Below are 115,343 nucleotides of genomic sequence, written 5' to 3' on the forward strand. Positions count from 1 at the left end.
ACGCGATTGCGGTCGATCGGCGTGATCGTGGTGGTGACTTCAGCGGCGTAGTAGCCGCGCGTCAGATACTGACGCTTCAGTTCCTGCTCGGCCTTGTCGACCAGCGCCTTGTCGTAGTAACGGCCTTGCGACAAACCCACGGCGCGCAGCGCCTTGGTCAGGTTTTCCTTGTCGAACTCATGAATGCCGGCGAAGTCGATCGTGCCGATGGCCGGACGTTCCAGCACCTGCACGATGACGACGTTGCCTTCGGTCGCGATCTTGACGTCGTTGAAGAAGCCCGTGGCATACAGAGCGCGAATGGCTTCCGATGCCTTGTCGTCGCTGAAGGTGTCGCCTTGCTTGATGGGCAGATAGGCGAACACGGTACCAGGTTCGACGCGTTGCAATCCCTCGATCCGGATGTCTTGCACCACGAAGGGCGTCGTTGCGTGAGCAACCAGCCCATGCGCGGCGAATGCCGCGGCTATAACCGTCTTTGGAACAAAGCGATGAGGTTTAAACAACGTGCTTCCCCAGTGTGTATAGCTGCATCAGGTCGGGCGGTCGCCATCGTGAACGCCGCCGAACACTTTAAAAATGGATTAAACGAGCCAGATCGTTGAACAGCGCGATCGCCGACAATGCGACGATGCAGGCGAGACCCGCCCTCTGAAAAACGAGTTGCCAGCGATCGGAGACAACTTTACCGGTCACAGCTTCAACCAAATAATATAACAGATGACCCCCGTCCAATACCGGAATTGGTAACAGGTTCAGTACACCAAGGCTAATACTGACAAGGGCCAGGAACGACAGGAATGCAGAAGGACCTAGACGTGCGCTCTTTCCTGCGTAATCGGCGATCGTCACCGGACCGGAAAGATTTTTCAGCGACGCCTCGCCGACCACCATCCTGCCGAACATGCGCACCGAATACACCGCGAGATCCCACGTGCGGTGCGCACCCAACTGCAAGCTTTCAATCGGACCGTAATGCACATCGATCGACGGCACTTGCGTGGCCAGTTCCGCGCCGATGCGGCCGATCTGCTGACCTGTCGTTTCATCACGCTGTGCCTGCGGCACGATGCTCACGTCTTCGAGCTTGCCCGCCGCCTTGCCGCCACGCTCGACCTGCAGCGTCACCGCTTTGCCGGCGTGCGATTTTACATAAGCGATGAAGGCCGTGGCGTTGTCGGTCGGAATGCCGTCGACGGCACTCAGACGATCACCCGCAGCCAGCCCGGCCTTTTGCGCCGCGCTACCCGGCTGCACACCCGCGACCGTCAGCTTGCCACCGCCCGGCTCGAAACCGAGATGCGACATGAAGTCGTCGTCGACGTCTTTCTCGCCGAGGCCGCGCAGATCGAGCTGGAAATCCGACGTGCCGTGCGCGTCTTTCGCGCTCAGCACGACGCGCTTGTGATCGAATGCCGCACCCAGCAGCTTCCAGCGCAGGTCCGACCAGGAGCGCACGGGCTCGGACTCGCCGGCGTTCTCGGCACGCACGGCCACGATCGTTTCGCCGCCCTCGAAACCGGCAATGGCCGCGGGCGTATTCGGCGCGGGCGCGGCGACCACCGCCGCCGGCTCCGTCACGCCGGTGGCGAAGACGAGCGCGAACAGCACGATGGCCAGCAGGAAGTTCGCGACCGGACCGGCCGCGACAATCGCAAAACGGCGCCACACGGACTGCCGGTTGAACGCATGCGGCAATGCTTCAGCGGGGATCGGCTCGGTGCCGGTCTCGCGCTCGTCGAGCATCTTCACATAGCCGCCGAGCGGCAGCGCGGCAATGGTCCATTCGGTGCCCGTCTTCGGGCTCACCCATTGGAACAGCGGCTTGCCGAAGCCGATCGAAAAACGCAGCACCTTGACGCCGCACAGACGCGCCACGCTGTAATGCCCGTATTCGTGGACGACCACGAGTACGCCAATCGCGACCGCGAAGGCGAGCAGTTCGATCAGCAGGTTCATGTGCGCCTCACTGGACGGCGCGTTCCGTTCGACGAGCGCCGTCGGGCAGACGCGCGATGAATTCGGCAGCGGCGCGACGCGCGGCGGCATCCGCTTCGATCACGTCTTCGAGCGCGTGCGCGCTGCGGTTCGGCAACGCGTTGAGCACCGCGTCGACCACCTGGGCAATCGTCATGAAACCGATCTGGCGCGCGAGGAACGCTTCAACCGCGATTTCGTTCGCGGCGTTCAGGGCCGCGCTCGCGAGGCCTCCCTCAGCCAGTGCCTTCACTGCAAGGGCGAGACACGGAAAGCGCGTGTAATCCGGCTTCTCGAACGAGAGCGACGCGACCTGCAGCAGATCGAGTTGCGCCACGCCCGAATCGACGCGATCCGGAAACGCCAGCGCGTGCGCGATCGGCGTGCGCATGTCGGGATTGCCGAGTTGCGCGAGCACCGAGCCGTCCGCGTACGACACCATTGAGTGGATCACGCTCTGCGGGTGAATCAGCACCTCGATGCGCTCGCCCGGCAAACCGAACAGCCAGTGCGCCTCGATCACTTCGAGGCCCTTGTTCATCATGGTGGCCGAGTCGACCGAAATCTTGCGGCCCATGACCCAGTTCGGATGCTTACAGGCTTCTTCCGGCGTGACGTCGACGAGCGTGGCCGGTTCGCGCGTGCGGAACGGGCCGCCCGACGCGGTCAGAATGATCTTGGAGACGCCGCCGTGCAGCGCGGCTTCGCGCGGCAGGCATTGGAAAATCGCGTTGTGTTCGCTGTCGACCGGCAGCAGCACGGCGCCGTTGTCGCGCACCGCGTCCATGAAGATCGCGCCGGACATGACCAGCGCTTCCTTGTTGGCGAGCAGGATGCGTTTGCCGGCGCGCGCGGCGGCGAGACTCGGCGCAAGACCGGCCGCGCCGACGATTGCCGCGACCACCGTATCGCAGCCGTCGCTCTTCGACACGTCGACGAGCGCCTGCGGTCCGTACGTGACCTCGGTCTTGCAACCCGCTGCGCGCAGTTTCGCCGCGACGCTCGCGGCCGTGTCGGCGTCGCCGACCACCGCGACTTCGGGCTGAAAGCGCAGGCATTGCTCGACGAGCTTGTCGCCGTTGCGATGCGCGGAGAGCGCATAAACCGAAAAACGCTCGGGATGACGCGCGACGACGTCGAGCGTGCTGTCTCCAATCGAGCCCGTGGAACCGAGCAATGTCAGACGTTTTTGCATATCTCTTTCTCTAGCCGAGCAGCAGCATGGCAAGCGGCAGCACCGGCAACAAGGCATCGATGCGGTCGAGCACGCCGCCGTGCCCCGGCAACAGGCCGCTTGAATCCTTCACACCGGCCTGGCGTTTCATCATCGATTCGAACAGGTCGCCCACCACGCTGAATGCCACCAGCAGGGTCAGCGCGAGCAGCGTGCGCACGGCGCCCCAATGCGCCAGCAGCGCAGAATACAGGGTCGGCTCGAACGCATGCAAAAAGACCGCCGCCGCCGCGACGATCATCACCACCAGCCAGCCGCCGATCGCGCCCTCCCAGGTCTTGCCCGGACTGATGGCAGGCGCCAGCTTGTGTTTTCCGAACGCTTTTCCAGAGAAGTATGCGCCGATATCGGCCAGCCATACCAATAGCAGCAGCGACAGCACGAACGGCACGCCCTGCATGCGCGCGGCGACGAGAGCATGCCAGCACGCGACGAATACCACAATGCCGGCAAGAAACAGAAAGGGACGCCAGGCGCCCTGCGCGAGCGTGGGCTTGCGCAGCAGCACGAACGGACCGGCGATCACCCAGAAAATAGCAGCGGCCTGAAATAGCGGCCGCGCCTCTTCGATCCCGGCGCCGAGCCGCGTGCTGGCGACCAGCGCCACCGCGGCCACCAGCGCGTAAATGACCGGGCCCGCGCCGCCCAGCTTGAGCAGGCGCGCCCACTCCCATGCGGCGAACACGACGACAAAGGCGATCAACGCGCCGAATGCGCCCACCGGCGCGAACAACGTGACCGGCAGGAACACCGCCAGCAGGATGATCGCCGTGATGACACGGGTTTTTAGCATGGAAGCGAATCGACGTTTTGCGATTGCGGCTCGAGTTGAGCACTGGTGCGGCCGAAGCGGCGTTCGCGCTCCGCGTACGAAGCGATGGCATGGCCGAGCGCGTCGGCGTCGAAATCCGGCCAGAACGTGTCGGTGAAGTAGAACTCGGTGTAGGCGAGCTGCCACAGCAGGAAGTTGCTGACACGGCGCTCGCCGCCGGTGCGGATGAAGAGATCCGGCTCCGGCGCATAAGCCATGGACAGGTGCTCGGCGAACGATTCCTCGGTCACCTCGACCGCCTTGCCCGCCAGCGCCGACTGTTCGGCGAGCTTGCGGGTGGCCTGCATGATGTCCCAGCGGCCGCCGTAATTCGCGGCGATCGTGAGCGTGAGACGGGTATTGCGCGCGGTCTTGGTTTCCGCGCGCCTGATCAGGTCGCGGATGCGCGTATCGAAGCGGGACAGATCGCCCACCACGCGCAACCGGATGCCGTTCGCGTGCAGCTTGCCGATCTCGCGCTCCAGCGCGGTCACGAACAGGCGCATCAGGAACGACACTTCGTCGTTCGGACGACGCCAATTTTCCGAGCTGAAAGCGAACAGCGTCAGATATTCGACACCCTGACGGGCGCACGCCTCGACGGCCGCGCGCACTGCGTCGACGCCGCGCGTATGGCCCGCCACGCGCGGCAAGCGCCGCTGGGTGGCCCAACGGCCGTTGCCGTCCATGATGATCGCGATATGTCGCGGCACCGCGGCGACATCAGGCACGCGCACGGTTGAGCTGGTATAGGTCATGGCCGTCGGGACAGTGACTGCAAATAAAAGAAGTGGAAACCCTGAAAGTGCTGAGCCGGCCGGCCTCAGACCGTCATGATCTCGGCTTCCTTCGTCACGACGAGTTTGTCGATTTCGGCGACGAACTTGTCCGTCAGCTTCTGAACGTCGTCACCTGCACGACGCTCGTCGTCTTCCGAAATTTCCTTGTCTTTCACGAGCTTTTTCAGTTGCTCGTTGGCGTCACGGCGCAGGTTGCGCACTGCAACCTTGGCCGTTTCCGCTTCGCTCTTGACCACTTTGGTCAGTTCGCGGCGGCGTTCCTCGGTCAGCGCGGGCATCGGTACGCGGATCACGTCGCCTTGCGTGGCCGGGTTCAGACCCAGGTCCGACTCGCGGATCGCCTTTTCGACGACCTGCACCATCTTCTTTTCCCACGGCTGCACGCCGATCGTGCGTGCGTCGATCAGCGTCAGGTTCGCGACTTGCGAAATCGGCACCGGCGAACCGTAGTAGTCGCACTGGATGTGATCGAGCAGGCCCGTGTGCGCACGGCCCGTGCGGATCTTCGACAGGTCGTTCTTGAACGCGTCGATGGAGCGCTGCATCTTTTGTTCAGCGCCCTTCCTGATATCAGCCACAGACATTTTTAAACCTCCGAACCTTCAAAACGGTGCGAGCCGGCCAGCGCGCGCAAGATGCGGCGGCCCGGGCTCGCGCGAAAGCCCACGTTATGTGAACGAGAGTTTACACGTGGACGAGGGTACCCTCGTCCTCGCCTTGTACGATGCGCTTGAGCGCGCCCGGTTTGACGATCGAAAACACCCGGATCGGCAGTTTCTGGTCGCGGCACAGCGCGAACGCCGTGGCGTCCATTACCTGCAGATTGCGGCCGATCGCCTCGTCGAAGCTGATCGTGGTGTAACGCGTCGCGCTCGGGTCCTTCTTCGGGTCGGCGGAATACACGCCGTCCACCTTGGTGGCTTTCAGCACGACTTCCGCGCCGATTTCCGAGCCGCGCAACGCGGCGGCCGTGTCGGTCGTGAAGAACGGGTTGCCGGTGCCGGCCGCGAAAATCACGACTTTGCCTTCTTCGAGCTGGCGAATCGCGCGGGGCCGGATGTACGGCTCGACCACCTGGTCCATGCGCAGCGCCGATTGCACGCGCGCCTCGATGCCGGCGTGGCGCATGGCGTCCTGCAGGGCCAACGCGTTCATCATGGTGGCCAGCATGCCCATGTAGTCGGCCGTGGCGCGGTCCATACCCGCCGCGCCGCCCGCCACGCCGCGGAAAATATTGCCGCCGCCGATCACCACGGCCAACTGCGTTCCGAGACGGACCACTTCGGCCACGTCCGCCACCATTCGTTCGATGGTCGCGCGATTGATGCCAAAGGCATCGTCGCCCATCAGAGCTTCACCGGAGAGTTTGAGCAGGACGCGTTTATAGGCAGTGGGCATAGGGGTATCCAGATCGCGCAGAACAGGGCAACAACAAGGGACTAATGTAGGGGTGAAATGCTGATTCGGGCAAGCGTCGCCAAATTGACGAACCCTGGGGTTCGCCAGCGGCGGCTGCGCGGCGAGGGTCAACCCGCGCGCAGCCTTGCGGCGCTGCCGACCGCGGCAAAGTCTTGCTCCGCCGCGGGTCCAACGATATTGCAGTGAAGCTTGGGTGAGACTTATTGTTGCTTTGCAGCAGCGACTTGAGCGGCGACTTCAGCGGCGAAGTCGTCCTGCTTCTTCTCGATGCCTTCGCCGACCACGAACAGCGCGAACTTCTGCACGCTCGAGTTGCCCGCCTTCAGCATCTGCTCGATCGTCTGCTTGTCGTTCTTAACGAACGTCTGGTTCAGCAGCGATACTTCCTTCAGGTACTTCTGCACGCTGCCGTCGACCATCTTGGCGACGATTTCAGCCGGCTTGCCCGATTCGGCGGCCTTCTGTTCAGCAATGCTGCGTTCCTTGGCGATCAGATCCGCCGGCACGTCTTCCGACGACAGCGACACCGGCTTCATCGCGGCGATGTGCATCGCGACGTCCTTGCCGACCTGCTCGTCCGCGCCGGTGTACTCGACCAGCACGCCGATACGCGTGCCGTGCAGATACGCTGCCAGCTTGTTCGAGGTTTCGAAACGCACGAAACGGCGGATCGACAGGTTTTCACCGATCTTGCCGACCAGTGCCAAGCGCACTGCGTCGACGGTCGAGCCGTCCAGCGGCAGTGCCGCCAGCGCTGCGACGTCAGCCGGGTTTTGCGTGGCGACCAGCTCGGCGACCTGCTTCGAGAAAGCCAGGAAGTCGTCGTTCTTCGAGACGAAGTCGGTTTCGCAGTTCAGTTCGACCAGCGAACCCGCGTTGCCACCGATGAACGATGCGACCACGCCTTCAGCCGTCACGCGCGACGCTGCCTTGCTTGCCTTGTTGCCCAGCTTCACGCGCAGCAGCTCTTCAGCGCGCGCCATGTCGCCGTCGGCTTCCGTCAGCGCCTTCTTGCATTCCATCATCGGCGCGTCGGTCTTTGCGCGCAGTTCTGCAACCATGCTTGCGGTAATTGCCGCCATCATTTGCTCCTTGAGTTCCGTCTGTCACACGCCGCCCGGACTTCGATGCCGGCGGCAAGAATTCGTTTCAGCGTTGACCGTACTTTTTTACGGAGAACGCCTCGGGCACTGCTTCGGACACTGCCGGCAGCGCCCCGCCACAATATCGCGGCTTAAAAAAAGGGGGCCTGTAGAAAGCCCCCTTTTTTGCCGGACACGGGGCAGCTTTACGCTTCCGAGTTGACCTCGACGAACTCGTCGCCGTCGCCACCACGTGCAGCTTGCACCACTTCGTTGACCGCGTTCGCACGGCCTTCGACGATCGCGTCAGCCACGCCAGCCGTGTACAGAGCGACAGCCTTCGAAGCGTCGTCGTTACCCGGGATCACGTAGTCGATGCCTTCCGGCGAGTGGTTCGTGTCGACCACGGCGATGACCGGAATGCCGAGCTTGTTCGCTTCGGTCACGGCAATCTTGTGGTAGCCGACGTCGACCACGAAGATCGCGTCCGGAATGCCGCCCATGTCCTTCACGCCGCCGATCGACTTTTGCAGCTTGGCCATTTCGCGTTCGAACAGCAGCGCTTCCTTCTTGCTCATGCGTTCGGTTTCGCCTGCTTCCAGCGCTGCTTCCATGTCCTTCAGGCGCTTGATCGAGACCTTCAGCGTCTTGAAGTTGGTCAGCATGCCGCCGAGCCAGCGCGCGTTGACGAACGGCATTCCAGCGCGTTGTGCTTCTTCAGCGATCGTGTCGCGCGATTGACGCTTCGTGCCGACGAACAGGATCGTGCCGCGATTGGCTGCCAGTTGACGCGCGTACTTCAGCGCGTCGTTGTACATCGGCAGCGTCTTTTCGAGGTTGATGATGTGAATCTTGTTGCGATGACCGAAAATGAAGGGGGCCATCTTCGGGTTCCAGAAGCGCGTTTGGTGACCGAAGTGGACACCGGCTTCCAGCATTTGACGCATGGTAACTGCCATGAAAATCTCCGCGAGGGTTGGGTCTTAAGCCGGCTGCCGTATCGGCCGCGTCGCCATTAATCTCTCTGGCTGAACGCGGCGGACACCCTGGGTGCGCCGGCTTGCGAGTCTGCTGCCTTGTTGCTTCTGCTTTCGCTTCTGCATTCACCTCATAGCGCAGGCAACCGGCGTTATGAGAAGCCATTCTTGCCGCTTTTTTGTCCACATGGACGAATAAAGTAAGACAGAGATCGACTTAGCCAAAGATTATAGCACGCGACTATTGCGCGACTCAACCTGCCCGGTAGTCCTGCTCACGGCCGCCGGGTTGCACCCGCGCGAGCGCCGCCCGCCTCGAACGAGCCCGCCGGGGAGCCAGTGAAACGCGCCGGCCCCGTCGCAAAAGGCTGCGGCAGCCGGAATATGGTGCGATAATCCCGCAATAAATCGCATTTCAGGCCCGACTCATGGCTATTACGCTCAAAAACGAACACGATATCGCGCAGATGCGCGTCGCCTGCAAACTGGCAAGCGAAGTGCTCGACTACATCACCCCGTTCGTCACGGCCGGCGTCACGACCGGTGAACTCGACCGTCTGTGCCACGAATACATGCTGAAGGAACAGGGCACAGTCCCGGCGCCGCTGAATTATCAGCCGCCCGGCTACCCGCCCTATCCGAAAGCCACCTGCATTTCAGTCAACGACGTGATCTGCCACGGCATTCCCGGCGACAAAACGCTGAAGAACGGCGACGCGCTGAACATCGACGTCACCGTGATCAAGGAAGGCTATTTCGGCGACACCAGCCGTATGTTCATCGTCGGTGAAGGCTCGATCCTGGCCAGGCGCCTCGTCCAGACCACTTTCGAATGCATGTGGCTCGGCATCGACCAGGTGCGCCCGGGCGCGCATCTCGGCGACATCGGCTACGCGATCCAGAAACATGCGGAAGGCCAGGGCTACAGCGTGGTACGCGAATACTGCGGCCACGGCATCGGCACGGTATTCCACGAAGATCCGCAGATCCTGCACTACGGCCGCCCCGGCACCGGGCTCGAATTGCAGACCGGCATGATCTTCACGATCGAGCCGATGATCAACGCCGGCCGCCGCGACATTCGCACCATGCCGGACCAGTGGACCGTCAAGACCAAGGACCGCAGCCTGTCGGCGCAGTGGGAACATACCATCCTCGTCACCGAAACCGGCTACGACGTGCTGACCGTATCCGCCGGCACGCCCGCGCGTCCGCCGGTCGTCGCGGCCACGGCCTGACCGACTTCCGACCTCACCGCCTCCCTGCCAATGAGTAGTGTTCCAGCCGTCGCCCAATCCCCTGCCACGTCGCTCAAGGCGGAGTACAAAGTGGCCAAAGCCCAACTGCTGGAACGCTTCAAGACGGCCACCAACGTCGACGCGTTGATGGCGTCGTTGGCGCGCGCCACGGACGACTCCCTGCGCGCCGCCTGGAACACCTGCGAGTTGCCGCCCGAACTGGCGCTGGTAGCGGTAGGCGGCTACGGGCGCGGCGAACTGGCGCCGCATTCCGACATCGACATTCTGGTCCTGCTGCCCGACGCGCCTATCGAGCATCTCGAAGCGCGCATCGAACGCTTTATCAGCCTCGCCTGGGATTTGGGGCTGGAGCTCGGCAGCAGCGTGCGCAGCGTGTCGCAATGTCTCGAAGAAGCCGCCAACGACGTCACCGTGCGCACCTCGCTGCTCGAGGCACGGCGCATTACCGGCAGCGCCACGCTGTTCGACGACTTCGCGAAGCGTTACCGCGAAGCACTCGACCCGAAGGCCTTCTTCCAGGCCAAAGTGCTGGAAATGCGTCAGCGTCACGCCAAATTCCAGGACACGCCCTACTCGCTCGAACCCAATATCAAGGAAAGCCCGGGCGGCCTGCGCGACCTGCAACTGATCCTGTGGATCACCCAGGCGGCCGATTTCGGCAGCAGCTGGCGCGAACTCGAGGCGCGCGGCCTGATCACCGAGCGCGAGGCGCGCGAACTGCGCCGTAACGAGAGTTTCCTGAAAACGCTGCGCGCCCGGCTGCACGTGATCGCCGGCCGCCGTCAGGACATCATGGTGTTCGATCTGCAAACGGCGGTGGCCGAGAGCTTCGGCTATAAGCCGACCGCCACCAAGCGTGCGAGCGAACAGCTCATGCGCCGCTATTACTGGTCGGCCAAGGCTGTCACGCAGCTCGCCACCATCCTGATCCAGAACATCGAAGCGCAGCTCTTCCCCAGCACGAGCGGCATCACGCGCGTGCTGTCGGACCGCTTCGTCGAAAAGCAGGGCATGCTGGAAATCGCCAGCGACGACGTGTTCCAGCGCGAGCCGAACGCGATCCTCGAGGCCTTCCTGCTGTACGAGCAGACGCCCGGCGTGAAGGGCCTGTCGGCGCGCACGCTGCGCGCGATCTACAACGCCCGCGACGTGATGGACCAGCACTGGCGGCGCGACCCGGAAAACGGCCGCCTCTTCATGGACATCCTGAAGGAGCCGGCCGGCATCACCCACGCGCTGCGTTTGATGAACCAGACCAGCGTGCTGGGGCGCTATCTGCTGAACTTCCGGCGCATCGTCGGACAGATGCAGCACGATCTGTATCACGTCTACACCGTCGACCAGCACATCCTGATGGTGCTGCGCAATCTGCGCCGCTTCGCGGTGGCCGAACACGCGCACGAATATCCGTTTTGCAGCCAGTTGATCGCCAACTTCGACCGGCCGTGGGTGCTGTACGTGGCGGCGCTGTTTCACGATATCGCCAAAGGCCGCGGCGGCGACCATTCCACGCTCGGCATGGCCGACGCGCGGCGCTTCTGCCGCAATCACGGAATCACGGGCGAGGACGGCGAACTGGTGGTGTGGCTGGTCCAGCAACATCTGACCATGAGCCAGGTCGCGCAAAAGCAGGACACGAGCGACCCGGAAGTCATCAAGCGCTTTGCCGAACTGGTCGGCACCGAGCGCCGCCTCACGGCGCTCTATCTGCTGACCGTGGCCGACATTCGCGGCACCAGCCCGAAAGTCTGGAACACGTGGAAAGGCAAGCTGCTGGAAGACCTGTACCGCGCCACGCTCGCCGTGCTCGGCGGCGCGCGGCCGGATGCGCATTCGGAGCTGAAGTCGCGTCAGGAAGAAGCGCTTGCGCTGCTGCGCCTCGAAACCGTGCCGGAAGGCGCGCAAAAGGCGCTATGGGACAAGCTCGACATCGGCTATTTCCTGCGTCACGACGCGGCGGATATCGCGTGGCAAACGCGTGTCTTGTACCGCCACGTGGAAACGCCGACGCCGATCGTGCGGGCCCGTCCGTCGCCGATCGGCGAGGCGCTTCAGGTGCTGGTGTACGTGAAGGATCAGCCGGATCTGTTCGCCGGCATTTGCGCGTATTTCGACCGCAATGGCCTGTCGGTGCTCGATGCGCGGGTCAGCACGACCCGTCACGGGTACGCGCTCGATAATTTCATCGTCGCGCATACCGAAGAAGACGTGCATTATCGCGATATTGCCAATCTGGTCGAACAGGAACTGACCGCCCGCCTCACTGGTGACGGCACCCTGCTTCCGGGACCGTCGAAAGGCCGTTTGTCGCGGCTGTCGCGGACCTTCCCTGTTACCCCGCGCGTCGATCTTCGGGCCGACGAGCGCGGCCAATATTACATCCTGTCCGTGTCGGCGAACGACCGGCCAGGCCTTCTTTATTCGATCGCGCGCGTGCTGGCCGAGCATCGGGTCGGCGTCGCTTCGGCGCGGATCAATACGCTCGGCGAACGCGTCGAAGACGTGTTCCTGCTGGATGGACACGGTCTGTCGGACAACCGCCTGCAAATTCAGGTCGAGACCGAACTGCTGCGCGCGATCGCAGTGTGAGATTTCATGCGAGTCAAATTAACAGCCAAGCACCCGCGGCCGGCTTCGTCCGAACGCGCCCCTGTCCGTACCGGCAGCACGTCGGCGCGTAAGCCGACGCGCCCGGCGGGCCCCAGGCCGGCGACGCCGGGATCGAGCGGGGCGCGGGGTGAAGGCGCTGGCGCGGCGGGCGGCGGCAAGCGGCCGGCGGGCGCCGGCAAACCGGCTGGTTCTGGCGCACGTACTGCGCGTCCTGCAAGGGCTGAAGGATCGTTTTCGCGCGAGCGGGACGCTGGCGGCGCGCATCGCACGGCGTCGGATCGGCCGCCGCGTCGCGAGGGCGCGGGTGGTGCGCCGCGCCGCTTTGAGGGTGGCGGCGATCGTGCGCCGCGTCGGGATGACGGTGAGCGCGCGCCGCGTCGATTTGAAGGTGGTGGTGATCGTAGCGAACGCGCGCCGCGTAAGGCTGAGGGTGAACGGGGTCCGCGCAGGTTTGAAGGTAGTGGCGACCGCGCCCCGCGTCGGGACGCTGGAGAACGCGCACCGCGTCGATTTGAAGGTGGCGCGGATCGTAGCGAACGCGCGCCGCGCAGGGCCGACGGCGAGCGTAGCCAAGGCGCGCCGCGTCGTTTTGAGGGTGGTGCGGACCGTACGGGTAGCGCGCCACGCCGTTTTGAGGGCGCAGGCGATCGCGGTGAACGGGCTCCGCGCCGCTTCGAAGGTGGCGGTGAGCGCGGCGAACGGGCTCCTCGTCGGTTCGAGGGCGGTGGTGACCGCGCCGATCGCGCGCCACGCCGGTTTGAAGGTGCGGCCGATCGAGGTGAACGTGCGCCGCGTCGCTTTGAAGGCGGTGCCGACCGCGGTGACCGCGCGCCGCATCGTGAAGCCGGTAACCGAGCCGAAGGCGCGCCCCGCCGTTTCGAACGCAGCACGGATCGCAGCGAACGCGCTCCGCACGGCTTTGGTGATCGCGCCCCACGCCGCGACGACGGCGAACGCCGTCCGTTCAACGCTGCTCGTCCAGGCGCAGGCCGTCCGTCGGAAGGCGGTCCGCGTGGCGAGCGACCGGAGCGCCGTGAACGCGACGCATCCGACCGACCGCGCTTCGGCAGCGACCGTGGCGCTCCGCAAGAGCGCCGCGCCGGCGAGCGTGGGCCGCGCAGCGACAGCGCGCCGCGCCGTTTCGAAGGCGAGCGCGGTGCGTCCGAACGTGGCGAACGCAGCTTCGCGAAGCCCATCAAAACCGGCTACGGCGACCGCGACCGGGCAGACCGTCCGGCTCGCGCTCCGCGCGACGACCGCGGCGAACGCGCCCCGGCCAAACGCGAATTCGGCGACCGTCCGGCGCGCGGCGCTGAACGCACCGAGCGCACCGACCGTGGCGAACGCCCGGCCCGCAGCTTCGACAAGACGCTGCCGGCCGCCGGCCGTCGCTTCGGCGACGAGCGCCCCGCGCGCGCCGACAAACCGCGCGGCCCGGCCCGAGCCGAACGCGGCAGCGAAACCGATGCCGCTCCGCGCACGCCGCGTCGCGACTATGAAGACGCGCCAGGCACGCTTCGCCTGTCCAAGCTGATGTCCGAACTCGGCCTGTGCTCGCGCCGCGAAGCCGACGAGTGGATCGAAAAAGGCTGGGTGCTGGTGGACGGCGAGCGCATCGACACGCTCGGCACGAAGGTTCGTCCGGACCAGCGCATCGAAATCGACCCCGCCGCCGAAGCCGCGCAAGCGAGCCAGGTGACGGTGCTGATCCACAAGACGGTGGGTTTCGTCTCGGGTCAGGCGGAAGACGGCTATCAGCCGGCCATCACGCTGGTCACGCCGGAGAATCGCTGGGAAGGCGATCGCTCGGACATCCGCTTCTCCGTCTCGCATTTGCGCCAGCTTGCGCCGGCCGGCCGTCTGGATATCGATTCGACGGGCTTGCTGGTGCTGACGCAGGACGGCCGCATCGCCAAGCAACTGATCGGCGGTCATTCCGAGATCGACAAGGAGTATCTGGTGCGCGTGGCGTTCGGCGAGCACACCACGGACGTCGAAAGCCACTTCCCGCCGGAAAGCCTGGCGCTGCTGCGCCACGGCCTGTCGCTCGACGACGTGCCGCTGAAGCCCGCCCAAGTGAGCTGGCAGAACGGCGAGCAGTTGCGTTTCGTGCTGCGCGAAGGCAAGAAACGGCAGATTCGCCGCATGTGCGAACTGGTCGGCCTCGAAGTGATCGGCCTGAAGCGCGTACGCATGGGCAGTGTGATGCTGGGCGCGCTGCCGCCGGGCCAATGGCGCTATCTGGCGCCGGACGAGTCGTTCTGAAGCCGGGCGTCTGAAGACGCTCCGGCGCTTGCAACAAAAAACCCACGCTTTCGCGTGGGTTTTTTATCCCTACATCAAGCCAAAGCAGCGCAAGCCGCCTCAATCGTCGCTATTCGGATCCATATCCGGAAACAGCACTTCGGTGAAGCCGAACTTCGCGAAATCGTTGATCCGCATCGGATACAGCTTGCCGATCAGGTGATCGCACTCATGCTGCACGACGCGCGCGTGAAAGCCCTCTGCGACGCGGTCGATCGGCTTGCCGTATTGATCGAAGCCGTGATACTTGATCATCGAAAACCGGCTCACCGCGCCGCGCAGACCCGGCACCGAGAGGCACCCCTCCCAGCCCTCTTCCATGTCCAGCGAAACCGGCGTGATGGTCGGGTTGATCAGCACCGTTTCCGGCACCGGCGGCGCGTCCGGATAGCGCTCGTTGTGCCCGAAGCCGAAGATCACCACCTGCAGATTGACGCCGATCTGCGGCGCGGCGAGGCCCGCGCCATTGGCGTCGTGCATGGTCTCGAACATGTCTTTGACGAGTTCATGCAACTCGGGCGTGTCGAAGTGATCGACCGGATCGGCAATGCGCAAAAGGCGCGGATCGCCCATCTTGAGAATTTCGCGGATCATAACTGCCCCTCCAGGAGCTTACGCATACCATCTTCGTCGAGTACGGGGACGCCAAGTTCCTCAGCCTTCGCCAACTTGCTGCCCGCGTCGGCTCCCGCCACCACATAGTCGGTTTTCTTCGATACGGAGCCGGCAACTTTCGCGCCGGCCGCTTCCAGCATTTCCTTCGCCTCTTCGCGGGCGAGGCTCGGCAAGGTGCCGGTCAGCACGACCGTCTTGCCGGCCAGCGCGCCTTGCGGCGCCTTGGGCGCGGGCGGCCCTTCCGGCCACGTGACCTTGCCCGGCGCGCGCAACTGCTCGATCACCGTGCGGTTGTGTTCCTCGGCGAAGAACTGATGAATCGACTCGGCGACCACCGGCCCCACGTCGTTGACCTCCAGCAAGGCTTCGACCGAGGCGTCCATGATCGGATCCAGCGAGCCGAAGTGCTTCGCCAGATCCTTCGCCGTCGATTCGCCCACATGCCGGATGCCGAGCGCGTAGATGAAGCGCGCCAACGTGGTGTGCTTGCCCTTCTCGAGCGAGTCGAGCAGATTCTGCGCGGACTTTTCGGCAAAGCGATCGAGTTCGGCGAGCGTCGCAAAACCGAGGTTGAACAGATCGGCAGGCGTGCGCACCAGATTCTGCTCGACCAGTTGGTCGATGATCTTTTCGCCGAGACCATCGATGTCCAGCGCGCGCCGCTGTGCGAAATGCCATAGTGCCTGTTTGCGCTGCGCGGGACAGAACAGCCCACCGGTACAACGCGCGATCGCCTCGTCCGGCAGCCGTTCGATATTCGAGCCGCACACGGGACATTGCGTCGGCATCACGAATTCGCGGGCGTCGGAAGGACGACGGTCGAGCAGCGCGCTCACCACTTCGGGAATCACGTCGCCGGCGCGCCGCACGATCACCGTGTCGCCGATGCGGATATCCTTGCGGCGCACTTCGTCTTCGTTGTGCAGCGTGGCGTTCGTGACCGTCGCGCCGCCGACGAACACCGGCTCCAGCCGCGCCACCGGCGTAATCGCGCCGGTCCGGCCGACCTGCACGTCGATCGCGACGAGCTTGGTCAACGCTTCCTGCGCGGGGAATTTATGCGCCAGCGCAAAGCGCGGCGCGCGCGACACGAAGCCGAGCGCGTCCTGCTCATCGCGCCGGTTGACCTTGTAGACCACGCCGTCGATGTCGTACGGCAGGTTCTCGCGCTTTTCGCCAACGCTGTGAAAAAAGCCCAGCAAACCCTGCGCGCCCTGCACCACCGCCCGTTCGCCGTTCACCGGCAAGCCGAGTTCCTTGTACCAGTCGAGCAGTTCGCTGTGCGTGGCCGGCATCTCCATGCCTTCGAGCACGCCGATTCCGTAAGCGAAAAACGACAGCGGCCGGTGCGCGGTGATCTTCGAATCGAGCTGCCGCAAACTGCCCGCCGCGGCGTTGCGCGGATTGGCGAATTCGCGCTGTTCCGCGGCCCGCTGGCGTTCGTTCAGACGCTCGAAATCGCGCTTGAACATCAGCACTTCGCCGCGCACGTCGAGCACGTGCGGCACGCGTTTGCCCTTGAGCTTGAGTGGAATGGAGCGGATCGTGCGGACGTTTTCGGTGACGTTCTCGCCGGTCGTGCCATCGCCGCGCGTGGAGGCTTGCACGAACGCGCCGTCGACGTAACGCAGCGAGATGGCGAGGCCATCGAATTTCAGCTCGGCCGCGTAGTCGACCGGCACCGGCGGCTCGCTTGCGTTCTTGCCGAGCGCGTCGCCGACGCGCTTGTCGAACGCGACGATGTCTTCATCGGCGAAACCGTTGTTCAGCGACAGCATGGGCTGGTCGTGCACGACCGGCTCGAAGCCGCTCGCCGCCTCGCCGCCCACGCGCTGGGTGGGCGAATCCGGCACGATCAGGTCCGGATGCTCCGTCTCGATACTCTCCAACTCTTTGAACAGCTTGTCGTATTCCGCGTCAGGCAGGTCCGGCTGGTCGAGCACGTAGTACGCGTAGTTAGCGCGTTCGAGTTCCGCGCGCAGCCACGCGGCACGCTCTGCCGGGGCGTTGGTTGCGGGATGTGAGGCGGAGGTTCGGGCCATGCTGTCGGAAGGTTCGTCAGTGAAGTTCAGACATTGGATTATCGCAGGAAGCGTGCCCCTTTACATCGGCCGAATGGCCAGTTTCGACGCGTCGCGCGTCCGGTCGAAAGATGTACGTGAAGGCGCGGCCTGAAACGACAACGGCCGCACATCGTGCGGCCGTCGGAGACACCGGTAAAACGTAAAAAATTTACTGGCTGAACAAACGCCGCGTGGCCGGCGAGCCGGCCGGAATGCCCGCCTGTTCGAGCTTCGCGTAGAGCGTCATCAACTGCTTTTCGATGGCGAGCAAGGCGGTTTCCGGCAGCGGACGGCGGCCGTCGTCGACCACCCGGCCGCCGATGCGCTCGGCCAACGATTTCGCGTAGTCGCACATCAGGCGGAACGGCAGGATGTCTTCATCGGCCACCGGCACGTCGAGCACCAGCGTGATCATCTGACCGCCCTTGTAGGTCAGGTCGTCGCGCAGGAAGTTGGTGTCGCCGAACTGCAGCATGAACACCGGGCTCTGCTTCGCGTCGAGCTTGACGAAACGCGTGCCGTCACGCGACAGCAGCAGGCCGTCTTGCGATGCGACCGCCTGCACGTAGTTGGCGGACCACGGCGCGCCGTCGGAGAGCACGTTGATCGACAACTGCGCGTCGCACTGTGCGGCGAAACCGTCGAGCTCGCGCGCCATGGCCACCGTTTCGAGCATGTCGGGGAATTCCGGCGATGCATCCAGCGCGTCGGCAAACTGCTGCACGCCGGTGACGAACTCGGAAAACTCCAGCTCGTTAAGGGCGCCGCTGCGATTGGCCAGTTGCGCGGCCGCGCGCAGCTCTTCATAGCGCGCGCCGTTTTGCAGCAGCTCCCACGCGCCGCCTTCGAGCTTGCCCTCGATATGCACCGGCTTGCTGCCCGCGCGGCGCAGGCGCTGCGCGAGCGGGATCACCTTGTCGCCCGCGACCGGCCCGTTCAAACGGATCGGCACGATACAGTCGATACGGCGATCGACGATAGCCGGCGGCGCCGACGAGATAGTCGTGGCAGCGGGCAGAATCGGTTCGACCGGCTCGCCGGCCTGGCGGGCGGCTTGCGCCGCCTTACCGGCCCCGGCGGTCTCGCCACTTTCGGCTTCAGCCACGCCCTCGGCTTCCGGATAGCCGTTCGGCGTGGTCGTCTCGGCCTGGATATCGGCCGGCGTGTCGAGCGGCGCCGTTCCAGCCGCCTGGCCGCCGAACGTCGGTTCGACGCGCGCCGCCGCGGTTTGCTCCGCCGCTTCGGCGCCCACCACCGGTTCGCGGCGCGTGGTCGGCCGGGCCGGTTCGATGAACGGGCTCTGCTCCTCCTGATCGTCCCGCGCGAGGTTTTCGGCGGTATCGGCCGGCATCGGCCGCGGCATCTTGCGGCGCACCTTCGCGCTCTGCCACGCGTTGTACACGACCACGCCCCCGACCACCACGGCACCCGCGCCGATCAAACCGAGTGTCAACTCGTCCATGCATGCTCCATCAGCAATTCTTTTATCTGCGCGGCTCTGCGCCCGCTCCACGTGTCGCGCGGCCACCGGCCGCTGCGCTGAACGCGGACACCCGCGAAGGCTTGGTTTAAACGATATTCTGGGCGAAACCGGCAGCCGTTTCCATGTCGACAGCAACAATCCGCGACACGCCCTGCTCCTGCATGGTCACGCCGATCAACTGCTGCGCCATTTCCATCGCGATCTTGTTGTGCGAGATGAACAGGAACTGGGTTTTGTCCGACATCGCCCGCACGAGATTCGCGAAACGTTCCGTGTTGGCGTCGTCGAGCGGCGCGTCCACTTCGTCCAGCAGGCAGAACGGCGCGGGATTCAACTGGAACATCGCGAACACCAGCGCGGTCGCGGTCAGCGCTTTTTCGCCGCCCGACAGCAGGTGAATCGTCGAATTCTTCTTGCCCGGCGGCTGCGCCATCACCTGCACGCCGGCGTCGAGAATTTCGTCGCCGGTCATGATCAGCTTCGCTTGCCCGCCGCCGAACAGGCGCGGGAACAGTTCGCCGAAATGCTGGTTCACCTGGTCGAAGGTGCCTTGCAGGAGCGTGCGCGTTTCGGCGTCGATCTTGCGGATCGCGTCTTCGAGCGTTTCGATTGCGCTGTTCAGGTCGGTCGATTGCGCATCGAGGAACGACTTGCGCTCGGTCGCCGCCTTCAGCTCGTCGAGCGCGGCCATGTTGACCGGACCGAGCGCCGTGATGGCGTTGTTGATGCGCGTGACTTCGCCCTGCAGGTACGACGGCTTCATGTCCGGCGTGAGCTTGGCCTGCAACTCGGCCTCGTCGACACCGGCCGCGGCCAGTTGCTCGATGAACTGCTCGCCGTTCAAACGCGCCGCCTGTTCCTTCAACTGCAATTCGTTGATGCGGTCGCGCAAAGGTTGCAGCGCGCGTTCGGCCATGAGGCGCGTCTCGTCGGCGGCACGCAGCTTGGCGGTCAAATCGTCCAGTTCGAGGCGCGCGGCGTGCAGCGCTTGTTCCTTGACGGCGCGAATATCCAGCGCGTCTTGCAGGCCGGTGTGCGCGGTCTGCTCGTTAATGGTTTCCAGCTCGGCGCGCGCATCTTCCAGCGACGCCGCGACACGCTCGCTCTGTTCGTGCGCGACCTGAATGCTGCGCTTCAGTTCGTCGATGCGGTTCGCCATGTTGCGCGCGGCAAAGCGCGCGTCGGTCGCGGCGCGGTCGAGATCGCGCGCCTGGCCGCGAGCAGCGGTGAGTTGTTCGTCGAGTGCTTCGAACGCCAGTTGATGATCTTCGAAACGCGCCTGCAATTCGGCGAGCTCACCATCATGACGCTCGAAGTTCGCTTCCGACTCCGCCCGCATGGCACGCTGCTCTTCGATCTGCGCGGTGATCTCTTCGAGTTCCTCGCGAATCTGCGTGCTGCGCTGGGTGTAACGCTCATGCGCCTGGGTGAGCTTGAGCACGTCCATTTGCAAGGCATGCACGCGCTGCGTGGCGCGCTCCGCCTGCTGACGCACATCGGTCAGCGCATGGGCGGCTTGCGTGTGAGCGGCTTCGGCGCGGATCGCGGCGGCCTTCGCTTCGTCGGCGAGCAAGGCTTGCGCACGAACCTGACGCGCCAGATTTTCGATTTCCTGCTGACGGGCCAGCATGCCGGCCTGCTCGGAGTCGGCGGCATACAGTTGCACGCCGACGCGCGTCACCACATGCCCTGCCTTGACGACGAACGAGCCACCTTCCGGCAATTGCGAGCGCATGGCGAGCGCCTGCTGCAAATCGTCGGCGACGAACGAGAGGCCGAGCCAGTCGTTCAGAACCGCGCGGATGCCCGCGTCGTCGATTCGCACCAGCGACAGCAGCGGCCGCAATGCAGGCGGCGTCATAGCCGGCTGGCCGGCTACCGGCGGCGCATAAAAGGCGAGCTTGGCGGGCGGCGCATCGGTCGCGAACGCCTTGACCCAGTCGAGGTTCGACACTTCCAGCGCGGCGAGCCGTTCGCGCAGCACGGCCTCGAGCGCGGCTTCCCAACCGGCTTCGACATGCAGCTTCTTCCACAGACGCGGCAGGCCGCCCAATTCGTGCTTCTCGAGCCACGGCTGGATCTTGCCTTCGGTCTGGACGTTTTCCTGCAACTGCTTGAGCGCGGCAAGGCGCGCGTCGAGCTGGTGAATCTGGGCGCTTTCCGTTTGCACGCGCTCCTGCGCGGCGCGGCGTTCGCCGTCGAGCCGCGGCAGCGTTTCCTGCGCGTCGGCCAAACGCGTTTGCGCGTCGTGCAGGATTTCCTCGTGCTCGGCGAGTTGCATGCGCAGGTCTTCGAGCTGCGCTTCGTCGGGGGCGTCGAGACCGCCCGCTTCCGACTTCAAGCGCTCGTGACGCGCCTGCAGTTGCTGTAATTGCTGATCGGCATTGCGCTGATGCGCGGCTTCGAGCTTGAGCGCCTGTTCGGTCTGCGCGATCCCGCCGCGCTCGGCGTTCAACTCCGTTTGCGCATCGCGCCAGCGCGCTTCGAGCGCGGGCATCGCGTCGTGCCTGGCGGCGGCTTCGTCTTCGGCGAGCGCGGCTTTTTCCTCGGCGACGGCCAGTTGTTCCCCGGCGTCCGCGAGATCGTCTTGCGCTTTTTGCGCCTGCGACTGCCATTGCTCACGCTGCGCGTTCAGCGCGGCGATCTGCGCCTGCGCGCGATTGCGCGATTCGACGATGAACTTGATCTCGGCTTCGAGCCGGCTGACTTCCGAATTCGCCTCGTAGAGCGCGCCTTGCGCGCCCTGCATCGCGTCGCTGGCGGAGTAATGCGCGACGCGCAGCGTTTCAAGTTGCGCTTCGACTTCGCGCAGCTTCGCGGTGTGCGCTTCGAGGTCGATCTGGGCCTGCTCGATCGCGCGTTGCTGGCGTTCCTGCTCGCCGCCGGCTTCGTTCTTGCGCAACAGCCACAGAAGACGCTGCTTCTCTTCGCCGTCGGCCTGCAGTTCTTTGTAGCGCGTGGCGACCACGGCCTGCGCTTCCAGCTTCTCGAGGTTCGCGCCCAGTTCGCGGACGATATCCTCGACCCGCGTCAGATTTTCGCGCGTGTCGTGCAGACGGTTCTCGGTTTCGCGGCGGCGTTCCTTGTACTTCGACACGCCCGCGGCTTCTTCGAGGAACACGCGCAACTCTTCCGGCTTCGCCTCGATTAGGCGCGCGATCATGCCCTGCCCGATGATCGCGTAAGCACGCGGCCCGAGGCCGGTGCCGAGGAAGATGTCCTGAATGTCGCGGCGGCGCGCCGGCAGATTGTTGATGTAGTAGCTCGAGGTGCCGTCGCGCGTGAGCACGCGCTTCACGGCGATTTCGGCATACTGCCCCCACTGCCCGGCGGCACGGCCGTCGGCGTTGTCGAACACCAGTTCGACGCTGGCGCGGCTACCGGGCTTCCGCGCGGTCGAGCCATTGAAGATCACGTCCTGCATCGACTCGCCGCGCAGCTCTGAGGCGCGCGATTCGCCGAGCACCCAGCGCACGGCGTCGATGATGTTGGACTTGCCGCACCCATTCGGTCCGACCACGCCGACTAGCTGGCCCGGGACCTGGAAATGCGTAGGATCGACGAATGACTTGAAGCCAGCGAGTTTGATCGAGGTCAGACGCACGGCGATTTCGCTGTTTGAAAAGGGAAAAAAATAAGTGGCTCGTGAAGGCCGCGCCAGCCGTTCGCCAACAGAGCGATACGGCCCGCGAACCCTCGGGCCTCGGATGCCGGCTTCACGCGGTGAGGCATGCGCCGGCTAATGAGGGGCAATCATACCATCGCGCGTGAGCGGTTTTTGCCGTCCTTACGGTCGTCGAGCCCCGCATCGCGTCCGTCAGCGAGACTCTCCTCCTGAATGGCCGGATCGGGCGGCATGGCCTTGGTCCGATGCACCCAACTCGACAGCGCCGAAGCCAGCACGATGCACACGCCGCCCGCCCATTCGCGCGGGCCGGGCGTCTCGCCGGCGAAGAGCCACGCGGACAGCGCCGTGACCACGATCTCGAACAGCATGATGATCGACGCCCGGTTGGCCGGCACGCGCGCGAGGCCGTACTGCACCAGCATATTGTTCGACGCCAGCAGAAAGCCGAGACCGAGCACCAGCCAGGCGGCCGTACCGAGATGCGCGCCGGTGGGCGGCGTGGGCATCGCCTCGAACAGCGAGGCACAGGCACTGAACAGCGCCGCGCCGCCAAAGATCGTCGCGGTGCGCATTTCCGGCTTCATGTCCGGCAACACGCGGCTCGTCTTGAGAATCAGCACGTTGCTCATGGCGAAGCCCATGCCGCCCGCGAGGCCTGCCCATTCAGCGAGATTGCCGGGCACGGGAATGCCCAGCTGCGGCGACCACAGCATGGTCATCGCGCCGGCCAGCGACAACGCTGCCAGGCCCGCGCCCGCCCACGTCAACCGTTCGTGCAGGATGAAGTGCGCGAACAGCGCGGTCCACGCGGGAGTGAGATAGAACAGCAGCAGCACGCGCATCACCTGCCCGTGAATCGAGCCCCACACGAAGCCGAGGTTGGTGATGCCCGCCGCCAGCGCGAGAGCCGGCAGCAGCCAGTGCCAGCGCACGGTCTTGAGCGCGCGATAGCGCACCAGCAGCACGAACAGGCAGCCGGCGCCGCTCGTCAGCGCGCTGGCTGCGGTGCCCGTCACACCGAGCGCCGCCAGCATGCGCAATGGATACCAGATCACGCCCCACACCGACGCGCCCAGCATGATCGCGAGCGTCGGCCAACCGTTGCGAAGCCAGTTGGTCATGGTGCAGGGCTCCTTGCGGAGGTTTTTGGGGCGTTTCTGTCGTGGACCGCGGTGCTCTTTGCGCAGGCGCTGGTGGCGTTCAGGCCGACGAGCGCGACTTTCCTTGCATAGGCGCCAGTGGTGTGCCGGCCGCGCACTGCCGCTCTACTCGCAAAGGCGCTGCGGGCGTTCCGACCGAGGACCGCGGCGCTCCTGCGCCTGTTGTGTCCGGTTGTCTCCAAGACTGCTGCGTACATTGCTGCTCCTGCTTCTTTTTTTGCGCGAACCGTCGGCGGTTCGCGTCGTTCCCGCTGCAGCGCATTGCCTGCGCCGCCTGGCGGGTTGCGCCGTTGCTCAACGACGCGATGTCTTTTACCTGTTCGACTGCTTAACTGTTCCACTTACCTTTACGGCGCGGCCGTGAATCGCCTGTGCGCGCCGCCGGCGCCAGTTCTGCCCGTGAGCGGCTGCGTCACGCTACGTCCGCCACGCCATGCGCACCACGCTATAATCATCCGCTTGCCGCTCTGCCGTGTGTTTCGCGCACCTTGTGCGCTTGACCGCCGGCGCGCGTGCCCCGCTTCTTCCGCATCCGTCTGTGCCCCTCTTCGATCAGGCTCGATCCGCCCAGTGAATCCGCTACTCGACTCCCTTCAGCCCTACCCGTTCGAAAAGCTGCGCGCGCTTTTCGCGGAGCTCACGCCGACCGCCGGCCTCGCGCATATCAGCTTCGGCATCGGCGAGCCGAAACACCCCACGCCCGCGCTGATCCGCGACGCGGTGGTGGCCTCGCTCGGCGGTTTGTCTTCATATCCGGCCACGATCGGGTCGCCGGCGCTGCGCGAGTCGATCGCAAAGTGGGTCACGCGGCGCTACAACCTGCCGCCGGTCGATCCGGCCACCCAGGTGCTGCCGGTGTCGGGTTCGCGCGAGGCGCTGTTCGCGCTCGCCCAGACCGTGCTCGACCCGAAAAAGAACGCTGACGGCGAGCCTGCGATCGTACTCTGTCCGAACCCGTTCTACCAAATCTACGAAGGCGCGGCGATTCTGGCCGGCGCGCAGCCGTACTTCGTGAATAGCGATCCGGCACGCAACTTCGCCTGCGACTACTCGGCGGTGCCGGCCGACATCTGGGCGCGCACGCAGCTGCTGTATGTGTGCTCGCCCGGCAATCCGACCGGCGCGGTGCTCACGCTCGACGACTGGCGCGAACTGTTCGCGCTGTCGGACCGCTACGGCTTCGTGATCGCCTCGGACGAGTGCTACTCCGAAATCTATTTCGACGAAGCCAACCCGCCGCTCGGCGGCCTGGAAGCGGCCCACCGGCTCGGCCGCGGTTTCGAGCGGCTCGTCATGCTGTCGAGCCTGTCCAAACGCTCGAACGTGCCAGGCATGCGCTCGGGCTTCGTCGCGGGTGATGCGGCGATCCTCAAGGACTTCCTGCTATACCGGACATACCACGGCGCGGCCTTGTCGACGGTGTTCCAGAGTGCCAGCATCGTGGCCTGGAATGACGAGACGCACGTGCGCGAGAACCGCGCAAAGTACGTGCAGAAGTTTTCCACCGTGACGCCGATGCTCGCCGAGGTGCTCGACGTGCGCCTGCCGGACGCCGCGTTCTACCTATGGGCGGACGTCTCGCGCACGGGTCTCACGGACACCGAGTTCGCCCAGCGCCTCTACGCCGACTATAATGTGACGGTTCTGCCGGGCTCGTTCCTCGCGCGCACTGCGCATGGCGTGAACCCCGGCCGCAATTTCGTGCGCATGGCGCTCGTCGCCGACGTCGACGAATGCACGCAGGGCGCGCAGCGGATCGTCGATTTTTGCCGCGCGCTGGCGGGTTGAGTTTTCACTTTGCGACCCCGCGCACCGCATCCCCTTCTTCAGACTTCAACTCTTCGATAAAGCACGCATATGTCGCAACAACTTCAGCAGATCATTGACACCGCCTGGGAAAACCGCGCCGAACTGTCGCCGAAGGCCGCTCCGGCCGACGTGCGCGAAGCCGTCGCCCACGCTATCGAGCAACTGGACAAGGGCCTGCTGCGCGTCGCGGAGAAGAAGGACGGCGACTGGGTCGTCAATCAGTGGCTGAAGAAAGCCGTGCTGCTGTCGTTCCGCCTGGAAGACAACGCGCCGATGCCGGCCGGTGGCTACTCGCAGTTCTACGACAAGGTGCCGTCGAAGTTCGCCAACTACACCGCTGAAGACTTCGCCGCCGGCGGCTTCCGCGTGGTGCCGCCCGCCATCGCGCGCCGCGGCTCGTTCATCGCGAAGAACGTCGTGCTGATGCCGTCGTACACGAACATCGGCGCCTACGTGGACGAAGGCACGATGGTCGACACGTGGGCCACCGTCGGTTCGTGCGCGCAGATCGGCAAGAACGTGCACCTGTCGGGTGGCGTGGGCATCGGCGGCGTGCTCGAGCCGCTGCAGGCGAACCCGGTGATCATCGAAGACAACTGCTTTATCGGAGCGCGTTCGGAAGTGGTGGAAGGCGTGATCGTCGAAGAAAACTCGGTGATCTCGATGGGCGTGTACCTCGGCCAGAGCACCAAGATTTACGACCGCGAAACCGGCGAAGTCACGTATGGCCGCATTCCGGCGGGCTCGGTGGTGGTGGCGGGCAACCTGCCGTCGAAAGACGGCTCGCACAGCCTCTACTGCGCCGTGATCGTCAAGAAGGTCGACGCCAAGACGCGCGCGAAGGTCGGCTTGAACGAGCTGCTGCGAGGCGACTGATGGCGCGCGGCACGAAAACCGTCGTCTACGGCATCCCGAACTGCGATACCGTGAAGAAAGCCCGCGTGTGGCTGGAGGAGCACGGTGTCGAGTTCGAGTTCCACGACTTCAAGAAACACGGCGTGACCGAACCGCTCGTGCAGGACTGGCTGAAAGACGTGAAGCTCGACGCGTTGCTGAACCGGCGCGGCACCACGTGGCGCGCCCTGTCCGACGACATGAAGGCGGCCGCGGACACGCAGTCGGGCGCGATCGCGTTGATGATCCACAAGCCGTCGGTGATCAAGCGGCCTGTGCTGGTGGTCAACGGGCGCGTCAAGTCGCTCGGCTTTTCGGCGGACGACTACACCGCGCTGTTCGCGTGAGCCTGCGCGCCTGGCCTGAAGCGTGATTTCGCGCAACTGAGCGCAACACGTAGTCGCGGTACGTAGTAAAACGCGGCCTCGGCCGCGTGGCTCAAAAGCTGTTGCCGGCTGCGGTGTTCAACCGCCAGCCGGCATTTTTTCATTCCAAAGTGGCTGTATCGAATCCATGTCCGGCACCCTCGCCCTTACCGAACAACTGATCGCGCGTGCGTCCGTCACGCCCGACGACCAGCATTGCCAGCGCCTCCTGATCGAGCGCCTGTCCGCGCTCGGCTTCGAGCACGAGACCATCGAATCGAACGGCGTGACCAACCTGTGGGCCGTTAAACGCGGCGTCGACGGCACCGCGGGCAAGCTGCTCGCGTTCGCCGGCCATACCGACGTGGTGCCGACCGGCCCGCTCGAACAATGGCACTCGGCGCCGTTCGAGCCGACCCATCGCGACGGCAAGCTGTATGGCCGCGGCGCGGCGGACATGAAAGCGTCGATCGCGGGCTTCGTGGTGGCGAGCGAGGAGTTCGTCGCCGCACACCCGGCACACCGCGGCTCGATCGCCTTCCTGATCACGAGCGACGAAGAAGGCCCCGCCACCGACGGCACCGTCAAGGTCGTCGAGGCCTTGCAGGCGCGCGGCGAGCGCATGGACTACTGCGTCGTCGGCGAACCGACTTCGAGCGCGCAATTCGGCGACATGGTGAAGAACGGCCGGCGCGGTTCGATGTCGGGCAAGCTGATCGTCAAGGGCGTGCAAGGCCATATCGCCTATCCGCATCTGGCGAAGAATCCGGTGCATCTGCTCGCGCCCGCACTGGCCGAACTGGTCGCCGAACGCTGGGACGACGGCAACGAATACTTCCCGCCCACCACGTGGCAGGTGTCGAACGTTCACAGCGGCACCGGCGCGACCAACGTGATTCCGGGCCATGCTGACGTCATGTTCAACTTCCGCTTCTCGACGGCGAGCACCGTGGAAGGGCTGCAGGCCCGCGTGCACGCGATACTCGACAAGCACGATCTGGACTACGATCTGCAATGGACCGTGAGCGGCTTGCCGTTCCTCACGCCGCGCGGCGATCTGTCGAACGCGCTCGCCAAGGCGATCAAGGACGAAACCGGTGTCACCACCGAACTGTCGACCACCGGCGGCACCTCGGACGGCCGCTTCATCGCGCGCATCTGCAAGCAGGTGATCGAATTCGGCCCGCTGAACGCCAGCATCCACAAGATCGACGAACATATCGAAGTCGCACACATCGAGCCGCTGAAGAACGTGTATCGCCGCGTGCTCGAACAACTGATTGCGTGACCCAAGGACTATTTGCGATGACGCTCCCGTTTTCCACCGTTCGCGACCTGCTGCGTTTCGCGGTCTCGCGCTTCAACCAGGCCGATCTGTCGTTCGGCCACGGCTCGGCCAATGCCTACGACGAAGCCGTCTATCTGGTCCTGCACACGCTGCATCTGCCGCTCGATCTGCTGGACCCGTTTCTCGACGCGCGTTTGACCGCGGCTGAAATCGACGCCGTGCTGAACGTGATCGAGCGCCGCGCCACCGAGCGCGTGCCGGCCGCCTACATCACGCAGGAAGCCTGGATGCACGGCTTCCGCTTCCACGTGGACGAGCGCGTGATCGTGCCGCGTTCGTTCATCGGCGAATTGCTGCAGGACGGTTTGCAGCCCTACGTGGAAGATCCCGAGCAGGTGAGCGCCGTGCTGGAGTTGTGCACCGGCTCCGGCTGCCTCGCGATTCTCGCCGCGCATGCGTTCCAGAACGCGGATATCGACGCGGTGGATCTGTCGGCGCCCGCGCTGGAAGTCGCCGCGCGCAACGTCACGGACTACAAGCTCGACGACCGCGTCGCGCTGTTCGAAGGCGATCTGTACGCGCCGCTCGCCGAGCGCCGCTACGACGTGATCATCAGCAACCCGCCGTACGTGAACGCGGCGTCGATGCAGGATCTGCCGGCCGAATACAAGCACGAGCCGGACATGGCGCTGGCGGGTGGCGTCGACGGCATGGACATCGTGCGGCGGATCATCGCCGAAGCGCGCAACTGGCTGACCGACGAAGGCGTGCTGGTCGTCGAGATCGGCAATGAGCGCGCGAACGTGGAAGCGGCGTTCGGCGGGCTCGATCTGGTCTGGCTGTCCACCAGTGCCGGCGACGATAACGTGTTCCTGATCCAGGCGGCCGATTTGCCGGTTTGAGTTTTATCGCTTCTTCGGGATGCGGTGCGCATGGCGGGCTTGACCTGCTGTGCGCAGTGCGCCTCAGCAAAGCCGCTTTACCGGGCGCTCGCTTTGCGCCCAATCTCTGCGCGTCGCGCGTCCAAATGAAGCCGCTTTCACGAGCGCTCGCTTCGAGCCCAAGTCTTTTCCAACATCCGACGCCCGACTCGCGCGCTTACGACCAGGCAAAAGCAAAAATGTTCTGCCCATGTCGACCACACCGCATTCGCGCACGCGCCCCCGAAGCTTGACTGCGGCTTGACCATTCCCCACCCCCAACGCACGCACGTTCGGTAAGATGGGCGCGGTCAGCTGCCCGGCGCTTATCGAGCCGGCCGAGGCAGCGCTTCGCCAACCCAACCCTGCCTATGCAATTCGACCTGCTTCACATCGGCACGCTGGTCGCTCTCTGCCACATTCTCGGCGTGGCCGCGGCATGCCACGCGATTCTCAACACGCGCACTTCGCAAGGTGCGATCGCGTGGGCCGTGTCGCTGGTCGCGATGCCTTATCTGACGCTGGTGCCGTATCTGTTCCTCGGCCGTAGCAAGTTTGCCGGCTACGCGGACGCACGCCGCGTCGAAAACGAACTGCTGCGCACGCGCGCGCATCCGCCGGAATGGGACACGCGAGCGTCGTCGGCGGGCCTGCCCACGCTGGAGCTCGGCGGCAGGCTCGTGCATTCGCTCACGCGCCTCGGCGGCATGCCGTTTCTGCCCGGCAACTCGGTACGCACGCTGGTGAACGGCGCGGCGACCTTCGAGGCCATCTTCGAAGCGATCGAGAACGCGCGCCGCTACGTGATCGTGCAGTTCTTCATCGTGCGCGACGACGCGCTCGGCGAGATGCTCAAAGACGCGCTGATCGCGAAAGCGCAACAAGGCGTGCGCGTCTATTTCCTGTACGACAGCATCGGCAGTTTCGATCTGCCGCATCGCTATGTGGCGGCGCTGCGCGCGGGCGGCGTGGAGACGCATCCGTTCGCCACCAATCGCCGCTTCGTCAACCGTCTGCAACTGAACTTCCGCAATCACCGCAAGATCGTTTCGGTGGATGGCGAACGCGCGTTTGTCGGCGGACACAACGTGGGCGTGGAATATCTCGGCGGCAAGCCGCCGCTCTCGCCGTGGCGCGATACGCATATCGAGGTGCGCGGCCCGGCGGTCGCCAGTATCCAGTTCGTATTCACGGAAGACTGGCACTGGGCCACGCAGCAGTTGCCCGAGTTCGACATGCCGCCCGCTCCGGTCGCCGACCCCGCGGCGGGCCAAGGCATGCACTGCCTCGTCGTGCCGAGCGGTCCGGCGGACAAGCAGGAGACCTGCTCGCTCTTTTTCGTCGAAGCGATCAACGCGGCGCGCGAGCGAGTCTGGATCACCTCGCCCTACCTGATCCCCGACGAGGCGGTATTCTCGGCCTTGCGGCTCGCGGCGCTGCGCGGTGTGGACGTGCGCATTCTGATTCCGAGCCGGCGCGATCACCTCGTAGTGTTCGCCGCCTCGAAACTGTACGCGTACGACTCGCTACGCGCGGGAATCCGGATCTTCCGCTACCAGCCGGGCTTTCTGCATCAGAAGGTCGTGCTGATCGACAGCGCGGCCGCGGCGATCGGCAGCGCCAATCTCGACAACCGCTCGTTCCGGCTGAACTTCGAGATCATGGTGCTGACCGTGGATCGCGGCTTCGCCAAAGAGGTCGAAACGATGCTGCTGGCCGACTTCGCCGAGTCGCGTGAAATCGACCGCAATGAGTACCGCAAAGCCACCGCTTTGAAACGCGTGCTGATGCACGTGGCGCGTCTCTTTTCGCCGATCCTGTAGCGGCCGCCGGCTTACAGCAGCTTTTCGATATCTTCGGTAATCGCCTCGGGCTTCGTCAGCGGCGCATAGCGCTTCACCACGTTGCCGTCGCGGCCGATCAGGAACTTGGTGAAATTCCACTTGATCGCTTCCAGCCCCAGCAGGCCCGGCGCCTCGCCCGTCAGATAGCGGAACAGCGGATGCGCGTTCGCACCGTTCACGTCGACCTTGTCGAACATCGGAAAGGTCACGCCGTAGTTCTTTTCACAGAAACTGCCGATCTGCTCGGCGTCGCCCGGCTCCTGCTTGCCAAACTGGTTGCAGGGAAATCCGAGCACCGCGAGCCCGCGTGCCGCATAGGTGTCGTACAGCTTTTGCAAGCCCGCGTACTGCGGCGTGAACCCGCATTCGCTCGCCGTGTTGACGATCAGCAGAACCTTGCCGTCGTACTGCCCGAGGCTCACTTCCTCGCCGCCCAACGTACGTGCTGCAAACGAATAAATCGATGTCATGTGTTCCCCCCGTGAAAGCCGTCAGTCTATGCCAAAAGCTTCGCCGGTACAGTCGGCCGAATGGCCGATCCCGGTTGAGCGCCCGGTGTCGGGCCCGGCAGTCTAAAATAGCGGTTTTCTTCAGCCGGCCTTTTCGTGATCCGCTTTAACCAGTTCAGCCTCGCGCGCGGCACCAAGCCGCTCTTCGACAACACCACGTTCACCCTCAACCCCGGCGAAAAGGCCGGCCTGGTGGGGGCGAACGGCGCGGGCAAGTCGACGCTGTTCGCCGTGCTGCTCGGCGAGCTGCATGCTGACGGCGGCGATTTTTCGATCCCGCCGAACTGGCAGATCGCCCACGTCGCGCAGGAAACGCCCGCCGCGGACAAGACTGCCCTCGCCTACACGCTGGACGGCGACGCCGCTTTGCGCGCGATCGAAGCGGCGATTGCCGCCGCCTCCGCCGCGCACGACGGCGCGGCCGAAGGCGAAGCGCATGCCGCGTTCGCCGACGCCGACGGCTACACCGCGCCCGCGCGCGCCGAAGCCCTGCTGCTTGGCCTCGGCTTCACGCTGGAACAGACGCGCGAGCCGGTCAGCAGCTTTTCCGGCGGCTGGCGCATGCGCCTGAACCTCGCGCAGGCGCTGATGTGCCGCTCCGACCTGCTGCTGCTCGACGAACCGACGAACCACCTGGATCTCGACGCGATCGTCTGGCTGGAAGACTGGCTGGCCCGTTATCCGGGCACACTGATCGTGATCTCGCACGACCGCGAATTCCTCGATTCGGTCTGCAACGTCACGCTGCATCTGGAACAGCAGCAGATCAAGCGCTACGGCGGCAACTACTCGCAATTCGAAGTGCTGCGCGCACAACAGATCGCGTTGCAGCAAAGCGCGTACGAAAAGCAGCAGCGCACGGTCGAGCATTTGCAGAGCTACATCAACCGCTTCAAGGCGCAGGCCACCAAGGCGCGCCAGGCGCAGAGCCGCGTCAAGGCGTTGGAAAAGATGGAGCTGATCGCGCCGGCGCACGCGTCCTCGCCGTTCACGTTCGAATTCCGCACGCCCGATTCGGCGCCGAACCCGATGATGGTGATGGAAGGCGTGCGTTGCGGCTATCGGAGCGAGAGCGACTCCGCCGTCGAGATTCCGATCGTCGATCACGTCATGCTGTCGATCCAGAACGGTCAGCGCATCGGGCTGCTCGGCGCCAACGGCCAGGGCAAATCCACGCTGATCAAGACGCTCGCCGGCACGCTCGAGGCGCTCGGCGGCCACGTGCGCGAAGGCAAAGGGCTGCGCATCGGCTACTTCGCGCAGCATCAGCTCGAAACGCTGCGCCCCGACGACACCCCGTTGCAGCACCTCGCGCGTCTCGCACCGGACACGCGCGAGCAGGAATTGCGCGACTTCCTCGGCAGCTTCAATTTTTCCGGCGAGATGGCGACCTCGAAGATCGCGCCCTTCTCGGGCGGTGAAAAAGCCCGCCTCGCGCTCGCGCTGATCATCTGGCAAAAGCCGAATCTGCTGCTGCTCGACGAACCGACCAATCACCTGGATCTCGAAACGCGTCACGCCCTGACCATGGCGCTCGCGCAGTTCGAAGGCACGCTGATTCTGGTGTCGCACGACCGGCACTTGCTGCGCGCCACCACGGATCAATTCATGCTGGTCGCGAAACATCGCCTGCAGGAATTCGACGGTGACCTCGACGACTATCGGGACTGGCTGCTTCAACATGCGGCCGAGCAACGCGCGGCGCTCAAAGCGAACGCGGCATCGAGCGGCGGCAATGGCGGCGACAGCGGCGTGGACAATGGCGTGAACCGCAAGGAACAGCGGCGCCTCGAGGCGGAAACGCGTCAAAAGCTTGCGCACCTGAAAAAACCGCTGCAAAGCCGGATCACGAAGATCGAAAAGGAAATGGACGCGCTCAACACGGAGAAGGCGACGCTCGATGCTTTTGTCGTCGACCCGGCGAGTTACGAGCCCGAGCAGAAAAGCAAACTGACGGAGGCGATCCGCCGTCAGGCAGATGTGAACGCGCGCCTCGAAACGCTCGAAGCCGAATGGCTCGAGACTCATGAGGAACTCGAACAAATCGGCTAGCGGCACGCAGTTTCAGGTCCACGCCGGCATCGACGGGAGGTTGGCTTTGTCATCCGCGACATCATCCGTCTCAACGCCTGATTCATCGGCCACGGTTTCGGCCGCCGCGTCGGCTGTCTCCGCGCCGCCCGCGCTGCAAGGGCTGCGTGTGCTCGACCTGACGCGCCTGCTGCCGGGACCGGTCGCCGCCCTGCGCCTTGCCGAACTCGGCGCCGACGTGCTGAAGATCGAAGCGCCCGGCGCCGGCGATCCCACCCGCACGATGATGCAGTCCTCGAGCGATCGCGTGGCCGGGCGGCCCGGCGCGTTTTACCGGCTGGTGAATCGCGGCAAGCGCGAAACGCGCCTCGACCTCAAATCCGAAGCGGGACGCAACGTGCTGTGCGCGCTCGCGGCGGAAGCGGACGTGCTGATCGAGAGTTTCCGGCCAGGCGTGATGGAGCGGCTGGGCCTCGGCTACGAAACGCTGCGCACGCTCAATCCGCGGCTGGTGTTCTGCGCGATCAGTGGATACGGCGCGAGCGGCCCGTTCGTCGACCATGCCGGACACGATCTGAACTACATCGGCTACGCGGGCGTGCTCGATCAACTGGCGGGCCGTGACGGCGCGCCGATCCTGCCGAATTTCCAGATTGCCGACCTGCTCGGCGGCGCCTTGAGTGCGGTCACGCAGATTCTCGCGGCACTATGGCATGTGTCGCGCGGCGGCCAAGGCCGCTTCGTCGATGTCTCCATGACGCATGCCACCTACGCGCACAACGTCGTGGCGCAGGTCGCGCTCGCTAACGAAGGCGCGGCGCCTGCCGTCGGCGCCGGTCTGCTGAACGGCGGTGTGCCTTGCTACAACCTGTACCGCACGCTCGATAACCGCTGGCTCGCGATCGGCGCGCTCGAACTGAAATTCTGGGAAACGCTCTGCATGGCGCTCGACCGGCCCGAATGGGCCACGCGCCACTGGAGTCTCGGCCAGGCGATCGGCGGTCCGGACGCCACCGCGCTCACCCAGGAACTAGCCGACGTGATCGGCAAGCGTCCGTTGGAAGAATGGGTTTTGCTGCTGGAGTCGCTCGACTGCTGTGTCTCGCCGGTGCTCACGGCTGCCGAAGCCGCGCGGCATCCGCTGTTCAATCCGCAGGCTTACGATGCGGCGAGCGCAAGCGGTGAACACGATGAAGGGAGCCTGATCAGGTAGGGCGTAGGAGAAGCAGCGCCTTGGCGGGGCCCAGCCGGCCGGCGGTGAAATGACACCTGGTGCGCCGCCTTTTAGCTCTGTGCGGCGAGAAAAGGCTCAGAAGCCACGAGGGCTAAAGGCGTAAGAAGCAAAGGCTAGCGGCGAGCCGCCAGCGCAGGAAAATAACCACGCGACACACTCCGGGCCAGCCCGCCCCGCCCGCACAAACCTCAGCGCCGCGCAGCAGTTTGCCGCGGCAACGTCTGACGCGGCGTCTTTTCGTCGTCGTACAGCACGTGCTTGCGGCCTTCCACATGACGATTGATCGTCGCGCGAACTTCGGCGGCCGTGGCGTCTTCGGCCACCACCCGCCGCGAAATCTGCCCTGCCGTGTCGATCCATTCGACGATCCGGCAAGCGCCGCCCCAAGGCTGGCGAATAGGCGCGGAGACGCGGCAGCCGCGCACCTGGATCGGCTGCTCGGCTACGGTTTCATATGACTGTTTCAAGGCGCGATCCTTTTTCGGGCATCAGAAGGGATGCATACCCTTGCAGCTTAGGAAAAAGGAATGTCGGGTAGGTTACAGCCAATATGGAGATATTTACCGGGCATTACGGAACGTCGGGCGCCCCAGGACGCCCGAACCCCCGTCTATTCGAGCGTGCGGACCCGGTCGATCGCCTGTTCGATCCGCTCGACCGCAACGACCTGTAAGCCTTCTATCGGCTGCTTCGGCGCATTGGCCTTGGGAATGACCGCGACCGAAAAGCCCAGTTTGGCGGCTTCCTTCAGACGCTCCTGACCGCGCGGCGACGGCCGGATCTCGCCGGCGAGACCCACTTCCCCGAACACCACCAGCCCCTTGGGCAACGGCTTGTTACGCATGGACGAATGAATCGCGAGCAGCACGGCCAGGTCGGCCGCGGGCTCGGTAATCTTCACGCCGCCCACGGCGTTCAGAAACACGTCCTGATCGAAACACGCGATACCGGCATGCCGGTGCAGCACCGCCAGCAGCATCGCGAGCCGGTTCTGTTCCAGGCCGACCGCAAGGCGCCGCGGATTCGGCGCGTTGGCGGCATCCACGAGGGCCTGCACTTCGACCAGCAGCGGGCGTGTGCCCTCCTGCGTCACCAGCACGCAGGAACCCGGCACCGACTGCTCGTGTTGCGACAGAAACAGCGCCGACGGATTGGCCACGCCGCGCAAGCCGCGCTCGGTCATGGCGAACACGCCGAGCTCGTTGACCGCGCCGAAGCGGTTCTTGATCGCGCGCACCAGCCGATACGAGGAATGCGTGTCGCCCTCGAAGTACAACACCGTGTCGACGATGTGCTCGAGCACGCGCGGCCCGGCGAGCGCGCCTTCCTTGGTCACGTGGCCGACCATGATGATGGTGGTGCCCGACTGCTTGGCGATCCGCGTGAGTTGCGCCGCGCACTCGCGCACCTGGGCGACCGAGCCCGGCGCGGAAGTCAGCGCATCGGAATAGACCGTCTGGATCGAGTCGATCACCGCGACATCGGGCCGCTGATCGGCGATCGTCGCCTGAATTTTTTCGAGCTGGATTTCGGCGAGCAGTTGCAGCTCGCTCGCCTTCGAGCCCGGCTCCAGCAACGAAAGCCGTTGCGCGCGCAACGCAATCTGCGCGGCCGATTCCTCGCCGCTGATATAGAGCGCGCGTTTGTCGGCGGCGATCTCCGCGAGCGATTGCAGCAGCAGCGTCGATTTGCCGATGCCCGGATCGCCGCCGATCAGCACCACGCCGCCCGGCACCAGACCGCCACCGAGCACGCGGTCGAACTCGCTCACGCCGGTGGAAAAGCGCGGCACATCGGACGCGTCGATATCGGCGAGCCGGCGCACCGGCGCGCTCTTCGCGAGCGACTGGAAGCGGTGCGTGGACGGCGCTTCCGCCACCGACTCGACCAGCGTGTTCCACGCATTGCATGACGGGCACTGGCCGGCCCATTTCGGCGATTGCCCGCCGCATTCACTGCAGATGTACAACGTCTTCGGTTTAGCCACGCGTTATTCCGCCCGTACCGGCACACGCGGCGCCACGGCGCACATCAGCTCATAGCCGATGGTGCCGCACGCCTGCGCGACGTCGTCGATCGGCAGCGAGGTACCCCATAGCTCGACGCGCGAGCCGACGTTGGCGGTCGGCACCGGCGTCAGGTCGACGGTGAGCATGTCCATCGAGACGCGCCCGACGACCCGCGTGCGCACGCCGTCGACGATCACCGGCGTGCCCTCCGGCGCGACGCGCGGATAGCCGTCCGCGTAGCCGCACGCCACCACGCCGATGCGCATCGAACCGCGCGCCTTGAACGACGAGCCGTAGCCGACCGTATGGCCTTCGTTGAGCATTTGCACGGCGATCAGTTCCGAAGCGAGCGTCATGGCCGGTTGCAGGCCCGTGCCTTCGATCGCGGCTGTCACGCCGGACGGCGACGCGCCGTACATGATGATGCCCGGACGCACCCAATCGAAGTGCGTAGCGGGATGCCACAGCGTGGCGGCCGAATTGGCGAGGCTGCGCGCGCCGGCAATGCCTTGCGCGCCGCGCTCGAACGCTTGCATCTGATAGTCGACGCCGCGATCGCCGTCGGCGTCCGAGAAATGGGTCATCAATGTGATCTGGCCGACGCCCTGGCAGGCGCGCGCCCGCTCCCACGCGGCGCGGAATTTCTCCGGCGTGTAACCGAGGCGATTCATGCCGGTGTTCATCTTCAACTGGATGTTGACCGGCTTGGACAGGCGCGCCATTTCGAGCATGCGCAACTGTTCGTCCGAATGCAGCGCGGTGGTCAGGCTGTAGCGGTCGATCACGTCGATATCGGTCGGACGAAAGAAGCCTTCGAGCAAAAGAATCGGGCCGGCCCAGCCCAATTCACGCAACTTCACGGCTTCTTCGAGGTCCAGCAACCCAAAGCCGTCGGTTGCGCGCAGGCCGGGAAAAACGCGCGCAAGGCCGTGCCCGTAGGCGTTTGCCTTGACGACGGCCCAGATTTTGGATTTCGGCGCGTAGCGCCGGGCAACGGCGAGATTATTGGCGAGAGCGGAGGTATGAATCGTGGCTGAGAGGGGGCGCGGCATGGGATATTTTCGTAAAGACGCTTGCGAATCAGCGGCTTACAGGGCGTTTTCAACGCTCGGCAGCCCACTGGGCGGTGCGATCAAGGATTCTGCTAGTCCGAATCCATCTATTTTCATGATATAAAGCCGTGCGCACAACCCATTTCGAACGGCATAAGCCCGGACGCTCAACCAGCGGCCGGGGCGGACAGACCGCAGCGAGGACAGCATCGCATCAGATGAAAAAAGGTTTTTACACCATCATGGCCGCGCAGTTTTTTTCGTCGCTGGCCGACAATGCGCTTCTGATCGCTGCTATCGCACTGCTGAAAGATCTTCACGCCCCGAACTGGATGACGCCGCTGCTCAAGTTGTTCTTTGTGCTGTCGTACGTCGTTCTCGCCGCCTTCGTGGGCGCCTTCGCCGACTCCCGTCCGAAAGGACGCGTGATGTTCATCACCAATACCATCAAGGTCGTCGGTTGCATCACGATGCTGGTCGGCGCGCATCCGCTGCTCGCGTATGGGATCGTCGGCTTTGGCGCGGCGGCCTACTCGCCGGCCAAGTACGGCATTCTCACCGAACTGCTGCCGCCTGACCGGCTGGTCGCCGCGAACGGCTGGATCGAAGGCACGACCGTCGGCTCGATCATTCTCGGCACCGTGCTCGGCGGTGCGCTCATCAGCCCGCACATTGCGGCGCCGATCCTGCGGCACCACATTCCCTCGGTCAACACGCCCGCCGAGGCGGCGATGCTGGTCATCATGGCGATCTATATCATCGCCGCGCTGTTCAATCTGCGCATTCCCGACACCGGCGCGCGCTATCCGAAACAGGAACGCGGCCCGATCAAACTCGTTACCGATTTCGCCGACTGTTTCCTCGTGCTATGGCGCGACAAGCTCGGCCAGATTTCGCTCGCCGTCACCACGCTGTTCTGGGGCGCCGGCGCGACGCTGCAATTCATCGTGCTGAAATGGGCCGAGGTGTCGCTCAACATGTCGCTCTCCGAAGCAGCCATCCTGCAGGCGGTGGTGGCCGTGGGCGTGGCGGCCGGCGCGATCTTCGCGGCGTCCCGCGTACCGTTGAAAAAGTCGCTGTCGGTGTTGCCGGTCGGCATCATGATGGGCATCGCCGTGATGCTGATGGCGTTCTACACGCGCGACCTGTTCCCTGCCCATTGGGGTCTCTATTTCGGCCGCGTGCATGTGCCGGGCTATCTGATCGTCGCGTATGTGTTTCTGATGATCGTCGGCGGCCTGTCGGGCTTTTTCGTCGTGCCGATGAACGCGCTGCTCCAGCATCGCGGGCACGTGCTGCTGTCGGCGGGTCACTCCATCGCCGTGCAGAACTTCAACGAAAACCTCTCCGTGCTCGTGATGCTGTGCCTCTACGCCGTGCTGGTGTGGCTCGACGTGCCGGTCACGGCGGTGATCGTGCTGTTCGGCACCTTCGTCTGCGTGATGATGTGGTTCGTGATGCGGCGCCACCAGGCCAACCAGCGCGCGTTCGATTCGGTCGCGCTGATCGGCGAAGTCAAGCACTGATCCGCGCTGGCTGCCCGCTCACGTCGCGGCCCGCGCCTTCCTCCTTCCTCGCTTTGCCATGACTCAACCGATTCCCAATGTGCTGACGATCGCCGGTTCCGATTCCGGCGGCGGCGCCGGCATTCAGGCCGATCTGAAGGCTTTCTCGGCGCTCGGCGCGTACGGCGCGAGCGTGATCACCGCGCTGACCGCGCAGAACACGCGTGGCGTCACCGCGATTCACGCGCCGGACCCCGGCTTCATCACCGCGCAACTCGACGCGGTGTTCGACGACATCCGCATCGACGCCGTGAAGATCGGCATGCTGGCGAACGCGCCGATCGCGCGCGCGGTCGCCGACGCGCTGCGCCGGCATAAACCGAAGCACATCGTGCTCGACACGGTGATGATTTCGAAAAGCAACCACGCGTTGCTGCTGCCGGACGCGGTCGCGGCGGTGCGCGACGAATTGCTGCCGCTTGCCGATCTGCTCACGCCCAATCTGCCGGAAGCGGCCGCATTGCTCGGCGTGCAAGCCGCGACCGATGAAGCCGGCATGGTCGAGCAAGGCGAAGCGCTGCGTGCGCTCGGTGCACGCGCGGTGCTGATGAAGGGTGGCCATCTGAGCGCCACCGATAGTCCGGACTGGCTGGTGCAGGAGAGCGGCACGCTGCGTCTCGGCGGCCCGCGTGTGCCGGTGAAGAATACGCATGGGACGGGCTGTACGCTGTCGTCGGCGATTGCGGCGCTGATTCCGCAGCGTGGCGATCTGGCGAGCGCCGTCGCCGACGCGAAGGAGTATCTGACCGGCGCGCTGCAGGCGAGCGATCGACTCGACGTCGGCAGCGGCGTCGGGCCGGTGCATCATTTTTATCGGTGGTGGTGAGAAGCGGCTGGGTGCCGTGGTGCTCTGGCTGCGTTCGCCCGGTCTAGGGGCTTGGCTGATGGTTGCGCGGCGCTTGTGCGTTGTAGCGGACCTGCGACGTTGTCCAGTTCTACGGCACTCTTAACGATGGCAGTGAGGCGCTCGCGCGTGGTTGTGAACCTGCGGCGTTGCCCGGCTCTACGGCACTTTTAACGACAGCGGTGAGGTGCTCGCGCGTTGTAGCGGACCCACCGCGTTGCACGGCCCTACTGCGTACTTTGATCGACGTTGGAGACGGGGCTTGTGCGTCGTAGCCGACTGGCTGCGCTGCTCGGGTCTGCGCCTCAGTCTTTCTGGCGCCTCCTGGTTTTTCCGCTGCTTTCCCGCTCACCCGCCGCTACTGCCGCGCGTAGCTTTGCGCCAGCTCGGGCCATTCGTCCGGCACGATAAAGCCACGCGAGCGTTCTACAAGGTTGCCTGCGCTGTCCTCAGCGAACGCGGCGACCATCGCCGGTCCATGCTGATGCAACGTTTGTCCGCCGAGCGTTTGCGCATCGACGAAAGCGAGGCCCGCGGTCCGCACCTCAAGAGGCGTATAACGCCGCGGCGCAAGCCATTCCAACCGCGGCAATGTTCGCCACTTTTGCGCCTGCGCCGCCGCGAACGCCTGCCAATCACCGCGCGTCACCCACCACCCGCGGCCATGCGCCGGATCGACCTCAACAGGATCAAGCGGCGTCTCGCCATGCCGGTAAAACAGCCAGCCTTTGATGAACATCTGCGGCGTCCACGGACCCGCGTAGCCGACCGAGGCGAACTCCTCACGCGCGCTCAACGGCAACTGGTGATTCAGCACATGCGCGAGCTTGAGGTCGAAGCGGTCTTTCAGATTCGGGCCGACGTAATCGGATAACCGAGCGGACGACTGAGCATGCCCTGCGCCAGCATGCAGATAGCACTTCACGGCCAGCTCCCAATGCAGCCGCGCACCCTGCCGCGTCTGCACCAGAAAATCGCACTCGCCGAGCGTGACACCAGCGCGCCGCAAGGGCACGCCGGCAGCCACCAGCCGCGCCGCTGGTCCATGTTGCAGGAACCAGCCGAGCAGCCGTTCGGCGTACCGGCCAAGGCGCGTGATGCGCGTCGCCGCAAGCTCGCGATGCAAGGGTTCGGGCGCGGCGTCGAGCGCGCGCAGCCAGTCGATGGTCGCCTGCGCTTCCTGCGGCGTGTCGAAGGGATTCGCCAGCGTGCCCACCGGTGGTTGCGGGCGCAACAGATCGGCGCTCAGCAACAACCACGTGAGATCGCGCACGGCGGAGTCGTGCAAGGTGTCGAGCAGCGTATCGCGGCTTGCGGCTTCGATTCCGGGCACGGTAGCGGAACCGGCCGCCGGCCCCTCGGCGGCCGTCACTTCGACGCGTTCGACGGCGCGCCGCCCGCCGCCCGCCACGTGTCGCGCGCAAGGCACAGGTCGGCCCAGGCTTTGGCCTTGTCGGGCAGGCTGCGCAGCAGATACGCCGGGTGATACGTGACGATCACGGGCACGCCCTCGTATTCGTGCACGCGGCCGCGCAGCGACGAAATGCTCGCCTCGGTTTTCAGCAGACTTTGCGCCGCGAAGCGGCCGAGCGCGACGATCAGCTTCGGCTTGACCAGCGCCACCTGACGTTGCAGATACGGCTCGCAACGTGCGACTTCGTCCGCCTCGGGATTTCGGTTGCCGGGCGGCCGGCACTTGATCACGTTCGCGATATAGACGTTCGTGTCGCGCGCGAGCGTCAGCGAACGCAGCATGTTGTCGAGCAGCTTGCCGGCCTGGCCGACGAACGGCTCGCCAAGACGGTCCTCGTTCTCACCTGGCGCTTCGCCGATCAGCATCCAGTCGGCGCCGCGATCGCCGACGCCGAACACCGTGTTCGTGCGTTTCTCGCACAGACGGCAAAGCCGGCAGGCGGCGACGCGCTCGCTCAACGCGTCCCAGTCTAGCGTGTGGATTGCCGGCGCTGCAGGGGCTTCGTCGCGTGCGTCGGCGGGAGCTTGGGTCGGCAGGTCGTCGAACCACGCGAAATCGTCGTCGGGTGGCGCGTCGAATGTGAGCGGCTCGGGGCTGCGCGGTTGCTGCGCTTGCGTTGACTGCGATGGTTGCGGCTGGCGTGTCTCGACCGGCGCCTGCGTCCGTCCTTGCGTCGGGTCTTGTGCAGGCCCTCCATGACGTTCAGCTTGCTCGCCGTTCTGCATGGAACGCGGCGACTCGCCTGCGCGCGTCTCAGCCGTCGGCTGGCGATCATCGAACCGATCGCGTGCCCCCGCCGCAGGCGATGCCTGCTCCGGACGGCCAGGCGTGCGGCGTTCGCCTTGCGCTGGCGCGGCGTTGACTTGTTGTACGTCGGCCGCGCGCGTCGCGGGCTGCGAGGTTTGCTGAGCGCGAGCAACGGGTGGCAATCCCGGCGCCGCACCGCGCGTCTCTGCTCGACGCGCATCCGGCCCGCCCAGCGCACCGGCGCTCTGCCCAACCACGCCTGCGGCCTCGGCTGCGGCTTGCGCTTGCGGCTCAACCACCTCCTGCGCCACCGCCATCCCGCGACGCACCCACAGCGGCGCGAGTCCGAACTCTTCCAGTACCGATTCATGCAGCGCCATCTGCGCCCTCCGTGGCAAACGAGAAACGCATCACGATGGCGTCCTCCCGGCTGCGATGCCGCGCCGGATAATAGTTTTTGCGCCGGCCGATCGAAGCAAAGCCGAAGCGTTCATACAAGTGGATCGCCCGATAATTCGACGGCCGCACTTCCAGCAGCAGGCCGTCCAGTTTTTCAGCGCGGGTAATGCGCACCGCTTCGCGCAGCAGCGCGAGCCCGGCGCCGGCGCCTTGCGCCGCGGGCGTCACGCACAGATTGAGCAGATGCATTTCGTCGACGACCGGCATCAGCACGCAATAGCCGATCAGCGTGCCCGTGACATGGCGCAGACAAACGCCGAAGTAGCCGTTGCGCAGCGAGTCGCCGAAATTGCCCCGGCTCCATGGAAACTCATAAGCGATTTTTTCGATGGCGGCGACTTCGTCCAGGTCGCCTTCGGTCATCGGCGACATGTAGCGGTCCGCGAGCAACACGCCACTCATTGCCGGCCCTCGCCTTGCGCTGCGTCGTGCGCGAGTCTGGCGGCCTGCTCGGCCTTGGCGGCTTTTTCAGCTTTGTCTGCAACCCGCTCAGCGGTGGTCTGGGCGACCTTGTCGCGTACGTATTCCGGCGCAGCCTGGTCGGCGGGCACCGTACGGCCGGCGCGCAATGCGCGCAGCGCAGCGTGGGCGAGCGGCACGGCGTGCGGCAGCGCTTCGCGGTCGACGGTCTTCGCCGCGGCTAGCGCCGGCAGCCGCGCGCCAAACACCGCGGCGGCGTTGCCTGCCAGCGTGAAAGGGGCATCGGGTAAAACGAGCCGGTCCGGTGCATCGAGCGACGCCGCCTGCAGCGTGCGCCATTCACCTTGCGCGTCGTCCCAGGCGTAGTCGGCCCAATAGATTTCGTCCATGCGGGCGTCGAGCGCGGCGAGCACGCGTGTCACCGACGGATCGCGCAGCCGGGCGCTCTCAGCACAGGCGAGCAACGTGCTGACCGGCACGACTGGCAGATTCAGGCCGAACGCGAGGCCTTGAGCGACGCCGGTCGCGGTACGCAGGCCGGTGAACGACCCGGGACCGGAACCGAAGGCGATGGCGTCGCAGTCCGCCAGTTTCAGGCCGGCTTCGTCGAAAAGTTCGCGGATGGCGGGCAGAAGGCGCGTGCTGGACACCGCACCGGTTTGCTCGTGGCGCACCCAGAGACGCGGTTCGGCGCGAGCCTCTTCAGGCGTGGCGCCGACCGCGCTGCCGGCAGCGGACAGAAGCGCTACCGAGCAGAATTCGGTCGAGGTATCGAGGGCGAGGAGCACAGTTTGAGTCATGGACCGTATTGTAATCGGCACGGCGCACGCAAATGTGGTTTGGCATGCGCGCGGCATGCTTCGGCGTTGCGGCCGTCTGCCGGCCGGTGTTTGGAATAAGCCCTCGGCCCCGCGGCGGTACGCAATTGTTATGATCATCAGCCGATCTCAATCCCGATCCCGCCCGGCGGGCAACATGACAATGACCGACATCGACACCCAGTTCACCCAAGCCCACGAAGACGTCCAGCAGTTGCCGGAGCGTCCGGGCAATCTCACCCTGCTGCGCCTCTACGCGCTCTACAAGCAGGCTACCCGCGGCGACGTTCACGGCGACAAGCCGGGCTTCACCGACATCGTCGGCAAATACAAGTACGACGCGTGGGCGGCGCTCAAGGGCACGGCGCAGGACGCCGCGAAGCAGCAATACGTCGAACTGGTCGAAGCGCTCAAGAGCGGCGAGGCGGCCTGAAGCAGCTGTGAAGCGACCATTGGCGGCCCGCCCGACCACCGGACCGCCCGCCAGACCAGCACCCGGCACAAACTTTTCCACCAGGAAAACTCCTAACAGTGGCGCAGTGCAGCAAAACCCTATACAATGCTGCCTGCGCTTCACTGCTTTGCCCGGCTTTCCTCTAGCGGCCTTTGCGGCGCAGCGCCTCGTAGCGTTTAGCTCCAATCCAGTTTAGAACCTGTCCCCTCCTGCCTAGCCCCCTACGGGCGATCATGTCCCAGGCTGGCGGCACGCCGTGTTGGCATGTCGCATCCGATACAGCTTCTAACGAAAAGCTCGCCTTCATTGTCGCGAGCTGCCCCCGTTTTTCGATTTGCTCGCTGCTTCTTTGCTCGCTGAATCCGACGACTTGGGTATGCCGATTGGCGCCGACGTTTTAATTCCGTGTGTACCAAGGATTTACCAAGGATTCTCATGACTTCGAGCAATACCCCCAGCAGCCCGTTGAACGCCATCGCCGACCAAGCCCTCGGTCTCGCCGACGCACCCGCACAAGCCGCAGCCGTTGCTGCCGCTCCGGAAGCCGTCGCCGCAGAAGCCGCAGCGCCGGCCGGCCCGTCGTTCGCGTCGCTCGGTCTGTCCGCGGATGTCGTCTCCGCGCTGACCGCCGCTGGCTATCAGAACCCCACGCCGGTTCAGCAACGCGCCATCCCCGCCGGTATCGCCGGTCGCGACCTGATGGTCTCGAGCCCGACTGGTTCGGGCAAGACCGCCGCGTTCATGCTGCCCGCCATCGAGCGTTTCTCGCAACTGCAGAAGGCGCAAGCCAGCCAGCCGCGTGAACCGCGTCCGGCCGACGGCGCCCGCACGCGCCGTCCGCAACCGGTTGCCCGTCCGACCATGCTGGTTCTGACGCCGACCCGCGAACTCGCGATGCAGGTCACCACCGCCGCTGCCACGTACGGCAAGCACCTGAAGCGCCTGCGCACCGTCAGCATTCTGGGCGGCGTCGCTTACGGCCAGCAATTGATGCTGCTCGCGAAGAACCCGGAAATTCTGGTTGCCACGCCGGGCCGTCTGATCGACCACCTGGAACGCGGCCGTATCGATCTGTCGCAACTGCAGATCCTCGTGCTCGACGAAGCTGACCGCATGCTCGACATGGGCTTCATCGAAGACATCGAAACGATCGTTGCCGCTACGCCGGCTTCGCGTCAAACCATGCTGTTCTCGGCCACGCTCGACGGCAAGATCAGCTCGCTGACCGGCCGCCTGTTGAAGGATCCGGAACGCATCGAGATCGTTCAGCGTCTGGAACAGCGCACCAACATCGCGCAAACCGTCCATTACGTCGACGACCGCGATCACAAGGATCGTCTGCTCGACCATCTGCTGCGCGACGAAGGCCTCGACCAGGCTATCGTCTTCACGGCAACCAAGATGGACGCCGACCAGCTGGCCGGCCGTCTGGCCGACGCCGGTTTCGAATCGGCCGCCCTGCACGGCGACCTGCCGCAAGGCGCGCGTAACCGCACGATCCGCGCACTGCGCGAGCGCCGTGTGCGCGTGCTGGTGGCAACGGACGTCGCCGCTCGCGGTATCGACATCCCGGGCATTACGCACGTGTTCAACTACGATCTGCCGAAGTTCGCTGAAGACTACGTGCACCGTATCGGCCGTACCGGCCGCGCTGGCCGCTCGGGTATCGCGGTGAGCCTCGTGCATCACGCGGAACAAGGCGCGCTGAAGCGCATCGAGCGCTTCGTGCGCACCCCGCTGCCGGTCAATGTCGTCGAAGGCTTCGAGCCGCGCAAGTCGGCTCCGTCGGGTAACGGCCGTCCTGGCTTTGGCGGCCGCGGCCGTCCGGGCGGTGGCAACGGCGGTGGCCGTCGCTTTGGCAGCGGCTCGGGCAAGCCGGCCGGTAACGGCGGCGGTTCGCGCAGCGGCAGCGGCAATGGCGGCGGCTGGGCCGGCAAGTCGGCTGGCGGCGGCTCGCGTGAAGGCGGCTTCGGCGGCGGTTCGCGTGAAGGCTACGGCGGTTCGCGCGACGGCGGCTACGGCGCACGCCGCAGCGACGGCCCGCGTACGGCGCGTCGCGGCAGCTAAGTACTGAACCGGGCGCACTCTGCTTCAGGGTTTCGGCCCGTCGCAGCGCCCAGGCGGTACTGCGCAGTCAGCTTGAAAAAAGACCCGGATGGCCTCGCGCCGTTCGTCAGTCGAAAGAAACCGGTGCTCAGGCGCCGGTTTTTTTTCGTCCGTACTGCGGCGCGCCCCAAATTTCACGATGTGGAAAATTTTTTTGCGTCGTAAAAAATCGTGCTGCAAGGCACAAGACGGCCTATTGCAAGATGGAAAAAGTCGTTTCTTAATGCGAAACGTTCGACTTAATTATTTGATTTTAAAGACAAACAAATATTCGGAAAAGGCTCCGCGGCGACTATTGCGCGACCATTGATTTGCCTAGACTCTTATATAAGACTTCACGAAACGAAACGCCCCAACCGGCCAACCGTTTCGATGAAGAAAAGAGTCACCCATCCATACAGGCAACCAAGGAGCACACCATGTCCCGTCAAGAACAAGCCAAGCAACTCCAACAGCAATGGGAAACCGATCCGCGCTGGAAAGGCGTGAAGCGCAGCTACACGGCGGAAGACGTGATCCGCCTGCGCGGCTCGGTGCAAGTCGAGCACACGCTCGCCAAGCGCGGTGCGGAAAAACTGTGGGAAAGCGTGAACAACGAGCCGTTCGTCAACTCGCTCGGCGCGCTGACCGGCAATCAGGCGATGCAACAGGTCAAGGCCGGCCTGAAGGCGATCTATCTGTCGGGCTGGCAGGTGGCGGGAGACGCGAACGTCGCCGGCGAAATGTACCCGGACCAGTCGCTGTATCCGGCGAACTCGGTGCCGCTCGTCGTGAAGCGCATCAACAACACGCTGACGCGCGCTGACCAGATCCAGTGGTCGGAAGGCAAGAATCCGGGCGACGAAGGCTACGTGGACTACTTCCAGCCAATCGTGGCGGACGCGGAAGCCGGCTTCGGCGGCGTGCTGAACGCATTCGAACTGATGAAGGCGATGATCGAAGCGGGCGCCGCCGGCGTGCACTTCGAAGATCAGCTCGCGTCGGTGAAAAAGTGCGGCCACATGGGCGGCAAGGTGCTGGTGCCGACCCGTGAAAACATCGCCAAATTGACGGCCGCGCGTCTGGCCGCCGACGTCTCCGGCACGCCGACCGTGCTGCTGGCGCGTACCGATGCGGAAGCCGCGGATCTGATCACGTCGGATATCGACGAAAACGACAAGCCGTTCCTGACTGGCGAGCGCACGGTGGAAGGTTTCTACCGTACGAAGCCGGGTCTCGAGCAGGCGATCTCGCGTGGCCTCGCCTACGCGCCGTATGCCGACATGATCTGGTGCGAAACCGGCAAGCCGGACCTCGAGTTCGCGAAGAAATTCGCCGACGCGATCCACAAGGAGTACCCGGATCAACTGCTGTCGTACAACTGCTCGCCGTCGTTCAACTGGAAGAAGAACCTCGACGACGCGACGATCGCCAAGTTCCAGCGCGAACTCGGCGCGATGGGCTACAAGTTCCAGTTCATCACACTGGCCGGCTTCCACGCGCTGAACTACTCGATGTTCAACCTCGCGCACGGCTATGCCCGCAACCAGATGACCGCCTTCGTCGAAATGCAGCAGGCTGAATTTGCCGCGGCCGAAAAGGGCTTCACCGCGGTCAAGCACCAGCGCGAAGTCGGCACCGGCTACTTCGACGCTGTGACGCAAACGGTCGAACGCGATGCATCGACGACCGCGCTGCATGGCTCGACGGAAGACGAACAGTTCTTCGACAAGAAGGTCGCGTAATGCACCCCGTGGTCTGATCGCAGGGACAAGGCAGACAGACGAAAAGCGGCTCCGCCAGAGAGCCGCCGTCACAGGGAGGAGCTCGGTCGTCGGCGCGTGAGTCGAACAGCGCCGGCGGCCGGAATCTCGCAGTGGAAGTTGGGAGAGATCGCAGCAGCAGTGGAGAAAAAGCCAGCACAACGCATTGTGCGGCGAACACAGCGCGCGCCGGCCTCACCGCCGGCGCGTTTTTTTGTGGCCCGTGATTCGACGATTCAGCGATACACGATCACCGGAATCTTCGTATGCGTGAGCACCCGCTGCGTTTCGCTGCCGATCAGCAGGCTCCCCAGACCGCGGCGGCCATGCGAGGCCATGAAGATCACGTCGCAGCCGCCCTGCTCCGCCGCTTCGATGATGCCGAGATACGGCGCCGGGTGCACGCTGGTCCGGCTGTCGACCGTGACGCCGACGCGACGCCCCGCCATCTCCACCTCGCGCAGATGCACGCGCGCTTCGCGCTCGCTGCGCTGCAGGAATTCGGAGGGCGGTTCGACCACCACGTCGGAGAACGGCGAGTATGGATATTGCGGCAGGCACGCGTAGGCGGTCACGTGCGCATTGACGGCTTGCGCGAGATCGATGGCGCCGTCGATTGCCTTGCGAGACAGATCTGAACCGTCGGTCGGAACCAGGATGTGCCTGAACATGATGTCCTCCGTCGCCGGCTGCGCGCAGCGCGGCCTAAGCGTCCAACGAGGCCCGGCTGACAAGCCGCTTCAATCGATTGTAGGTCGCGGAATTGAGCGTATGAATCTGTTGAGGGTCTGTCCGCATATGGGAAACCCCTTGTTCGCGGCGGCGGCGCAACCGCCGGGCAACGCCGCGCGGTGCCCGCCGTCAGCCCCCGCCGTTTTAGCCCCAGTAGTCAGGGTGCCCATACGTATGCTTGAGAAAGTCCAGAAACAGCCGCACCCGCAACGGCAAATGGCGGCGCTGCGGAAACACCGCATGAATGCCGATGGGCGGCGCGGCGAATTCGTCGAGCACGCTGACGAGCCGCCCGGCCGCGATGTCCGTGCCGACTTCCCACCACGAGCGCCACGCGAGACCGTAGCCCTCGAGACACCATTCGTGCAGCACGGCGCCGTCCGAGCATTCCATCGTGCCGGACACCTTGATCGACACGACCTTGTCGCCCTGCTGGAACATCCAGCCGCGTTGCTGATTGGCGCTCGCGCCGAGCGCGAGACAGTTGTGATGTGCCAGATCGGCGAGGCTGTGCGGCGCGCCGCGCCGGCTCAGATACGACGGCGAGGCCACACACACACGGCGGTTCTCGCCGAGCTTGAGCGACACCAGCGACGAATCCGGCAACTCGCCGAGCCGCACCGCGCAATCGAAACCCTCGTTGACGAGGTCGACGAGTCGGTCGGACAGGTCGAGTGTGATCGACACGTCCGGATGTGCGACCGTGAACGCCGGCACCAGCGGCGCGACGTGACGCCGTCCGAAGCCCGCCGGCGCGGACAGCCGCAAATGGCCGCTCGCCTTGACGCCGCCCGCCGAGACGCTCGCTTCGGCGTTCTGCATCTCGTGAATGATGCGCTGGCAGTCTTCGAGAAAGGCCGAGCCTTCGAAGGTCAGCGTGATCTTACGCGTGGTGCGCACCAGCAATTTGACGCCGAGGCGCTCTTCGAGCGCGTCGATGCGGCGGCCGATGATGGCCGGCGCGACGCCTTCGGCCGAAGCCGCGGCAGACAGGCTGCCTTTGGCCGCGACGGTCACGAAAGTCTCGATCTGCTTGAAACGGTCCATGAGCGATGGGAACCGCACTTGGGCGGGAAAGTGGTCGGTGCGCGCCAGATTAGGTGGATGAAAGTAAAAGATCAAGTGATGTTTAGCCTCTTTTTTAGCGTATAGCATCACTAATACAATTCGACCTGACCTCTATAGGAGCGCACGGCAATGTCGGCCACAACGACACTCTCCCCTAAAGCAGTGATTTTCGACGCCTACGGCACGCTTTTCGACGTGCATTCGGTGATCGCTGCCGCGGAGCAGATGTTCCCCGGCCACGGCGATGCGCTCTCGCAGTTGTGGCGGCAAAAACAGATCGAATACACGCAGTTGCGCACGCTCGCCGATCCGGCAGACGCACCCGGTGCGCACTACCGGCCGTTCTGGGACATCACACTCGACGCCTTGCGTTTCGCCGCGAAAAAACTTCAGCTCACGCTGGGTCGCACGGCCGAAAAGCGTCTGATGGACGAATACGCGTGCCTGTCCGCGTTCCCCGATGCCGTGCCCGCGCTGCGCCATCTGCGCGACGTAACGCCGAATTCAGCAGCGCCTGCGGGCGGCGAATCCGCCGCGCGTCCGCTGCTCGCGATTCTCTCGAACGGCAATCCGCAAATGCTCGACATCGCCGTGAAGAGCGCCGGCATGACGCGCCTGTTCGACCACGTTCTCTCCGTCGACGCCGTGCGCGCCTACAAGCCCTCGCCCGCCGCTTACGCGCTCGGCACGCAAGCCTTCGACGCGCTGCCGCGCGAGATCGTCTTCGTGTCGTCGAACGGTTGGGACGTGGCGGGCGCGACGTGGTTCGGCTTCACCACTTTCTGGCTCAACCGGCAAAACGCCCCAGCCGAAGAACTGGGCGTCTCGCCGCATGGCGCGGGCGGAGGCATGTCCGATCTGCTCGCTTTTCTGAAGACCCTCGCGTCGCCCGGCCGCAGCAGCGGCACCGGAGGCAGCCGCGCGCGCCACAGCCCTGGCGCATGACGGCTGCCACTGGATAACGCGACGCACATCGACCGCAATTCAACGGCATCTCAACATTTGCACCTTTGCAATCTGACCGACCAAGGAGAAAACATGGCGAACCCGCAGTCATCGCATTCATCATTGCAAGTGCCGCAGGGCATGGAAATCACGGCTGAAATCAAGCCGGGCTATGACGCGATTCTCACGCGCGAAGCGCTCGAACTCGTCGCCGCGCTGCATCGCACGTTCGAGCCGCGCCGTCAGCAGTTGTTGCAGGCACGTGCGGAACGCACGAAGCGTCTCGATGCAGGTGAACGTCCCGACTTCCTCGCCGAAACGAAAAGCGTGCGTGAAGGCGACTGGAAAATCGCGCCGTTGCCGCAGGACCTGCAATGCCGCCGCGTGGAAATCACCGGTCCGGTCGAACGCAAGATGATCATCAACGCGCTGAATTCGGGCGCGGATTCGTACATGACCGACTTCGAAGATTCGAATGCGCCGAGCTGGGACAACCAGATCACCGGCCATATCAATCTGAAGGACGCGGTGCGCCGCACGATTTCGCTGGAACAGAATGGCAAGTCGTACACGCTGAACGACAAGGTCGCCACGTTGATCGTGCGTCCGCGCGGCTGGCATCTGGACGAGAAGCACGTGAAGGTGGACGGCAAGCGCGTGTCGGGCGGCATCTTCGACTTCGCGCTCTTCATGGTGCACAACGCGAAGGAACTGGTCGCGCGCGGCTCGGGCCCGTACTTCTATCTGCCGAAGATGGAGAGCCATCTCGAAGCGCGTCTGTGGAACGACATCTTCGTCGCCGCGCAGGAAGCGGTCGGCGTGCCGCGCGGCACGATTCGCGCGACGGTGCTGATCGAAACGATCGTCGCCGCCTTCGAAATGGACGAGATCCTGTACGAGCTGCGTGAACACAGCTCGGGCCTGAACGCCGGGCGCTGGGACTACATCTTCTCGGCGATCAAGAAGTTCAAGGCCGACCGCGACTTCTGCCTCGCCGACCGCTCACAGATCACGATGACGTCGCCGTTCATGCGCGCCTACGCGCTGCTGCTGCTGAAGACCTGCCATCGCCGCAATGCGCCGGCGATCGGCGGCATGAGCGCGCTGATTCCGATCAAGAACGATCCGGCCGCAAACGAAAAGGCGATGGGCGGCGTGCGCTCGGACAAGGCGCGCGATGCCGGCGACGGCTACGACGGCGGCTGGGTCGCGCATCCGGGCCTCGTGCCGATCGCAATGGAAGAGTTCGTCAAGGTGCTCGGCGACAAGCCGAACCAGATCGGCAAGCAGCGCGACGACGTGCTCGTCACGGCCACCGACCTGACGGACTTCCGTCCGGAAGCGCCGATCACCGAAGGCGGTCTGCGCAACAACATCAACGTCGGCATTCACTACCTGGGCGCGTGGCTCGCGGGCAATGGCTGCGTGCCGATTCACAACCTGATGGAAGACGCCGCCACCGCGGAAATCTCGCGCTCGCAGGTGTGGCAATGGATTCGCTCGCCGAAGGGCAAGCTCGAAGACGGCCGCAAGGTGACGGCCGAACTGGTGCGCGAGCTGTCGGCGCAGGAACTCGACAAGGTGAAGCAAGCTGTGGGCGGCGATACCAAGCCGTATGAGCGCGCGGCGCAGATCTTCGAAGAGATGTCGACGTCGGAGCAGTTCACCGACTTCCTCACGCTGCCGCTGTACGAGGAAATCTGAGGCCAACGTCAGGCCTCATGGATGCGTCGGGGGCATTCATTCAGACGCGCTCCGATGCGTTGATAACGGACGACGCAGTAGCAAGCCTGCTTTCGCGTGTCACCTCTAGCGCGAAAGCGGCTTGGGTCGTAAGGCTGACCGACCGGACGGCCCGACAGGCGTATGCTTGCCGGGCCTTTTTTTTGCGCGCGTGAGGTAGCGCGTTTGTCAGCGCGTGCGGCGGTACTCGGTCCAGTCGCCCGATTTGATTTCAGGCAAGCCCTTCACCGCATTCGGCGCAACCGGATAAAAGCGGCAGTTCACGACGTCGCCGTCGACTTTCACCATCACTTCGCGCGCGAGGAAACGATCCTCGACGCCCGGATAGACCGCCTCGATTTCGTCGAGCACGGCAACGAGTTCGTCGTCGATCTCGTAGACGTCGCCGACTACGTCGACGCCGCCTTCGTCGATCACGAGGCCCGGATACGAACCGAAATCGAACAGATGGCCACGCACCGTGGCCGTGCCGAGCCGATTCGGCGCGGCGATCTCGTTGCGCGCCGCGGCTTCGCTGATGTCGTTCACTTCACCGGCACGCAGCGTGCCGTATACAAAGACGGTCTGCATCGTCGTTTGCTCTCCTTGAATGGGGGTTTGGGTGGCTTCTGTTTCTGGCTCTGTTCGAACGTAAGTGCCGGCCGCGTTCAGTCGAGCACCGCGCTCGCCACGAGCACGCCGTCGATATCCGCGTAGATCCATTCGCCGGGACGCACCAGCGCGCCGGGCAATTGCACCGCTACGCCGCGCTCGCCGGCGCCGAGCTTCTGGCCGCGCCTTGGACAGGTTGCCAAAGCCGCGACGCCGACGTTGACCTCATTGAGCTCCAGCGTATCGCGCACGCAGCCGTTCAGGACGATGCCCGCCCAGCCGTTCTGTTCCGCGATCTGCGCAAGGTTGCCCCCCACCAGCGCGCAACGCAGGCTGCCGCCGCCGTCGATCACCAGCACACGGCCCGCGCCCTTCTCCTCGAGCGTGACCCGCACGAGCGCGTTGTCCTCGAAGACCTTCACTGTCACCGCTTCACCGCTGAAACACTCAGCGCGGCTGAACAGGTGAAAGACCGGCTCGAGCACGCGCAACGTGCCGAGCGCCAGTTGATCCTCGTGCGCGTCGCACAAGTCAGCGGTAGCAAAACTCATGGCGTTCTCCTCGGGTCCGGGCAATCAGGACATTATGCAACGCCCGGTTCCTTGCAACACCTACAATGAGGATCCCGCAGCGGTTTGCCGTAGCGGGTTTTGCCTTGCGGTGCTTTCGGATGACTTTCGAGGTCCGCGCTTGCCGCGGTCCGTTATCGGGATCGATCTTCACCATGACTTCATCCGCCGACTCAAACCCGTCGAGCCTCGTGCGCTTCGCCGATATTCCGCCCGAGTTCCAGCCGAACGAAACGCATCCGATCCGCGTACGCTCGCGGCAGATGCCCTCGGGCTGGCGCATCGCGCGTCACACGCATGCGTGGGCGCAGGTGGCCTATGCGTCGCGCGGCGTGCTGCGGGTCGCGACGACCGGCACGACGTGGATGGTGCCGCCGTCGCGGGCAATCTGGGTGCCGCCGCATGTGACGCACGAAGTGGTCGCCGTCGAAGACGCCTTCCTGCGTACGCTCTACATCACCGAAAGCACGGTGCCGGCCGGACTCGATACGCCGCGCGTGGTCGAAGTCTCGGATCTGCTGCGCGAAGTGATTGCCGCGCTCGACACACCGGGTATCTCGGCTACGCGTGAGCAGTTGCTCGGCGCGCTCGCACTCGACGAACTGACTCGCTCGGAACCGCTGCCGCTCTCCGTGCCGATGCCGAATGAAAAGCGTCTGCGCGCGCTGTGCGAAGCGGTGATCGCGGACCCGACGCATGGCGAGTCGCTCGAACAATGGGCGTCCAGCGTCGGCGCGAGCACGCGCACCATTGCGCGGCTGTTTCGTCAGGAGCTGGGGGTGAGTTTTTCGCAATGGCGCCAGCAGGCGATTCTGGCGCGCGCGATTCCGCTATTGAGCCAGGGACGGCCGCTGTCGCATGTCGCGTTGGAACTGGGCTATCAGAGTCAAAGCGCGTTTTCCGCGATGTTCCGGCGTGCATTTGGTGAGAGTCCGCGCGCGTTTATCGAGCGTGGCTCTGAACATCGGGTGGGAAACGGGGAGCATGGCGACACAGAGGTGGACGACGAGACCGCGCGAGATCGCGCGGATGCAGAGAGCGATGCCGGACGCTGACTGAGTGCTTGAAATCCCGGTGCCAAACGTGCGCTTAAATGCAGCGCGCCTAGCTGGGCGCCTCGTTGCGCGCCGCTAACCCTGCGTGTCGATCACCTGCGCGTCAAACCTGACGCCACGAAGCCAGCGTGCCAAACGTCCGCGCTCAGACCCCGCGTGTCAAGAACACCGCCGCCTCAAACCCGTCGCGCCAGATGACGGATCGCGCCAAGTTGCGCAAGGCGCGGCCCGGCCAGCTTATAACCTTTGCGCTGATAGAGCCGCGCGGCGGGATTGTCGACGAACACGCGCAGTTGCAACTCGCGCAGGCCACGCTCGCGTGCCCATTGATGCGAAACATCGAGCAGATATGTGCCGGCGCCGAGCCGGCGATGGCCTTCCGCAATCTGCACGTCGCGGATATGCAGCGAGTCGCCTTCTTGCGTGATGCGCAACACGCCGATCGGTGTGCCGTCCATTTCGAGAATGAAATTCTCCGACTCGCGCCAGCTACCTAGAAACAGATCGCCGCGCCAGACGAGGTGGTGGCGACGGTAGTAACCGCCCATGTTGTTGCGAGTCAGCGCCTCGGCGAACTCGAAATCGTCCATGCTGGCTTTGCGCAGATGAAACGGTAACGGAGCTTCGGTGGGATCGAACATGGCGGGGCGACATGGAAGAGTCGGGTCAACGGTAAAACAGGCCGCGCGCGCTGGCAATGGCTGTTTTTCCCGAGCATACCCAGGCGCGCTGGACAGCGGAATAAAAAAAGCCCACTTCTTACGAAGTGGGCTTTCTCAAATCTGGCGGAGCGGACGGGACTCGAACCCGCGACCCCCGGCGTGACAGGCCGGTATTCTAACCAACTGAACTACCGCTCCAGATTTTCTGCACCGCGGCTCACGAGACTGGCTCATTTACCGCTGCACCGTTCAACTTCCAACCGAACGACGCCGATGTGCTGGCGTCCCCTAGGGGATTCGAACCCCTGTACTCACCGTGAAAGGGTGATGTCCTAGGCCTCTAGACGAAGGGGACAACGTACTGCTTACACCTTTAATGAAAAAGCCCGTTCAAGTTTGGATGAACGGGCTTTGTCTGGCGGAGTGGACGGGACTCGAACCCGCGACCCCCGGCGTGACAGGCCGGTATTCTAACCGACTGAACTACCACTCCAGTCTTTACACCCTGGCTTGCGAGCGTCGGTTATTTCTCTGCAAGCTGCGCTGCTCTACTGCTACTCGAAGCATGACTTCGAACACTAAAGCGACGCTGATGTTTGGCGTCCCCTAGGGGATTCGAACCCCTGTACTCACCGTGAAAGGGTGATGTCCTAGGCCTCTAGACGAAGGGGACATAATCTTTTCAGATCTGTCTTTATCTTGCTGCTAACTCACGCTAACTTTCGCTTCGTCAGCAGCAAAGACCGATATTCTAACTACGTTACAACTGTTTGTGAAGTCTTTTTTGCTACAAGTTCCAGACTTCGGAACAACTTCACTCTGCTCTGATGGTGGAGGTAAGCGGGATCGAACCGCTGACCTCTTGCATGCCATGCAAGCGCTCTCCCAGCTGAGCTATACCCCCCTTGCAGAACAGAAACGAGATTTTAGAGGCCAATTTGCGCTTTGTAAATACCCTTTGAGCAATTGCATGCGACTTTTTTCACAAGTCGCATGCAAACCCTCTCAAGGCTCGCGCGAACGCGCTCAAGCCAGCGCTTTTTCGATCCGGCCGACGACAACATCACGCCCGAACAGCATCAACACGCTGTCGATCGACGGCGTATGCGTGGTGCCCGCCACCAGCAGACGCACCGGCATCGCCAGTTGCGGCATCTTCAGCTTGTGTGCGCCGAGCGTCGCCTTCAACGCGGCCGCGATCGCTTCCTTGGTCCACTCCACGGTCTTCAGCGCGGCGGCCAGATCGGCGAGCGCCGGGCGCACCACGTCGGTCACGTGCTGCGCGAGGGACTCGGCATCCGGCGCCGGCGTGCGATAGAACATCGCAGCGTTCTCGGCGATCTCCTTCACCGTCGATGCACGGTCCTTCAGCAAGCCCACCACGGCCGCCAGATCGGCGCCCTGGGCAAGCGCGGCCTCGTCGATACCCAGTTCGGCGAAGAACGGCTTGGCCAGCCCGGCGAGGCGCTCGTTATCCGCTTCCTTGATGTAGTGCGCGTTCAGCCAGTTCAGCTTGTCGTGGTCGTATTGCGCCGGCGACTTGCCCAGATGCTCCAGATCGAACCACTCGACGAACTGTTCGCGCGAGAAGATTTCCGCGTCGCCATGCGACCAGCCGAGGCGCGCCAGATAGTTGACCACGGCTTCCGGCAGGAAACCGGCGTCGCGATAACCCATCACGCTCATCGCGCCGTGGCGCTTGCTCATCTTCTCGCCCTGCTCGTTCAGCACGGTCGGCAAGTGCGCGTAGACCGGCGGCTCGCCGCCGAGCGCGCGCAGAATGTTGATCTGCCGCGGCGTGTTGTTGACGTGATCGTCGCCGCGAATCACGTGCGTGATGCGCATGTCCAGATCGTCGACCACCACGCAGAAGTTGTAGGTCGGCGTGCCGTCCGGACGCGCGATCACGAGGTCGTCGAGTTCTTCGTTCGAGATCTCGATACGGCCTTTCACGGCGTCATCCCATGCCACCACGCCGGTGAGCGGGTTACGGAAGCGCAGCACCGGCTGCACGCCGGCCGGCGGTTCCGGCAGAACCTTGCCCGGCTCCGGACGCCACGTGCCGTCGTAGCGCGGCTTTTCGCCAGCTTCGCGCTGACGCTCGCGCAGCGCGTCGAGTTCTTCGGTCGACATGTAGCACGGGTACACCAGCCCCGCGTCCTGCATCTGCTTGAGCACTTCGCGGTAACGGTCCATGCGCTGCATCTGGTAGAACGGGCCTTCGTCGAAATCGAGCCCGAGCCACGCCATGCCTTCGATAATGGCGTCGACCGATTCGCTGGTGGAACGCTCGACGTCGGTGTCCTCGATCCGCAGCACGAAGGTCCCTTTCATCTTGCGCGCGAACGCCCACGGATAAAGCGCGGAGCGAATGTTGCCGAGGTGGATGAAGCCGGTGGGACTCGGTGCGAAACGGGTACGAACTGAGGTGGTCATTAGCGGTTACTCGGAAGACAGGCGCCGGCGCCTGCGGGCAGACAATCGCCCATGAAGCGCGGCAGCGGAGCGCGCCCATTCGGCAAAACAGCGCCGTGCATGGGCACGAAGGAATTAAATGCGAGAGGCGAATTATACCTTCGAGAAGCGTCTTACCTGCCCTCGTCCGAACGGCCAGGCGCGGCGTGCATACCGCGCCGCATCGCGTCCGAGGGCTTCCTCTGCAACGTTTCATTACCGCGCCGCCGCGCGCGCGAAGCTTTGCTTTATGATGTGCGCGCGCTGCGGCCGGAGATAGATCCACGGCGCATGGTATCGCCGCCGGCGATGCCGTCCGTCTGACTATCCGCCTGATCGCGGCCACCGGCGACGCCGACTGCGTTGCCCGCGCCGTTGCTGGAGAACTCGTTGAAGCCCTCATCGCCTAGCCTTGCCCGCCGCAACTTTTCACTGGCCGCCGCCTCCGCGGTGCTCGCCGCCTGCACCACGACCGGAGGCAAGGCCGATAGCACGCCCGTCGCCACCACGCCCGTTACGACCACGCCGCCGCTCGACAAGCCGCAACGGCCGCTGCGCGTCGCGCTCGCGCTAGGCGGGGGCGCTGCGCGCGGCTTCGCGCACATCGGCGTGATCAAGGGGCTCGAGGCGCGCAATATCCAGATCGATCTGGTGGCCGGCACCAGCGCCGGCTCAGTGGTGGGCGCGCTGTACGCGTCGGGCATGAACGGCTTCGCGCTGAACAAGCTCGCCCTGACCATGGACGAAGCGTCGATCAGCGACTGGGCCATGCCGTTTCGCACGCGCGGCTTTCTGCAAGGCGTCGCGCTGCAGAACTACCTGAACACGACGCTCAACAACCGCCCGATCGAGAAAATGGCCAAGCCGCTCGGGGTGGTCGCCACCGACCTCAGAACCGGCCAGCCGATCCTGTTCCAGCGCGGCAACACCGGCATTGCGGTGCGCGCGTCGTGCAGCGTGCCGTCGATTTTCGAGCCCGTGAAGATCGGTGGCCATGAGTATGTGGACGGCGGGCTGGTGAGTCCGGTGCCGGCGTCGTTCGCGCGCAAGATGGGCGCGGATTTCGTGATCGCGGTGGATATCTCGCAGCGGCCGGAAAGCGGCCTGACGGCCAGTTCGTTCGACGTGCTGATGCAGACCTTCACGATCATGGGCCAGACGATCAAGGCTTATGAACTCGACAAGTACGCGGACATCGTGATCCGGCCGAATCTGGCCGCCATGAGCGGCAGCGATTTCTCGCAGCGCAACGCGGCGATTCTGGCGGGCGAAGAAGCGGTGGCGAAGATGATGCCGGAGTTACAACGCAAGCTGGCGGCGAGCCGCGCTGCGGCGTAAGCGGACCCTAAGCTGACCTGAAGCGGTCCTTGGAACGGCCGCATCGGCCGGTCAAACGCAAAAAGGCCTGCTTCGTTCGAAGCAGGCTTTTTTATGCCGCGAACCGCCGGCGCAATCTCTTACTGATTGCCGCCGATGGTCGCATTCACGCGCTTGCGCAGATCCTGGCCGTCCTGATAAGACGCCTCGATCCGCCGCGCACCGGTAAAGCGCTTTTCCCAGTAGCCGTCATCCATGTCGTCGACACGGATCGTGCTGCCCGTGGAGGGCGAATGCACGAACTTGTTGTCGCCGATATAGATGCCGACGTGCGAGAACGTGCGGCGCATGGTGTTGAAGAACACCAGATCGCCCGGCTTGAGGTCGCTGACGCGAACCTTTTCACCGACGCGGCTCATTTCCTCGGCGCGGCGCGGCAACGCCATACCGAGCGTGTCCTGGAAGACGTAGCGGACAAAGCCGCTGCAATCGAGCCCCGAATCCGGCGTGTTACCACCCCAACGGTAGCGCACGCCGATCATGTTCAGGGCGCCGACGACCACGTCGCCCGCCTTGCCGGCCATGCCGGAGAGGAACGATTTGGCGCTGCTGTCGCTAGGAGGAGCGACGGCTTGCGAATTGGGAGCGGACAAAGAATTCGACCCGCTGAGGGTCGAATATGAGGCATTCTGATTGAAACTGCTTACTTCGTCGGCGAACGCGCCGGGAGCTGCTGCCATCAAGACGCCAATGAACATCCCGGCGACGACGCGCGTGCAAGCCTGGGTTAGGTTTCTGTGCTGCATTGGTCGGTATTTTTTGCCTAAAAATCAGGGGTCTACGGAAAAAAGTTTGGTCGATACTAGCCAGTAAGTATTCACATGTCAAAACAAATAGAAAAATACAATCGAGACCCGCACCCAATTGGTGAAAAAGCGGTAAATCAATGGTCCAGCGCGGCTTTCAGCAGCTTTCGAGTGTAGGGGTGGGCGGGTGTCGCAAAAATCTCCTCAACCTCGCCACTTTCGACGATCGAACCGTTTTGCATGACCGCGACACGATGCGCCATTGCCCCGATTACCGCTAAGTCGTGGCTAATAAAAACGAAGCCAAGGTTGTACTTCTGTTGCAACCCGGCGAGCAGTTTCAGCACCTGCTGTTGAATGGAAACATCGAGCGCGCTGGTCGGTTCGTCGAGGATCAGGATGCGCGGTTCCAGCACCAGCGCGCGCGCAATCGCGATCCGCTGACGCTGCCCGCCGGAGAATTCGTGCGGATAGCGTTGCAGCACCGTGCGATCGAGCCCGACTTCGCGCAGCACTGAGATCACCTTCTCCCGGCGCGCTTGCGGCGTCATGGTCGGCCGGTGCAACGCGAGCCCTTCGCCGACAATCCGTTCGATGGTCTGGCGCGGCGAAAGCGAACTGAACGGATCCTGGAAGACAACCTGCATGTTCGAGCGTAAGGCGGTCTGTTCGGCGCCGCGATAGCTGCCGAGCGCCCTGCCCTGAAACTCGATCTCGCCGTGCACGGTGCGTTGCAGGCCGAGCAAGGCCATCGCCAGCGTCGATTTGCCCGAACCCGATTCGCCGACGATCCCGAGCGTCTCGCCTTGGCGCACCGACACGTTCGCGTCCGCAACGGCGCGAAACCGTCCCGAGCGAAACCACCCGCTGAAACCCGGCAGCTTCGTTTTGAAATCGACCGAAATCCCGCGCGCCTCGAGCAGCACGGGCGAAATCGGCAAAACCGGCACGACCGTGCGTTCCGGGCGGCTCGCCAGCAGACGTTGCGTGTACGGATGCTGCGGCGACGCGAACACCTGCTCGACCGGCCCGCTCTCCACCAGAACGCCCTTCTCCATCACCGCGATGCGTTGCGCGAAGTGGCGAACCAGATTCAGGTCGTGCGTGATCAGCAACACGGCCATGCCGCGTTTTTCCGCCTCGTCGCGTTGCAACTCCAGCAGCAGTTCGACGATCTGCGCGCGGATCGTCACGTCGAGCGCCGTGGTCGGCTCGTCGGCCAGCAGAAGACGCGGACGGCACGCCAGCGCCATCGCGATCATCGCGCGCTGGCGCTGGCCGCCCGACAGCTGATGCGGATAGCTGTTCACGCGCTTGCCCGGCTCGGCGATGCCGGTGCGCCCCAGGAGCGCCACGGCGCGCTTGCGCGCCTCGTTCGCCGTCACGCCGTCATGCACGACGATGGTTTCCGCAATCTGATCGCCGACCGTGTAGAGCGGATTGAGCGCGGTCATCGGCTCCTGAAAAATCATCGCGATGTCCGAGCCGCGCAAGCCGCGCATCTCGCGCTCGGTTTTGCCGAGCAGGTCTTCGCCGTCGAAACGGATCGACCCGCTCACCTGCGCGTCGCTCAACAGTCGCAGGATCGACAGCGCGATCACGCTTTTGCCCGAACCTGATTCGCCGACCAGCGCCACCCGTTCGCCGCGCTGGATCGCGAGCGTGACGTCGCTCACCGCGACCGTATCGCCGAAACGCACGTGCAGATGGTCCAGTTCGAGCAGCGGCTGCGTCGTGGCCGGTGGCGCATTGTTTTGCAAGTTCGCGCTCATTGATTGCCTCCGGCGCGCATGGCATCGGAGATACGGGTGTCGAGTGCATTGCGCAGCGCGTCGCCCATGAAGGTCAGCAGCAACAGCATTGCCACCAGGACGCCGAAGGTGGACAACGAAATCCACCACGCGTCGAGGTTCGCCTTGCCTTGCGCGAGCAGTTCGCCGAGGCTTGGCGTCGGCGACGGCACGCCCAGGCCGAGAAAGTCGAGGCTCGTCAGCGCGAGAATCGCGCCGCTCATGCGAAACGGCAGGAACGTGATCACCGGCGTGAGACTATTGGGCAGCACATGCCGCCACATGATCTGCCAGTTCGACAGCCCCATTGCGCGCGCCGCGCGCACGTAATCCTGCTGGCGATTGCGCAGGAACTCCGCGCGCACGTAATCGGACAAGCCGATCCAGCCGAACAGCGAGAGCAGCACGATCAGCAGAATGAAGCCCGGCTCGAAGATCGACGAAAAGATGATCAGCAGGTAAAGCTCCGGCATGGCGCTCCAGATTTCGATCAGACGCTGCCCGATGATATCGGTACGTCCTCCGAAATAACCTTGCACGGCGCCCGCTGCGATTCCGAGTATCGTACCGATCAGCGTCAGCACCAGCCCGAATTCCACGGATACGCGGAAGCCGTAGAGCAGACGCGCGAACAGATCGCGGCCGCGGTCGTCGGTGCCGAGCCAGTTCTCGCGCGACGGCGGCGCCGGGTTCGGCGCCTTCGAAAAGTAATTCAGCGTGTCGTAGTAGTAGTGATTCGGCGGATACACGGCGAAATTGCCCGGCGCGTCGAAACGATGCTTGATATACGGATCGAGATAATCGGCCGGCGTCGGGAAATCGCCGCCGAAGGTGGTCTCGGCGTAGGTCTTGAACATCGGGAAATACAGGCTGCCGTCGTAGCGCACCACGAGCGGTTTGTCGTTCGACCACAACGGGCCGGCCAGACTCGCCGCGAATGCCACGACGAACACGATCAGGCTCCAGTAGCCCAGACGCTGCTGGCGAAAACGCTGCCACACACGGCGCGCGGGCGAAGGCGAGACGAATACGCGCGCCGGTTCGGTGCGCGCCGACGCATCGGCGGAAAGACGGGCTCGATTCATCAGCGCTCCAGTTGTTCGAATTGGATGCGGGGATCGACCCACACGTAGCAAAGATCGGAGATCAGCTTGGTCGCGAGCCCGATCAGCGTGAACAGATACAGCGTGCCGAGCACGACCGGATAATCGCGCCGCACCACCGATTCGTAGGAGAGCAGCCCGAGGCCATCGAGCGAAAACAGCGTCTCGATCAGCAGACTGCCGGTAAAGAACGCGCCGATAAACGCGGCCGGAAAACCGACGATCAGCGGCAACAGCGCATTGCGGAACACGTGCTTCCACAGCACGCGCTTTTCGGACAACCCTTTGGCGCGCGCGGTGAGCACGTATTGCTTGCGGATCTCATCGAGAAAGGCATTTTTCGTCAACATGGTGACGACCGCAAAACTGCCCACGACCGAGGCCGTGATCGGCAATGCAATATGCCACAGATAGTCGAGAATCTTGCCTACGACACTTAGTTGCGCCCAGTTGTCCGAAGTGAGATTGCGCAGCGGGAACAGTTGCAGGAACGTACCGCCGCCGAACAGCACGAGCAGCAAAACACCCAGCACGAAGCCCGGAATCGCGTAGCCGACCAGCACCACGAGGCTCGTCGCGACATCGAAGCGCGAACCGTTGCGTATTGCCTTCGCAATGCCGAGCGGCACCGATATCAGATACGTCAGAAAGAATGTCCATAAGCCGATGCTGATCGACACCGGCAGCTTGGAGACGATCAGCGACCACACGCTTTGATGGCGGAAGTAGCTCTGACCGAGATCGAACGTCGAGAAGCGCTTGAGCATCAGCACGTAGCGTTCGAGCGGCGGTTTGTCGAAGCCGTATAGCGCCTTGAGTTGCGCGATCTGCTGCGCGTCGACACCGGTATGCGCGCGCAGACCGAACGGCGCGCCGTTCTCGGCGCCTTTGCGCAACTCGTGCTGCATCTGCTCGACCGGGCCACCGGGAACGAACTGGATCACGGCGAAGGTCAGCGTCAGCACGCCGAGCAAAGTCGGGATCATCAGCAGCAGGCGTTTGAGGATGTAACTCCACATGGCGGCGTTTCCGAATGAATGACGCGTTAGCGCGGTTAAGGTTGCGCTTGCGGCTGCGATTGCGACTGTGGCTGCGCGAACCACCACATCGACGTGATCCAGCCTTCCGCCGAATAGTACAGGGGCAGCGTTTTCGGCCATGCAAGGCCGCGCTTGAACGCCACCCGATGCGTCGCGCTGTACCAGTGCGGCACGACATAGTAGCCATGCATCAACACACGGTCGAGCGCGTGCGTGGCGTCGACCAGTTGCTCGCGCGTCTGCGCATGCACGAGCGCGTTCAGGATCGCATCCACTACCGGCGACTTCAGCCCGATCATGTTATCGGAACCCTGCGTATCGGCGGCCTTGCTGCCGAATCGCTCGATCTGCTCGGAGCCGGGCACCTGCACGTCCGGCATGCGGATGGTGGTGGTGTCGAAATCGAATGCGTCTAGCCGCTTCTGATAGACCGCGAAATCCGACACGCGAAACGTGGCCTGGATGCCCAACTTCTGCAGATTACGGATGAAGGTCGCGACGATCGGCTCCATCTGCGCGGACGAGCCGGAGTCGTCGAGAATCTCGAAGCGGAACGGTTCGCCCTTGGCGTTGCGCAACGCGCCATCGCGGTAAGTCCAGCCGGCCTCCTGCAAGAGCGCGCGCGCCTCCAGCAGGTTGGCGCGCAGCGAGCCGGGAGGATCGGTATCCGGCTGTTTCGGCGGCGGACCGAACACGGCCGGGTCGAGCTTCGCGCGCCACGGCTCGAGCAAGGCCAACTCACCCGGCGAAGGCAGACCCTTCGCCTGCAAATCGGTGTTGGCGAAGAAACTGTCGATACGCGTGTACTGATTGAAGAACAACTGCCGATTGAGCCACTGAAAGTCGAGCGCAAGATCCAGCGCCTTGCGCACGCGCACGTCCTGAAACAACGGCCGCCGCGTGTTCAGCATGAAGCCCTGCATGCCGGTGCCGTTATGTTGCGCAAACACCTGCTTGATCAGCTCACCGCTATCGAATTTCTTGCCGACATCACGCCGCACCCAGTTGCGCGCGACGTATTCGACCAGGGCGTCGTACTCGCCGGCCTTGAACGCCTCCAGTCGCGCCGTGCTATCCGAATACAGCTTGTAGACGACGCGATCGAAGTTATACATGCCGACGCGCACCGGCAGCGCCGCGCCCCAGTAATTCGGGTCGCGCCGGTACGTAATCGTGCGGCCGTTGTCGTATTGCTCGATCAGATAAGGTCCGCTGCCGATCGGCTTTTCGAACGCGAGCTGGTCGAACGGAATGCGGCTGCCGTCCGGTTTCATTCCCCACTTGCGCGAGAACACCGGTATGCCGCCCGCGAGCAACGGCAGCTCGCGATTGCGCTGGTGAAACTCGAAGCGGATCGTGTGCGGATCGACCACCACCGCGCGCGTGATCTCGCCGAAGATCGAGGCGAATTGCGGCGCGGCCTGCGGGCTTTTCAGCGTGTCGAGCGAGAACTTGACGTCGTCGGCGGTGACCGGATCGCCGTTCGAAAACCGCGCGCGCGGATTGATGTGGAAGGTCACCGACAGGCCATCCGGTGCGATGTTGATGTCGTCGGCGAGCAGCCCGTAAGCGGATGCCACTTCGTCGCTGCTGCCGGTGGTAAGGCTTTCGAACATCAGGTCCACACCCGGCGCCGTATTGCCGCGCAGTGTGAAGGGATTGAATTTGTCGAAGCTGGTGAGGCGGCTCGGATTGGCCAGCACCAGCGTGCCGCCCTTCGGCGCGTCCGGATTGACGTAGTCGAAGTGCTTGAAATCCGCCGGATATTTCGGCTCACCGTATTGCGCGATCGCATAGACCGCGTGCGCCCGCGGCGCCACGAGAAGACCAGCCACGGCCAGCGCGCCGCACATCAGCGCTGTGCAAGCGGAGCGCCATGAACGCGGCGCAATCGCGAGGCCGGCACGCAAGGGTCTGTGAATCGCGCTGCACGGGAGTGCACGAGGCGTTGGAACCCGTCGCGAGCCAGTTGTCATGGGGGCCTTGTTGGTCAGTGGGCAATTGCAGTGTGAGAGAATTCTACCCAATAAACCCGCGCGATCCGCACGTCCATTGCTCACATTGTCGACGTGCGCGGCGCGCCGATCCGATCAGGAGATTTCATGGGCTTCCTCGCTGGTAAACGTATCCTGCTGACTGGCCTGCTGTCGAACCGTTCGATTGCCTACGGCATCGCGCAAGCCTGCAAGCGCGAAGGCGCCGAGCTGGCGTTCACCTATGTCGGCGAGCGCTTCAAGGATCGCATCACCGAGTTCGCCAACGAGTTCCGCAGCGATCTGGTGTTCCCCTGCGACGTCGCCGACGACGCGCAGATCGACGCCCTCTTCGTCTCACTCAAGCAACGCTGGGACGGCCTCGACGGTCTCGTTCACTCGATCGGCTTTGCGCCGCGCGAAGCGATTGCTGGCGATTTTCTCGACGGCATGACGCGCGAAAATTTCCGCATCGCGCACGACATCTCCGCGTACAGCTTCCCGGCGCTCGCCAAAGCCGCGCAATCCATGTTCACGCCGGACGCGTCGCTACTCACGCTGAGCTACCTGGGCGCCGAGCGCGCGATTCCGAACTACAACACCATGGGTCTCGCCAAAGCTTCACTCGAAGCCAGCGTGCGTTATCTGGCGGTCTCGCTCGGCGCGAAAGGCGTGCGCGTCAACGGTATTTCGGCGGGCCCGATCAGGACGCTGGCCGCGAGCGGCATCAAGGGCTTCGGCAAAATTCTCGAATTCGTGGAACAGAACGCGCCGCTCAAGCGCAACGTCACGATCGAACAGGTCGGCAATACGGCGGCGTTCCTGCTGTCGAATCTGGCGGCCGGCGTAACGGCGGAAATCGTGCACGTCGATAGCGGCTTTAGCGCGGTAGTGGGTGGCATGGCTGCCGTGGCGGATTGAACAACGCGCCTTGCGCGTGAGCGCGTACCGCTTTGTGTGCGCCACTGCATTTTGCTGGCTTGTTGCAGAAGCCCAACAAAAAAACCGCCTTTTTCAGGCGGTTTTTCTTTGACGCCGCGATTCGATCAACCGCGGGTCTGGATGCTTAGTGCCAGCCGCGATGATTGTCGTAGTGGTCGTGACCATAGTTGTAATGGCCCGGGGGATGATGACGATACCAGTCATCGCGCGCCCAGTAGCGGCGTCCGTCCCAGTAGCGGTCGCCATGCCAGCCGACGACGATCGCCGGGCCGCCGTAGTACACGGGCGCTGGTTGATAGACGACTGGCGGCGGGGGCGGAGGCGGCGGTGCATAAACCGGTGCCGGCGCGACGTAGACCGGCGCGGGAATGCCGATGTTGACACCAACACTGAGACCGCCGGCCATTGCGACACCCGACGCACCCAGCGCGAAAACCCCGATCAAAAGTGGAACAAGACGAGCGGACTTCATCGATCACCCTTTGGAAGAATGTGTTGTTGGCGGAAATATAGCGCAAGGCGCCGCTGCGCGTATTTCAAGTTTGTAATAACTGATGCATAACATCGCATGCGTGGCCGGCCGGTTACGTCTCGTTACATTGGACATGGTTTTGGTGAAGAAGCGGTGGCGTTGTAATCAGAGCGCGGCGCAATGCAAGGCGGCTCTGCTCGCCGCACGTTCATGCACCGGGGCATTCGGTCGACGGCGATATGCGCAGCTAGGCACGCATGGCATTTGTCATTTCCAGCGCGGACAATATCCGTAGGATGTCGAAGCATTATTTCTTCATGCGTCTGCCCTGCGTCGGCGCAGAAACGCTCTCGCTCGGTTTAGGTTGTATCGAATGGGAGCTGCTTCGAAGCGCCAGTCGATCCGGCTCATACGGCGATGCTCGTTTAAGGCGTAGCACGCCGCCGCCACAGCGGACTCACGCAGCCATCCGCCATTTGTGTCGCGCATGCGAAACGAACATTTGTTGTTCGAAAGAACATATCTGCGAAAATTCAACCGTGGCCGGTCGTCCGATCTCTAATCGGCTCCCTAATGTTGAATCTCCCGGCATCATTTGAAATGCTGCGAAAATCCGAATAAATCGAATGGTTTTACCTAATGTCTCACAAGCATACCAGTTATACGATGACTTATACCAAATGACGATAGCTCGCTGTTCGCTAGGGAACCGTGTTCAACACGTGCGGCGTGATTTCGACATATCGCATCACGCCCGCTGTGACAGTCGGCGCCGGGTACAGCAACACGTGCGCGAGCAAGGCGAACGGCATGAGCGATCCGGCGCGCTATCACTAGATCTCGCTGGAGCAGACCTACAACCGCTCTACGCCCACTACGTTGTACGCGCTGAAGGCGTAACAGCTCGCACGCGGCAAGACGCTGATCGCGGCGGGCGGCGCCACGATCATTACCGATGCGGTGGCGGTGGTGGGCGACTCGCAGAATAGGACGTCGCTGTCGTCGGGGCCATTGCAGTTCGTTGGGATGGTGGGGCCGCAGCACGCGTTTCGAGTGCGGCTTGCAGCGGCGATTGACGAACGGCGCAGACCCGCGCACGAAATCGGCCGCGAGAGCACGCCGTGGGACTTCGCGGGTTCCGGCTAACCCACGCTCAGTGATCCGGCGAACCAGCCACTCAGACAACGTTCGCTGCTTCTCAAGACGCCGACAGCAAGGCGACGACAACCTGCCATCTGCCTCCTCACAGGACGCCGAACCGACTCGTGCTAACCTCGCCGGACAAGCACTGCGCTTCAGTGCTGGCTCTCGCGTACGGAGACCTGGACGATGGACTGCGCCGCCCTGCCGATCCTTGATTGTCACCAACACTTCTACGACGCCCGGCGCTTCCATTACCCCGTGTTCGCGACGCGCAGCGAAGGCTTCGAAGCCCTCGTCGGCGACTACAGTGCGCTCCCCCGCATCTACTTACCCGACGACTACGCGCGCGACACGAGCGCGTTGAATGTCGTCGGCACAGTCTGGGCGGAATTCATTTCGACCGATCCGGTGGGCGAAACACGCTGGGCGCAGGACCTTGCGAACACCACAGGACGCCCGGACGGCATCATTGCTTTGGTCGATTTTTCGAGTCCCGATCTGCCGGACACGCTGGACGCGTATGCATCAGCGAATCGGATCCGTTGCGTTCGCCAGCATCTGGGTTGGCACCCGGCGAACCCGCTGCTTCGCTATGCACCGGCGCCGGACCTCATGTCGGACGCGGCATGGCGACGCGGACTCGCTGCGCTGCGCGGGCGCAATCTGATCTGCGAAATCGAGATATTCGCCCCGCAACTTCCCGAACTCGCATCGCTCGCGACTGCGTTTCCAGACATTCAGTTCGTGCTGCCTGTGCTGGGCTGGCCGCTCGTTCTGACTAGCGAAGGCCAGGCGGCGTGGCGACGTGGAATGACGTTGGTCGGCGCGTGTCCCAATGTGGCTGTCAAAATTTTTGGGCTGGAATGCATCTTCGGCATTCATTGGACGGTCGCTCAGGTTCGCCCTTGGATACTGCAAGCCATCGAGGTTTTTGGGCCCGAACGCTGCATGTTTGCGAGTCATATGCCGATCAGCAAGCTGGCTTGCAGTTTCGAACAGCTTTATCGCGCGTACTTCGAGATGATTGCAGAGTTCAGTGCTTCTGAGCAACGAAGACTGCTCCATGACACGGCAGTTCGGATTTACAAGCTGAGCTAAACGTTAACTTGGAGGACCGAATTGCGTGCGTGATTGCACATACGGTCACGAATGAGATGGAGCGACAGCAGGCCGTCACTGTACCAATCCACTCGCACTGCAACGCCCAAAAAACAAAACCCCGCAGAGCCTAGACTCTGCGGGGTTTGCCACCATCACTGGCGGAGACGGAGGGATTCGAACCCTCGATCCAGGTTTTGGCCCAGATGCTCCCTTAGCAGGGGAGTGCCTTCGACCTCTCGGCCACGTCTCCCAAACTTTCGGTCGCGCAGGGAGTCAGCGCGACGAAGCCAAGATAATAGCGGGCCGAACCGCGAAGGTCAATGTCTCCCGAACATTTTTTGTGCCAGTTTCGTCACCGGCGACGCAATTTATTCACCTCGGCCGCGCAAAACAAACGGAGCGCTCTTGTCCACCCCGTTGTTCGAAGCAAATTACGCTTGATCCAGTTCGAACGCTTTATGCAGCGCGCGCACGGCGAGCTCCATGTACTTCTCGTCGATCAGCACCGAGATCTTGATTTCGGAGGTCGAGATCATCTGAATGTTGATGCCCTCTTCCGACAGCGTGCGGAACATCGTGCTCGCGATACCGACGTGCGAACGCATGCCGACGCCGACCACCGAGACCTTCGACACCTTCGGATCGCCCAGCACCTGCTCGGCCTGCACGTGGCCCTTCACCTGGGTCGTGAGGATGTCCATGGCGCGCTGATAATCGCCGCGGCCGACCGTAAACGTGAACGCCGTTTTGCCTTCCACGCTCTGGTTCTGGATGATCATGTCGACGTCGATATTCGCGTCCGCCACCGGGCCGAGAATCTGATACGCGATGCCCGGCTTGTCGGGCACACCCATCACGGCAATGCGAGCTTCGTCGCGCTGAAACGCGATGCCCGAGATGACTGCTTTTTCCATGGTCTCGTCTTCTTCAAAAGTAATCAGGGTGCCCGACTTCATTTCAGCGTCGAGCGGTATCAGCGGATCGGTCAAGCTCGACAACACACGTGTCTTCACCTGATATTTGCCGGCGAATTCCACCGAGCGGATCTGCAGCACCTTCGAACCCAGGCTTGCCATTTCCAGCATTTCTTCGAACGTCACGCGATCGAGCCGGCGCGCTTCTTCGACCACGCGCGGGTCGGTCGTGTAGACCCCGTCGACGTCCGTGTAAATCAGGCACTCATCGGCTTTCAACGCGGCCGCGACCGCGACCGCCGACGTATCCGAACCGCCACGGCCGAGCGTAGTGATATTGCCGTCAGGATCGATGCCCTGGAAGCCGGTGATCACCACCACCTTGCCTGCGTCGAGATCGCGCAGCACGCGCTCGCCGTCGATTTCGCTGATGCGCGCTTTCGTGAACGCGCTATCCGTTTTGACCGGCACTTGCCAGCCGGCGTAGCTGACCGCTTCGACGCCGGCTTCCTGCAGCGCGATAGCCAGCAAACCCGAGCTGACCTGCTCGCCCGTGGCGGCGATCATGTCGAGTTCGCGCGGGTTCGGCTGACCCGTGATTTCTTTCGCGAGACCGAGCAAGCGGTTGGTTTCGCCGGACATCGCCGACGGCACGACGACCATCTTGTGGCCAGCCTTGTGCCATTTCGCGACGCGCTTGGCGACGTTCTTGATGCGCTCGACCGAGCCCATCGAGGTGCCGCCGTATTTATGTACGATGAGTGCCATTGTCGTTCTGAACTGGAGGAGAAACCGCGCTGGCGCGCTGGAGACGACCGCACAAAAGCACAGGCGCGCAACGTCTTGTGAACGACGGCAGAGTGTGTGGCGGCGTAAATGCAGCACGCGTGCAGCACGCGCGGATTTGCCCGGGAATGATCGCTGATGGCTTACCGGAAACGACGGATCACGATCGAAAACCGACTAATTCAACAAAAGCGACGGCGAAATCGGGTCGGGCAAACAAGTAAACGTACCCGATCGAGGGCAAAAAGACAAGCCGGAAAGGCTATTGGAATGCGCCAAATAAGGGCTGCAAAGGCCTGTTTCATGCGGATTTGCGCCCTATTTCCGGATTCACCGCGCGGCTAATCCACGTGTCCGACCGGCCGGTCAGGCGATCAGCAGATCCTCGCGCCAGATGATCTTGACGCGTGTTTCGGCCTCGTCGACCTGTTCCGGCAACGTTGCGCGATTGACGCCGAGCAGAGGCACGAACAGCAGATCGTCGCCGACGTAAAGCAGCGGCACGTCGCGCTTCCACGCGGGAACCCCGCGCTCCTGGAACAGATTTTTCAGCGTGCGGCTCGGTGCATTGCGCGCTTCGCTCGTGCGCATCCGCTCGCCGCCGCTGCGCGATCGCGCGCTCAACACGGCGCGCCGTAGAACGCTCGCGGGAATCGTGTCGGAGTCGCCGGCGGCAACGTCTGCGTCGGCGAATACGAAAGTGCCGCGCCATTGCGGCAAACGCCAGATCGACTCACCTTGCCACGCGAGTTCGCTGATCGCGCGAGCGGCGAGCGCGGTTTCGTCGGCGGGCTCGTTGCTGTCGCCCGCTTCCCAATAGACGAGGCCGCGATAGCTACGCAATGCATGACCCGCGTGATCGATACGCAGACCGTGGCCCTCGCCTGCCGCGCCAATCTCACGCAGCTGACGCAGCGCATCGCCGAGACGCGCGCTCGATGCGGCGACGAAACCCAACGTGCGCATCCAGTAACGCATCAGGTTGAGCGCGCGATCATCGTCGAACGCGACCAATGCATCGTGCGATAGAGCACGCCCTTCGTCGCGTGAAGCGGATTCCATATCGATGCGCGCCAGCGCGTCGAGCAAACGCTGCGCGGATGCCGCATGCGCCGCCGTGCGCGCGAGCGCGTCGCGAAACCCTGGAAAGTGGACGGCCAACGCCGGCGTCACCTCGTGGCGCAATGCATTGCGTGCGTAGCGTGTATCGGCGTTCGACTCGTCGTCGATCCATTGCAACGCACGCTCGCTCGCGTATTGCTCGAGTTGCGCGCGCAGCACATGAAGCAAAGGCCGCACGCGCGTCGCTGACGCATCCGCCGGCAAATACTCGGGCGCCATCGCGGCAAGACCCGCGAGACCCGCGCCACGCAGCAATTGCAACAGCACGGTTTCCGCCTGATCGTCCGCATGCTGCGCGAGCCACAACGTGGCGACATCGCGCGACGCGCACATGTCGTCCAGCGCGCGATAACGCGCATCGCGCGCGGCGGCTTCGACACTCACGCCCGCGTCACGCGACACCTCGACGCGCTCTACCGCGAACTCGACGCCACGCTCCCGCGCAAACGCCTCGCAGTGCGCGAGCCACGCATCGGCATGCGCGCTCAGCCCATGATGCACATGCAGCGCGAGACAACGCGACGCGCCCGCGACACGCACCGCCGCATCGAGCAGCACACTCGAATCCACGCCGCCACTGAACGCAATCGCAATACGCGCGTTAGCGGGCAGCGTAGACAACGAAAAGCCGACGGCCTCGAGAACGAGGCGGTCGGCGGGCGTTTCGGCGGTGGGGATCACGTCACTCGCGCGCTGGGCGCTGCAGGACGAAAGAGAACGCGCGCGGGCTCACGCACCCGGCGTCGTTTCCTTGAACTTGCCGTACGACATCAGCCGTTCGAAACGGCGTTGACGCAGGTCGTTGATGCTCATGCCCTGGAACTGGCGCAGCGAATCGGCGAGCGCACGGCGCAACATGGCGGCCATGCCTTTCGGATCGCGATGCGCGCCACCCAGCGGCTCGTTGACGATCTTGTCGATCAGACCGAGCGCCTTCAGACGATGCGCGGTCAGGCCGAGCGCTTCCGCGGCTTCCGGCGCTTTCGCGGCGCTCTTCCACAGAATGGAGGCGCAGCCTTCCGGCGAGATCACCGAATAGGTCGAGAATTGCAGCATCAGCACGCTGTCGCCGACGGCGATCGCCAGCGCGCCGCCCGAACCACCCTCGCCGATGATCGTCGCGATCAGCGGCGTCTTCAGCTCGGCCATGACGTACAGATTGCGGCCGATCGCTTCCGACTGGCCGCGCTCTTCCGCGCCAATGCCCGGGTACGCGCCCGGCGTATCGATGAACGTGAAAATCGGCAAGCCGAATTTTTCGGCGAGACGCATCAGACGTTCGGCCTTGCGATAGCCTTCCGGACGCGGCATGCCGAAGTTGCGCAGCGCGCGCTCCTTGGTGTCGCGGCCCTTCTGATGGCCGATCACCATGCACGCCTGGCCGTTGAAGCGCGCGAGGCCGCCGACGATCGACAGGTCGTCCGCATAGTTGCGGTCGCCGTGCAGTTCATGGAAATCGGTGAACAGCTCGTTGACGTAGTCGAACGTGTACGGACGTTGCGGATGACGGGCGATTTGCGAAACCTGCCACGGCGTGAGGTTCGCGTACAGATCTTTGGTGAGCTGTTGACTCTTCTTGGACAGCCGCTCGATCTCTTCCGAAATATCGACGGCCGAATCGTCCTGCACGAAGCGCAATTCTTCGATCTTCGCTTCGAGTTCAGCGATCGGCTGTTCGAAATCCAGAAACGTGGTCTTCATTGTTTGTAATCCTTGGACTTACCGGCAGCGCGTATTCTAACCGCGCTCGCCGATGTCAAAACCATTTCGCAACTATCAATCTTTAACAATCGATAGCTTTTGAAATGGTCCCGTTTCTTCTTTTTCAGTAGTCGACCGGCAACGGATCAAGACTACGCCACATATACCAGGTGGCGACGGTGCGCCACGGCTCCCAGTTGGCGGCGACCTCGCGCGCTTCGCTGCGTGTGACCGGTTCGCCGCTGAAGTAGTTGACACTGATCGCACGAATCAGGCCCAGGTCGTCGAGCGGCAGCACGTCGGGGCGCGACAGGTTGAAGATCAGGAACATCTCCGCCGTCCAGCGGCCGATGCCGCGAATCTGCGTGAGTTCGGCGATCACCGCCTCGTCTTCCATCGACGTCCATTTACCGACGTGCAGCGCACCCGAAACGAAATGCTGCGCGAGATCGAGCACGTATTCGGCTTTGCGCTTGGACAACCCGCACGTGGTCAGCTTCTCCAGACCGAGCTTGATGAACTGTTGCGGCACCAGCTTCGGACAGGCGGCCTCGACTTTCGCCCAGGCGGCTTGCGCGGACGCGACCGAAATCTGCTGGCCGACCACCGAGCGCGCGAGCGTGACGAACGGATCGCCGCGGCTCAGCAGATGCACCGGGCCGAACTTCGGAATCAGTTTCTTCAGAATGCGATCGCGCTTGACGAGGTCGGCACAAGCCTTGTCCCAATAGGCCGGACGCGTGACTTCAGGCGTGAGGCCGCCGATCTGCACCGGCACCGCGACCTCGCTCGCGCTCGCCGCTTCGCCGCCCGCGGTTGCGGACGCGCGCGTCTTGCGCACGACTTCGCCTTCGTGCCCCTCGACCGTTACGCGGGCGAGCTCCTGCACGTCGCCGGCCAATTCAGCCGGCAAGGCGCCATTGCTCTTCAAACGCGGCGCCTTCGCGCGCTTCGCGAGAGGCGCATGCGCCGACGCGCCATTGAGCCCGCGCTTCACGGCGGTCTTTGTCGCTGCACCCGCTGCCGTCTTGGCCGCCACCCCGGCGGCTTTCGACGATGCTTTCCTTACCGCGCCGCCGCCCGTGCGAGCCGACGTGCGTGTCGACTTTGCCGCGGTTGCCGCGTTTGTTTGAGACGCGGCTCGTTTAGCCGGCGTCTTCGTGGCCGTTGCCATCCTGCCTCCTGCCTGGCGAGTCGATCAAAGGGTAAGTCGAGGTGCGCTCACACGCGCCGCCACTCGGTCAACCCGCCGGGTTTGTCTTCAAGTGCAACGCCGGCCTCGAGCAATTCGGCCCGGATCCGGTCTGCTGCCGCATAGTCCTTCGCCTGCTTGGCGGCCACGCGCGCCGCGATCTTCGCTTCGATCGCGGCGGGCTCGAGCGCGCCTTCGGCTGCTGCCCCCGCTGCCTGCTGCAGGTACGCACGCGGCTCGCGGCCGAGCAGTCCGATCACCGCGCCCAGCGAGCGCAACTGACGGGCCAGCGCGGGGTCGCGCGTGCGGTTCACTTCTGTTGCCAACTCGAACAACACCGACACTGCAACCGGTGTGTTGAAGTCGTCGTTCATTGCTGCCTGGAAACGCTGCGCATGCGCTTCGTTCCAGTCGAGCTCGGCGTCGTCCGGCGTGACGTCCTTCAGCGCGGTGTACAAACGCGCGAGGGCGTTGCGGGCGTCGTCGATATGCACGTCGCTGTAATTCAACGGCGAGCGGTAATGCGCGCGTGCGATGAAGAAACGCACGACCTCGGCATCGTACTGCGCCAATACTTCGCGGATCGTAAAGAAGTTGTTCAACGACTTCGACATCTTCTCATTGTCGATCTGTACGTAGCCGTTGTGCATCCAGAAATTGACGAACGTTTGACCGGTAGCGGCTTCACTTTGCGCTATTTCGTTTTCATGGTGCGGAAACTGCAGGTCCTGTCCGCCGCCGTGAATGTCGAAATGTTCGCCGAGCAACGTGCAGCCCATCGCCGAGCATTCGATATGCCAGCCGGGACGGCCGCGCCCATATTTCGAATCCCAGCCGGTGTCGGCGGGCTCTTCCGGCTTGGCCTGCTTCCACAGCACGAAGTCGAGCGGGTCCTGCTTCGCGTCGTTCGCCGCGACGCGTTCGCCCGCGCGCAGATCTTCGAGCGACTTGCCCGAGAGCTTGCCGTAGTTCGCGAACTTGCGCACCGCATAGTTCACGTCGCCGTCACTCGCCTGATAGGCGTAGCCGTTCGCTTCGAGCTGCTCGATCATGCCAAGCATCTGCGGAATGAAATCCGTGGCGCGCGGTTCGATGTCGGGCCGCTGAATGCCGAGCGCGTCCGCGTCTTCATGCAGCGCCTTGATGAAGCGATCGGTCAGCGCTTTGATCGTTTCGCCGTTCTCCACTGCGCGCCGGATGATCTTGTCATCAATATCCGTGATATTGCGCACATAGGTCACGTCGTAGCCGAGCGTGCGCAACCAGCGCTGCACGATGTCGAACACGACCATCACCCGCGCATGACCGACGTGACAATAGTCGTACACGGTCATCCCGCAGACGTACATCCGCACGACGCCTTCTTGCAGCGGCACGAAAGTTTGCTTGTCACGCGCGAGCGTGTTGTAGATGCGCAGTGATTCCATAGAGAACGGTGCGTGGGCCGAAAGAAATCCGCAATGTGTTTCATGCGCGCCGCGCCCCGCGAACAAATGGCGGGTGCGTTGCATACAGCAAAACCGGTGCACCTGGTGCGGCGGTCAGGCTGCGATCAAGGCGGAGACGACCACGAGTGGCGAAAAGACAGTTTGCGGTTCGACGGAACGCGCAGACCTTTTGTTAGAATGGGTCGGAGTATAACATCCAGACCTGAGCCTATGAAACCTTCAAGCGGCCGCGCGCGCAGCGCTGCGACCCTCGCCGCGGCGGCCTTCGGTGGCGTCGCGCGCGGCATGAGCGGCGGCGTCGCTCTCGGCGCCACGCGTGCCCTCACGTTGCGCGTCACCCTGGCTGTCGCCCTTGCCGCCGTGCCCGCCTCGGCCGCCTTCGCGCAGAAAGCCGCCACGCGGCCGCAGGGCCCCGCCGTGCGCGACAACACGCCGGAAATCGACGCGTCGATCGCGCAGAAAAACTGGGCGGCCTCGCTGACCCAGCTCGACGCACGCATCGCCTCGAATCCACGCGACGCGCAAGCAAAGTTCAAGCGCGGCACGGTGCTCGCCCATCTGAATCGCGACGACGAAGCCATCGCCGCGTTCACCGAACTCACGCAGACGTACCCCGAGTTGCCCGAGCCCTATAACAACCTCGCCGCGCTTTATGCGAAGCAAGGCCATTATGCCGAAGCGCGCGCCGCGCTGGAAACGGCAACCAAGGTCAACCCGGGCTACAGCCTCGCGTACGAGAATCTCGGCGACCTGTATCTGCGCATGGCCAACGAGGCCTATCGCCGCGCACAGAGCCTCGGCAAGGTGAGCCCCACCACCACGCAGCGCCTCGCGGACATTCAGAAAGTCATCTCGCCGGTCAAGACCCCGACCCAGGCGAAGCAGTCCGCCGTCCCGGAAGACGACTACACCGCTCGCGCCACCTCGAACATGACGCAGACGCCGAGCTTCCAGTACGGCGGCGCGAACGGCTCGCTCGCCATGCCGCCTTACATGGCGCCGTCGAAGTAAAGCCCATTACGCTCTCGCGCAATACGTTTTTTCCAACCCTGAGGATCTTCATGAAATGGTTGATGTTGGCGCTCGGCAGCGCCGCCCTGATCGCAAACGCTCCCGCATTTGCCCAGTCCGGTTCGCAAGCCGCGCATCCGTCCGTCCTCTTCAAGACATCGGAAGGCGACATCCGCGTCGAGTTGTATCCTGAGAAAGCGCCGAAGACGGTCGCCAACTTCCTCGACTACGTGAAGTCCGGCCAGTACAGCGGCACGATTTTCCATCGCGTGATTCGCGGCTTCATGATTCAGGGCGGCGGCTATACGCAGAGCTTCGCGGAGAAGCCGACGCGCGCGCCGATTCCGCTCGAAAGCCGTAACGGTCTGAAGAACATGACGGGCACGCTCGCCATGGCGCGCACCAGCGATCCGAATTCGGCCACCGCGCAGTTCTTCATCAATACGGTGGACAATGCCGGCCTCGACTATCCGAATCCGGACGGCAACGGCTATGCGGTGTTCGGCAAGGTCACGAGCGGCATGGACGTCGTGAAGAAGATCGAAGGCACGCCCACTACCTCGCGCGGCCCGATGAGCGACGTGCCGCAAAAGCCGGTCGTGATCGAGTCGGCCACGGTCGTCGGCAAGTAATTGAAGCAAAGGCGAGCACTGAAAGCGCGCGCAAGACACCGCGCCCACGAGAAAAGCATCAGCGCTCAATCCACGCCCCGGCGCGGCCCGGCGTCAGTTCATGACGACTCGCCGCGCCATTTACCCACCCTGTTCATCAAAGGATTCCATCATGGTTGAACTGCATACGAACCACGGCGTCATCAAACTCGAACTGGACGCTGAAAAGGCGCCGAAGTCGGTTGAGAACTTCCTCAATTACGTGAAGGCCGGCCACTACGACAACACGGTGTTCCACCGCGTGATCGACGGCTTCATGATCCAGGGCGGCGGCTTCGAACCCGGCATGAAGCAGAAGCCGACGGCCGAGCCGATCACCAACGAAGCGAACAACGGTCTGAAGAACGTGAACGGCTCGGTCGCCATGGCTCGCACGAACGACCCGCATTCGGCAACGGCACAATTCTTCATCAACGTGAACGACAACGACTTCCTGAACCATTCGTCGCCGACGCCGCAGGGCTGGGGCTACGCCGTGTTCGGCAAGGTCGTCGAAGGCATGGACATCGTCGAGAAGATCAAGAAGGTCAAGACGGGTTCGAAGGGCTTCCATCAGGACGTGCCGGCGGACGACGTGGTGATCGAAAAGGCTGTGATCGTCGACTGAACGTGAACGAAGCGTCGACTCGTTCGAACTGACATCAGGCACCTTCAATGCTGCAAGAAACGCCGCTGCGAAGCGTCGCCGCGGGCGTGCCTGGCGAGGGCAAACGCCCGCACGCCGCACGCCCGTTTTTTCTCCTCTCCGATATTCATCTGAGCGAGGCGATTCCGCGTACGGTCGCCGCGTTCGAGCATTTCATCCGCTTCACGGCCGAGCAGGCCGATTCGGTTTTCATCCTCGGCGATCTGTTCGAGTACTGGATCGGCGACGACATGCTCGTCGAGCCGTTCGTCGCGCGCATGGCGGCGCTGTTGCATACGTTGTCCGAGCGCGGCATCGCGCTCTACATCATGCACGGCAACCGCGATTTTCTGCTGGGCAAGCGTTTCATGAAAGCGGCCGGCGCGATCTGGCTGCCCGATCCGTTCGTGATCACCGCATTCGGCACGCGCATCGCGCTCGCGCATGGTGATGGCTTGTGCACCGCGGATCGCGGCTATCAATTGTTCCGGCATTTTGCGCGCAACCGTTTCGCGCAGATGCTGTTTCTCGCGTGGCCGTTACGCTGGCGTCAGAAACTCGCCGAGAACATGCGCGCGAAAAGCGACCAAGGCCGCTCGCGGCCGGTTTCGCCGAAGTACGACGTGACGGCGGCGGCCGTGGCCGCGTTATTCAAGTCGTCGAAAACGGCGACCGTCATTCATGGGCACACGCACCGGCCGGCGCGGCATCGCGAGCCGGGCGGCACGCGCTGGGTTTTGCCGGATTGGGATCTCGACCACGGCGAGCGCCGTGGCGGGTATTTGCGTATCGATGCTGAAGGGATTCGGGCGTTGCCGTTAGGTTGAAGGTGGTGGTGCGGGTGAATGCAGCGCCGCGGGCTCTCCGCATGTCAGCGCTTTCGTTGGTTGAATGCGATCGTAATGATTGATCGCAGAGCGACTGTCGCAGCGCATGCCAGCGTCGATACGGCCGTGTCTCCGCGTCGCATGCCGCATTGGCGTTAGCGCCGGCCGCCAGCGTGAACGGCGGCATCGTCGTCTGCAAGCAGACGTCAACGCTCCGCCGCCGCCCCTTCCACCTTGCCTGCAATCGCGGCCGACAACCGCCGCAGATCGAGCAACGCCGCATCCGCGCCTTGCAGTCCTTCGAGACTCGTACCCAGCCGCTCCAATGCGTCGACGATTTCGTCGATGCGTTTCGCCTGGGTGGCGGCGTGATCGATCAGGCCATGAATCGCCAGCGACACCGGATCGTCCGCGTTCGGCGTAATGCCGTATGCGCAGAAGCCGCTGCTTCCGGCGGAGCGTTTGACGTCGCGCGCGGCGCCGTTGGAACCCGCATTCGCCGCCTCTGAAACCACTGCGGCCGCCGCCGGCACGATGATCCGCGCCGGATTACCCACCGCCGTGCCACGCGCGGGCACGGGCTTCGTCACCACCGCGTTCGATCCGATCTTCGCCTCCGCGCCGATCGTAAAACCGCCGAGCACCTTCGCACCCGCGCCCACGATCACGCCGCGCTCGAGCGTCGGATGCCGTTTTGCGCCACGCGTGAGCGACGTGCCGCCGAGCGTGACGCCCTGATAGATCGTGCAGTCGTCGCCGATCTGCGCGGTCTCGCCGATCACCACGCCCATGCCGTGATCGATGAACACGCGCCGCCCGAGCGTCGCGCCCGGATGGATTTCGATGCCGGTCATGAAGCGCGCCATCTGCGAGATGAAACGCGCGAACCAGCGGCGTTTAGCCCGCCAGCATGCATGCGCGAGCCGGTGCAGTACGAGCGCGTGCAGGCCCGGATAACACGTGAGGACTTCCCAGGCGCTGCGGGCGGCGGGGTCGCGCTCGCGGATCGTGGCGATGTCTTCGCGAAGTCTCGTGAACATGGCAGGGACTGTGTTGTGGGAGAAAGGGCCGCTCGCGCGACCTGGCGCGCGCCACGGCACGGCTTGCCGGATAGCACGGCGGCAGCTTTGCTTAGAACGTTTTGAGGATTGTAGGGGGATTGCGGAAAACCTGCCGGAAGTCCACGCTGCCGGCGGGGTCGTCGCCGGCTATCGGAAAAGCATTCAGGAACGGCATGCGGCGCTCAGGACGCGTCGCCGTCCTTGGACTTGGTCTTCAACAGAATGTGCTTGGCGATGCCGCGCACGATATTCACTTCCTCGCGCTCGAGACCCGAGCGTGCAAAGAGACGCCGCAGACGCGACATCAGCTTCTTCGGATTGGCGGGATCGAGAAATTCGAGCGCGACAAGCGCGCTTTCCAGATGCGTGAACATGCTTTCGATTTCGTCGCTCGCGGCGCGTGCGCCTGCCGGCTCGCCCTGCCCCGCAGCCGCCCGAGCCGCAGCCACTTGAACCGCCGTGGGCGCGCTATCGGCCGACAGATACATCGTGCGCAACTCATACGCCAACACCTGCACGGCCTGCGCGAGATTGAGCGAGCTATAAGCCGGATTGGCAGGAATATGCGCCAGCGCGCTGCATCGCTCGACGTCCTCGTTCGACAAACCCGTGCGCTCGTTGCCGAACACCAGCGCGATCTCGCCATGCACCGCCTGCTCGCGCGCGACGCCCGCCGCGGCGCGCGGCGTCCATTGCGGCGGCCCGTATTCGCGCAGCCGCGCGGTCAGCGCGATCGACCAGTGCACGCCGTTCAGGGCGTCGGCGAGCGTCGGCACGACGTGCGCGGAGGCCAGCACGTCGTCGGCGCCGCTTGCCATGGCGATGGCTTCCGGATCGCTCTGCACGTGGGGCACGCGTGGCGACACCAGCACGAGCCGCGAGAACCCCATGGTTTTCAGCGCGCGCGCCGCGGCGCCGACATTGCCCGGATGGCTCGGCTCGACGAGCACGAAGCGCGTCGAGGTGAAGCCCCCACGCAGTTCGGCTACGTCAGGATCGGAAGAATGGTGGGTGTGGTCCACGATGGAATTCTGCATGCTAAAGACGCGTATGGTAGCGCCAACGCCGCAGCCAGTCCGATTTGCATGCGAACGCGCTTGCCAATGCCGCGTAAAACCCGGGCAGATGACCCGCCCGTCCCGAGAACGCTGCCGCGGCGCCCGGACTCAGGTAAAATACCTGGATTCGCGTCCAGCTTCGCCGTCCGGCTTGGCATGGGCGCCTCGTTCTTATCCAATTCGTCTCCGTCGGCGGAATGCGCACTGGTCCTGTACCGGGCGAGCGTTCCGTGCTGTTTCCGCGCCTTTCTCGAGGGCGCCCAATTAGCGCAGGTTAGCGCTCATTTACCGGCCAGCAGCCGTGCTGCCCCGGCACAAGGATCCAGTCTCATGCATCCCATGCTCAATATCGCCGTGAAGGCCGCGCGCCGCGCTTCACAGATCATCACCCGCGCGTCGCTCGACCTCGATCTCGTCCAGGTCAGCAAGAAACAGCACAACGATTTCGTCACGGAGGTCGACAAAGCGTCTGAAGCGGCGATCATCGACACGCTCAAGACCGCCTACCCCGATCACGCGATCCTCGCCGAAGAATCCGGCAAGTCGGATGACGTTTCCGAATATCAGTGGATCATCGATCCGCTCGACGGCACCACCAATTTCATCCACGGTTTTCCGTACTACTGCGTGTCGATCGCGCTGGCTCATAAGGGCATCGTGACGCAAGCCGTGGTCTACGATCCGACCCGCAACGACCTGTTCACCGCCTCGCGCGGCCGTGGCGCATTCCTCAACGACCGCCGCATCCGCGTGGCCAAGCGCGACCGTCTGGCCGACGGCCTGATCGGCACCGGCTTCCCGTTCCGCGAAAAGGACGGCCTCGAAGCGTACGGCCGCCAGTTCGCTGAAATGACCGAAGCCTGCGCCGGCCTGCGCCGTCCGGGCGCCGCCGCGCTCGATCTGGCGAACGTCGCCGCCGGCCGCATGGACGGCTTCTTCGAGCAAGGCCTGAATGCGTGGGACGTCGCCGCGGGCAGCCTGCTCATCACCGAAGCCGGTGGCCTCGTCGGCAACTACACGGGCGATTCGGATTTCCTGCACGTCGGCGAAATCGTCGCGGGCAACCCGAAGGTCTACGCGCAGATGATCCCGATCCTGTCGCGCTACAGCCGCACGCGTCAGCAACCGGCGTAAGCCTTGCCCGCGTGACGCCGGGTCAGCACCGGCAAACGGAATATGAACAAGCGGCTTCGGCCGCTTTTTCGTTGGCGCGCCTGCATGCAGCGGGCGTTCGTGCTACAAAGCGGAAGGCCGCGCCGGCGCACTCCATTGCTGGCTGCGTTTTGCGCGTTTTTGCTGCGCCCTGCTTTGCGCCTGACTTGCGCGCAGCTTCCGACCCGCTTCATGAAAAAAGGCTTCTACACAATCATCGCGGCGCAGTTTATTTCGTCGCTTGCGGACAATGCACTGTTGATCGCGGCCATCGCGCTGCTCTCCGTGATTCGCTCGGCCGCCTGGGTCACACCGCTACTGCAGATTTTCTTTACCGTTTCGTATGTGCTGCTCGCGCCGTTCGTCGGCGCATTTGCCGACTCGATGCAAAAGCGCCACGTCATGTTCATCTCCAACGCGTTGAAGGCGAGCGGCTGCCTGATGATGATCGCGGGCGTTCATCCGATGATTGCCTACGGCGTGGTCGGCTTCGGCGCGGCCGCGTATTCGCCGGCCAAGTACGGCATCCTCACTGAACTGCTGCCGGCGGAAAAACTCGTCAAGGCGAACGCGTGGCTCGAATCGGCCACCGTGCTGTCGACCATCGTCGGCACGATGGTGGGCGGCGCGCTGATCAGCACCTTCGCGGATAAATTCGTCGCGCATGCGCATCTGCCGCTGATCCGCTCCTCCGCTGATCTCGCCATGTTCGCGACGATGGTGACGTATGCGATCGCCGCCGCGATCAACGTCTTCATTCCCGACACCGGCGCGCGTTATGAGAACCGCCTGAGCGAACCGAAGAAACTGATCGGCGATTTCTATCATTGCTTCAACGTGCTGTGGGCCGACAAACTCGCGCAGATCGCGCTATGGGTGACCACGCTGATGTGGGGCGGCGCCGTCACGCTGCAATTGCTGGTGCTCAAATGGGCCAACGTGAACCTCGGGCTGTCGCTCTCGAAGGCGGCGGTCATGCAAGGCGTCACGGGGCTCGGCATCGCGGTGGGCGCCGCGGCCGCGGCCGCGCTGATTCCGTTGCGCAAATCGCTGCGCGTGCTGCCGGTCGGCATTCTGACCGGCGCGGTGGCGATCGCCATGGCGTTCTACAACAAGGATCTGTTCCCGCCGGGCGCGGGTATTCGCATCGGCACGTACGTGCTGCCGTTCTACATTCTGCTCGCCTATCCGCTGATGATCCTGCTCGGCGCGCTCTCGGGGTTTTTCATCGTGCCGATGAACGCGATTCTTCAGCATCGCGGCGCGACGCTGCTGTCCGCGGGACATTCGATCGCGGTGCAGAATTTCAACCAGAATCTCGCCGTGCTGCTGATGCTCGGCGCCTACGCGCTGCTGCTGACGGCGAAGATGCCGGCGCAGTGGATCATCGTCGTGTTCGGCACCTTCATCACTTTCATGATGTGGCTGGCCAAGCGGCGTAGTGCGGTGAATGAACGCACGGTGGATATGCGGGCGATGGTGGAAGAATGACGCCTTCATGCAGGTGAAGCGGGCGCGGCTCGTGCAAGATGTGTCGCCGCGGCGTAGGGCCGCAATGCGGATTGGCGGTTCAGATTGGCCGTCCGGCCAGGGTCCGCTCGCCGCGCCGGCAGGTTAAACTCACGCCCTGAACAGCTAACGCAAGAAGATACCGAGGATGGGCATTCAAACCGCAGCGGCCAACGACGTCGCACAACACACGCCGATGATGCAGCAGTACCTGCGCATTAAAGCGGATCATCCGGGCACGCTGGTGTTCTACCGGATGGGCGACTTCTACGAACTCTTTTTCGAAGACGCGGAAAAAGCCGCACGTCTGCTCGATCTGACACTCACGCAGCGTGGCGCGTCGGCGGGCAACCCGATCAAGATGGCCGGCGTGCCGCATCACGCGGTCGAACAATATCTGGCGAAGCTGGTGAAGCTCGGCGAATCCGTCGCGATTTGCGAACAGATCGGCGACCCGGCTACGTCGAAGGGCCCGGTCGAGCGCAAAGTGGTGCGCGTGGTCACGCCGGGCACGCTCACGGACGCCGCGCTGCTGTCCGACAAGAGCGATGTCTACCTGATGGCCATGTGCGTGGCGCATAACCGCCGCGGCGTCGCGACCAGCGTCGGTCTTGCATGGCTGAATCTGGCGAGCGGCGCGCTGCGCCTCGCCGAAGTCGCGCCCGACCAGGTGGCGGCCGCGCTCGAGCGCATTCGTCCCGCGGAAATTCTGGTGGCCGACACGCCCAGCGACTCGGCGAGCTGGACGCCGCCGGTCAATGCGGGCGCCCTCACCCGCGTGCCGGTCTGGCACTTCGACGTCACCTCGGGCACGCAGCGCTTGTGCGATCAACTGGAAGTGGCGGGCCTCGACGGCTTCGGCGCGCATTCGCTGACTTGCGCATGTGGCGCGGCCGGCGCGCTGCTGCTGTATGCCGCCGCCACGCAAGGCCAGCAATTGCGTCACGTGCGCAGCCTGAAGGTCGAATACGAATCCGAATATATCGGCCTCGACCCCGCCACGCGCCGCAACCTCGAACTCACGGAAACACTGCGCGGCACCGAATCGCCCACCCTGTGTTCGCTGCTCGATACCTGCTGCACGACCATGGGCAGCCGTCTGCTGCGTCACTGGCTGCATCATCCGCCGCGCGAATCGGCGGTGGCGCAGGCGCGTCAGCAAGCGATCGGCGCATTGCTCGACGCGCCGCCGGGCACGAGCGTCGACTCGTTGCGCGGCGCGTTGCGGCAGATCTCGGACATCGAGCGGATTACCGGGCGTCTCGCGCTGCTGTCGGCACGGCCTCGCGATCTGTCGAGCCTGCGCGATACCTTCATTGCGTTGCCCGAGTTGCGCACGCAGCTCGCGGCCGTTGCGTCGAATGCGGATTCGCTGGCGCGCATCGACGCTTCGCTCGAACCGCCGCAAGCCTGTGTCGAACTGCTCAAGCGCGCGGTCGCGGAGGAACCGTCGGCGATGGTGCGCGACGGCGGCGTGATCGCGCGCGGCTACGACGCGGAACTGGACGAGTTGCGGGATATTTCGGAGAACTGCGGGCAGTTCCTGATCGACCTCGAAACGCGCGAGCGCGCACGCACGGGCATCGGCAATCTGCGCGTCGAGTACAACAAGGTGCACGGCTTCTATATCGAAGTCACGCGGGGTCAGACCGACAAAGTGCCCGACGACTATCGCCGCCGTCAGACGCTGAAGAACGCCGAACGCTACATCACGCCGGAACTGAAAACGTTCGAGGACAAAGCGCTGTCCGCGCAGGAACGCGCGCTCGCCCGCGAACGCTCGCTGTACGACGCGCTGCTGCAGGCGCTGCTGCCGTTCATCCCGGATTGCCAGCGAGTTGCTTCTGCGCTCGCCGAACTCGATCTGCTGGCGGCCTTCGGCGAGCGCGCCCGTGCGCTCGATTGGGTCGCGCCCACGTTCTCGGCGAACGCCGGCATCGAAATCGAACAGGGACGGCATCCGGTTGTCGAAGCGCAGGTCGAGCAGTTCATCGCCAACGACTGCGCGCTCACGCTCGAGCGCAAACTGCTGCTGATCACCGGCCCGAACATGGGCGGTAAATCGACCTTCATGCGGCAGACCGCACTGATCGCGTTGCTCGCGTATGTGGGCAGCTACGTGCCCGCGCGGCGCGCCGCATTCGGGCCAATCGATCGCATCTTCACGCGCATCGGCGCAGCGGACGATCTCGCCGGCGGCCGCTCGACCTTCATGGTCGAGATGACCGAAGCCGCCGCGATCCTGAACGACGCCACGCCGCAAAGTCTGGTGTTGATGGACGAGATTGGCCGCGGCACGTCCACGTTCGACGGACTCGCGCTGGCGTGGGCCATCGCGCGGCATCTGCTCGCGCACAACGGCTGCCATACGCTGTTTGCGACGCACTACTTCGAGCTGACGCAGCTGCCGGCGGAGTTTCCGCAGGCGGCCAACGTGCATTTGTCGGCGGTGGAACACGGGCACGGCATCGTGTTCCTGCACGCGGTCAACGAAGGTCCGGCGAATCAGAGCTACGGCCTGCAGGTCGCGCAACTCGCAGGCGTGCCGAACGCGGTGATTCGCGCGGCGCGCAAGCATCTCGCGCATCTCGAACAGCAGTCGGCCGCGCAACCCGCGCCGCAACTCGATCTGTTCGCCGCACCCATGCCGATGCTGCTCGAAGACGCCGACGACGAACGCGGCGATGCCAAGGCGGAGCCGGCGGTGTCGCCCGCCACGCAGGCGCTCGTCGAGCGTCTGCGCGGCATCGATCCGAACGATTTGCGGCCGCGCGAAGCACTCGATCTGCTGTACGAACTGCACGAGCTGGCCGCCGCGCCAGATGCGGATCATTGACGCACACAGGCCCTCGCAGCGTCCGCGCAAACTTCGCGCGGCGCTGACCCTCGCCCTCACGCTCTCGGGCGGCGGCGTGCCGTTCGCGGGACTGTTCGCGGGGTTGTCAGGTTTCGCGCCGGCGGCCTACGCCGATACGCCGCGCTACACCTTCGCGGTCATCGCCAACACGATGCAAAGCGCCGCCGACGAAGCGCCCACGCAACGGCTGATCGAAGCGATCAGCCGCGAGCGCGACATATCGTTCATCGTCTACGACGGCAATCTGAAGGGCGCGAAAGAAGCCTGCCGCGACGCGCTTTACGAGCGTCGCCACGCGCTCCTCGAAACGTCGCGGCCCGCCCTCTTCTTCATTCCCGGCCAGCATGACTGGGCCGATTGCGGCACGGTCGAAGCCGGCGGCTTCGATCCGATCGAGCGGCTCGATCAGTTGCGTCAGACGCTCTTCGCCGACGCCACTTCGATGGGTCAGAACCCGATCGCGTTGACGCGTGAAAGCGAAGTCTCGCGCTTTCGTCCATATCGCGAGAACGTGCGCTGGCAACTGGGCGATACCGTGTTCGTCGGCCTGAACGCACCGAGTCCGAACAATCATTACCTGACCGCAGGCGGACGCAACGGCGAATTCGAAGACCGCGTGATCGCCAATGCGTTCTGGCTGGAACACGCGGGAGAATATGCGAAACGCCGCGACGCGCGCGCGATTGTCGTGTTCATTCAAGGCGACCCGGACCCTGAGCGCTACGAACGGCCCGACCGTTTTGCATGGCTACGTTTTGCGCGTAACACGCGCCGCGATGGTTTTCTGGAATTCAAACGCAGCCTTGTGAAGCTCGCGCAGATTTTCCGCGGACCCGTGCTGGTGATTCATTGCGACGACGAGCGTGCAAGCGCCGGCTTCGTGATCGATCAGCCGCTACGCAATGACAAAGGGATGCTGGTGACGAATCTCACGCGTGTCGCGCTCGCGCCGCATGATCGTCTTAATCAGTGGATTCAGGTGGATGCGGATCTCGGCAGAAAACCTCCGTTCCGCGTAAGCGTGCGCGATGTGCCGAAGCAAATGCCGATGCCCACCGCGCAGCCCGCGCTGCCGCGCGATGAACCGCCCGCCTCGATGCCGGCTGTACCGGCGCTCGGACCCGCGTCGGAATTGCCGCCACTGTTGCAGACGCCCGGGGAGTCGCAACTGGATCAGCAGCCGCGCATACCGGCGGATCAGGGCGGCGGCGGCTACGGGCCCGCTACCTCCACGCCGCCCGCGCCAGCCTCACAGCCGCACACGCCGGGCGCTTCTTCAAGCCTGCCCGGCATGCCTGCAAGCTCAGTGCAGCGTGGGCCCTGACTTGTCTTCTTCGTCGTCCTCGTCTTCGTCGAGAACTTCGAGGCCGTCGGCGCCATGCGCGTGTTCGTGCTGGATTTCGTCTTCGGTGGCCGGGCGCACGTCTTTCACCGTCAGCGCGAAACGCAGTGCCATGCCGGCGAGCGGATGGTTGCCGTCGAGCACGACTTTGTCTTCCGCGACATCGGTCACCACGTAGACGAGCGAATCGAGATCCTCGTCGCCTTCTTCCGGCGTGCCTTCGAATTGCATGCCGACTTCGAGCGGTTCCGGGAAGCGATTGCGCGGCTCGATCTTCACGAGATCAGGGTCGTACTCACCGAACGCGTCTTGCGGCTCGAGCTGGATCTGAGTCTCGAAGCCGGCCTCGTGGCCGTCGAGCTCTTCCTCGATCTTGGGGAACGTGCCATCATAGCCGCCGTGCAGATAGACCATCGGCTCGTCGCTTTCTTCAATCAGATTGCCCTGCGCATCCGACAGCTTGTAAGCGACCGACACGACGGTGTTCTTTGCGATTTTCATTCGATTCTCCAGAATACAACTCACATTATACGATGCCCAAGCGGCCCACTGACCACCCGGCCGACGCAGCTTCGGCACGGAATTTGTCGCCGGCTTCAAAGCCGGCTGTTCCGGTTCTCCCGCCTTCGCCAGACACGCCGACACCACTGCTCGGCAATCTGACGCCGTCGCAATTCATGCGCCGCTACTGGCAAAAAAAACCGCTGCTGATTCGCCAGGCGATCCCGAACGTCGAGGCGCCATTGTCGCGCGACGAATTTTTCGAACTGGCCGATCAGGACGAAGTCGAAGCACGCCTGATCACGCATTTCCGCAATAAATGGCAGATGGAGCACGGGCCATTCGCACCTGACGAACTGCCGTCGGTGAAGCAACGCGCATGGACGCTCCTCGTGCAAGGCGTGGATCTCTACGACGATCGCGCGCGGGCTTTGCTGGACCGTTTCCGCTTCGTGCCGGACGCGCGTCTCGACGATCTCATGATCTCGTATGCAAGCGACGGCGGCGGCGTAGGGCCGCACTTCGATTCCTACGATGTGTTTCTTTTGCAAGTAAAAGGCAAGCGCCGTTGGCGTATCAGTGCGCAGAAAGATCTGACACTGCAAGCCGATTTGCCTTTGAAAGTTTTACAGAATTTCCAGCCCGAAGAGGAATGGCTGCTCGAACCGGGCGACATGCTGTACCTGCCGCCGCACATCGCGCACGACGGTATCGCCGAAGGCGAATGCATGACTTGCTCGATCGGTTTTCGCGCCCCTTCCGCGGGCGAATTGACCGCGCAGTTCCTCTATCATCTGGCGGAGCGCGGCGAGTCGGCGGGCCAGCCAGGCGCGCTTTATCGCGATCCGCAGCAACCTGCCGTCGAGCGCCCGGCCGAGCTGCCCGCGGCGTTGGTCGATAGGGTTGGCGCAATCCTTGCTGGCGTCAAATGGAATGAGCAGGATATTGCGTCGTTCCTTGGCACGTATCTCAGCGAACCCAAGCCGAGTGTCGTCTTTGATCCGCCGCAAAGGCCGCTTAATGAAGCCCGTTTCATCAGTCAGGCATCGAAGTCAGGTATTCGGCTGGACCGCAAGACTAATTTGTTGTACAACCGCCGTTTTTTCTTCGTAAATGGAGAGGAAACGTCATTTAATGGCGCAAAAAAGTGGTTGTTTGACCTCGCAAATCACCGGTGCATGAGTGCGAAACGCTTTGTAACACTCTCAGACGATTCGTCGGTGACAGCACGGCTACACGAGTGGTATTGTGCGGGCTGGATACAAGTGGGCGAGCTTGCGTAACTCTGCCTGCCTGCTATACCGTACAGTGAAATTTTGTATGAGAAAGACAACGTATTGACCCCGGATTTATGGATTGTCAGTACGAAAGTGCATATAATTTCCGCCCAAGCCGTAGGGAAGATTCGAGCTCGTCAAAAGAGCTTCTCCACCAGCGGCCCAGGTCGGTGTTGGAGCACATTACCGGTTTTATTTTGCGCTGTTGCTTACCTTTAAACCATAAAAGGACGTGATCATGAAGAAATCCCTCCTCGTAGCATCCCTGTTGGCAGCTGTGGCATTGGCTGCATGCAACAAGAGCAACGACCAAGCCGCTGCCCCGGCTAGCGACGCAGCTGCTGCTTCGGCACCGGCTGCCGCAGCTTCGGATTCGGCTGCTGCTGCTTCGGGTGCTGCTGCTGCTGCGAGCGACGCTGCTGCTTCGGCTACGACCGCTGCTTCGGACGCAGGCGCTGCTGCTTCGGACGCTGCCGCTTCGGCTGCTGCTCCGGCTTCGGGCGCAAGCCAGTAAGCTGTCGCATAGGGTTTCGCCTCTGGGCGAAAACTGCATCGGGAAATCATCGCGATTTCCCGTGCAGTAAAGCAAAACGCCACGGATTTACATTCGTGGCGTTTTGTCATTTAGGCGCCGCTTTTTACAGCGGCGTCGATTGCTTCTAATCAGCCTGTTGCGCCGGCGCGGCGTTCTCTTCGAAGAACTCGCGCACGACCTCGATCTCACGGGTGCGTTTGAATGGCGGCAGGCTCTGCCAGATACGGCGCCCATACGGTTTGTCGACGAGACGTGTATCGCAGATCATCAGCACGCCGCGATCGGTCTCAGCGCGAATCAGGCGGCCTGCGCCCTGCTTCAGCGTGATCACGGCCTGCGGCAACTGATGCACGGCGAATGGGCTCAAGCCTTTCTTGGTCAGCGCATCGAGTCGCGCCGACAGCACCGGATCGTCGGGCGGCGCAAACGGCAGCTTGTCGATCACCACCAGCGACAATGCGTCGCCGCGCACGTCCACGCCTTCCCAGAAGCTCTGGCTGCCCACCAGAATTGCATTGCCATAGGAACGGAAGCGCTCCAGCAACTCGGTGCGGCTCGCATCGCCTTGCACGAGTAGCGGATAGTCCCAGCCGCGCGCTTCGATCGTATCGCGCAGCTTGGCCGAGATGCGGTCCACCGCGCGCAGTGTCGTGCACAACATGAAGACGCCGCCACCCGATGCTTCGATCGCCGGCAACGCGGCGTCGAACACTGCGTCGGTGAACATCGGCGAGGACGGCTGCGGCAAATTGCGAGGCACGTACAGCAGCCCCTGCGTCGGATAGTCGAAGGGACTGGGCAGCGTCATCGAACGTTTCGCGTTCAGGCCCATCTGCGCGGCATAGTGCGTGAAATCGCCGCGCACCGACAGCGTGGCCGACGTGAAGATCCATGCGCGCGGCACGCCGGCGCGCTGTTTCGCGAAAATCGGCGCGACCGACAACGGCGTTTCGTGCAACTGCACCGTATGCGAGAAGACTTCGATCCAGCGCACCTTTTCGTTCGGGTCGGCGCGCTCGGTTTTGCCGTCCGCAGAGGCGGCGTCAGCGGCTTCGCGCTCGGTCTGCGTGGGCGGCGTGGTCCAGCCGGCAAGCACGCCTTGCAGTTCGCGTGCGCGGCGCAAACATGCGCCGATCGATTCCGCTCGCTCAGCCTGACCCGCCAGCGCGGACGCCAATGCATCGAGTTCGGTTTCGAGCGTTTCGAGCGCGGGGAATAACGGGTGATCGTCAGGCAACTGGCCGATCGACAAGCGCACCGTGTCTTCCTTGAAGGCAAGCCGCACATCGCGCGCGGCGCGCTCGAGCGTCGCGCCGAGCTTGACCCAGTCGACCGTTTCGCGTGCATGTCCCAAACCTTCGGCCACCGAATCGCGGGCGAGCTCGAGAAACTGCGTGGTCGAAAGCGTCTCGCCGAAGAACAGCGTGGCTGTCTCGGGCAGTTGATGCGCTTCGTCGAAGATGATCGTGTTGGCGGTGGGCAGCAACTCAGCCATGCCCGTATCGCGCAGCATGATATCGGCGAAAAACAGGTGGTGATTCACCACCACGATATCCGCCTGCTGCGCCTCGCGGCGCGCCTGCATTACAAAGCAGTCCTTGTAATGCGGACACTCCTGGCCGAGACAGTTTTCACGTGTGGACGTGACCATCGACCACACCGCGGCCGTTTCAGGCACGCTCGCCAGTTCGGCCTTGTCGCCGGTGCGCGTGATCTTCGCGAAGCGCACGATATCCTGCAGATACGAGGTTTCCTGGCGCGACGGCAGACGGCCGTTATCCGCGGTGCGCTGCAGATAGTAGTGGCACAGGTAATTCGCGCGGCCCTTGAGCATGGCGACCGACACCGGCACTGCGAGCGCATCGCGCACGGTCGGAATGTCGCGCTGAAAGAGCTGATCCTGCAAATGCTTCGTGCCGGTGGAGACGATCACCTTGCCACCCCACAGCATGGCCGGCACCAGATACGCATAGGTCTTGCCTGTGCCCGTACCGGCTTCGACGATCAGCGTGTTTTCGCTGCCGTCGAGGCCGCCCGCTTCCGCGCCCTCAGCGGCTTCGGCGGCGGCGGCGGTGCCTGCCCCCTGCAGACGCCGCGCCGGACGCTTCTGCGCCTCGAACATGGCCGGCTCGGGCATTGCGCGGCCCGACGCTTCCATGGCGGCGGCGACGGCGCGCGACATTTCGATCTGCGACGCGCGCGAGCGATACCCGTCGATCTGACGGGCCAGCAAACCGTTCTCAGCGAAGATCTCGTCCAGTTCGACGACGCGGCGCGGATTCAGCGACGCGCTCAGTGCGGACGCGGCGGGACGCGGCGCCGGTGTAGCGGCTCCTGATGCGTCGTCGCCCGGCGTGGCACGGGATGAAGTTTCAAGCGGTGAATTCAAGGCAAGCGTTTCCTGCAAAGTCCGGCTCGCGCGGCGCGCGCCCGGCGCCTGCCAGGCCGCGAACTCAGGCGCGTGCGTCCGGTTCGAGCTGCAACTGCAGCAAGATGATGGTGTCCTTGACTTTGAGTTTGCGCTTTTTCAGGCGCTGCAACTCGAAGTCGTCGATGCCGGGCTCATCCGACATTCGGTCGATCAACCGATCGAGCCCACTATGCTCCGATTCCAGTTGCAGAATGCGGTCGCGCAGTGTGTCCGCGTTGATGACGTGATGTTGATCCCGCATGCTCGCCTCCTCTCGTCGATGGTGCGGGCTACGTGTGCAGCCCGCTACCTGAGGTTGCTGTCCGGCTTGAAACGCATTACGGCGGCTACGGCCCTGTCACGCACGCTCGGGGCCCCTTCAGCACGCTTACTGCTGTTGTTGCTGCTGCTTTTGCTGCTCTTCCTGTTGCTGCTGTTTCAACGCGTCCTGACGCTTCTGCTCGGCTTTCTCGGCCGCCTGTTTCTGACGCGCCTCCACGTCGGCCTTGTGCTGCGCCGCGTCCGCCTGCTTCTTCTCGAAGCTCTGCTGCTTCTGCACGCGCTCCTGCGCCTTCTGCGCGCCTTGCGCACGCGCCTCGTCGAGCTTGCGCTGGAAGTCGCCCTGCTTCTGATCGTACGCCTGCTGGTTGGCGGCAGCCTGCGACGGGCTGATGCCGCGCTGCGCCTGATCCAGCGCATGCTGACGCTGCTTCTCCTGATAGGCCTGCGCATTCGCGCTGCGCTGCGGCGCTTCGGCGGCGCGCTGCGCCTGATCGAGCTGATGCTGGCGCTGCTTGTCTTCGTAAGCCTGGGCGTTGCGCGCGTCGGCGGCGGCACGCTGCGGCGCGCTCGCTTCGTCCTGCGCGCGCTTGATCGCGGCCTGCTCGTCACGCACACGGGCGCGCTGCGTGCGCTGTTCGCCGTCGAGCGCGAGCTGTTCCTTGCGAATGTCGGCCTGCACCGAGCGCATGCTGTCGCGTGCCTTGTTCAGGCAATAGTTGACGAAGAACTTGCTATAGCAGTCGTGTTCCGCAATGCCGTAGCGGTAGTTGTTCTCCTCGGTGCGCTGATCCAGGACTTTTTGCCGTGCGTCGAAATCGCTTTCCGGCGCTGCCGCGTTGCCGGCGCTGTCCGTGCCCTCGGCGTTCGTGGCGCCCTGCGCCTTCGTTGCGCTCATGGCCTGTTCGCCCGATGCGGCGGCCGGCGCCAGGGCGCCTGCGGGCCGCGCGGCGCCGCTGCTCGCCGGCGTCACGGATTGCGCCACGGCCGGCGCGGACATGGTCAGCGCAGCGGCCAGCACACACGACGCGCACGACGCGAAAAACATCCCATTGGAAAGGAACGTGGACCTGAACACGGAGCGCGGCGCCGACACGAGCGAGGTGCGCGGCGAACGAGACAAACCCGGCGACAAAAACGGCGGCAATTGTGACAGGCGAGAGACCAAGCGGGAGCCCAGGCAGTTGAGGGACAAGGAGATCGGCAACGTCGTAGAGGGTCAACGGAACATGCCCGAAATTCTATCACCCTGCGGTTGAGCCCTTTTGCATTTATGGCAAAATGCCCCGCTCCAGCAACCTGGTCGCAGCGCGCACGCCCGGCCTGTCCCGACGTGCCTCACGTGCCTTCACGTAGCGTCAGCGCGCGGCCCCCGAACTGAGTCCGCAGGAACACCAAGACCTTATGACGGAAACCGTAGCACTCAAGATCGTACAGCGCATCGCCGCCGAACTGTCCGTCCAGCCGCGCCAGGTCGCGGCCGCGGTGCAACTTCTCGACGAAGGAGCGACTGTTCCGTTCATCGCCCGCTACCGTAAGGAAGTGACCGACAATCTCGACGACACGCAACTGCGCAACCTCGAGGAACGCCTGCTGTATCTGCGCGAGCTGGAAGACCGCCGCGCCGCGATCATCGCCAGCATCGACGAACAGGGCAAGCTCACCGACGAGCTGCGCGCCGCGATCGAAGGCGCCGACAGCAAACAGGTGCTGGAAGACCTGTATCTCCCGTACAAGCCGAAGCGCCGCACGCGCGCGCAGATCGCCCGCGAAGCCGGCCTGCAGCCGCTTGCAGACGCGCTGCTGGCCAATCCCCTGCTCGACCCGCAAACCGAAGCCGCCGCCTACGTGGACGCCGAGAAAGGCGTCGCCGACGTGAAGGCCGCGCTCGACGGCGCGCGCGACATTCTCTCGGAACAGTTCGGCGAAACGGCCGAGTTGCTGGGCAAGCTGCGCGATTACCTGTTCAACCAGGGCGTGGTGTCGTCGAAAGTGGTGGAAGGCAAGGAAAACGCCGAGGAAGAAAAATTCCGCGACTACTACGACTATGCGGAAACCATCCGCACCGTGCCGTCGCATCGCGCGCTGGCGCTGTTCCGCGGCCGCAATGCGGGCGTGCTGATGGTCAAGCTGGGCTTGGGCGAAGAACTCGACGCGCAGGTGCCGCATCCGGGCGAAGCGCTGATTGCGCGCCACTTCGGCATCGCCAACCAGAATCGTCCGGCCGACAAATGGCTTTCCGACGTGTGCCGCTGGTGCTGGCGCGTGAAGGTGCAGCCGCACATCGAAAACGAGCTGCTGACCAATCTGCGCGACGAAGCCGAGCATGAAGCAATCCGCGTGTTCGCGCGCAATCTGAAAGACTTGCTGCTCGCCGCGCCCGCCGGGCCGAAGGCCGTGATCGGCCTCGATCCGGGCATGCGCACCGGTGTGAAAGTCGCGGTGGTCGATCGGACCGGCAAGGTGCTCGCCACCGACGTGATCTATCCGCACGAGCCACGCCGCGACTGGGACGGCTCGATCGCGAAACTCGCGCGCATCTGCGCGCAGACGCAGGCTGAACTGATCAGCATCGGCAACGGCACGGCGTCGCGTGAAACGGACAAGCTCGCGAGCGAACTGATCGCGCGTCATCCGGAATTCAAGCTGCAGAAAATTGTCGTGTCCGAAGCCGGCGCGTCGGTGTACTCAGCCTCCGAACTCGCGGCGAAGGAATTCCCCGACATGGACGTGTCGCTGCGCGGCGCGGTGTCGATTGCGCGCCGTCTGCAGGACCCGCTCGCCGAGTTGGTGAAGATCGAGCCGAAGGCGATCGGCGTCGGCCAGTATCAGCACGACGTGAATCAGCGCGAACTGGCCCGTTCGCTCGATGCGGTGGTCGAAGACTGCGTGAACGCGGTCGGCGTGGACGCGAATACGGCCTCCGTCGCCCTGCTCGCCCGCGTCTCGGGTTTGAACGCCACGCTGGCGCGCAACATCGTCGACTATCGCGATGCGAACGGTCCGTTCCCGTCGCGCGAGCATCTGCGCAAGGTGCCGCGTCTGGGCGACAAGACCTTCGAACAGGCAGCCGGGTTCCTGCGCATCAACAACGGCGAGAATCCGCTCGACCGCTCGTCGGTTCACCCGGAAGCGTATCCGGTCGTCGAACGCATGCTGGCGAAGATCAGCAAGCATGTCGGTGAAGTACTGGGCAATCGCGAGGCATTGCGCGGTCTGTCGCCCGCGGAATTCGTCGACGATCGTTTCGGCCTGCCGACCGTACGCGACATTCTGCTCGAACTCGAAAAGCCGGGCCGCGATCCGCGTCCGGAGTTCAAGACCGCGACGTTCCGCGAAGGCGTCGAGAAGGTCAGCGATCTGACGCCGGGCATGGCGCTCGAAGGCGTCGTGACGAACGTGGCGGCGTTCGGCGCGTTCATCGACATCGGCGTGCATCAGGACGGTCTGGTGCACGTGTCGGCCATGTCGACGAAGTTCATCAAGGACCCGCATGAAGTCGTCAAGGCCGGCCAGATCGTCAAGGTGAAGGTGCTGGAAGTCGACGTGAAGCGTCAGCGTATTGCCTTGACGATGCGGATGGATGACGAGGTCGGCGCGGCAACGGCGCGCAGCGGTGGCGGCGCCCAGCAGGATCGCGGCGGCGCGGGCCGCTCAGGCGGCGGTGGACGCGGCGCGCAGCAACAGCGCTCGCGCGAGCCGGAAGCGGGCGGCGCGATGGCGGCTGCGTTCGCCAAGCTCAAACAGAAGTAAGTTTGCTGCTTTTAGGGCGCGTGATTCGCTCACGCGCTGGTTGAGCTTGTTGAGCGCCGCGCATTGCTCGATCCATCAAGCTCCAAATAAAAAGCCCACGCATTCGCGTGGGCTTTTTTGTTTGCGCCCTGCATGGGGGCGCTTGAAAATCAGCGGCAGCCGTCAGATCTCGATCTTCGTCCCCAACTCCACCACCCGATTAGCCGGAATACTAAAGAAGTCCGTCGGCTTCGCGGCATTCTGATGCATCCATGCGAACACACGTTCGCGCCACACCGACATGCCCGGCAGTTGCGTCGGCACCACCGTTTCGCGCGCGAGGAAGAACGACGTGTCCATCATCTCGAAGGTCATGTCGCGCGTGCGGCCGACTTCGAGCAGGACCGCCTTCACGTCAGGCGTTTCGTTGAAACCGTAGGCCGCCTTGACGAGATACAGGCCGCCGTCGATATCCTTGACCGTCACACGCTCCGAGTCGTTCACGTACGGAATATCGCGCGTCACGAAGGTCAGGAAGATGGTGCGCTCATGCAGCACCTTGTTGTGCTTCAGGTTGTGCAGCAGGCTCACCGGCACGAGCGAATCGCTGCCGGTCAGATAGATCGCCGTGCCCGACACGCGATGTGGCGGATGCGCGAGCAATCCCTGCAGGAACGGCATGAGCGGAATACCGTCGGCGGCCGTGCGCTCCTTCACGATCATGCGGCCCTTGAACCAGGTCATCAGCAGGAAGAATAGCAACGCGCCGATGCCGAGCGGCAACCACCCGCCTTCTTCGACCTTCAGCAGGTTGGCGCCGAAAAATCCTAGATCGACCGTCATGAACACGCCGATGATCAGCGCCACCAGCAGCTTGTTCCAGTTCCACACGTTCACCATCACGACGCAGGCGAGAATCGTGGTGATCACCATGGTAGCGGTCACCGCGATACCGTACGCAGCCGCGAGATTGTCCGAACTCTTGAAGGCAATCACGATGCATAGAATGATGAACAGCAGCATCCAGTTCACCACCGGCACATAGATCTGGCCGATCGCCAGCTCCGATGTGTGCAGGATCTTCATGCGTGGCACATAGCCGAGCTGGATTGCCTGGCTCGTCAGCGAATAGGCGCCGGAAATCACTGCCTGCGAGGCGATCACGGTCGCGACGGTCGAGAGCACGACGAGCGGCAGCAAGGCCCAGTCCGGTGCGAGCAGGAAGAACGGATTTTCGATGGCCTTCGGATCGTGCATCAGCAGCGCGCCCTGGCCGAAGTAGTTCAGCACCAGCGAAGGCATCACGAGGAAATACCACGCCATGCGGATCGGCTTGGCGCCGAAGTGGCCCATGTCGGCGTACAGCGCTTCGGCGCCGGTCAACACCAGCACGACCGAGCCAAGCACCACGTAGGCCTGCAGCACGTGCGCGGCCATGAAGGTGTAAGCGTAATACGGGTTCAGCGCACGGATCACATTCGGCGACTGCAGGATATGCCACAGGCCGAGCACCGCGAGCACCACGAACCACAGCACCATGATCGGACCGAACAGACGGCCGACCATCGCCGTGCCGTGCCGTTGAATCCAGAACAGCAGCACGAGGATCACCATCGTGAGCGGCAGCACCAGATGCGACAGATGGGGCGCTGCGATCTCCAGACCCTCGACCGCCGAGATCACCGAAATGGCCGGCGTGATCACCGCGTCGCCGTAGAACATGCAGGCGCCGAAGATGCCGAGCATCACCAGCAAGCCGGCCATTTTCGACTTCTCGTCGAGCGAGCGCAGCGCCAGCGCCATCAACGCGAGCACACCGCCCTCGCCGTTATTGTCCGCGCGCATCACGAACAACACATATTTGATGCCGACCACGATCACGATCGCCCAGAACAGCAGCGAGATCACACCCAGGATTGATTGATCGGTCAGCGGAATGCCGTGAGACGGGCTAAAGGCTTCTTTCAGCGAGTACAACGGGCTCGTGCCGATATCGCCGAACACCACTCCGATCGCAGCGAGAGCGAGGGAAGGCAGAGGCTGTTTGTGCACGTGATTGTTATCTGTCATAAACGCGAGGAAATCCGTTCCCTGAGCGGAAAAACGACCGCCATTCTAAACTGCCAGCATGGCGCCGCCCGGCTTGTTGTGGATACACCACGTGATCGTCCGCGCAGTGTAGCACTGCGATATGAGCGCGTCTGCTGCACGAGCCGCATTGCCGGCATCGTCGATGCGCGGTTTGCGATGCCGGCGCGCACGGCCCACACATAAAAAAACGGAGCCCGATGGGCTCCGTTTTGCGAGACTACGCGGGGTACGGCGCAGGGTACGACGCAACACGTTCCGCGCCGTCTTGCGCATCACTCCCCCGACGACTCCTGCGCTTGCTGCATGCCACGCTTGATCCACGCACCGAGGTTATGCGGACGCACCGTGTCCCATTCCTCGAACGGTTGATGGATCCACGGATTAGTGGGCAGATACTGCACGTGGTAATCGGGCTTCACCTTCGAGCAGCCCTTGTACCAGAGCACCGCCGAACGCACCGCGGTGATCGCCGGATAACGCTCTTTCAGATGCTGCTGAACACGCGCGAGCGTCACGCCGGAATCGACCAGGTCGTCGACCAGCAACACGTTGCCGTGCAGTTCGCCACGCGTCATGGTGATGTATTGCGCGATGTCGAGCTCGCCCTGCTCCGTGCCGGCTGCTTCACGATACGAACTCGTGGCGAGAATCGCCAACGGCAGATCGTAAATGCGCGAGAGCTGATCGCCGACGCGCAGACCGCCGCGCGCGAGGCACAGGATCTTGTCGAACTTCCAGCCGGACTCGTGCACCTGCAACGCCAGCAATTCGATCAGCCGGTGATACTCGTCCCAGCCGACCCACAGGTTCTTGTCATCGTTGCGCGGATCTTTCATCGCAATCATGGGTACACCTTGCACCATGGCTTAAACCTTGAACGGATGACGAAGCAGAATCGTTTCGTCGCGATCCGGACCAGTCGACACCATGTCGATCGGAATGCCAGCGACTTCCTGCACACGCGACAGATAAGCGCGCGCATTCGCGGGCAGCTTGTCCCATTCCTTGATGCCGACGGTGCTTTCCTTCCAGCCCGCGAAGGTTTCGTACACCGGCTCGCAGCGCGCGACTTCCGACGAGCCGCGCGGCAGCAGGTCGACATGTTTGCCGTCGACCGTGTAGCCGACGCACAGCTTCACTTCGTCGAGGCCGTCGAGCACGTCGAGCTTGGTCATGCACAGACCCGACACGCCGTTGATCTGGATCGAGCGGCGCAGCGCGGCGACGTCGAGCCAGCCGGTGCGGCGCGGACGGCCGGTGACCGAGCCGAATTCCTTGCCGACGGTAGCCAGTTCGAGGCCGATCGCTTCCTGACGGGCGGCGTTATCCGCGTCGTACAGTTCGCTCGGGAACGGGCCCGAACCGACGCGCGTGCAGTACGCCTTGGTGATGCCGAGAATGTAGTTCAGCTTTTGCGGACCGACGCCCGCGCCCGCCGTGGCCGCACCCGCCACGCAGTTGCTCGACGTGACGTACGGATACGTGCCGTGGTCGATGTCGAGCAGCGTGCCTTGCGCGCCTTCGAACAGCAGGTTGCTGCCGGCCGCGTTCGCGTCGTACAGACGGCGCGACACGTCGGTGACCATTGGCTTCAGACGGTCGGCATAGCTGAGCATCGTGTCGAGCGTTTGCTGGAAGTCGACAGCGGCGACGCCCAGGTATTGCGTCAACACGAAGTTGTGATAGTCGAGGTTTTCACGCAGACGTTCGGCGAAGATCTCCGGCTCGAACAGGTCCTGCACGCGCAAACCGCGGCGCGCCACCTTGTCTTCGTAAGCCGGGCCGATGCCGCGGCCGGTGGTGCCGATCTTGCCCGCGCCACGGCGCGCTTCGCGGCCCTGGTCGATGGCGATGTGATACGGCAGGATCAGGGTGGTGGCTTCGGAAATGAAGAGGCGATTCTGAACGTCGACCCCGGCGGCTTCGAGCTCGCCGATTTCCTTGAACAGCGCTTCCGGCGACAACACGACGCCATTGCCGATGTAGCACGCGACGCCGGGATGCATGATGCCCGACGGAATCAGACGCAAGATGGTTTTCTTGCCGCCGATGATGAGCGTGTGACCGGCATTGTGACCGCCCTGGAAGCGAACGACGCCTTGAGCGTGGTCCGTCAGCCAGTCGACGATCTTGCCCTTGCCCTCATCACCCCACTGGGTTCCCACGACGACGACGTTACGCCCGGGGTTCACATTCACTGCGCTGGCAGACATGTTGTTTCGTAAGCTGGTTAAAAACGTATTCTACCTATGTTCGCGGAACCTTCCGAATTTTTCCGTTTCCGCTCAATGGTATGCACGTTATGTTGGGTATTGCGAAAGTAGCGCGGCCGGTGGCCGCGCAGCGTTTTAACGGCACGTTCGACGCCGTCTGACATGCCCTGGCGATCGCCCTCGGACGGGTCCGCGGAACGCGCTCAGTCGCGCGGTTCGACGACCCAATTTCCGTTGCGCTCGACCAACACGCGGTCGAACGCGAATTCGTCCAGATCGTGTTCGTGGCCAGGCAGCGCCTGAATCACCACTTCGCCGGCATCGCGCAACGCGGCGACGCTCACGCGCAGTGCTTCGTCGTGCTGCCAAGGCGCGAGAATCGCGCTGCTGCGCGCTTCGACCGGCGAAATCCGCGCCACTTCGCGCAGATCGAGCGAAAAGCCGGTGGCCGCCCGCGCACGGCCGTACGCTTGGCCCACGTGGTCGTACCGGCCGCCGCGCGCCACCGCGTTCGGCACGCCGTCCACATACGCCGAGAACATCACGCCGCTGTGATAAGCATAGCCGCGCAGATCCGCGAGATCGATCATCACTTCGGCGCCGTCCACCTGGCTCGCGAGGAACGCGAGGTCGTCGAGCGCGCGGGCGATGGCCGGCGCATTCGGCAAGCGCGCACGCGCTTCCTCGAGCACCGAGGCGTCGCCGTACAGCGTGGGCAGTGCGCGCAAGGCGTCGCGGATCACCGGCGTGAGGTTGGCCGTCAGTTCGACGAGGCGCGGCACGTCCTTGCCCGCCAGCGCGTCATAGAGCGACTGCCCGAGTTCGGCCGCGGCCGGCTCGGCTTCGATCAAGGCGGCGAGCACGCCCGCGTGGCACAGATCGAGGCGCACTTTCGCGAGGCCGGCCAGACGCAGCGCGTCGAGCATCAGTTGCTGGATTTCCAGGTCCGCTTCGAGGCCCGCGTGTCCGTAGATTTCCGCGCCGATCTGGATCTGCTCGCGCGTGGCGTGCAGGCCGCGCGGACGCGTATGCGCGACGTTGCCCGCATAGCAAAGACGCGTCACCCCTTGCCGATTCAGCAGATGCGCGTCGATACGCGCGACCTGAGGCGTGATGTCCGCGCGCAGACCGAGCGTGCGCCCGGACAATTGATCGACCAGTTTGAAGGTCCGCAGATTCAGATCGTGTCCACCGCCCGTCAGCAGCGACTCGATGTACTCGAGCAGCGGCGGCATGACCATCTCGTAGCCGTACGAGCGGAAACGGTCCAGCAAATGCCGCCGCAACTCTTCGATCTTGCGGGCTTCCGACGGCAGCACGTCGGCGATATTCTCGGGAAGTAACCAGGTCGACATCGATACAGTCCTACGACGTTGAACACGGCGGCTGGATGCGCCGGTAAGTGAGTGTGAATGGCGGGCGGCGGCTCGATTTTGGCGGCCATCGCGGGCATCTCGATTGCCTGCAACGACCACATCCGGCTTTTGGCCGCAGAGCGATGCACTACGCGGCGTTCAGGCCGCGGCAGACGAAGGCGGCTGGTTGCTTGCGGCCGCGGGGCCATGACCCGCGCCGCCGCCAGGCCGCGAAGCCATCGGCAAAACAGGCCCGATCAAGTCACGATAAACAGCAGGATCAGCCCGAGCACCATCACGATCAAGCCGCCCACGCGAATCTGATGCGGCGGCCGTTCCGCTATTTTACGGAACGTGTCGCGCCAGGCGCTCGGAAAAACGAAGGGAAACATTCCCTCGATAATCAGCATCAACGCGATCGCGAGCAGTAACGAGCCGGCTATATCCATGCGAATTAAAGGGCCGCGATGCGGGTGCCGCGGCGTTCCGGTTATCAGGGTTTGCGCGGGACCGCGGGAGCGTCCGGGGCGGCGCCGCCGGTCGGGCTACGCATGAAGCGGAAGAACTCGTTGCTCGGGTCGACCACGATCACGTCGCCCGGCTTGAAGGTGTTCTTGTATGCCTGCATGCTTTGATAGAACTGGTAGAACTGCGGGTCGCTGCCGTAAGCGTCGGCGGCGATTTGCGCTGCCTTCGCATCGCCCTCGCCCTTGATGGTCTGCGCCTGGCGATAACCGTCCGCGAGAATCGCCTGTTGCTGGCCGACCGCATCTTCCTTGATCTTGTCGGCTTCGGCGGTGCCCTTCGCGCGTTCGTCGGCTGCGACCTGCTGGCGCGCGGCGATCATGCGCTTGTAGACCGAGTCGGCCATCGACGCGGGGAAATCGACGCGCGTCAACTGCACATCGACCACCGACACGCCGAGCGATGCCGCGGCCTTGTCCATTGCGGCGCGCGCTTGGTCGGCGACGGCCTGCTGCCTCGCGAGCGCGTCGGACAGCGTGACCTTCGCGAATGCATCGCCGAGCGCGCTACGCGACAGCAACGCGAGCCGGTCCGGCAGGCTCTGCGCATCGCCGCGGGTTTCGGCGAGCAGCTTGAGCGGATCGGTCACGCGGTATTTGAGGACCGGGTTGGCCAGCAGATCGATCTTGTCGGACGTCACGTAACGGTCTTCGTCCGGTGCGTCGAGCGACTGGATGCGGTTATCGACCAGCGTGACGGTTTGCAACGGCGGCGGCAATTTCACATGCAGGCCGGGGCCGAGCAGGCTCGGCGCCTCGTCGCCATGCGAGGACAGCACCGCCATGTGACGCTGATCGACGACGAACACCATCGACGAAGCAGCGAACAGCACGATGACGACAGCCACGACGAGCGCAATGATCTTGTTCATGACGTGCGCTCCTTATTGAACGTCGTCTTCGCGCATACGGCTGCGGAAGGAGTCGCGTGAACGCAGCGCGTCGCTGCTGGCTGCGGCCTGGCTGGCCGGTGCGGCAGCCGCGGCAGGTGCCGAGGCCGCGGAGCCGGTTGCAGAGGCAGACGGCGTAGCCAACGGCGATGCGGCACTGCTCGCCGCTTGCGGCGCGGCAGCGGCCGCGGCCGTGGCGCCGGCAGTGGCGCCCGATGCGGCAGCAGCGTCGGCGACCCGCTGGCGGGTCTGCTCGACCAGCTTGTCGAGCGGCAGATACAGCACGTTGTTGCTGCTCTTGCTGTCCACATACACCTTGGTCGTATTCGAATAGATTTGCTGCATGGTTTCCAGGTACAAGCGCTCGCGAATCACAGCCGGCGCTTTCGAGTACTGCGCGTAGACCTGCTTGAAGCGCTCGGCGTCGCCTTGTGCCTGGGCCACTGTCTTGTCGCTATAGGTTTTCGCTTCGTCGATCTGGCGCGCCACGTCGGCCTGCGCGCGCGGCAGAAGATCCGCGGCGTAGGCTTCGGCATCGCGCTTGGCGCGCTCGTTTTCCTGACGGACTTTGGCGGCGTCGTCGAAGGCGGCTTGCACCCGGTCGGGCACCTGCACGCCCTGGATCGTCACGCCGGTCACGGCGAGTCCGGACTGGTATTCATCCAGGGATTGCTGGATCGCCGCCATCAATTGCTGGCGAATTGTTTCGCGATCCTGATAGAGGATGTCGTTGGTGCTGCGCGCGCCGACGATGCTGCGCACCGCCGCCTGGCCAGCCTGCATCACGCCCTGATCCGGATCGACGCTGCGAAACAGATAGTCGGTCGGCTTGCGCACCTGGTATTGCACGGCGAAGCGCACGTCGACGATATCCGCGTCGTGCGTAAGCATCGACGCGTCTTTCACATTCGCGAGACGCACCACGTTATTGCGGCCGATCTCGACCTGGCGAATCTGGCCGATATTGACGAGCTCATGCGCTTCGAACGGATACGGCAGACGCCAATGCACGCCCTGCCCCGCCGTGTAGCGATACTTGCCGAACTGCATCACGACGCCGGCCTGACCGTCCTGCACGACGAACACACCGCTGCCGAGATAAATGGCCAGCAGCACGCCGATCACGATGCCCACGCCGATGCGCGCGCCGCGACCGTTGTCCGGACGGCCACCGCCCGCACCGCCGCCCTTGCGGCCGAACACGCGGCTCAACCGGCGGTTGAAATCGCGCCACATCTCGTCGAGATCGGGCGGACCTTCACCGTCTTTGGTCGGCGGACGCTTGGGCTCGTTTGGACGTTGCCGGTCGCCATTGCCTTCTCCCCGGCCCCAGCGCGGATCGTTCAGTGACAGCATGGCGCGCATGCGCAGCCAGATACTCCGCTCGTTGTAATCGTTCACCTGTGTTCGTTCACCAGAGTAGACAGCGGGTCAGTGCAATTGGAACGGGTCAGTGCCCGAATTCTGAGACCTTATGGTCGTCGCGTGGTGCTGCCGCCCGGTCTTCTTCCGAGAGATCGACCAGCGTTTCGGAAAGAGGTTCGGCAGTTGCGATTTCAGCGATGGCAGCGCGCAGTGTGTCCAGCCCTTGCCCCGTGCGCGCGCTCAAAAAGACGCGCGAAATATTACCATACTCGTCCCTCTCAACCGCGTCCCCACGGGCCGCCAACTCCGGCACCGCGTCGATCTTGTTGAATACCAGCACCTGCCGGATCGTGTCTGCACCGATTGCGTGCAACACCTCGTTCACCTGATCGATCTGGTCGAGCCGCACCGCGCTCGATGCATCGACCACGTGCAGCAGCAGGTCGGCGTGAATGGTTTCCTCGAGCGTGGCGCGAAACGCCGCCACAAGTTGGTGAGGCAGTTCGCGGATGAAACCGACCGTATCCGACACCACCACCTGCCCCGCTTCGTCGCCGAGATAGACGCGCCGCGAGGTGGTGTCCAGCGTCGCGAACAACTGGTCGGCGGCGTACGCCTGGGCCTTGGTGAGCGCGTTGAAGAGCGTGGATTTGCCCGCGTTCGTATAGCCGACGAGCGACACGGACATGGTCTGATTGCGGCTGCGCGCGCGGCGCTGCGTGCCGTGCTGACGGCGCAATTTCTCGAGCCGCGTCTTGAGCGCCTTGATGCGCTCGCCGATCAAACGGCGGTCGGTTTCGAGCTGCGTTTCGCCAGGGCCGCGCAAACCGATACCGCCTTTTTGCCGTTCCAGGTGGGTCCATGCGCGGATCAGCCGCGTCGACAGATACTGCAGCTGCGCGAGTTCCACCTGCAGCTTGCCTTCATGGCTGCGGGCGCGTTGCGCAAAGATGTCGAGAATCAGACTCGTGCGATCGATCACGCGCCGATTAAGCGCCTGCTCCAGATTGCGCTGCTGCGCAGGCGCCAGAGCGTGATTGAAAATGACGAGTTCGATGTCGTTCGCCTCACACGCAAGACGCAGTTCTTCGGCCTTGCCGCTGCCGACGAACATCTTGGCATCGGGGCTGGACCGGCGCCCGGTGAGGGTGACTAAGGGATTCGCGCCCGCGCTTTGCGCGAGCAGGCTGAGTTCTTCTAGGCTGGCTTCGAAATCGATCTTACCGAAGTCGATGCCGACAAGCGCTGCATTGATCAAATTGGAGGGTATCAAAATGAGGCGGCCGGGAGTAATCGCCAACGGGCGACGTTACGCCGGCCGCGACGGGGGTTAGGACTGTTCAGAATCCGGGTGGAAATTCACCGGACGGGCTGGCACGACTGTCGAGATTGCGTGCTTGTAGACCATCTGGGTGACCGTATTCCGGAGCAACACGACGTACTGGTCGAACGATTCAATGTTCCCTTGAAGCTTGATGCCGTTGACCAGGTAGATCGACACCGGCACATGCTCTTTACGCAGTGCGTTCAAAAACGGGTCTTGTAACAATTGCCCTTTGTTGCTCATAGCAAACTCCGTATTTTTTTGCAGGTTGACTTAATTGACGAGGAAGAAAAAGAGATCCACCGTCAACCGCTACACTATAGCCGATTTTCATTTTTGCGCGAGAGCCCTGGCCAGGCGGCCAAAGCCAGCACACACGCGGGTTTCAGCCTGGATCTAGCCTTTGTCCGCGTAAGGGTTCGTCGACGATCTGAACTCTATGCGCAATGGAGTCCCAGTCAGCTTGAAAGTTTCCCGGAAGCGGTTTTCCAGGTAGCGTTTGTATGTTTCGGTGATCGCGTCGAGCGCGTTGCCGTGAATCACGATGATCGGCGGATTCTGACCGCCCTGGTGCGCGTAACGCAGTTTCGGGCGCACCGGACCACGTCGGCGCGGCTGCTGGAATTCCACGGCATCGATCAATGCGCGCGTGAGCTTCGGCGTCGGCAGCTTGGCCATGGCGGCTGCGTAGGCGTCGTCGACGGAGCGCATCAACGGGCCGATCCCTGTTTTTTCCGCGGCGGAAATGAAATGGAATTTGGCGAAGTCGAGAAATTTTAGTTTGCGCTCGAGGTCCGCCTTGGTGCGCTCGCGCACATGCGGATCGAGACCGTCCCATTTGTTCACGCCCACCACCAGCGCGCGGCCCTGTTCCACCACAAAGCCGGCAATGTGCGCGTCCTGCTCCGAAATGTCCTGGCGCGCGTCGAGCAGCAGGATCACGACGTTGGCGTCGGAGATCGACTGCAGCGTCTTCACCACCGAGAATTTCTCGATCGCTTCGAACACTTTGCCGCGGCGGCGCAGACCGGCCGTGTCGATCAGCGTGTACGGCTTGCCACCGCGTTCGAAATCGACGTAGATCGAATCGCGCGTGGTGCCCGGCATGTCGAACGCGATCACGCGCTCTTCGCCCACCAGCGCGTTGATCAAAGTCGACTTGCCGACATTCGGACGGCCGACGATCGCGATCTTCACGCCGCGCGCCGCTTTCTCGTCGTCGTTTTCTTCAGGCTGACCGGCGTAGGCGACTTCGAGCGCCTCGTTGATCATTTCGGTGACACCGTCGCCGTGCGCCGCGGAAATCGCGCGCGGGTCGCCCAAGCCGAGTTCGTAGAAGTCGGCGGCGACGGTGGTGTACTTCATGCCCTCCGCCTTGTTGACGACGAGGAAAATCGGCCGGCCGACCTTGCGCAGATAGTCGGCGATCGATTTGTCCTGTGGCGCGAGTCCATTGCGGCCGTCGACGATGAACACGACGATGTCCGATTCCTCGACCGCCTGGCGGGTTTGACGCGCCATTTCGTGCAGGATGCCGTCTTTCGCGACCGGTTCGAAACCGCCGGTGTCGACGACCAGATACGGCCGCTCGCCGGTGCGCCCTTCGCCGTAATGGCGATCGCGCGTGAGACCGGGCAGGTCGGCAACCAGCGCGTCACGCGAGCGCGTGAGCCGGTTGAACAGCGTGGATTTCCCCACATTGGGGCGCCCAACAAGGGCAATAACGGGTTTCATCAGATGTTGTTCACGGTGAAACGCGGGATCGAAATCGACCGCCCGCGTAGCGACGCCATGCGGCCGCTACACGGCAGCGTTTGACGAAAATTATCACGAATTCGGCCAGCCCCGGATGTGCTGTCAATATGCGCACCCGGGCGGACGGGGGTTTGGCTGTATGGGCGGCGCCATGGGGCCGCCAGGTTCAGTCTTTACTGCTCGACGGCTCGCACGCCTGTTCGAATACGATTCTTTGCGGTACGTGCGAGGATGCCGCCGAAGGTGGTGCCGCAAGCAACCACCGATGGCCACGTGGGCCCGTGCGCCATGTCTGATCCGACTTGCCGGACCAGCCAGTCCGGCGAATTCTTCTGCTCACTCTGCCCTGCAACTACAACTCAAAACGGAAAACCCGACAAAAACGCGCGCGGCCGGCGAAGCCGGCCTGCACGCCAGACGGCGATTGCCTCGCGCGATCAGCGCGGGCGGTAGCCGTACAGATCGCCGTCGTGCGTCAGTACCACCAGCGTTTCGCCGGCGAGCACCGGCGCCGCGGTAATCGGGCTGCCGTCGGTCTTCACGCGCGCGACGAGCGTACCGTCGTCGCGGGACAGGAAGTGCACGTAACCCTGATAGTCGCCCAGTACCGCGGCGTGACCCAGAATGAACGGCACGCTCAGGTCGCGGTTCTTCAGCTTGTCGTTCTTCCACAGCGGCGCGCCGCTGCTGACGTCGAACGCCGATACCACCGACCAGTCGTCCGCCGCGACCACGGCGCTGTCATCCTGCGCCAGACCGCTCGTGCTGGAGAACGCCTTTTCCCACACGGCGCGGCCCGAGTTCGCGTCGAAACAGCCAATCTGGCCCTGGAACGTCACAGCGCAGGTTTCCGAGCCGACCAGCGTGGGCGGACCGGTCACGTCGTTGATACGCTCCACTTCCGTCACGCCCTTCGGATAGGACACCGGCGTTTGCCAGTAGTTGTCGCCCGTTTGCAGGTTGATCGCCGCGAACGCACCGCCCGGGAAACCGGCCAGCACCGCCGCGTCGCCCGCGAACGTCATGCCCGACGACACGCGCAGATTGAGCGGCACCGCGCGATTGCGGTAGTTCCACTTCTGCTCGCCGGTTTGCGCGTTGAACGCGACGATCTGACCGTCGACCGTACGCACCACCACGAGGCCGTTGCCGACGAGCGGCGGCGAAATGATCTCGCCCGGCGCCTTGGCGGTCCACAGTTGCTTGCCGTCCGCGCCGAGCACGTAGACGTCGCCCTTCAGGCCGCCGACCGCCGTGAGCGTGCCGTCGCTGCCGACACCTGCCGAGAGGTCGTCGCGCAGCTTGACGCGCCAAACGTCCTGACCGGTCTGCGCGTCGATCTTCGCAACCGAACCGTTTGCGCCAGCCGCGTACACCGCATTGCCGACCGCAACCGGCGAGAACAGGTAACGCCCTGCCTTACCGACGCTCGCCTTCCAGGCCTGCTGCACGTCGAGCACGGGTTTGAACTCGGTGAGCGGCGTCGGCACGCGGCGCTCGTCTTTCGTGGATGAGCAAGCCGCCATGGTGAGCACGGTCATCGCACAGGCAACGGGCACAGCGTAACGTTTCAGCAGATTCATCGGTGGACGAAGCATTCAGGAAATTAATTAAAGGAGACCGGTTGGTCGTCGCATGCGGCGCTGATTGTGGCGCTCATATGCGGCGATCAGCCGCCCAGCGCGTCCAGCTTGAACTGAATCAACTGGCGTGCCGAACTATCGTTTTTCGACAGGGAGTCGAGGGCCAGCTTGTAGGCCGCGCGCGCATCGTCGCGCTTGCCTTGAGCGGCGAGCAGATCGCCGCGGCCGTTCGCCACGATGCCTTTGAACGCGTCGGACTGCGGTTCGGCGAGCAGCGCGAGGCCCTGGTCGTAAGCCTTGTCGTCGAGCAGCAGCGAAGCGAGGCGCAGCTTGGCGATCTGCTTGAACTCGTCATCTTTCGCGTGATCGATGGTCCATTGCAGTTGCGCCTTCGCGGCAGCTTCGTCGCCGGCGGCGTACAGCGCCTTGGCGGCGCCCAGCGCGGTCATCTGCGCATAGGCGGTGCGGCTGAACTTGTCTTCCATGTCGGTGGCGACGCGCGTAATCTTCGCCTTGTCGCCCGATGCCACGGCTTGCTGCACCTGGTCATACAGCACGGCGGCTTCCGCCGCCTCGCGCCGCTGCCAGAAATTCCAGCCGTTCCAGCCGGCCGCGGCCACCAGCGCCACCAGCACGATCCATGTGGTTGCATTGCCCCACTGCGCCCACCATGCCTTCAGACCTTCAATCGATTCTTGTTCGTCGTGGTAACTCATTGCCCGGCGATTTCCTCTTTTTTGCTGCGTGTGCGTGTCGAACCCGATTGGGAACCAACCGGCTCGACGACATCGCGATCAGTCGTCGCCAACTTCGGCGGTTGCAACCATCGCATTGATTAGAAATTCGGTCAAGTCTTCGGCCGGCACGTTTTGTTGCTCGTTTTTACCGCCGTTAGCATTTGTATCGCGCAGCGGTTTCACGCCGACCGTGCCGTTGGCGATCTCGTCTTCACCGAGCACCACGGCGAAAGCCGCGCCGCTTGCGTCCGCACGTTTCATCTGCGACTTGAAGCTCGCCGATTGACCGTCGGCACTGCAATGCAGGATCACGTCGAGGCCGGTGTCGCGCAGACGCTCGGCGATGATGAAGGCCTGCTCGCGCGCCGCGTCGCCCTGATGGACCACGTACACGTCGCAACCTTCGTCTTCCGGCACGAGTTGCTCTTCCTTCAGCAATTCGAGAATCCGCTCGACGCCCATGGCCCAGCCGCATGCCGCCGTGGGCTTGCCGCCGAGTTGCTCGATCAGCGGATCGTAACGGCCGCCGGCCGCGACGGTGCCCTGCGCGCCGAGCTTGTCGGTCACCCATTCGAACACGGTCAGATTGTAATAATCGAGACCGCGCACGAGACGCGGATTGATCGTGAACGGAATGTTGTTTGCCTTCAGAATGCGCTGCAAACCTTCGAAGTGCGCGCGCGATTCTTCGCCGAGAAAATCGATCAGCTTAGGCGCGTTTTGCGCGACTTCCTGCATGGCCGGATTCTTCGTATCGAGCACACGCAGCGGGTTCGTGTAGAGACGACGCTTCGCTTCTTCGTCGAGCACGTCCATGTGCTTTTCGAGGTACGCGATCAAATCGACGCGGTGCGCCGCGCGTTCTTCCGCGAGACCCAGCGAGTTGATTTCGAGCTTGATGCCCATCAGGCCGAGATCGTCCCACAGACGCTGGCACATCATGATGATTTCAGCGTCGGCGTCCGGACCGGCAAAGCCGAGCGCTTCCACGCCGACCTGATGAAACTGGCGATAGCGGCCGCGCTGCGGACGCTCATGGCGGAACATCGGGCCGATGTACCACAGGCGCTTCGGGCCGTCGTACAGCATGTTGTGTTCGATCGCCGCGCGCACCACCGCTGCCGTATTTTCCGGGCGCATGGTCAGATTTTCACCGTTCAGCGCGTCGGTAAAGCTGTACATCTCTTTCTCGACGATGTCGGTCACTTCACCGATACCGCGCTTGAACAGCTGCGTATGCTCGATGATCGGCGTACGAATATTCTGGTATCCGTACGAACGCAGCATCGACTTGACGGTCGTTTCGAAAAATTCCCACAGCCCGGCTTCCTGCGGAAGGATGTCGTTCATGCCCTTCACGCCGGAGAGCTTTTCGAGCTTTTTCTTCTGTTCAGTCATCTGTCTTCGATAGCCGATATTTAGTTGAGCGCTTCGGCGCGGCCATAGCGGCGCTCGACGTAGTCACTCACGATTTGCTGGAATTCTTGCGCGATGTTTTCGCCACGCAGCGTCTTCACCTTTTCGCCGTCGATGAACACCGGCGCGGCCGGGTTCTCGCCCGAACCCGGCAGGCTGATACCGATATTCGCCTGCTTCGATTCGCCCGGACCGTTGACGATGCAACCCATCACCGCGACGTGCATCTTCTCGACGCCAGGATATTGATCGCGCCACACCGGCATCTGCGTGCGCAGATAAGTCTGGATTTGCGACGCCAGTTCCTGGAACAGCGTGCTGGTGGTACGGCCGCAACCCGGACACGCGATCACCATCGGCGTGAACGAGCGCAGACCCATGGTCTGCAGGATTTCCTGGCCGACGATTACTTCGCCGGTGCGCGAGGCGCCCGGTTCCGGCGTGAGCGAGATGCGAATCGTGTCGCCGATGCCTCGCTGCAGCAACACGGACAACGCCGCCGTCGATGCCACGATGCCCTTCGAGCCCATGCCCGCCTCGGTCAAGCCGAGATGCAGCGCGAAGTCGCAACGGCGCGCAAGTTCACGGTACACGGCGATCAGATCCTGGACGCCGCTGACCTTGCACGACAGGATGATCTGATTGCGCGACAGACCGAGTTCGACCGCCCGCTCCGCCGAGCCGATCGCCGACTGAATGAGCGCTTCGTACATCACGCTTTGCGCTTCCCACGGCGTGGAACGCGCGGCGTTCTCGTCCATCATCTTCGCGAGCAGGTCCTGATCGAGACTGCCCCAGTTGACGCCGATACGCACTGGCTTGTCGTACTTCACCGCGGCTTCGATCATCTGCGCGAACTGCGTGTCGCGCTTCGCGCCGTGGCCCACGTTGCCCGGATTGATCCGGTACTTGGACAGCGACTCCGCGCACGCGGGGTAATCGCGCAACAGCAGATGGCCGTTGTAATGGAAGTCGCCGACCAGCGGCACCGACACACCCATGCGATCGAGCTGCTCGCGCACGGCCGGCACGGCCGCAGCCGCTTCCGGCGTGTTCACCGTGATACGCACCAGTTCCGAGCCGGCTTGCGCCAGTTCCTTGATCTGGATCGCGGTGCCGATGGCGTCCGCGGTATCCGTGTTGGTCATCGACTGGATGCGCACGGGTGCGTCGCCACCGATGGTGACGAGCTGGCCGCCCCAACGGACGTCGACCGCGTGCGACTTGCGCCGCGCGGCCTGGCCGCCGAACACCGGCTCGTTGGAAACGATCTTGCTACTGGATTGGGATTGAGCTTCGGATTGCATCGAAAAACCCATTTACGCCGCATGCGCCACACAAAAGACGTAGCGCCTGAATTGAAAAAGCGCCGCGGACCGGTTGGCCGCGGCGCATACCGTATCTGTCAAGGCAGCGCGAAGCGCGCCACGTTGCCTTTGGCCGCCGCATATTTTGCGGGATCGACCGGCTGGCCATCGAGCGTCAGCGAGTCGAGACCGGCCCTGTTGCCGACCGTGACCTTGAACGGCGCTTCGCCCGTTACTTCCTTGGTGTCGCCCGCGTGCACGAGGCCGGAAAACACTTCCTTGCCATCTTTGCCACGCACGCTGAACCAGCTGTCCTGTTTTACGCTCAACGCTACGATCGACTGACCTGCAGCCGGCGCCACCGTTGCCGCCGACGCCCCCGCGACCACCGCCGGCGTACTCGCGCCCAGCGTTGCGGCAGCCTTAGGCGCGGCCGCCATTGCCGTGACTGCCGGCGCCGACGAAGGCGCCGCGCCGGTGGCGAGCGGCGCGGGCATCGGCGTAGCCGACGCTGCGTTGTCTGCTGCTGCCTGCGCGTCCGGCGCCGACGCAGCCTCTTCCGCGGTGGCTTCCGAACCTGCCGATTGACCCTGCGCCACCGCGCCCGATGCGCCGGTCGCGCCGCCAGCGGCACTGCTCGCGCTCGCTTTCAATCGTGCAAGCCACGCCGACGAATCGCCGCCATTGGTATGCCACATGCCGAGCGCAATCACGGCGACGATCACCGCCGCCACGCCCCACAACCATGAGCGGCTCTTCTGCCCACTGCCGCCCAGCGAGAGCGATACCTTGCCGCGCGGCAAATCCCTACCCGACGATGCCGGCATCGACAGATCCGGCGCCGGCACACCCTTTTCGCGACGCAATGCCGCCGTGAACGGCGTGGGATCCGCGCCGAGCATCTTCGCGTAGCTGCGCACCACGCCCAACGCGAAGGTCGTGTCCGGCAAGTGGCTGATGTCGCCCGATTCGAGCGCGCGCAGCTTGATGGCGGACACCTTCAGACGCGCTGACACGTCGTCGATCGTCCAACCTTTCGATTCACGCAATTGGGTCAAGCGCGCGCCAGCCGCCGCCAACGAGTCCATGCCCGGCTGCACAACAGGCTGCACCGCCGCCCGTGCGACTGGCGCCGGATGGCCTTCGTTCGTGTCTGTGTCCTGCGGCTGCGGGTGCTGCGGCTCACTCATCCCAAATCCTTTCGCGTCGATTCTTTTTCACTTGTGCAACCCGGACGGGCTCAAGCCTCACGTCCGAATCG

93 protein-coding genes, 6 tRNA genes and 2 pseudogenes are annotated in these 115,343 nt (G+C 63.8%); 35 read left to right on the top strand and 66 right to left on the bottom strand.

From position 1 onward, the window contains the following. The 9 genes from ACQKRQ_RS17050 to rpsB all read right to left on the bottom strand — a co-directional run. Positions 1-506: POTRA domain-containing protein (locus ACQKRQ_RS17050; protein ID WP_427478376.1), on the bottom strand; the 506-nt coding region annotated here is incomplete at its 3' end. A 67-nt stretch (positions 507-573) separates the two neighbouring features. Then, positions 574-1,959 (bottom strand): RIP metalloprotease RseP, encoded by a 1,386-nt coding sequence (gene rseP, locus ACQKRQ_RS17055; RefSeq protein WP_427478378.1) that lies wholly within the window; start codon positions 1,957-1,959, stop codon positions 574-576. A gap of 7 nt (positions 1,960-1,966) precedes the next feature. Then, positions 1,967-3,172 (bottom strand): 1-deoxy-D-xylulose-5-phosphate reductoisomerase, encoded by a 1,206-nt coding sequence (locus tag ACQKRQ_RS17060; protein ID WP_408203916.1) that lies wholly within the window; start codon positions 3,170-3,172, stop codon positions 1,967-1,969. Positions 3,173-3,182: 10 nt separating this feature from the next. Continuing rightward, on the bottom strand, positions 3,183-4,004 hold the full coding sequence (locus ACQKRQ_RS17065; protein ID WP_132373929.1) for a phosphatidate cytidylyltransferase: 822 nt from the start codon (positions 4,002-4,004) through the stop codon (positions 3,183-3,185). Continuing rightward, a complete protein-coding gene (uppS, locus tag ACQKRQ_RS17070; protein WP_011488864.1) occupies positions 3,998-4,780 on the bottom strand; it encodes a polyprenyl diphosphate synthase in 783 nt (260 codons plus the stop codon). Before uppS ends, ACQKRQ_RS17065 begins: the two co-directional genes overlap by 7 nt. A gap of 65 nt (positions 4,781-4,845) precedes the next feature. Beyond that, the gene (frr, locus tag ACQKRQ_RS17075; protein ID WP_012433445.1) at positions 4,846-5,406 is read right to left on the bottom strand and encodes a ribosome recycling factor; all 561 of its coding nucleotides are present in this window, start codon (positions 5,404-5,406) and stop codon (positions 4,846-4,848) included. Between the two features lie 100 nt (positions 5,407-5,506). Further along, a complete protein-coding gene (gene pyrH, locus ACQKRQ_RS17080; RefSeq protein ID WP_011488865.1) occupies positions 5,507-6,220 on the bottom strand; it encodes a UMP kinase in 714 nt (237 codons plus the stop codon). Positions 6,221-6,441: 221 nt separating this feature from the next. Then, complete coding sequence (gene tsf / locus ACQKRQ_RS17085) at positions 6,442-7,323, bottom strand: translation elongation factor Ts (RefSeq protein ID WP_132373927.1); 882 nt, start codon at positions 7,321-7,323, stop codon at positions 6,442-6,444. 206 nt (positions 7,324-7,529) lie between these two features. Further along, complete coding sequence (gene rpsB, locus ACQKRQ_RS17090; protein WP_132373926.1) at positions 7,530-8,282, bottom strand: 30S ribosomal protein S2; 753 nt, start codon at positions 8,280-8,282, stop codon at positions 7,530-7,532. Positions 8,283-8,728: 446 nt separating this feature from the next. On the opposite strand from rpsB, the gene map reads away from it, so the two are divergent. The 3 genes and pseudogenes from map to ACQKRQ_RS17105 form a co-directional block, all read left to right on the top strand. Further along, on the top strand, positions 8,729-9,538 hold the full coding sequence (gene map / locus ACQKRQ_RS17095) for a type I methionyl aminopeptidase (RefSeq protein WP_427478383.1): 810 nt from the start codon (positions 8,729-8,731) through the stop codon (positions 9,536-9,538). A gap of 30 nt (positions 9,539-9,568) precedes the next feature. Next, complete coding sequence (locus tag ACQKRQ_RS17100; RefSeq protein ID WP_427478385.1) at positions 9,569-12,148, top strand: [protein-PII] uridylyltransferase; 2,580 nt, start codon at positions 9,569-9,571, stop codon at positions 12,146-12,148. Positions 12,149-12,454: 306 nt separating this feature from the next. Further along, positions 12,455-14,434, top strand: a pseudogene (locus ACQKRQ_RS17105) (pseudouridine synthase); the annotation flags it as partial. A 99-nt stretch (positions 14,435-14,533) separates the two neighbouring features. Here the strand turns inward: ACQKRQ_RS17105 and def are convergent. The 5 genes from def to ACQKRQ_RS17130 all read right to left on the bottom strand — a co-directional run bounded on the left by def (position 14,534) and on the right by ACQKRQ_RS17130 (position 23,383). Beyond that, positions 14,534-15,067, bottom strand: coding sequence for a peptide deformylase (gene def / locus ACQKRQ_RS17110; RefSeq protein WP_012433453.1), 534 nt, complete (start codon positions 15,065-15,067; stop codon positions 14,534-14,536). Next, complete coding sequence (gene ligA, locus ACQKRQ_RS17115) at positions 15,064-17,130, bottom strand: NAD-dependent DNA ligase LigA (RefSeq protein WP_427478387.1); 2,067 nt, start codon at positions 17,128-17,130, stop codon at positions 15,064-15,066. Before ligA ends, def begins: the two co-directional genes overlap by 4 nt. A 190-nt stretch (positions 17,131-17,320) precedes the next feature. Further along, the gene (locus ACQKRQ_RS17120; protein WP_408175945.1) at positions 17,321-18,613 is read right to left on the bottom strand and encodes a cell division protein ZipA C-terminal FtsZ-binding domain-containing protein; all 1,293 of its coding nucleotides are present in this window, start codon (positions 18,611-18,613) and stop codon (positions 17,321-17,323) included. Positions 18,614-18,719: 106 nt separating this feature from the next. Then, positions 18,720-22,238 (bottom strand): chromosome segregation protein SMC, encoded by a 3,519-nt coding sequence (smc, locus tag ACQKRQ_RS17125; protein ID WP_427478390.1) that lies wholly within the window; start codon positions 22,236-22,238, stop codon positions 18,720-18,722. Between the two features lie 149 nt (positions 22,239-22,387). Continuing rightward, entirely contained in the window at positions 22,388-23,383 is a 996-nt protein-coding gene (locus ACQKRQ_RS17130; protein ID WP_132373920.1) for a DMT family transporter, read from the bottom strand. A gap of 609 nt (positions 23,384-23,992) precedes the next feature. Between ACQKRQ_RS17130 and dapC the strand changes: the two genes are divergently transcribed. From dapC to cls, 6 genes are all read left to right on the top strand, one after another. Then, the gene (gene dapC / locus ACQKRQ_RS17135; RefSeq protein WP_427478392.1) at positions 23,993-25,210 is read left to right on the top strand and encodes a succinyldiaminopimelate transaminase; all 1,218 of its coding nucleotides are present in this window, start codon (positions 23,993-23,995) and stop codon (positions 25,208-25,210) included. A gap of 69 nt (positions 25,211-25,279) precedes the next feature. Then, positions 25,280-26,107 (top strand): 2,3,4,5-tetrahydropyridine-2,6-dicarboxylate N-succinyltransferase, encoded by an 828-nt coding sequence (gene dapD / locus ACQKRQ_RS17140; protein ID WP_042323096.1) that lies wholly within the window; start codon positions 25,280-25,282, stop codon positions 26,105-26,107. Next, on the top strand, positions 26,107-26,472 hold the full coding sequence (locus ACQKRQ_RS17145; protein ID WP_132373917.1) for an ArsC family reductase: 366 nt from the start codon (positions 26,107-26,109) through the stop codon (positions 26,470-26,472). Before dapD ends, ACQKRQ_RS17145 begins: the two co-directional genes overlap by 1 nt. 166 nt (positions 26,473-26,638) lie before the next feature. Then, positions 26,639-27,778, top strand: coding sequence for a succinyl-diaminopimelate desuccinylase (gene dapE / locus ACQKRQ_RS17150; protein ID WP_427478395.1), 1,140 nt, complete (start codon positions 26,639-26,641; stop codon positions 27,776-27,778). Between the two features lie 17 nt (positions 27,779-27,795). Further along, a complete protein-coding gene (gene prmB, locus ACQKRQ_RS17155) occupies positions 27,796-28,680 on the top strand; it encodes a 50S ribosomal protein L3 N(5)-glutamine methyltransferase (protein ID WP_132373915.1) in 885 nt (294 codons plus the stop codon). Positions 28,681-29,069: 389 nt separating this feature from the next. Then, positions 29,070-30,521 carry a cardiolipin synthase gene (gene cls / locus ACQKRQ_RS17160; protein ID WP_132373914.1) on the top strand — a complete coding sequence of 484 codons (1,452 nt, stop codon included), beginning with the start codon at positions 29,070-29,072 and terminating at the stop codon, positions 30,519-30,521. An 11-nt stretch (positions 30,522-30,532) separates the two neighbouring features. Here the strand turns inward: cls and ACQKRQ_RS17165 are convergent, their stop codons facing one another. Continuing rightward, complete coding sequence (locus ACQKRQ_RS17165; protein ID WP_132373913.1) at positions 30,533-31,012, bottom strand: glutathione peroxidase; 480 nt, start codon at positions 31,010-31,012, stop codon at positions 30,533-30,535. 135 nt (positions 31,013-31,147) lie between these two features. Between ACQKRQ_RS17165 and ACQKRQ_RS17170 the strand changes: the two genes are divergently transcribed. Together ACQKRQ_RS17170 and ACQKRQ_RS17175 are read left to right on the top strand one after the other, a co-directional pair. Then, the gene (locus tag ACQKRQ_RS17170; RefSeq protein WP_427478397.1) at positions 31,148-33,103 is read left to right on the top strand and encodes an ATP-binding cassette domain-containing protein; all 1,956 of its coding nucleotides are present in this window, start codon (positions 31,148-31,150) and stop codon (positions 33,101-33,103) included. Between the two features lie 133 nt (positions 33,104-33,236). Continuing rightward, positions 33,237-34,295: a CaiB/BaiF CoA transferase family protein gene (locus ACQKRQ_RS17175; RefSeq protein WP_427479242.1), complete on the top strand. Its 1,059-nt coding sequence runs from the start codon at positions 33,237-33,239 to the stop codon at positions 34,293-34,295. Between the two features lie 209 nt (positions 34,296-34,504). Here the strand turns inward: ACQKRQ_RS17175 and ACQKRQ_RS17180 are convergent, their stop codons facing one another. The 3 genes from ACQKRQ_RS17180 to alr form a co-directional block, all read right to left on the bottom strand. Next, complete coding sequence (locus ACQKRQ_RS17180; RefSeq protein WP_408175933.1) at positions 34,505-34,783, bottom strand: DUF2866 domain-containing protein; 279 nt, start codon at positions 34,781-34,783, stop codon at positions 34,505-34,507. 143 nt (positions 34,784-34,926) lie between these two features. Next, entirely contained in the window at positions 34,927-36,303 is a 1,377-nt protein-coding gene (radA, locus tag ACQKRQ_RS17185) for a DNA repair protein RadA (RefSeq protein ID WP_132373910.1), read from the bottom strand. A gap of 3 nt (positions 36,304-36,306) precedes the next feature. Beyond that, positions 36,307-37,377, bottom strand: a complete 1,071-nt coding sequence (gene alr, locus ACQKRQ_RS17190; RefSeq protein WP_408175930.1) for an alanine racemase — start codon at positions 37,375-37,377, stop codon at positions 36,307-36,309. A gap of 218 nt (positions 37,378-37,595) precedes the next feature. Between alr and lplT (ACQKRQ_RS17195) the strand changes: the two genes are divergently transcribed. Beyond that, positions 37,596-38,903 (top strand): lysophospholipid transporter LplT, encoded by a 1,308-nt coding sequence (gene lplT / locus ACQKRQ_RS17195; protein ID WP_132373908.1) that lies wholly within the window; start codon positions 37,596-37,598, stop codon positions 38,901-38,903. Positions 38,904-38,961: 58 nt separating this feature from the next. Beyond that, positions 38,962-39,768, top strand: coding sequence for a bifunctional hydroxymethylpyrimidine kinase/phosphomethylpyrimidine kinase (gene thiD, locus ACQKRQ_RS17200; RefSeq protein ID WP_427478401.1), 807 nt, complete (start codon positions 38,962-38,964; stop codon positions 39,766-39,768). A 376-nt stretch (positions 39,769-40,144) separates the two neighbouring features. Here thiD and ACQKRQ_RS17205 read toward each other — a convergent pair whose 3' ends face one another. Genes ACQKRQ_RS17205 through tsaB form a run of 4 tightly spaced genes read right to left on the bottom strand, consistent with a single transcriptional unit; the run spans position 40,145 to position 43,686 of the window. After that, positions 40,145-41,158, bottom strand: coding sequence for a DUF1853 family protein (locus ACQKRQ_RS17205; protein ID WP_427478403.1), 1,014 nt, complete (start codon positions 41,156-41,158; stop codon positions 40,145-40,147). After that, the gene (locus ACQKRQ_RS17210) at positions 41,155-42,387 is read right to left on the bottom strand and encodes a uracil-DNA glycosylase family protein (RefSeq protein WP_427478405.1); all 1,233 of its coding nucleotides are present in this window, start codon (positions 42,385-42,387) and stop codon (positions 41,155-41,157) included. The genes ACQKRQ_RS17205 and ACQKRQ_RS17210 overlap by 4 nt, the downstream gene beginning before the upstream one ends. Continuing rightward, complete coding sequence (rimI, locus tag ACQKRQ_RS17215; protein ID WP_132373904.1) at positions 42,374-42,868, bottom strand: ribosomal protein S18-alanine N-acetyltransferase; 495 nt, start codon at positions 42,866-42,868, stop codon at positions 42,374-42,376. The genes ACQKRQ_RS17210 and rimI overlap by 14 nt, the downstream gene beginning before the upstream one ends. Next, positions 42,865-43,686 (bottom strand): tRNA (adenosine(37)-N6)-threonylcarbamoyltransferase complex dimerization subunit type 1 TsaB, encoded by an 822-nt coding sequence (gene tsaB / locus ACQKRQ_RS17220; RefSeq protein ID WP_427478408.1) that lies wholly within the window; start codon positions 43,684-43,686, stop codon positions 42,865-42,867. Before tsaB ends, rimI begins: the two co-directional genes overlap by 4 nt. Before the next feature lie 181 nt (positions 43,687-43,867). Here tsaB and ACQKRQ_RS17225 point away from each other — a divergent pair, with 181 nt between their 5' ends. The 3 genes from ACQKRQ_RS17225 to aceA all read left to right on the top strand — a co-directional run bounded on the left by ACQKRQ_RS17225 (position 43,868) and on the right by aceA (position 47,988). After that, positions 43,868-44,137 (top strand): acyl-CoA-binding protein, encoded by a 270-nt coding sequence (locus tag ACQKRQ_RS17225; protein WP_132376843.1) that lies wholly within the window; start codon positions 43,868-43,870, stop codon positions 44,135-44,137. A 456-nt stretch (positions 44,138-44,593) separates the two neighbouring features. Then, on the top strand, positions 44,594-46,225 hold the full coding sequence (locus tag ACQKRQ_RS17230) for a DEAD/DEAH box helicase (RefSeq protein ID WP_132373902.1): 1,632 nt from the start codon (positions 44,594-44,596) through the stop codon (positions 46,223-46,225). Between the two features lie 458 nt (positions 46,226-46,683). Further along, entirely contained in the window at positions 46,684-47,988 is a 1,305-nt protein-coding gene (gene aceA / locus ACQKRQ_RS17235) for an isocitrate lyase (RefSeq protein ID WP_132373901.1), read from the top strand. Positions 47,989-48,242: 254 nt separating this feature from the next. Here the strand turns inward: aceA and ACQKRQ_RS17240 are convergent, their stop codons facing one another. Next, positions 48,243-48,677 (bottom strand): universal stress protein, encoded by a 435-nt coding sequence (locus ACQKRQ_RS17240; protein WP_132373900.1) that lies wholly within the window; start codon positions 48,675-48,677, stop codon positions 48,243-48,245. 205 nt (positions 48,678-48,882) lie between these two features. After that, the gene (locus ACQKRQ_RS17245) at positions 48,883-49,785 is read right to left on the bottom strand and encodes a LysR family transcriptional regulator (protein ID WP_106279585.1); all 903 of its coding nucleotides are present in this window, start codon (positions 49,783-49,785) and stop codon (positions 48,883-48,885) included. Positions 49,786-49,935: 150 nt separating this feature from the next. Between ACQKRQ_RS17245 and ACQKRQ_RS17250 the strand changes: the two genes are divergently transcribed. Beyond that, entirely contained in the window at positions 49,936-50,751 is an 816-nt protein-coding gene (locus tag ACQKRQ_RS17250; RefSeq protein ID WP_427478411.1) for a haloacid dehalogenase type II, read from the top strand. Positions 50,752-50,844: 93 nt separating this feature from the next. Then, positions 50,845-52,455 (top strand): malate synthase A, encoded by a 1,611-nt coding sequence (gene aceB, locus ACQKRQ_RS17255; RefSeq protein ID WP_427478413.1) that lies wholly within the window; start codon positions 50,845-50,847, stop codon positions 52,453-52,455. A 207-nt stretch (positions 52,456-52,662) separates the two neighbouring features. On the opposite strand, the gene ACQKRQ_RS17260 is transcribed toward aceB, so the two are convergent. Then, entirely contained in the window at positions 52,663-53,064 is a 402-nt protein-coding gene (locus ACQKRQ_RS17260) for a gamma-glutamylcyclotransferase family protein (protein ID WP_408431633.1), read from the bottom strand. A gap of 77 nt (positions 53,065-53,141) precedes the next feature. Further along, on the bottom strand, positions 53,142-53,636 hold the full coding sequence (gene rraA, locus ACQKRQ_RS17265) for a ribonuclease E activity regulator RraA (protein ID WP_132373896.1): 495 nt from the start codon (positions 53,634-53,636) through the stop codon (positions 53,142-53,144). A gap of 173 nt (positions 53,637-53,809) precedes the next feature. On the opposite strand from rraA, the gene ACQKRQ_RS17270 reads away from it, so the two are divergent. Further along, entirely contained in the window at positions 53,810-54,709 is a 900-nt protein-coding gene (locus tag ACQKRQ_RS17270) for an AraC family transcriptional regulator (protein ID WP_427478416.1), read from the top strand. Positions 54,710-54,885: 176 nt separating this feature from the next. On the opposite strand, the gene ACQKRQ_RS17275 is transcribed toward ACQKRQ_RS17270, so the two are convergent. The 7 genes from ACQKRQ_RS17275 to gltX form a co-directional block, all read right to left on the bottom strand. Next, complete coding sequence (locus ACQKRQ_RS17275) at positions 54,886-55,350, bottom strand: GNAT family N-acetyltransferase (protein WP_012433487.1); 465 nt, start codon at positions 55,348-55,350, stop codon at positions 54,886-54,888. A gap of 142 nt (positions 55,351-55,492) precedes the next feature. Next, positions 55,493-55,569 (bottom strand) — tRNA-Asp (locus ACQKRQ_RS17280). 81 nt (positions 55,570-55,650) lie between these two features. After that, positions 55,651-55,726, bottom strand: a tRNA-Glu gene (locus tag ACQKRQ_RS17285). Between the two features lie 61 nt (positions 55,727-55,787). Then, a tRNA-Asp gene (locus tag ACQKRQ_RS17290) sits at positions 55,788-55,864 on the bottom strand. 104 nt (positions 55,865-55,968) lie between these two features. Further along, positions 55,969-56,044, bottom strand: a tRNA-Glu gene (locus ACQKRQ_RS17295). Between the two features lie 155 nt (positions 56,045-56,199). Further along, positions 56,200-56,275 (bottom strand) — tRNA-Ala (locus ACQKRQ_RS17300). Between the two features lie 122 nt (positions 56,276-56,397). Then, the gene (gltX, locus tag ACQKRQ_RS17305; RefSeq protein ID WP_408175920.1) at positions 56,398-57,807 is read right to left on the bottom strand and encodes a glutamate--tRNA ligase; all 1,410 of its coding nucleotides are present in this window, start codon (positions 57,805-57,807) and stop codon (positions 56,398-56,400) included. A 408-nt stretch (positions 57,808-58,215) separates the two neighbouring features. Between gltX and ACQKRQ_RS17310 the strand changes: the two genes are divergently transcribed. Then, the gene (locus tag ACQKRQ_RS17310) at positions 58,216-59,163 is read left to right on the top strand and encodes a patatin-like phospholipase family protein (protein ID WP_427478419.1); all 948 of its coding nucleotides are present in this window, start codon (positions 58,216-58,218) and stop codon (positions 59,161-59,163) included. Between the two features lie 119 nt (positions 59,164-59,282). Here ACQKRQ_RS17310 and ACQKRQ_RS17315 read toward each other — a convergent pair whose 3' ends face one another. The 5 genes from ACQKRQ_RS17315 to ACQKRQ_RS17335 all read right to left on the bottom strand — a co-directional run bounded on the left by ACQKRQ_RS17315 (position 59,283) and on the right by ACQKRQ_RS17335 (position 65,734). Beyond that, positions 59,283-59,948, bottom strand: a complete 666-nt coding sequence (locus ACQKRQ_RS17315; protein ID WP_427478421.1) for a C40 family peptidase — start codon at positions 59,946-59,948, stop codon at positions 59,283-59,285. Positions 59,949-60,085: 137 nt separating this feature from the next. Beyond that, positions 60,086-61,720, bottom strand: a complete 1,635-nt coding sequence (locus ACQKRQ_RS17320) for an ABC transporter ATP-binding protein (RefSeq protein ID WP_427478423.1) — start codon at positions 61,718-61,720, stop codon at positions 60,086-60,088. Continuing rightward, positions 61,717-62,823 (bottom strand): ABC transporter permease, encoded by a 1,107-nt coding sequence (locus tag ACQKRQ_RS17325; RefSeq protein ID WP_408175914.1) that lies wholly within the window; start codon positions 62,821-62,823, stop codon positions 61,717-61,719. Before ACQKRQ_RS17325 ends, ACQKRQ_RS17320 begins: the two co-directional genes overlap by 4 nt. Beyond that, on the bottom strand, positions 62,823-63,860 hold the full coding sequence (locus tag ACQKRQ_RS17330; RefSeq protein WP_132373889.1) for a microcin C ABC transporter permease YejB: 1,038 nt from the start codon (positions 63,858-63,860) through the stop codon (positions 62,823-62,825). Before ACQKRQ_RS17330 ends, ACQKRQ_RS17325 begins: the two co-directional genes overlap by 1 nt. Positions 63,861-63,895: 35 nt before the next feature. Beyond that, positions 63,896-65,734 (bottom strand): extracellular solute-binding protein, encoded by a 1,839-nt coding sequence (locus tag ACQKRQ_RS17335; RefSeq protein WP_427478425.1) that lies wholly within the window; start codon positions 65,732-65,734, stop codon positions 63,896-63,898. Positions 65,735-65,983: 249 nt separating this feature from the next. Here ACQKRQ_RS17335 and fabI point away from each other — a divergent pair, with 249 nt between their 5' ends. Continuing rightward, positions 65,984-66,775, top strand: coding sequence for an enoyl-ACP reductase FabI (gene fabI / locus ACQKRQ_RS17340; protein ID WP_427478427.1), 792 nt, complete (start codon positions 65,984-65,986; stop codon positions 66,773-66,775). Positions 66,776-66,920: 145 nt separating this feature from the next. Here fabI and ACQKRQ_RS17345 read toward each other — a convergent pair whose 3' ends face one another. Continuing rightward, positions 66,921-67,268, bottom strand: a complete 348-nt coding sequence (locus tag ACQKRQ_RS17345) for a hypothetical protein (RefSeq protein WP_427478429.1) — start codon at positions 67,266-67,268, stop codon at positions 66,921-66,923. A gap of 711 nt (positions 67,269-67,979) precedes the next feature. On the opposite strand from ACQKRQ_RS17345, the pseudogene ACQKRQ_RS17350 reads away from it, so the two are divergent. Both ACQKRQ_RS17350 and ACQKRQ_RS17355 read left to right on the top strand, forming a co-directional pair. Then, positions 67,980-68,318 (top strand): annotated as a pseudogene (locus ACQKRQ_RS17350) (porin); the annotation flags it as partial. A gap of 279 nt (positions 68,319-68,597) precedes the next feature. Further along, positions 68,598-69,509, top strand: coding sequence for an amidohydrolase family protein (locus ACQKRQ_RS17355; protein WP_427478430.1), 912 nt, complete (start codon positions 68,598-68,600; stop codon positions 69,507-69,509). Positions 69,510-69,668: 159 nt separating this feature from the next. Here the strand turns inward: ACQKRQ_RS17355 and ACQKRQ_RS17360 are convergent. The 6 genes from ACQKRQ_RS17360 to cysS all read right to left on the bottom strand — a co-directional run bounded on the left by ACQKRQ_RS17360 (position 69,669) and on the right by cysS (position 76,654). Continuing rightward, a tRNA-Ser gene (locus ACQKRQ_RS17360) sits at positions 69,669-69,762 on the bottom strand. A gap of 181 nt (positions 69,763-69,943) precedes the next feature. Continuing rightward, a complete protein-coding gene (locus ACQKRQ_RS17365) occupies positions 69,944-71,194 on the bottom strand; it encodes an aspartate kinase (RefSeq protein ID WP_132373884.1) in 1,251 nt (416 codons plus the stop codon). Between the two features lie 384 nt (positions 71,195-71,578). Beyond that, on the bottom strand, positions 71,579-73,015 hold the full coding sequence (tilS, locus tag ACQKRQ_RS17370) for a tRNA lysidine(34) synthetase TilS (RefSeq protein ID WP_427478433.1): 1,437 nt from the start codon (positions 73,013-73,015) through the stop codon (positions 71,579-71,581). Positions 73,016-73,063: 48 nt separating this feature from the next. Then, entirely contained in the window at positions 73,064-74,035 is a 972-nt protein-coding gene (locus ACQKRQ_RS17375) for an acetyl-CoA carboxylase carboxyltransferase subunit alpha (protein ID WP_007181378.1), read from the bottom strand. Between the two features lie 124 nt (positions 74,036-74,159). Further along, positions 74,160-75,209, bottom strand: a complete 1,050-nt coding sequence (locus tag ACQKRQ_RS17380; RefSeq protein WP_132373882.1) for a DNA-3-methyladenine glycosylase family protein — start codon at positions 75,207-75,209, stop codon at positions 74,160-74,162. A gap of 47 nt (positions 75,210-75,256) precedes the next feature. Continuing rightward, a complete protein-coding gene (gene cysS / locus ACQKRQ_RS17385) occupies positions 75,257-76,654 on the bottom strand; it encodes a cysteine--tRNA ligase (protein WP_132373881.1) in 1,398 nt (465 codons plus the stop codon). 231 nt (positions 76,655-76,885) lie between these two features. Here cysS and ACQKRQ_RS17390 point away from each other — a divergent pair, with 231 nt between their 5' ends. The 4 genes from ACQKRQ_RS17390 (at position 76,886) to ACQKRQ_RS17405 (ending at position 79,809) form a co-directional block, all read left to right on the top strand. Further along, positions 76,886-77,686, top strand: a complete 801-nt coding sequence (locus ACQKRQ_RS17390; protein WP_408282675.1) for a tetratricopeptide repeat protein — start codon at positions 76,886-76,888, stop codon at positions 77,684-77,686. A 50-nt stretch (positions 77,687-77,736) separates the two neighbouring features. After that, positions 77,737-78,318, top strand: a complete 582-nt coding sequence (locus ACQKRQ_RS17395) for a peptidylprolyl isomerase (protein ID WP_132373879.1) — start codon at positions 77,737-77,739, stop codon at positions 78,316-78,318. A 151-nt stretch (positions 78,319-78,469) separates the two neighbouring features. Further along, complete coding sequence (locus ACQKRQ_RS17400) at positions 78,470-78,964, top strand: peptidylprolyl isomerase (RefSeq protein ID WP_063496582.1); 495 nt, start codon at positions 78,470-78,472, stop codon at positions 78,962-78,964. 47 nt (positions 78,965-79,011) lie between these two features. Further along, positions 79,012-79,809, top strand: a complete 798-nt coding sequence (locus ACQKRQ_RS17405; protein WP_427478436.1) for a UDP-2,3-diacylglucosamine diphosphatase — start codon at positions 79,012-79,014, stop codon at positions 79,807-79,809. Between the two features lie 206 nt (positions 79,810-80,015). Here the strand turns inward: ACQKRQ_RS17405 and cysE are convergent, their stop codons facing one another. Both cysE and ACQKRQ_RS17415 read right to left on the bottom strand, forming a co-directional pair. Further along, on the bottom strand, positions 80,016-80,849 hold the full coding sequence (cysE, locus tag ACQKRQ_RS17410) for a serine O-acetyltransferase (protein ID WP_132373877.1): 834 nt from the start codon (positions 80,847-80,849) through the stop codon (positions 80,016-80,018). A gap of 203 nt (positions 80,850-81,052) precedes the next feature. Further along, positions 81,053-81,892 carry an RNA methyltransferase gene (locus ACQKRQ_RS17415; protein ID WP_427479244.1) on the bottom strand — a complete coding sequence of 280 codons (840 nt, stop codon included), beginning with the start codon at positions 81,890-81,892 and terminating at the stop codon, positions 81,053-81,055. Positions 81,893-82,258: 366 nt separating this feature from the next. Here ACQKRQ_RS17415 and ACQKRQ_RS17420 point away from each other — a divergent pair, with 366 nt between their 5' ends. The 4 genes from ACQKRQ_RS17420 to ACQKRQ_RS17435 all read left to right on the top strand — a co-directional run bounded on the left by ACQKRQ_RS17420 (position 82,259) and on the right by ACQKRQ_RS17435 (position 88,770). Next, on the top strand, positions 82,259-83,062 hold the full coding sequence (locus ACQKRQ_RS17420) for an inositol monophosphatase family protein (RefSeq protein ID WP_427478437.1): 804 nt from the start codon (positions 82,259-82,261) through the stop codon (positions 83,060-83,062). Between the two features lie 210 nt (positions 83,063-83,272). Further along, entirely contained in the window at positions 83,273-84,571 is a 1,299-nt protein-coding gene (lplT, locus tag ACQKRQ_RS17425; RefSeq protein WP_427478438.1) for a lysophospholipid transporter LplT, read from the top strand. A gap of 166 nt (positions 84,572-84,737) precedes the next feature. Beyond that, entirely contained in the window at positions 84,738-87,425 is a 2,688-nt protein-coding gene (gene mutS / locus ACQKRQ_RS17430) for a DNA mismatch repair protein MutS (protein WP_427478439.1), read from the top strand. Continuing rightward, complete coding sequence (locus ACQKRQ_RS17435; protein ID WP_427478440.1) at positions 87,412-88,770, top strand: hypothetical protein; 1,359 nt, start codon at positions 87,412-87,414, stop codon at positions 88,768-88,770. The genes mutS and ACQKRQ_RS17435 overlap by 14 nt, the downstream gene beginning before the upstream one ends. Here the strand turns inward: ACQKRQ_RS17435 and ACQKRQ_RS17440 are convergent. Then, positions 88,750-89,289: an FKBP-type peptidyl-prolyl cis-trans isomerase gene (locus ACQKRQ_RS17440; RefSeq protein ID WP_132373872.1), complete on the bottom strand. Its 540-nt coding sequence runs from the start codon at positions 89,287-89,289 to the stop codon at positions 88,750-88,752. The genes ACQKRQ_RS17435 and ACQKRQ_RS17440 overlap by 21 nt on opposite strands. A gap of 32 nt (positions 89,290-89,321) precedes the next feature. On the opposite strand from ACQKRQ_RS17440, the gene ACQKRQ_RS17445 reads away from it, so the two are divergent. Further along, positions 89,322-90,572 (top strand): JmjC domain-containing protein, encoded by a 1,251-nt coding sequence (locus tag ACQKRQ_RS17445; protein WP_427479245.1) that lies wholly within the window; start codon positions 89,322-89,324, stop codon positions 90,570-90,572. A 232-nt stretch (positions 90,573-90,804) separates the two neighbouring features. Beyond that, positions 90,805-91,080: a hypothetical protein gene (locus ACQKRQ_RS17450; protein ID WP_083772052.1), complete on the top strand. Its 276-nt coding sequence runs from the start codon at positions 90,805-90,807 to the stop codon at positions 91,078-91,080. A 145-nt stretch (positions 91,081-91,225) separates the two neighbouring features. Here ACQKRQ_RS17450 and ACQKRQ_RS17455 read toward each other — a convergent pair whose 3' ends face one another. From ACQKRQ_RS17455 to ACQKRQ_RS17465, 3 genes are all read right to left on the bottom strand, one after another. Then, the gene (locus tag ACQKRQ_RS17455; protein WP_427478441.1) at positions 91,226-93,490 is read right to left on the bottom strand and encodes an ATP-dependent DNA helicase; all 2,265 of its coding nucleotides are present in this window, start codon (positions 93,488-93,490) and stop codon (positions 91,226-91,228) included. A gap of 64 nt (positions 93,491-93,554) precedes the next feature. Further along, positions 93,555-93,773 (bottom strand): DUF465 domain-containing protein, encoded by a 219-nt coding sequence (locus tag ACQKRQ_RS17460; RefSeq protein ID WP_007181361.1) that lies wholly within the window; start codon positions 93,771-93,773, stop codon positions 93,555-93,557. A 126-nt stretch (positions 93,774-93,899) separates the two neighbouring features. Further along, entirely contained in the window at positions 93,900-94,790 is an 891-nt protein-coding gene (locus ACQKRQ_RS17465; RefSeq protein WP_427478442.1) for a hypothetical protein, read from the bottom strand. On the opposite strand from ACQKRQ_RS17465, the gene ACQKRQ_RS17470 reads away from it, so the two are divergent. Together ACQKRQ_RS17470 and ACQKRQ_RS17475 are read left to right on the top strand one after the other, a co-directional pair. Beyond that, a complete protein-coding gene (locus tag ACQKRQ_RS17470) occupies positions 94,687-95,049 on the top strand; it encodes a hypothetical protein (RefSeq protein WP_427479287.1) in 363 nt (120 codons plus the stop codon). The genes ACQKRQ_RS17465 and ACQKRQ_RS17470 overlap by 104 nt on opposite strands. A gap of 145 nt (positions 95,050-95,194) precedes the next feature. Continuing rightward, positions 95,195-97,543 (top strand): Tex family protein, encoded by a 2,349-nt coding sequence (locus ACQKRQ_RS17475; RefSeq protein WP_427478444.1) that lies wholly within the window; start codon positions 95,195-95,197, stop codon positions 97,541-97,543. Between the two features lie 162 nt (positions 97,544-97,705). Here the strand turns inward: ACQKRQ_RS17475 and ACQKRQ_RS17480 are convergent, their stop codons facing one another. The 15 genes from ACQKRQ_RS17480 to ACQKRQ_RS17550 all read right to left on the bottom strand — a co-directional run bounded on the left by ACQKRQ_RS17480 (position 97,706) and on the right by ACQKRQ_RS17550 (position 115,272). After that, positions 97,706-99,592 (bottom strand): potassium transporter Kup, encoded by a 1,887-nt coding sequence (locus ACQKRQ_RS17480; protein WP_132373869.1) that lies wholly within the window; start codon positions 99,590-99,592, stop codon positions 97,706-97,708. Between the two features lie 293 nt (positions 99,593-99,885). Then, positions 99,886-100,476, bottom strand: coding sequence for a phosphoribosyltransferase (locus tag ACQKRQ_RS17485; RefSeq protein ID WP_168794484.1), 591 nt, complete (start codon positions 100,474-100,476; stop codon positions 99,886-99,888). Between the two features lie 3 nt (positions 100,477-100,479). Beyond that, positions 100,480-101,826: an adenylosuccinate synthase gene (locus ACQKRQ_RS17490; RefSeq protein ID WP_132373867.1), complete on the bottom strand. Its 1,347-nt coding sequence runs from the start codon at positions 101,824-101,826 to the stop codon at positions 100,480-100,482. Positions 101,827-102,029: 203 nt separating this feature from the next. Beyond that, on the bottom strand, positions 102,030-103,181 hold the full coding sequence (locus ACQKRQ_RS17495) for an ATP phosphoribosyltransferase regulatory subunit (protein ID WP_132373866.1): 1,152 nt from the start codon (positions 103,179-103,181) through the stop codon (positions 102,030-102,032). Between the two features lie 257 nt (positions 103,182-103,438). Next, positions 103,439-103,630, bottom strand: coding sequence for a DUF2065 domain-containing protein (locus ACQKRQ_RS17500; protein ID WP_007181354.1), 192 nt, complete (start codon positions 103,628-103,630; stop codon positions 103,439-103,441). Positions 103,631-103,674: 44 nt separating this feature from the next. Next, the gene (hflC, locus tag ACQKRQ_RS17505) at positions 103,675-104,577 is read right to left on the bottom strand and encodes a protease modulator HflC (RefSeq protein WP_427478448.1); all 903 of its coding nucleotides are present in this window, start codon (positions 104,575-104,577) and stop codon (positions 103,675-103,677) included. Between the two features lie 12 nt (positions 104,578-104,589). Continuing rightward, positions 104,590-105,996 carry an FtsH protease activity modulator HflK gene (gene hflK / locus ACQKRQ_RS17510; RefSeq protein ID WP_408313412.1) on the bottom strand — a complete coding sequence of 469 codons (1,407 nt, stop codon included), beginning with the start codon at positions 105,994-105,996 and terminating at the stop codon, positions 104,590-104,592. A 49-nt stretch (positions 105,997-106,045) separates the two neighbouring features. Continuing rightward, a complete protein-coding gene (gene hflX, locus ACQKRQ_RS17515; protein WP_132373863.1) occupies positions 106,046-107,233 on the bottom strand; it encodes a GTPase HflX in 1,188 nt (395 codons plus the stop codon). A gap of 57 nt (positions 107,234-107,290) precedes the next feature. Then, positions 107,291-107,527 carry an RNA chaperone Hfq gene (gene hfq / locus ACQKRQ_RS17520; RefSeq protein ID WP_006051315.1) on the bottom strand — a complete coding sequence of 79 codons (237 nt, stop codon included), beginning with the start codon at positions 107,525-107,527 and terminating at the stop codon, positions 107,291-107,293. Positions 107,528-107,680: 153 nt separating this feature from the next. Then, positions 107,681-109,018, bottom strand: a complete 1,338-nt coding sequence (gene der, locus ACQKRQ_RS17525; RefSeq protein WP_408251283.1) for a ribosome biogenesis GTPase Der — start codon at positions 109,016-109,018, stop codon at positions 107,681-107,683. 458 nt (positions 109,019-109,476) lie between these two features. Next, the gene (bamB, locus tag ACQKRQ_RS17530; protein ID WP_132373861.1) at positions 109,477-110,622 is read right to left on the bottom strand and encodes an outer membrane protein assembly factor BamB; all 1,146 of its coding nucleotides are present in this window, start codon (positions 110,620-110,622) and stop codon (positions 109,477-109,479) included. A gap of 86 nt (positions 110,623-110,708) precedes the next feature. Beyond that, a complete protein-coding gene (locus ACQKRQ_RS17535) occupies positions 110,709-111,338 on the bottom strand; it encodes a YfgM family protein (protein ID WP_408175882.1) in 630 nt (209 codons plus the stop codon). Positions 111,339-111,416: 78 nt separating this feature from the next. Beyond that, positions 111,417-112,757, bottom strand: a complete 1,341-nt coding sequence (gene hisS / locus ACQKRQ_RS17540) for a histidine--tRNA ligase (RefSeq protein ID WP_427478453.1) — start codon at positions 112,755-112,757, stop codon at positions 111,417-111,419. 20 nt (positions 112,758-112,777) lie between these two features. Next, positions 112,778-114,094, bottom strand: a complete 1,317-nt coding sequence (gene ispG / locus ACQKRQ_RS17545) for a flavodoxin-dependent (E)-4-hydroxy-3-methylbut-2-enyl-diphosphate synthase (protein WP_427478455.1) — start codon at positions 114,092-114,094, stop codon at positions 112,778-112,780. An 86-nt stretch (positions 114,095-114,180) separates the two neighbouring features. Further along, positions 114,181-115,272, bottom strand: coding sequence for a helix-turn-helix domain-containing protein (locus tag ACQKRQ_RS17550; protein WP_132373857.1), 1,092 nt, complete (start codon positions 115,270-115,272; stop codon positions 114,181-114,183). Positions 115,273-115,343 lie beyond the last annotated feature (71 nt).

It is taken from the genome of Paraburkholderia sp. NPDC080076 (assembly GCF_050281145.1).
In the GTDB taxonomy this organism is placed as follows: domain Bacteria; phylum Pseudomonadota; class Gammaproteobacteria; order Burkholderiales; family Burkholderiaceae; genus Paraburkholderia.

Bases quoted from the DNA above. Each gene is read 5' to 3' on its own strand.
- rseP (WP_427478378.1), bottom strand. From the start codon at position 1,959: ATGAACCTGCTGATCGAACTGCTCGCCTTCGCGGTCGCGATTGGCGTA.
- ACQKRQ_RS17060 (WP_408203916.1), bottom strand. From the start codon at position 3,172: ATGCAAAAACGTCTGACATTGCTCGGTTCCACGGGCTCGATTGGAGAC.
- ACQKRQ_RS17065 (WP_132373929.1), bottom strand. From the start codon at position 4,004: ATGCTAAAAACCCGTGTCATCACGGCGATCATCCTGCTGGCGGTGTTC.
- uppS (WP_011488864.1), bottom strand. From the start codon at position 4,780: ATGACCTATACCAGCTCAACCGTGCGCGTGCCTGATGTCGCCGCGGTG.
- frr (WP_012433445.1), bottom strand. From the start codon at position 5,406: ATGTCTGTGGCTGATATCAGGAAGGGCGCTGAACAAAAGATGCAGCGC.
- pyrH (WP_011488865.1), bottom strand. From the start codon at position 6,220: ATGCCCACTGCCTATAAACGCGTCCTGCTCAAACTCTCCGGTGAAGCT.
- tsf (WP_132373927.1), bottom strand. From the start codon at position 7,323: ATGGCGGCAATTACCGCAAGCATGGTTGCAGAACTGCGCGCAAAGACC.
- rpsB (WP_132373926.1), bottom strand. From the start codon at position 8,282: ATGGCAGTTACCATGCGTCAAATGCTGGAAGCCGGTGTCCACTTCGGT.
- map (WP_427478383.1), top strand. From the start codon at position 8,729: ATGGCTATTACGCTCAAAAACGAACACGATATCGCGCAGATGCGCGTC.
- ACQKRQ_RS17100 (WP_427478385.1), top strand. From the start codon at position 9,569: ATGAGTAGTGTTCCAGCCGTCGCCCAATCCCCTGCCACGTCGCTCAAG.
- def (WP_012433453.1), bottom strand. From the start codon at position 15,067: ATGATCCGCGAAATTCTCAAGATGGGCGATCCGCGCCTTTTGCGCATT.
- ligA (WP_427478387.1), bottom strand. From the start codon at position 17,130: ATGGCCCGAACCTCCGCCTCACATCCCGCAACCAACGCCCCGGCAGAG.
- ACQKRQ_RS17120 (WP_408175945.1), bottom strand. From the start codon at position 18,613: ATGGACGAGTTGACACTCGGTTTGATCGGCGCGGGTGCCGTGGTGGTC.
- ACQKRQ_RS17130 (WP_132373920.1), bottom strand. From the start codon at position 23,383: ATGACCAACTGGCTTCGCAACGGTTGGCCGACGCTCGCGATCATGCTG.
- dapD (WP_042323096.1), top strand. From the start codon at position 25,280: ATGTCGCAACAACTTCAGCAGATCATTGACACCGCCTGGGAAAACCGC.
- ACQKRQ_RS17145 (WP_132373917.1), top strand. From the start codon at position 26,107: ATGGCGCGCGGCACGAAAACCGTCGTCTACGGCATCCCGAACTGCGAT.
- dapE (WP_427478395.1), top strand. From the start codon at position 26,639: ATGTCCGGCACCCTCGCCCTTACCGAACAACTGATCGCGCGTGCGTCC.
- prmB (WP_132373915.1), top strand. From the start codon at position 27,796: ATGACGCTCCCGTTTTCCACCGTTCGCGACCTGCTGCGTTTCGCGGTC.
- cls (WP_132373914.1), top strand. From the start codon at position 29,070: ATGCAATTCGACCTGCTTCACATCGGCACGCTGGTCGCTCTCTGCCAC.
- ACQKRQ_RS17165 (WP_132373913.1), bottom strand. From the start codon at position 31,012: ATGACATCGATTTATTCGTTTGCAGCACGTACGTTGGGCGGCGAGGAA.
- alr (WP_408175930.1), bottom strand. From the start codon at position 37,377: ATGCCGCGCCCCCTCTCAGCCACGATTCATACCTCCGCTCTCGCCAAT.
- lplT (WP_132373908.1), top strand. From the start codon at position 37,596: ATGAAAAAAGGTTTTTACACCATCATGGCCGCGCAGTTTTTTTCGTCG.
- thiD (WP_427478401.1), top strand. From the start codon at position 38,962: ATGACTCAACCGATTCCCAATGTGCTGACGATCGCCGGTTCCGATTCC.
- ACQKRQ_RS17210 (WP_427478405.1), bottom strand. From the start codon at position 42,387: ATGGCGCTGCATGAATCGGTACTGGAAGAGTTCGGACTCGCGCCGCTG.
- rimI (WP_132373904.1), bottom strand. From the start codon at position 42,868: ATGAGTGGCGTGTTGCTCGCGGACCGCTACATGTCGCCGATGACCGAA.
- tsaB (WP_427478408.1), bottom strand. From the start codon at position 43,686: ATGACTCAAACTGTGCTCCTCGCCCTCGATACCTCGACCGAATTCTGC.
- ACQKRQ_RS17225 (WP_132376843.1), top strand. From the start codon at position 43,868: ATGACCGACATCGACACCCAGTTCACCCAAGCCCACGAAGACGTCCAG.
- ACQKRQ_RS17230 (WP_132373902.1), top strand. From the start codon at position 44,594: ATGACTTCGAGCAATACCCCCAGCAGCCCGTTGAACGCCATCGCCGAC.
- aceA (WP_132373901.1), top strand. From the start codon at position 46,684: ATGTCCCGTCAAGAACAAGCCAAGCAACTCCAACAGCAATGGGAAACC.
- ACQKRQ_RS17240 (WP_132373900.1), bottom strand. From the start codon at position 48,677: ATGTTCAGGCACATCCTGGTTCCGACCGACGGTTCAGATCTGTCTCGC.
- ACQKRQ_RS17245 (WP_106279585.1), bottom strand. From the start codon at position 49,785: ATGGACCGTTTCAAGCAGATCGAGACTTTCGTGACCGTCGCGGCCAAA.
- ACQKRQ_RS17250 (WP_427478411.1), top strand. From the start codon at position 49,936: ATGTCGGCCACAACGACACTCTCCCCTAAAGCAGTGATTTTCGACGCC.
- aceB (WP_427478413.1), top strand. From the start codon at position 50,845: ATGGCGAACCCGCAGTCATCGCATTCATCATTGCAAGTGCCGCAGGGC.
- ACQKRQ_RS17260 (WP_408431633.1), bottom strand. From the start codon at position 53,064: ATGCAGACCGTCTTTGTATACGGCACGCTGCGTGCCGGTGAAGTGAAC.
- rraA (WP_132373896.1), bottom strand. From the start codon at position 53,636: ATGAGTTTTGCTACCGCTGACTTGTGCGACGCGCACGAGGATCAACTG.
- ACQKRQ_RS17270 (WP_427478416.1), top strand. From the start codon at position 53,810: ATGACTTCATCCGCCGACTCAAACCCGTCGAGCCTCGTGCGCTTCGCC.
- ACQKRQ_RS17275 (WP_012433487.1), bottom strand. From the start codon at position 55,350: ATGTTCGATCCCACCGAAGCTCCGTTACCGTTTCATCTGCGCAAAGCC.
- gltX (WP_408175920.1), bottom strand. From the start codon at position 57,807: ATGACCACCTCAGTTCGTACCCGTTTCGCACCGAGTCCCACCGGCTTC.
- ACQKRQ_RS17315 (WP_427478421.1), bottom strand. From the start codon at position 59,948: ATGCAGCACAGAAACCTAACCCAGGCTTGCACGCGCGTCGTCGCCGGG.
- ACQKRQ_RS17320 (WP_427478423.1), bottom strand. From the start codon at position 61,720: ATGAGCGCGAACTTGCAAAACAATGCGCCACCGGCCACGACGCAGCCG.
- ACQKRQ_RS17325 (WP_408175914.1), bottom strand. From the start codon at position 62,823: ATGAATCGAGCCCGTCTTTCCGCCGATGCGTCGGCGCGCACCGAACCG.
- ACQKRQ_RS17330 (WP_132373889.1), bottom strand. From the start codon at position 63,860: ATGTGGAGTTACATCCTCAAACGCCTGCTGCTGATGATCCCGACTTTG.
- ACQKRQ_RS17335 (WP_427478425.1), bottom strand. From the start codon at position 65,734: ATGTGCGGCGCGCTGGCCGTGGCTGGTCTTCTCGTGGCGCCGCGGGCG.
- fabI (WP_427478427.1), top strand. From the start codon at position 65,984: ATGGGCTTCCTCGCTGGTAAACGTATCCTGCTGACTGGCCTGCTGTCG.
- ACQKRQ_RS17345 (WP_427478429.1), bottom strand. From the start codon at position 67,268: ATGAAGTCCGCTCGTCTTGTTCCACTTTTGATCGGGGTTTTCGCGCTG.
- ACQKRQ_RS17355 (WP_427478430.1), top strand. From the start codon at position 68,598: ATGGACTGCGCCGCCCTGCCGATCCTTGATTGTCACCAACACTTCTAC.
- ACQKRQ_RS17365 (WP_132373884.1), bottom strand. From the start codon at position 71,194: ATGGCACTCATCGTACATAAATACGGCGGCACCTCGATGGGCTCGGTC.
- ACQKRQ_RS17375 (WP_007181378.1), bottom strand. From the start codon at position 74,035: ATGAAGACCACGTTTCTGGATTTCGAACAGCCGATCGCTGAACTCGAA.
- ACQKRQ_RS17380 (WP_132373882.1), bottom strand. From the start codon at position 75,209: ATGGCAACGGCCACGAAGACGCCGGCTAAACGAGCCGCGTCTCAAACA.
- cysS (WP_132373881.1), bottom strand. From the start codon at position 76,654: ATGGAATCACTGCGCATCTACAACACGCTCGCGCGTGACAAGCAAACT.
- ACQKRQ_RS17390 (WP_408282675.1), top strand. From the start codon at position 76,886: ATGAAACCTTCAAGCGGCCGCGCGCGCAGCGCTGCGACCCTCGCCGCG.
- ACQKRQ_RS17395 (WP_132373879.1), top strand. From the start codon at position 77,737: ATGAAATGGTTGATGTTGGCGCTCGGCAGCGCCGCCCTGATCGCAAAC.
- ACQKRQ_RS17400 (WP_063496582.1), top strand. From the start codon at position 78,470: ATGGTTGAACTGCATACGAACCACGGCGTCATCAAACTCGAACTGGAC.
- ACQKRQ_RS17405 (WP_427478436.1), top strand. From the start codon at position 79,012: ATGCTGCAAGAAACGCCGCTGCGAAGCGTCGCCGCGGGCGTGCCTGGC.
- cysE (WP_132373877.1), bottom strand. From the start codon at position 80,849: ATGTTCACGAGACTTCGCGAAGACATCGCCACGATCCGCGAGCGCGAC.
- ACQKRQ_RS17420 (WP_427478437.1), top strand. From the start codon at position 82,259: ATGCATCCCATGCTCAATATCGCCGTGAAGGCCGCGCGCCGCGCTTCA.
- lplT (WP_427478438.1), top strand. From the start codon at position 83,273: ATGAAAAAAGGCTTCTACACAATCATCGCGGCGCAGTTTATTTCGTCG.
- mutS (WP_427478439.1), top strand. From the start codon at position 84,738: ATGGGCATTCAAACCGCAGCGGCCAACGACGTCGCACAACACACGCCG.
- ACQKRQ_RS17435 (WP_427478440.1), top strand. From the start codon at position 87,412: ATGCGGATCATTGACGCACACAGGCCCTCGCAGCGTCCGCGCAAACTT.
- ACQKRQ_RS17440 (WP_132373872.1), bottom strand. From the start codon at position 89,289: ATGAAAATCGCAAAGAACACCGTCGTGTCGGTCGCTTACAAGCTGTCG.
- ACQKRQ_RS17445 (WP_427479245.1), top strand. From the start codon at position 89,322: ATGCCCAAGCGGCCCACTGACCACCCGGCCGACGCAGCTTCGGCACGG.
- ACQKRQ_RS17450 (WP_083772052.1), top strand. From the start codon at position 90,805: ATGAAGAAATCCCTCCTCGTAGCATCCCTGTTGGCAGCTGTGGCATTG.
- ACQKRQ_RS17460 (WP_007181361.1), bottom strand. From the start codon at position 93,773: ATGCGGGATCAACATCACGTCATCAACGCGGACACACTGCGCGACCGC.
- ACQKRQ_RS17470 (WP_427479287.1), top strand. From the start codon at position 94,687: ATGGCCTGTTCGCCCGATGCGGCGGCCGGCGCCAGGGCGCCTGCGGGC.
- ACQKRQ_RS17465 (WP_427478442.1), bottom strand. From the start codon at position 94,790: ATGTCCGCGCCGGCCGTGGCGCAATCCGTGACGCCGGCGAGCAGCGGC.
- ACQKRQ_RS17475 (WP_427478444.1), top strand. From the start codon at position 95,195: ATGACGGAAACCGTAGCACTCAAGATCGTACAGCGCATCGCCGCCGAA.
- ACQKRQ_RS17480 (WP_132373869.1), bottom strand. From the start codon at position 99,592: ATGACAGATAACAATCACGTGCACAAACAGCCTCTGCCTTCCCTCGCT.
- ACQKRQ_RS17485 (WP_168794484.1), bottom strand. From the start codon at position 100,476: ATGGTGCAAGGTGTACCCATGATTGCGATGAAAGATCCGCGCAACGAT.
- ACQKRQ_RS17490 (WP_132373867.1), bottom strand. From the start codon at position 101,826: ATGTCTGCCAGCGCAGTGAATGTGAACCCCGGGCGTAACGTCGTCGTC.
- ACQKRQ_RS17495 (WP_132373866.1), bottom strand. From the start codon at position 103,181: ATGTCGACCTGGTTACTTCCCGAGAATATCGCCGACGTGCTGCCGTCG.
- ACQKRQ_RS17500 (WP_007181354.1), bottom strand. From the start codon at position 103,630: ATGGATATAGCCGGCTCGTTACTGCTCGCGATCGCGTTGATGCTGATT.
- hflC (WP_427478448.1), bottom strand. From the start codon at position 104,577: ATGAACAAGATCATTGCGCTCGTCGTGGCTGTCGTCATCGTGCTGTTC.
- hfq (WP_006051315.1), bottom strand. From the start codon at position 107,527: ATGAGCAACAAAGGGCAATTGTTACAAGACCCGTTTTTGAACGCACTG.
- der (WP_408251283.1), bottom strand. From the start codon at position 109,018: ATGAAACCCGTTATTGCCCTTGTTGGGCGCCCCAATGTGGGGAAATCC.
- bamB (WP_132373861.1), bottom strand. From the start codon at position 110,622: ATGAATCTGCTGAAACGTTACGCTGTGCCCGTTGCCTGTGCGATGACC.
- ACQKRQ_RS17535 (WP_408175882.1), bottom strand. From the start codon at position 111,338: ATGAGTTACCACGACGAACAAGAATCGATTGAAGGTCTGAAGGCATGG.
- hisS (WP_427478453.1), bottom strand. From the start codon at position 112,757: ATGACTGAACAGAAGAAAAAGCTCGAAAAGCTCTCCGGCGTGAAGGGC.
- ispG (WP_427478455.1), bottom strand. From the start codon at position 114,094: ATGGGTTTTTCGATGCAATCCGAAGCTCAATCCCAATCCAGTAGCAAG.
- ACQKRQ_RS17550 (WP_132373857.1), bottom strand. From the start codon at position 115,272: ATGAGTGAGCCGCAGCACCCGCAGCCGCAGGACACAGACACGAACGAA.